The following is a 115,027-nucleotide window of genomic DNA, read 5'->3' on the forward strand; positions in this document are numbered from 1 at the left end:
ATTAAAATTAAGCCGGCATACAATAAAAAATAACCAATATAAGTAATTGTAGAGCCCCAAAAATCATGATTTACAGATAAGCGAGTTTCTTCATATTCAGGTGTAATGTTATAACTAGATTGAAAGAACTTGTACCCTTTGTAATTTAAAATGTTATTCATAAAAATTCTAAAATCAAAAGTTTCATTGGGGTCAATTACTGTAACCTCACTAGCAAAAGACATAGCACTTTGAGAACCGGGGTAATTATCTAATTGAAAATCATTTAATTTAATACTAAAAGGTAATTTTAATTGTTTAGCACCATAACTTATTCTAAAATTTAGATTTCCAACAGAAATTTGTGTTGGTTGTTGAATGGCATATTTTCCGCCTTTTACTTTGAGGTGTTTGGTTTCATTACCAGTTGTAACATCAAATTCTAATTGAGCAAGAGCGTTTTCATCTTTATTACCTGCAATAGTTTTATAAGTTCCTTTAAGGGGGTTACTAGGAACTACAAATTGAAGTCCTGCTAATGAATGAAGAGATAGTAATGATAAATCTTGTAAAGAATCTTTAACTATAAATCCATTAAACTTATCTGACATTCTAAAAAATGTTCCTTCAGTAGCAGATTTTAGTTTTAATTTTCCATCAATAGTTTTAAAATCTAATGTGCTTTTAATTGGTGAGTTAAAACCAACAGTTATACCGTGTATAATTTCGGTATTACCATCTTTTATATAGTGGTCATGTCTGCCTCCTGAACTTGACTCTACAAAATGAAGATATTCATTTCCATTTTTATTTATTTCAAAAACCTCTTTTGCATTTGGTATGTAATTTGTGAGTTTTACAGAAACATCTATACCTTTAAAATCAGTTGTATATTCATAATTGTTTTGTCCTATTGCTGAAAATAGGATATTGTGGTGTATTGGTGTTTTTTGTTCTTTACCATCATTAATATTAATGTTAATATATGTTTTTTCAGAAAAGAAAGTGTCACTCACTTCACCTTCTTTTATAGGCATAATACCTTCATAACTTATATAGCGAGTAATTCCAGCTCCAAGTAAGATTAGAAAAAAAGAAGAATGAAAGAGAAGTACTACTAATTTTTCTTTTCTAAATAATTTATATTTAAAAATATTTCCAAAAAAATTGATAGCAAAAAGTATCATAATTCCTTCAAACCACCACGCATTGTAAACTAAAGCTCTAGCGGTTTCTGTTCCAAAGTCATTTTCAATAAATGTTCCTGCTCCCATTGCTACTGCAAAAACAAGAAATAAAATTGCCATTAAACGTGTTGAATAGATAAGAGAAAGAAATTTCTTCATTTATGTAAGATTTAATAAAAATAAATTTTGTGCGAAGTTAATGATAATTGTCATAAAATGGATTATTAATCATAATTTTAAGAAAATATTATACTTAAATAAGTTAAGTGCAAATATATATGTAACATATATTACAATTAATGATTATTATCATTAAAAAAACACTTAAAATAAAATTCACCTAAAAAATAAATTTGTAGTTTTACCAGTAGAAATAGAAATGTTAGAATGAAAAATTTAAGCTTTTATAAACATAACTTCAAAATTTATTTAAATATAAAGCGTCCTGAGTGTTTTAATTAGATCTTCTTTTTTAAAACAATTTTCACTATTATTACCTTAACCTTATTAAAAATAAATTTATTATGGAATTACCATATGCAGAACCTTATAAAATTAAAATGGTTGAATCTATCAACCGATCAACAAAAGAACAACGTTTAAAATGGATTAAAAAGGCAAATTATAATCTTTTCAATTTAACTTCAGATAAAGTATTTATAGACTTGTTGACTGATTCAGGAACTGGAGCAATGAGCGATAAACAGTGGGCAGAAATGATGATTGGAGATGAAAGTTATGCAGGCTCATCATCATTCTTAAAACTAAAGAAAACAGTAAAAAAAATTACAGGATTTAAATATTTTTTGCCAACACATCAAGGAAGAGCTGCTGAAAATGTTTTATTTTCAGCATTGGTCAAAGAAGGAGATATTGTACCGGGTAATTCTCATTTTGACACTACCAAAGGGCATATTGAATTTAGAAAAGCAACTGCTATTGATTGTACTATTGATGAAGCTTTTGATACCTCAAAAATTCATCCTTTTAAAGGAAATATAGATATTCAAAAATTAAAATCAGTATTTAAAAAATATCCAGCTAAAAAAATACCGTTAGTTATTTTAACTATAACCTGTAATAGCTCAGGAGGTCAACCAGTTTCTGTGCAAAATGTAAAAGAAGTTTCTAAATTATGTAAACAGTACAACGTACCACTGTTTTTTGATTCTGCCCGTTTTGCTGAAAATGCATATTTTATAAAAAAACGCGAAAAGGGTTATGAAAGTAAAACAATTAAAGAAATAGCAAAAGAAGTTTTTTCTTATGGAGATGGTATGACTATGAGTGCTAAAAAAGATGGATTGGTTAATATGGGTGGGTTTATAGCACTTAATAGCAAAGAAATTTTCAAACAAGCCACCGTTTTTAATATTATGTTTGAGGGTTTTATTACTTATGGAGGGATGAATGGTAGAGATATGGGGGCTTTAGCTATTGGTTTAGACGAAGCAACTGAATTTAATTATTTGGAAAGTAGGGTAGAGCAAGTAGCATATTTAGGAAATAAATTGGTTGAATTTGGAGTTCCTGTACAACAACCTATTGGAGGTCATGCTATATTTTTAGACGCAAATAAATTTGTTCCAAATATTCCAAGAGAAGAATATAGAGCACAAGCTTTAGCTATTGAAATTTATGTTGTTGGAGGAATTAGAGGCGTAGAAATAGGTACTGTATTGGCCGATAGAGATCCAATTACAAGAGAAAATAGATATCCAGAATTAGAGCTGGTACGTTTAGCTGTTCCAAGAAGGACTTATTCAAATAATCATATGGATTACATTGCTGTAGCTTTAAAAAATATTTATGATACTAGAAATGAGGCAAAAACAGGGTATGTAATTACTGAGGAAGCACCCATAATGAGACATTTTACAACAAAATTTAAAAAAGTTTAATATCTTATTATCTTTTTTTAGTAGTTTTGTTTATATAAACAGTTAAAATTAATCCATTTTATGTTATCAAGAGCAAGCAAGTATGCAATTCTATCTACATTATATTTAGCTGAACACTCAAGTAAAGAAAAAAAAATAAGTGTTAAACAAATCGCAGATGAAATTGATGTACCGAGTCCCTTTTTAGCTAAATTATTTCAACAACTAGTACACGCTAAAATAATTTCATCAGTAAAAGGGCCTAATGGAGGGTTTTTTATTACCCCCAAAAATGGAAAAAAAACGGTTTGTGATATTATTGAAAACATTGACGGTTTACATAAATTAAATGAATGCTTTTTAGGTTTGCACGAATGTGATTCTAAAAATCCTTGTCCGGTTCATTTTATTGTAGAGCCATTTAAAAATAGTATTTTAGGAAAGTTTAGGGATAAATCAATTCTAGAATTCTCTAAGGAAGTGGCTGATAATGGTCGTGTGCTAACACTAAAAAATATTGATTTAGAGTAATAATTTTGATAAAGTATGATTTTTATCATACTTTAGTTGAAGTATTAAATATACTTTAGCACCCATTAAAAGATAAAAAGGTCTTTTAATAGGTGAATTAAGAATAATTAACCAATTAAACTCGTTAAATATGTTATCTAAAAAACAAGCAAGAGCATTTTTTTTGGGGGGGACACTTGTAACATTTCTTGTATTTATAGGACTTACAGTGTATTCTTTATCAAAAGGAAATGATCAAACAAACAATGAAAATCTTACTGCAGAAGTGGTAAGAGGAAAAGAAATTTGGGAATCTAATAATTGTATGGGGTGTCATACAATTTTAGGAGAGGGAAGTTATTATGCCCCTGAATTAACAAAAGTTGTTGACCGTTTAAATGAACAATATAATGGAAATGGTGAGGAAATTATTAAAGGAATTTTAACATCAAAAACATCTTGGCAACCGCATGGAAGAAAAATGGTAGCTTATGGAATGACTGAAGCAGAAGCAACAGACGTAATATCGTTCTTTAAATGGATTGGCGAAATTGATTTAAACGGTTTTGAAAGAATAGTATCTCCACTAGCAAAAGATAGAATTAACAACTAAACAAAAATATTATGAAATATAAATCACAAAAAGTAGCCTATTGGTTTTTTGCGCTTTCAATGCTATTATTAGTATTACAAATTGTATATGGGTTTATCATGGGGTTTGCACATGCAGGATATGATGGCTTACACAGTATTATTCCTTTCAATACAGCAAAAGCAGTTCATCTTAATTTACTGGTAGTTTGGTTGTTATCTGGTTTTTTTGGAGCAGCCTATTATATTATCCCAGAAGAAGCACAACGAGAATTAGTAAGTGTTAAATTAGCTTATGTTCAATTAATTACTTTAGCTTTAGTTGGTGTTGCAGCTATTATAGGCTTTCACTTTAATTATTGGGAAGGGCGTAAATTTTTAGAAATACCTCGTCCACTAGATTATTTAGTGGTATTAAATGTACTCTTATTTTTGGGGATAATTTTAGTTACTTTATTTAAAGGTAAAAGAAGAACTACCACAGCATTAGTACTTTCAATGGGGCTTTTGTTTGCAGCATTACTGTATTTACCAGGAATGATAACATTTGATAATCAAACTATGGATTCTTTTTTCCGTTGGTGGGTAGTTCACTTATGGGTTGAAGGTGTTTGGGAATTGATAATGGGAGGTATTTTGTCTTTCTTATTAATAAAAATAACGGGTGTTGATAGAGAAGTTATTGAAAAATGGCTGTATGTAATTGTTGGATTAACATTTTTATCAGGAATTTTAGGGACTGGTCATCATTATTACTATATAGGAGTAAACAAAATTTGGCTAATTGTTGGGGGAATATTTTCAGCGTTGGAGCCATTAGCATTTTTAGCAATGGCATTGTTTGCAGTGAACATGTATAGAAAAGGAGAAAAAAAACATCCAAATAAATTAGCATTGTATTGGACATTAGGGGCAGCAATTGTTTCATTTGTTGGAGCTGGTTTATTGGGTTTTGCTCATACATTACCACAAACAAACATTTACACTCATGGTACTTTAGTAACAGCCATGCATGGTCACCTAGCATTTTGGGGAGCGTACGCAATGATTGTGTTTGCAATTATAAGTTATAGTTTACCAAATATGACAGGTAGAAAATTATATGAAAGTGCCATAGGAAGAGCCGCTTTTTGGTTGTCAAATATTGGTATGGTTGGTATGACTGTTGCTTTTGGTGTTGCCGGCGTTGTACAAGTATACTTGGAGCGTAAGCTAAAAATGAACTTTATGGTAGTTCAACAAGAAATTGAAGTTCATTTTATTGTTTTAATTATTTGCGCTACTATTTTTGCAACAGGTATTACACTTTTCATTATAGACTTCTTTAAGCACGGTACTCCTACAGATGAAGCAATAGAAAGTGAAAGTTAAATAAATAACGATTTTTTTAGATTGATTGCCAAGCCACTAGATTAAATTTTAATATATTTAATTAAGTGGCTTTGGTTTTTATTTGAAAATTAAAATTACTGTATAATAACTCATCATATCATTGAGTACTAAATTGATAAATTAAAATCTTAGAATATTTCCGTAAATAATAATTTGATTTATTTAAAATAATTACTAAAATTAAAAACTTTTTCATAAACTGATATTAATCATACAATTAACTATTTTTCAGTTTTAAATTTGCAATATAAAGATAAAAAGGTCTTTTAATACAAATTAAAACTAATCAATAAAAATGAAAAAATTAAATTTATTGGGACTCGTACTTTTAGTATCATTTATTACTTTTAGTTGTAAAAACACCAAAGAAGAAAAACGCCCTAAAAATGACAAAATTGTTCAGAATGGAGTTACACTTACAAAAAAAGAAATGGAGAAAGGAAGTACTCTATTTTTTGACAGATGTGCAGGCTGCCATGGCTCTTCAAGGAAAGGGGCAACAGGGCCACATTTATTGCCTATTGCACCGAAAGGAGATAATAGACCTGGCACAACGCTTCTAGGTGTTGCAGGTATTCGTGCTTTTATAGAAAATGGAACACCAGCAGGCATGCCAGAATGGAAAGGTATATTGAGTGAAGAAGAGATAGAATTAATGACACGTTTTTTGCAAGTAGATCCACCAATTACACCTCCATTTGGTTTAAAAGAAATTAAAGAAACATGGAAATTAATTGTTCCTGTAGCAGATAGACCTACGAAACCACAGCACACTAGAAATATTAATAATTACTTTGGTGTAATTATGAGAGATGCAGGTAAAGTAGCTATTATTGATGGTGATACTAAAGAAAAAATAACTGTCTTGAAAACAGGATTTGCCGTTCATATTTTAAGAACATCAGCTTCAGGAAGATATATTTATTCTATAGGTAGAGATGGTAGAATTACAATGATTGACACCTATCCTAAAATTCCGAATATTGTTGCAGAAGTTAGAGAGTCTTTTGACGCTCGATCTGTTGAAGTATCAAAATACAAAGGATATGAAGACAAGTACTTAATTGCGGGGGGGTATAATCCTAGTCATTTTGTTATTTTTGATGCGCAAACTTTAGAACCAATTAGTGTTACTAGCACAAGTGGTAAAGCATGTGATGGAAAAAAAGAATTTATAAAAGAGGCGCGTGTAGCTGCAATAGTAGCTTCACATACAGATCCTTTATGGGTAATAAATATTAAAGAAAGAGGTATGGTAGCTTTAGTTGATTATACAAATCCTAAAGAACCAAAAGTGACAGAAATTCCTACAGCAAGATTTTTACACGATGGAGGCTGGGATGCTACAGGACATTATTTTTTAGTAGCAGCAAATGCCAGTAACAAAATTGTTGTAATTGATGTGCCCAATAAAAAGTTAGTTAAAATTATTGAAACAGGAATTAAACCTCATCCAGGTAGAGGAACTAATATTAAAAATAAATTGGGCAGCCTTTGGGTAACATCTCATTTAGGAGAAAATAAAATATCTTTTATTAAAACTGATAAGGGACCAGGACGTTGGACAGTTGTAAAAGAGGTTAAAGCTCCTGGAGTAGGTGGTGGCGCTTTATTTGTGAAATCTCATCCAAAATCTAAACACCTTTGGGTTGACAGAACATTAAACCCTGATTCTGATTTACATGCTTCCGTAGATGTTTTTGATACACAAACTTTTGAACATTTAAAAACCATAACTATGCCTAAAGGTGTTGATGGTCGTATGGTACATATGGAATATAATGAAGCTGGAAATGAAGTTTGGGTATCTGTATTTATGGGTAAACAGAGCGCTCTTTTAATTTATAATGATAAAACATTAAAATTGAAAAAGGTAATAAAAGAAGATTGGGTGCAAAATCCAACAGGAAAATTCAATATCTACAATACAACACACGATATTTATTAACTTAATTTAGGGACAATCTATATGGCTGAAAATTCAGTCATATAGATTTAAAATTCACTACAATGAGGACTAATTTAATAGCCTTTGGGGTGCTATTGTTTTTTTTAAACTTGACATCAGCTCAAATAAAAACAAAAGAAAACAGTAAAGAAGGTGGTAAAACTGAACAGTTAGAAGAAGTAATAGTTACCGCTCAATATGCACCTCAATCAGAAAAAAATGCAGTATATAAAGTCAAAATTATAAATTCTAATACCATTAATAGAAAGGCAGCAAATAATTTAAGAGAGTTGTTACAGCAAGAATTGAATTTAGATTTAACACAAAATTCAGTTTTTGGAACTAGTTTAGAAATACAGGGTATATCTAAGGAAAATATTAAAATTTTAATTGACGGTGTACCTGTTATTGGACGTTTAAACGGTATTATAGATTTAAACCAAATTAACCTATCTTCAATTGAAAGGGTTGAAATAATTGAAGGTCCTGTATCTGTTTTTTATGGTACCGATGCTATGGGAGGTATTATAAATCTTATTACCAAAAAAGAACAAAAAGAAAATGTAGAAGCGAATATATCTTCTTACATAGAAAGTATAAATGCTACAAATATCAATGGAGAGATAGGTTATAAATTTAAAAACAATACAATACGCTTTAATAGTGCTTACTACCATTTTAATGGTTTGAATACAAATAAATCACCACGTAATTTAAATTGGGAAGAAAGAGGTCAATACTTTGGTAATTTGATGTTTAGCAAAAAATTAGAGAATTTAACATTGCGTCTAAATAGTAATATTTCTAATGAAAAATTGATTTCTCTTGGAGAACCAGACAGAAGAGGTAATATTAAAGATATAAACTACTTTACCAAACGTATTGACAATTCATTAAATGTGCAAGGTAAAATTCTAAAAAATAAATTCATAAATGTAGTTGCTTCTTATCTGTATTATCAGAGATATCACGATACTTTTATTGTTGACCCAGTAACTTTCACAAAAACACAATCCACAGCAGATATTAAATCTGAAAATATTGTTAAATACAATTATGGAGGACTTAGAGCTCAGTTGGGCAAAAGCAATTTGTCAGACAAAACTAATTATGCTTATGGAGTAGATTATTACAAAGAAAATTCAATTGGTAATAGAATTTTAGATAAAAAACAGTCTATCAATACATTAGCCTTATTTGGAAGTTTAAACTACAAACTTCTAAAAGGACTTGAAATTCAACCAGCATCAAGATATACTTGGAACAGTAGCTACGGAAGTTTATTTTCACCGGCTTTAAATATTAAATTAAAGTTTAATAATAAAAACCAAATACGTTTTTCATACGCACGAGGCTTTAGAGCACCATCTATAAAAGAATTATTCTTAGACTTTCATATAAATGCAGGACCTTTAACATATATTATTTCTGGTAATGAAGATTTAGATGTAGAGAAATCACATAGTTTTAATTTGTATTACTCCTTTAATAAAGATTTAGAAAATAAAAGGTACATTTCTATTGAGCCATCTATTTTCTACAATAATATTTCTAGTCTCATAGCTTTAAGTGAAATGGTAGATTTTAAAAGAAATTATTTAAATATAGATAAATTTAAATCAATTGGTGGTAAAGTAAATTTTCACTATAAAACCAAGGATGTTCTCTCTTTAAAAGCAGGTGTTTCGCTTATTGGTAGGTATAATAAGTTTAATGAAGCTTATAATACTCAACAATTTTTTTACTCTCCAGAATTTTCGGCAAACATTAATTATAAAATTAAAAAGATTCATTTAATAATTGATGTCTATAACAAATTTACCGGTAAAAGAGATGGTTTTATAATTGATAGTAATACAAGTACAATTGTTAAAATAACAAGAGCAAGTTTTAACAATCTTAATACTACTTTTTCAAAATCATTTAATAAGTCAAATATTAGAATAGCTATTGGGGTTAAAAATGCTTTAGACATCAAAGATATTGAAACGGTAAATGAAGTGGGACAAGCACACTCAAGAGATTTACAACTTTGGGGACGCTCTTTCTTCTTTAAAACAACATATAATTTATAATACAATTAAATACAAATAATTATGAAAAAAGTAATTTATTTAGCAGTTCTTTTAGTGCTTTTATCAACGTCTTTAAGTGCACAACAAATAGATTTATCAGCTGAGGTGAGGCCTCGTTTTGAAAATAGACATGGTTTCAAAACCTTAATAAATACAAATGTAGATGGAGCAAATTTTATTTCACAACGCTCACGTTTAAATTTTAATTTTAAAAATGACAAATTAAAATTAGGAATAGTACTTCAAAATGTACGTGTTTGGGGAGATGTTGGTACGCTCTCTAGCAAAGATACTCAAATAGCTTTTCATCAGGCTTGGGCCGAAGCTATATTGTCAAACAAAGTTTCTTTAAAATTGGGACGTCAAGAAATTGTTTATGATGATCACCGTATTTTTGGGAATGTAGGTTGGGCACAACAAGCTAGAAGTCATGATGCCCTTTTGCTTAAGTTTATACCCAATAAAAAGAATAGGTTAGATTTAGGTTTCGCAGTTAATGCAGATGGTCAATTTTTAACTGACGCATTGTACAGTAATGCAGCGGGTTACAAATCTTTTCAATACGCTTGGTATCATACTCTATTTAACAACAGTTCATTAAGTTTATTATTGCTTAATACAGGTATTGAATATTTAGACGGTAATAGTAATCAAACAGTAGACTATATGCAAACTATTGGTGGTCGTTACGTTTATAAATCAGGAAAGTTTAATGCCAATGCAGCAGGTTATTTACAGTCTGGAAAATCACGTAACGCCAATGTAAGCGCAGGTTATTTTGGCGCAAATTTAGATTACAAAGTTACAAGTAATTTTTCTCTTGGTATTGGAATAGATTATCTATCTGGTAAAGATATGAACGATTCTAGTACAGATATAAAATCGTTTGCCCCACTATTTGGTACCAATCATAAATTTAATGGTTGGATGGATTATTTTTACGTAGGAAATCACGCTAATTCTGTTGGCTTAACTGATGTAAATGTAACTTTAGCTTACAAAAAAGATAAATTTTCGGCTAAATTAATACCTCACTTCTTCTCTGCACCAGCTAATGTTTACAACAATTCAACAAAGATGGATAGTAATTTAGGAACGGAAATTGACTTGGTTTTAGGGTATAAAATTGCTAGTGACATTATGTTTAATGTTGGCTACTCTAGAATGTATGCTACAAGCAGTTTGGAAGTATTAAAGGGTGGCGATAAAGATGAAAATAATAGCTGGGTATGGATGATGATTTCATTTAAACCTAAATTATTTTCGTCGATTAAAAATAATTAAAACTATATATTAGCATCAAGTTCAAAATTTGAATAATTATTAGCATATAATTACTATAGCTAAAATTTGTAGGCCTAACAATAACAGCATACTTTTGTTAAGTATCCTTTTAGTAATTACGTCTAAAAAAAGAAATTTAAAATATGAATACATTACCTTATTATAGAGCAATAGGAAAAGAAATAGAAATATTTGAACATTCATATAAAAATAAGATTCCATTTTTATTGAAAGGGCCTACAGGAACTGGGAAGTCCAGATTTATAGAGTTTATGGCTCATAAGCTAGATAAAAAATTGATAACTATAAGTTGTCATGAAGAAACTTCTTCAACCGACTTAATAGGTAGGTATATTATTAAAGGTGCTGAAACAATTTGGTTAGATGGACCACTAACTACAGCAATTAAAGAAGGCGCAATTATTTATTTAGATGAAATTGCGGAAGCTAGGCCAGATGTTATTGTTGCAATTCATTCACTAACCGATCATAGACGTGAATTATTTATTGATAAATTAGGAATAACTTTAAAAGCACATCAAGATTTTATGTTGGTAGCCTCTTTTAATCCGGGATATCAAAAAGGATTTAAAGAATTGAAACCTTCAACCAGACAACGATTTATAGCAACTTCTTTTGACTATCCTGAAGCTAAAATTGAAGCAGAAATCTTAGTAAATGAAACAGAAATTGAAATTGGAGTAGCCAAAAAATTAGTTAATATAGCTACTAAAATTAGAAATTTGACAGAACTTGGTTTGGCCGAAACAGTTTCTACACGATTATTGGTAGATGCGGCAAAGCTAATTCATAGCGGATTGCCAAAACGACTTTCAGTTGAGGTAGCTGTTGTTGAGCCTTTAACCGATGATTTAGAAGTTGTTGAAGCACTTAAGGATTTATGTAATTTAATGATTTAGAAACCGTCATCCTGAACTTGTTTCAGGATCTCATCAAATTAATAATAAAGGTGGCTGAGCAGAGTTGAAGCCAAAAAATAAATAGTAAATTACCAATGTTCGAACCCGATGAATATATCTTTACAAAACTTGCGTATTACTTTAAACGGCGTAAACGTAAAAAGGAAGAAAGTAATATTCATGCTGTAAATTTAGATGATTTAAAACCACGATTAACTATTTTTGCTAGGGCAATAACAGGTGAAGCTATAGAAATATTTGAGGCGGAAAGAGAAGGCGGTTATAAAAACAATAATTTTTTCCTTCCTTCAAAATATTCCGATTTTAAAACAGTTGATGAAAATATTTCTTTCTATTTATTTAGAATATTATATCTATCCATTCAAAAAAATTTAAATTTAAATTGGCTTGATAAAACGGAACATGAATTACTAGAATCACAACAAAAAGCCAACGAAACGTCTTCAATTGTTTTAGAAACGTTATTTCAACAATTTCCTATTACAAAAAAACAGCATAAAAAACTTATTCAATTTTATTCAAAAAATATAAAGAAGAATTCCGAAGCAGATTTTACATTTATTTATGGAAAATGGATGCGTAATAATCCTGAAGAAGGTTTAAAAGATAAACTTAAAAATTTTACGGATAAAGTAAAAAAGGGAAAAGAAGAAAAGCCAAAAACTATTTTAAAATCAAAAGCTGTTGAAGAAATAATTTCAGTTCAGGTAGATGAAAAACAACGAGAAGATGCCACTACACAACATCAATTTGAAAAAGTGGAAACAGCTGATGAATTTGGTGGGAATTGGAGAGATATGGATGGAGATGATGATTTAAAAGATCACGAAAATGCTTTAGACGAACTAAATATGAAATATACAGTTCGCGTAGATGATACGGCACATTCTGTATATCAAGCAGATTTTGTGGAGAATACAACAGTTTCGGAAAGTGCAGAAATAGATAGCACAGGATACCATGTGGTTTATGATGAATGGAATTATACAAAACGAAAATATAAAGAAGGTTTTTGTAAAGTATATCCTAAAACCCTTTTAAAAACAAACGTTTCCTATTATAAGAAAACGATTAATCAAAATAAATCAACATTAATTGGCTTGCGAAAAATGTTAGCTACAGTTAATAATAAATTGCTACAACAGCGCCGCCAAACTCAAGGTGAAGAGTTTGATATTGACGCCATAACAGATTTGTTTGTTGATGTGCATTCTGGGCATACACCTTCCGAAAAAATATACCTTTCTAAACGCAAAAAAGAAAAAGATTTATCTATTTTATTATTGCTAGATATTAGTTTGTCAAGTGATGGATATGCCGCTGGAAATAGAGTAATTGACGTTGAAAAACAAGTTTCTATTTTATTTGGTGAAATTTTAAATGAATTTGACATCGATTTTTCGATAGATTGCTTTTACTCTAAAACAAGAAATCATTCTACATACTTAACTATCAAAGATTTTGATGAAGATTGGGATAAAGCTAAATTTAAAGTGGGAGCTGTTGAACCTAGTGGTTATACTAGAATTGGTGCTGCTTTACGCCATTCTGGAGCTATGTTAGACAAGCGTGATACTAAAAATAAATGGGTTATTTTAATTTCAGACGGCAAGCCAAACGATTATGATAAATACGAAGGAAAGTACGGAATAAATGATGTTAAACAAGCCTTGAGAGAATTGAATGAACGTCAAATAAACTCGTATGCTTTAGCTATTGAAGCACAAGCCAAATATTATTTACCACAAATGTTTGGACAAAACCACTATCAAATTTTAACGACTCCTGTTGAGCTCCTAAAATCATTGGTGCTTCTCTATGAAAAAATAAAACATCAATCTTAAATAGGCTTATAGAGGTCGGTATTTAGCTACATATGAAATGATAAAACAGGAGTGTTAAACAAATAAATTTTATAATTTGTTTGTTCTAGCCTTTCCGCTTCGCTCAAAATAAACTAAAGTTAAGAACTATATCAAATATTAATAGGTCATGACTGTATTTGATTTGATACAAATAAAGATAATTGCTAAATTAATAATAGGTAATTATCTACAAATCTCGGACTATTTAGGAAGCCATTTTTTTTATAAAATTTAACATAATAATAAAAGATAAACAAGTCTTTTATTGTTACCTTTGTACCCATATAAAATAGAATAATGGATATATATAAGGAACAAACAGTTGCAGAAGTGGTGAGTGGAAATGTGGGTGCGGACCATGTTTTTAGTAAATACAACATAGATTTTTGTTGTGGTGGTAATGTTACACTTGAAAAGGCTTGTCAAGAAAAAGGAATAACATTTGAAGTTTTAAAAAAGGAAATAGAAACACTAGTTAATAGTATTAGTAATGAAACTAATTTTAGTGAAATGGATGAAATTTCTATAATTAATTATGCTCAAAATGTATTTCATAATTATTTTAAAGAAAATATTCCACTAGTATCGGCATTAGCACTAAAAGTTGCTGAAGTTCACTGGAAACAGCATAAAGAAGTTATAGAAATAAATAATTTGTTCAATCAGATTGTTCCTGAATTGAATGAACAAATGGCAGCCGAGGAAAAGAACCTTTTTCCTATATTAAAAAAGGAAACCTTGCAAAGAAAAGAAACAGAATTAAAATCAGTAGTAAAAACTACTCAAAATATGGAAAATGTTGATAAACAAATAGGAGTTGTTTTTAAACGTTTAGCAAATTTAACAAACAGTTATACACCGCCTGTAGGTGCCTGTAATACTTTTAAATTGTTGTATGAAAAATTACATGAAGTTGAGTTGAAATTACATAATTACATGCATTTTGAAATAAATATTTTATTTCCTAGAGTATTAAAAAAATTAAAATCGTAAGGTGAGGTCTAACCTTAATATCAAACTAAAAAAATAAAAAAATGAATTCATTTTTACCTACGGTAGAAAAATTACCAGAAGGGCATCCTGTAAAAGTATATTACAAAGAAAGTGCCTTAATTCAAGAGCTATTATTAGAATTATATAATGTGGATCCTGTAGCTAATTTTCAGAAGTATTTTAATATTTTCAATCAATTAACTACTATTGAAAAACGTTTTGTACGTAAAGAAAATCAGTTATTTCCATATCTAGAAAAACACGGTTGGGAAGGGCCAAGTCAAGGAATGTGGTCTTTTCACGATAATTTACGAGAGCAAATACGTTTGTTAAATAAATATAACGAAGAAAAGAACACCACAAAAATTATTGAAAATTTACCTTATTTAATTGAAGGAATTAAGCGTTTAATGAGTATAGAAGATACGCGTTTATTTCCAAAAGCAATGGACTTACTTTCTGAAGAAGATTGGAAAGAATTTTATATCGGTGATGAAGAAGTAGGGTGGATGTTAACTGAAAAACCAGCACCTTATCCTGCAATAATAAAAGAAGAATACGTACATCCAAGTGAAGATTTTACACAAAGAGACTTGTCATTTTCTTTAGATAATACATTTCATTATGATGAAGGCTATATGACTCCTGAACAAGTAAACCTTTTATTGAGGTTTTTACCAATTGATATTACCTATGTTGATGAAAATGATAAAGTAATATTTTACAATAGAGGAGATGATCGAGTTTTTTCTCGTAGTAAAGGAATTATTGGTCGTGAAGTTCGTTTTTGTCATCCACCAAAAAGTGTAGATATGGTATTGCGTATTGTAGCTGAATTTAAAGCAGGAACAAAAGATGTAGCTGAATTTTGGTTTAATTTTAAAGGTAGAATCATTCATATTCGCTATTTTGCAATCCGTGATAATGAAAAGAATTATAAGGGTGTTATTGAAATGTCACAAGATATTACAGATATTCAAAAATTAGAAGGTCAAAAACGATTGTTAGATTGGGATTAAACTTAAAATAATAGTGATGAGTGTGCAACAAATAAATCATAAAAGTATTTACTATCCTCCTGGAGGAATTTTACTGTGGATTCTTATTTTTTTAGAATTAATTACTTTTGGCGCAGCCCTAATTGCAATGGTAGTTTATGGCAAACAAGAGCCAGAAATGTTTCATGCTTCACGATTGCATTTAAATACAACTATTGGTACTATAAATACAATTGCTCTAATTACTAGTGGATTTTTTATGGCACTATCAGTGCAGTACTTTAAAGAGAATAATCTAAAAAAATCTTCCTTATTTTTAAAATTAACCATGTTAGGAGGTGTGTTCTTTTTAGTTTTAAAAGGATTTGAATACTATGAAAAAATAGAAGTAGGTTTAACTATTGGTTACAACACTTTTTTTACATTTTATTGGCTATTAACCTTATTTCATGTGATTCATTTATTGGTTGGATTGGTAATTTTGTTGTTTATGCAACGCGATTTAAATAAAAATAAAACCAACGCTAATATAGAAGATGTTGAAGCAAGTGCAGCTTTTTGGCATATGTGTGATTTAATTTGGTTATTGCTATTTCCAGTAATTTATTTAATCTTTTAACCATGGAAAAATTACGATTAGTAAAAGTTTGGATTTTCTTGGTGCTGTTAACAATTTCTTCAGCATTAGTTAGTTATAATTTTCCACATTATGAATATATAATCACTATAATTATAGGATTGACGATTGTTAAATTTTTAGGAATTTCTTTCTTTTTTATGGAGCTTAGAAAGGCAAATTCTTTTTGGAAAATAGCCGTTATTATTTATTTATTACTATTTTCAACAATAGTAACGCTAATTGTTTAGATTTTAATATTTGGTATAGTTCGTTTTATAGAGGTAAGTAGATACCTATTGTTTCAAATGATAAAACACGGAGTGTCAAATACATAATATTTCATAATTTGTCAGGTTGAGCCTTTCAACTTCGCTTAAGATAAACTAAAGTCGAGATTTATATTAAATATAAATAGGTCTCGACTGCGCTTGACCTGATACCAAATAGTGGTATTTTTATTTTATGACATTACCTATGGATTTCTATTAAATTTTAATGTAATTATTTTTAATTTAAAACAGAAAACTCAATACTTGAAGAAGTAAAAACGGTATGTGTTTGCGTTTTAAAATCGTCTTTGGTTGCTTTAAAAATATTGTCAACATATGTTTGTGGATTTAAATCTATCAAAGGAAACCATGTACTTTGCACTTGTATTTGTAATTTATGCCCTTTTTTAAACGTGTGGTTAATATCTTGTAATTTTATGTTTACAGCTGTTTTTTTATTAGGGACAAAAGGCTCAGGATAGGTAAAACTATTTCTAAACTTACCTCGCATCACTTCGCTGCGTACCATTAAATAATAATTACTCATTTTTAAATGGTTTTGCATACCTTTTTGTTCTTTTGCATCTGTAGGAAAAACATCAATAACTTTTACAATCCAATCGGCATCTGTACCCGTTGTTGCTACTTTCAGTTTAGCTAAAATTGCTCCCACTAAAGTTATATCTTCTTCTAAAACAGGAGTTTCAAAAACCAATACATCGGGTCTTCTTGCAGCAAATCGTTGATCATCAGTCATATATTTCCGTGGGGTAAAAACTGTTTTAATATCTTCAGAATAAGGTACAGGTTTTTTGATATCACTTATAAATTGAATACCCGTTTCTTTTTCTTTGGTAGTGGTTAATTGTTGATCTTCAGATAAGTACAGCATTTCTTTTGCAGCTTTTTTAGGTGGCCAAGTGTCGTAACTTTTCCATTCTTTTTTGCCAGAATCATACACATAAGCTTCAGGTAATCCTGAGTTTTTAGAACCGTCTCCTTTTAAAAAGTGATTAAAAAATTTAGTTTCTATATTTTTCTGATAATTGATAGCTATTGAATCGCCAAAATAGAAATTCCCAACGCTATTTCTAACCTTGCTTCTTGCCCATTGCCCGTGACTCCAAGGTCCAAAAACTAAGGTGTTATAGTTATTAGGATTGTATTTTTCTATGGTTTTATACGTTTCTAGTGCGCCATACAAATCTTCGGCATCAAACTCACCGCCAACAACCATAGTTGCAACATGTGACTTGATGTTTTTTAAGTGCTGAATAATTCCTTTTTTTTGCCAGTTTTCGTCGTAATTTGGATGATTTGTTAATTCTTTCCAAAAGAAATCTTCATTTAAATTAGAGGTATTCAATTTTGAATTATCTAATTTTTCATATTCAAAATAATGATTGAGATTACTCAATGGACCTGCATCTAAAAAGAATTGATATTGATCTTTGGTATTTAGTTTAGGGAGCTTGTACCAAGCAGTGTCTGTTGGTTTATCTTTTGGAGTTCCAAATAAAGAGGTTGCTCTAAAATAACTTAATAAATAAGCACCGTTATGGTGAAAATCATCAAAAAAGAAATCGCCTATACTTGCTTGTGGTGAGGCAGCTTTTAATGCAGGGTGCGCATCAATAGTAGAGCAGGTAGCGTAAAAACCAGGGTACGAAATTCCCCAAGTACCAACATTTCCATTGTTATTCTCTACATTTTTCACCAACCAATCAATAGTATCGTATGTATCAGAACTTTCATCAATATCAGTATTATCTTTTTTATTTGGGATATACGGACGCATATTTACATAAGTTCCTTCACTCATCCATCGTCCGCGTACATCTTGATATACTATAATATTCCCTTCTTTCATTAAAATAGCATTAGGGCCAATTTTTTTTCTAAATATATCAGCTCCATAAGGTTTACAGCTATAAGGAGTACGTTGCATAATAATAGGATATTTTTTGCTAGTATCTTTTGGTGCATAAATTACGGTAAACAATTTAACACCATCACGCATAGTAATGGTAGTTTCTGTTTTTGTGTAATTATTTTGGACGTAATTGTTTTCTTGTGAGTTTGAAGATTCAGACTTGGAGCAACTAATTATTGAAAAAGTAAGAAATACAATAATTAGTGTTTTAAAAGCGTAGTTTTTCATGTAAATACTGGTATGTGAGATTGTAAATCTACAAAAAATGAACTTTAGAAATGTTAAGGTATTTGTTAAATCAAGTTTCTATAAAAACAGTTTAAAAATCTATGTTCAAAATAGAATAAAATAAGAAGCCCCAACCAATAATTAAAAATAAACCTCCAAGCGGTGTAATTGGGCCTAAAAATGTTAATTTTTTGTTTTTTGCTGAAGAAATTACCAAGCCATAAATGCTAAACGAAAACAAGAGAACACCAAGTATAAAACTGTACACCATATATTTTTCTGAAGCCTTTTCTAAGTCGAAATTAAAACCAATAAGTAATAAAACGATAGCGTGATACATTTGGTACTTAACACCAGTTTCAAAGCTTTTTAATTGCTCTTTATTTAAAATTTTCTTTAATAAGTGAGCGCCAAAAGCGCCAAAAATAACAGCCAAGCCTCCTAAAATACTGGCAAAAAGCAAAGTGAATTGTATCATTGAATAGTTTAAGTATAGTTTTTACGAAACGCAGTATTAACAAAATAATAAAGTGCAATTATGCACTATTAACTAATTTAAAATTTTACGATTATGAAAAAAATAAAAGGAATTTTAGTATTCACAGTAATTGCTATGGGAGTGTTTTTTAGTACTACTTCAATAAATTCTAAAAAAGAAGATATGGATTTGGCAAGTTTAATGGCTGTTGAAACAGCTGATGCTAAATGGGCTTGGTTTGGCTGTGGTCAAGGAGGAGACCAGTGCGGAGGTAATTATAACTGTAAGTGGGTAATTGTAAGTAGTAATGCATGTAGTCCAAATCCTCACCCACAACAGTAGAGGTTAATTTAATCTAAAAAATTAAGGTAGGCTTTATATACCAAAGCCTACTTTTTAAAATCAAAACTAAATGAGAGTATTTTTAATAACAATAATAAGTCTATGTTTAATTTCTTGTAAAAAATCAAATCAAATAATAATAAGTAATAATATTAAAACATTTTCACAATTTCCAAAAGAGAGTAAAATAGCCTTTAAAAATTTAGTTGAATTTAAATTAGGGAATCCAAGGCAGATAAAAGTTATTGATTCTACTCTAATTCTTGGGAATTATGCAAGTGGTCAAGAATATTATTTACATAATTATTCGCTAAGTACAGGTAAATTTTCTATCCCATATATCCGTAAAGGTAGAGACAAAAATGAAATTATAGGCTTAGCAACAATTGGATTTTCTGATAATTATTTATGGCTAAATGATTTTACAGGTAAAAAGATGATGCTGATAGATAAAGATAAAGTAATTAAGGATAGTATAATTAATTTAGCAAAAATATCTTTTAATACAAATCGCAATTACCGCAGTATTTTAATTGATAATTTACAAATAATTGCTACTGGTAATAAAAAATCTAAATTCAAAGTGCAGATAATAGACCTAACTACTGGAAATATAAATGAAGAATTTGGCGAGCTTAAGTTTTTTTCTGAAGGATTACCTTTAGATATTATTAATCAAGCTACATATTCTCAAACGCTTATAAAACCAACAAAGGACAAGTTAGTTTTAGCTTATACACATACAGATATTATAGAAATCTTTGACTTAAAGACTAAAAAAAGTATTTCTCTACATGGACCAGAAAAATTTGATTCGACTTTTAAAATTTTTAGAAATGTATGGTTTGAAAATGAAAAAACAAGAGTTGCTTTTATAGATGGCACTGCTACCAACAAGTATATTTATTTATTATACTCAGGTAAAAATTTTTCTAATGAGAATGCATATAAAGGAAATTATCTATTTGTTTATGATTGGGATATGAATCCTATTAAAAAGGTAAAATTAGATATAGAAGTTTATCAAATATGTATTACCAATGATGATAAAACAATATATTCTTATGATGAAAATACAAAGCATATTGTATATGCTGATATTAATTAAGACTTTATGAAAAGAATTATTATAAAAAACTTTATGATACTGCTATGTGTTTTTAGTATCATATCTTGCCTGAAAAAATCAAATAAAGAGAAAGTTGATTCATTCAAAACCATAATTGATAATAATATTGGAAAAAAACTAATAGTTCCTGATAGTCTAGAATTATACCATCCTTTTCCTAGTTCTATTAATAACACAGTATTAAACACTGAATTAAAAATATATTCACATATAGACGCATCATGTGGAACATGCATAGAAACCCTTAACTTGGAATAATATAATTCCTGAATTAAGTAGAAAAGGTGTCCAAGTCATTTTAATTTGTTCTTCTGATAATAGATTTGAATTATTAAAATATTACTTTGAATCAAAGGAAATAGAAAATTTCAATTACCCTTTGTTTTTAGATTATAAAAATAATTTTATAGAAGAAAACAACTTTATGTTAGAGAGTAAAAATTTTGAGACAATTTTAACAGACAATAACGATAAAATTTTATTAATTGGAAACCCCACTTTTTCAATTAAAATAAAAGAGCTCTATTTTAAAGAAATTAAGAAATATAAAAATTAAATAAAACGATGAAAAAATTACGGACACTTTATTTTATCTTTTTTTCAATAATTATTCATTCTCAGATTACATTGCAATTTAAGGACACTATAAGCAACAAACCATCACCCTATATAATGGTTTTTAATGAAAACAAAGAAATAATAGGAACTTCAAATGTAATAGGAGAAATTTATTTAGAGAAAAACAATAAATTAACTGACAAAATATTTATTGAAAGTATTTTTTATGAAAAGAAAGAAATAGTAATAAATAAAGTAGAAGATAATAGTATTATTTTACTTAAACCTAAAGTAAATTTATTAGATGAGGTGGAAATTGATTATAAAAAAAAGTATATAGTATTAACAGCCTATTATAGAATTTATAATTCTAGAGATGATGTTTTAGTTTCTTTTGTTGATGCAGAAGTAAAGTATATCATTAAAAAGAATTCTATACAGAAAAAAGTCCTTAATTTTAGAATATTTGATGTAGCTTCTAAAGATGAGAAAATTAATCCTTATTGGGTTGATAAGTTAAAAAAAACATCTTTATTTGAAACATTAAATTCAAAATTTCACTTAATTAAAGATGAAGAAAAGGGAGTTATTAATATTGTAGGTAAAAAAAATAATAAGGTCTATGGAACAATTAAGCCTGATTTTAATAATATAAATAACAAAAGCAATATAGTAATAGATATTACAAATGAAACTGACAAAATAATTGGAACTGCTAGAGAGGAATATAATAATGAAGAGTTGTTAAAAACAACTATCAAAGATTTAAAGTATTGGAGTAGAATAAATATACGAACGGTTACTCCTAAATACATAAAAATAGATTCAACATTAAAAGGGACAAAAAAAATGTTTAATAAAAGGGAGATTTTTATACAAAGCCTAGAATATGTTTCAAAAGAAGAATATAAAAAATTAAAGAAGAAAGGGTATAAAGATACTTCTGTCTCGCACTACACAAAAGAATTTTGGAAAAATTTAGAAATATTTACACCATTAGACCCTCTAATAGAAAAACAGTTAAATGAAATTTTAGTAGAGAGAAAGTAAATGTTATTTATATCTTCGGTTTTAGAACTACTGCTATTAATTACAGGGAGTATTGTTTTTATTTATATATATAGGACGGGTTTTTATATAATTAATAAGATTAAAAATAATATAGTAAGAAATGTAGTTAATACTTGTTTTTTGCTATTGTTTATACTTACCACTATCGTTAGTATAAAATTAGTTGCTTTTGATATTTATAAAATACCTAGTGTATCTATGGAAAACACGTTGTTTCCAGACGATATTATTTTAGTTGATAAATTAAAATATGGTGCTAGGTTACCTCGTTCTCCCTATGAGATTCCTTGGGTTAATTTAGTTTTTTATTTTAACGACAATGGGGGAAAAAGAATAAAAGAAAATTGGTGGACTTATAAAAGGATTTCTGGTTTAGAAAAAATTAAGCGGGGAGATGTTTTTGTTTTCAACACTGTATCAAATAAGTATGATATTCTCGTAAAGCGATGTGTCGCTTTAGCAGGAGATACCTTGAATATTAGAAACGGAAGAATTTATACTAATAATAAACTTTTTAATTCTCTTGATTCTGAAAAGAATAATTATAACTTCAAAATAACTAACAAAAAAAAGATATTTAACATAATCGACTCCTTAGCTTTAAATAATTATATATCAATTGATAATAAAATTAACTACGGAGTAGCAAACCTATCAAAGATTGAATTAGAAAAACTAAAGAAAACAAATTGTATCGATTCAATTACGATTCAAATAGATACTTTTAATATTGATAAAAAATTGTTTTTTAATTTGTCTAAAAAGTGGACATTAGATAATATGGGACCTTTTGTTATCCCTAAAAAAGGTATGAAAATTAATTTAAACCCAGAAACTTTTTCATTATATCGAGGTGCTATAAATAGTTCTGAAAATTATTTAATAAAAGAGATTGATGGTATCTATTATATAAATAATAATAAAATTAGCACTTATACATTTAAGCAAAATTATTATTTTATGCTGGGAGATAATAGAAAGTATAGTATAGACTCACGTTTTTGGGGATTTATACCAGAATCTAATATTATTGGAAAAGTACAATGTGTGTTATTTTCAAATTATCAATCTAATTTTCAATGGGGTCGCTTGTTTAAAAGTGTAAATTAGTTTTAGCCTATAGCAGATCTCAGTGCTAGGCTGTATAGAATATAACAGTTTTAATAGGTAAATAAATGTGTTCATACAAAATTCAAATTGACTTCTTCCCTAACAGGTTTATAATTGAATAAGTCAAATCTTGAACAAAATGGTGAAATTAAGAATTAAAACGAAAACTGAGCAGTACGGAAAACTAAATTACAACAAATCCTTCGTAACTAATAAAAGTAACAATTACAGTTATATACTTTCGGCTAAAACGTTGTTTGATAAATTTCCAACAATAGAAATATCAAAATAAAACGTTCAATCAAAAAAACACCTATCAAATTGCCAATACAACGCTATCTTATAAAAAGGAAGATAGCGCTTGGAGTTTTAAAATAAATGCTCAGAATTTATTTAATGTGCAATTTAAACAGCAAAATAGTTTTTCATCGTATATAATATCAGATTCAAAAACCTATATTTTACCAAGAATAATAATGGTATCTATTGGGTATAATTTATAAACATTTCAAATTAGAATTATTTTTTATAAATAAGTACAATATAAATTACATAATGTTATTAATAATTAACAATTACATCTTAATTGTAACTATTAAGGGTATTTCTATTTGCGAATAGAAACAAATAACTCACATTTGCATTGTATTTAAAAATAAAATTATGTGTGGAATAGTTTGTTCATTTGATTTAAAACAAAAATCAGAAATTCTAAGACCTAAGTTGTTAGAAATGTCAAAAAAAATACGTCATCGTGGTCCGGATTGGAGTGGTATTTACGCTGATGAAAAAGCAATATTAGCTCATGAGCGTTTGGCAATTGTTGATCCTGCTTCAGGAAAACAACCATTGTTTAGTGAAGATGGTAAACTGGTGTTAGCGGCAAATGGTGAAATATACAATCATAGAGAATTGCGTAAGCAATTTGAAGGAACATATAATTTTCAAACAGCATCTGATTGTGAAGTTATTTTAGCTTTATACAAAGAAAAAGGTACAGATTTTTTAGATGAATTAAATGGTATTTTTGGTTTTGCATTATACGATGCTGAAAATGACGAATACTTTATAGCGCGTGACCATATGGGAATTATTCCTTTATATATGGGTTGGGATGAACATGGTACTTTTTATGTAGCTTCAGAATTAAAAGCGCTGGAAGGTGTTTGTGCTAAGATTGAGTTATTTCCTCCAGGTCATTTTTTATCTAGTAAAGATGGGAAATTAACAAAATGGTATAGTAGAGATTGGATGGAGTATAAAGCAGTAAAAGACAACCAAACTAGTATTGATGAGTTACATGATGCGTTGGAAGCTGCGGTTCACCGTCAGTTAATGTCTGATGTGCCTTATGGAGTGCTACTTTCAGGAGGCTTAGATTCGTCTGTAACTTCAGCCATTGCAAAAAAATATGCCGAAAAAAGAATAGAAAGTGGTGATACGCAAGATGCTTGGTGGCCACAATTGCACTCGTTTTCTGTTGGTTTAGAAGGTTCACCAGATTTAGCAGCAGCACAATTGGTAGCTGACCATATTGGTACGGTTCATCATGAAATTAAATTTACCATTCAAGAAGGTTTAGATGCTATTAAAGATGTGATTTATAATTTAGAAACGTACGATATTACAACTATTAGAGCTTCCACACCAATGTATTTAATGGCACGTGTTATTAAATCTATGGGAGTTAAAATGGTACTTTCTGGTGAAGGAGCCGATGAACTGTTTGGAGGCTATTTATATTTCCATAAAGCACCTAATGCTGAGGAATTTCATAAAGAAACGGTGCGTAAATTAAGCAAATTACATATGTACGATTGTTTACGAGCTAATAAAAGTTTAGCTTCTTGGGGAATTGAAGGACGTGTGCCATTTTTAGACAAAGAATTTATAGATGTTGCAATGCGAATAAATCCTCATGATAAAATGATTAATGGTGAACGTATGGAAAAATGGGTAATCCGTAAAGCATTTGAAAAATATTTACCAAAAAGTGTAGCTTGGCGTCAAAAAGAACAATTTTCAGATGGTGTTGGTTATAGCTGGATTGATACGTTAAAGGAAGTGGTTGATAAAGAAGTAACAGATGAACAGTTGGCAAATGCTAAATATAAATTTCCAATTCAAACACCAACTAGTAAAGAAGAATATTATTATCGTTCTATTTTCAGTACTCATTTCCCTTCAGATACGGCAGCTTGGAGCGTACCTCAAGAGGCTTCAGTTGCTTGTAGTACAAAAATAGCGTTAGAATGGGATGAAAGTTTTAAAAATATGAACGATCCGTCAGGTAGAGCCGTTGCAAATGTTCATGATGATGCGTATTAAAATAATGTTAACTAAAATTTGAATTTAGAAAATCTGGTTTACGCCAGATTTTTTTATTTAAAATGTAAAGGATAATTTAGAAATGTAGAACTTACATATCTAACCATTTTTTAAACTCAGACGCTTTGTTTTTACTAATAATAATTGAGTTATTAGAAGTAGGTGTCGTTTTTATTTTTAGTTGATTATTACCATACCTTAAAATTTCATCAATACCTTTTGCCGAAAGAACAAATTGTCTATTGGCTCTAAAAAATAAAGTCTTATCCAAGCTGGCATAAAGTTCATCTAAACTTGAATTACTTGTATATTTTTTCCCGTTTAAACAACATATTGTTGTTATTGAATGTTCCGTATTAATAAATGATATTTCATCAACTTTTATTGAGATTAGCTTATCCTTTAAATAGGTTAAAATTCTTTTTTTAGGTGTGGTTGAATCATCTTTATCACTCAAACCCAAACTATCATCTTCAATTTTTTTACTAATTTTATCTTTATAATTAGATAAATTTAAGTTTAATTTGGAAAGTGCATTTATTTCTTCTGCTAGTTTTTCATTTTTTAATTCCAATTCTTTTTCATAAAAACTACCTAAAAACCGTACAATACTTAAGGAAAGTAAAATAATAATAATACCTGTTAATATATATATTATAGAAAAATTAAGTTGAAGTTTTTTAATTTGTTTTTCAATTTCATTGATGTTTGCATGTGCTGCAATAATCCAATCTGAATTTTTTACAGGATATAAATAAATAATTTCAGAATTACGATCACTATTATTAAAATTTCTTACACCTCCTTGTTGTTTTTTTGTTTTAGTAGATTGTAAAAATCTTCTGTGTTTATTTCATCATTTAGGGGTTTTACAAATGACTCATTTGGATTTGTTTGTTTACCTATTTTTTGAGGATTAGGATGACATATTTCAATACCTGACCAATCAAACATACACACAAAACCAGATTCTGTACTTGTACCTTCAATACTATTCTGAACATTTCTTATAATAACATCTTTAGGTACATTATTTTCTATTTGGTATGAAACTAATTTAGCAAACTCGCGTGCTTCACGTTTACTAGATTGTATCTGAATTTCTAGAAATTGATTGGTACTAACTCTAACCAAATAATTCATACTAAAATATCCAATAACAAATACAATAACTGAAAGACCTAATAAAGTATATAGAAAAAGGTTGTCTTTTTTCAAAACAGATTAAGTTTTAAGTCTAATATTTCCTCTTAAGAGGTCATTTTTCCCCTTTGGCATTATTTCATTTTTTAAAAAAGGTATTGAGAAGTTTATTTGCATCAAATTTAATTATAATATCTATAACTTATGAAAAAAACATTTTTATTATTAGTATCAATTGTTTTATTGCAAAGTTGCAATAAAGATAATGAAGAGACATTACAGCTTCCAACTGAAAATACAGTTAGGTTAGCAACTAATGCAACATTGGGTAAAATATTAACAGATTCAGAAGGGAAATCTCTTTACTTCTTTTCAAAAGACACGAAAGAAACTTCTGTATGTCTAGATGGTTGTAGAGATATTTGGCCTGTTTTTTATGCAGAAAATTTAACTATTGACAGTGGATTAGATCTTGCAGATTTCGCAACAATAACTCGTACCGATGGTGTTAAACAAACTACTTATAAAGGATGGCCTTTATACTATTTTTCTAATGACAATGCAATTGGAGATACAAATGGAGATAAAGTAAACAATGTTTGGTATGTTGCAAAACCAGATTATTCGTTAATGTATGTGAATGCTCAATTAGTAGGGCACGATGCTAAAAATTACACAAGTAATTATACTGAAGGAGATGGAAGTACATCTTATATTACAGATATTGATGGCAGAACATTGTATACATTTAGTCACGATACTAACAATACCAATAACTTCACAAATTCAGATTTTTCAAATAACGGAGTTTGGCCAATAGCAGAAATTAGTTTAGATCAAATACCAAGTAATTTAAATGTAAGTGATTTTGGAACCATTGATGTGTTTGGTAAAACTCAATTAACTTACAAAGGGTGGCCTTTATATTATTTTGGACAAGATGCAGTAAGAGGCGACAATAAAGGAATTAGTTTTCCTGCGCCAGGAGTTTGGCCAATTGCTAATATAGATACACCAACAGCACCTACAAATTAAATTTTTGATTGTTCATTAACTAAAGATTACGGTTAATTAGTAACCGTAATCTTTTTAATCATTATAATTTATGAAACAAACTATTTTATATCTGTCATTTCTTTTTTTGGTCGTATTCTTTATTTCTTGTGAAAATAATGTTGAAGAAACTATGGAAGATTTGGTAGTAAGTGAATGCAATTCAGCCATTTCTTTTAGTGAACAAATAAAACCTATTATTGATACAAATTGTCTTCAATGCCATAATGGAAATCAGTTTCCAGATTTAAGAACTTATCAGTCTATAAAAAATTTCGCTGCTATCATTAAAGAAGAAACACAAACAAGACGAATGCCATTAGGTGGTAGTTTAACTACTGATGAAATTAAAGCTATTGCTTGTTGGATTGATAGCGGTTCATTAAATAATTAAAATTAAAACTATATGAAAAGTAGATATCTTAAAATAGCCATAGGGTTGTTTTTAATAATAGTAATTGCTTTTATCTTTGGAATAAATCAATATAATAAACCTCACGTTAATGTTAGAGATTCAAAAGTTAATTACGTTTTTACACCAAAGAAACTCGTAGAGGAATATCTTCAAAATGAAATGGCAGCAACCAAAAAATATGCTGACCAAATACTTCAAATTGAAGGAGATTCCTATAGTATTTCAACCCTAAAAGGGAATAGTGTAATTACCTTCAAAGATACAACTTCAGAATCGAGTATAATTTGTCATCTTCAGCCTGAAGAAAATAATAAAATTTTAAAACTTAAAAAAGATCAATACATTACTGTTAAAGGCATTTGTACAGGTTACTTGTTAGATGTTGTTATGGTAGAATGTGTTTTGGTTGATTATAAAATATGAAAATACTATACACCTTAATTTTTACTTTACTCGTTATTAGTCAAGTAAAATCTCAAGATAAATTTATTACTAAAACAGGCTATGTGTCTTTTTTCTCACATTCATTAGTTGAAGATATAAAAGCAGAAAACAACCAAGGTTTAAGTATTATTGATACAAAAACTGGTGAAATTGTTGTGCAACTTTTAATGCGTTCATTTATGTTTAAAAAATCTTTAATGCAAGAGCATTTTAATGAAAATTACATTGAATCGGATACCTATCCTAAAGCCATATTTAAGGGCAAAATATTAAATTATAATCAATTAGTTAATGAAAATTCAGATGCTGAAATAGAAGGCACTCTTTTTGTTCACGGTAAAGAAAAAGAAATAAAAATAAAAGTTAAAGCTCATAAAATTTCAGAGGAAATAATTATTAGTGGTGATTTTAAGGTTGAAGTAGCCGATTTTGATATAAAAATCCCAAGAATTGTGGTTAACAATATAGCTAAAATTGTAAAAGTTTCATTTGAGTTTCATTACACACCTTATAAATAAACAGCATGAAAAAAATAGTAGTAGTTGTTTTTGCTATTGGATTAAATTTTAGTGGATTTTCACAAGACTTATCATCTATTTTAGAACAAGAAACAGCAAATAAAACAACCATAGTTACTGCAACCTTTAAAGGACCCAGATTACTCAATGGACACTCAATTGAAACTCGAAAAAAAGGAATTTTTGAATTTTTGATCTCTCATAGATTTGGAAGAATTAATTCAGGAGCTTATAATTTATTTGGGTTAGATCAATCAAATATAAGATTTGGGTTTGAATATGCTTTGTTTGATAATTTAACGGTTGCTTTTGGTAGAAGTTCTTTTGAAAAAACATACGATGGTTACCTTAAGTACAGATTAATAAAACAAAAAACAGGTAAAAATTCTTTTCCGTTTAGCGTAACATTTTTTGGAAGTGCTACTGAGAAAACATTAAAAGATTATGCTCCTAACAATAAGCCAACATTTACAAATAGATTAACATATACAAGTCAGTTTTTAATTGCTATAAAAATCAACTCTAATCTTTCATTTCAATTTTCACCTACTTATATTCATTTTAATACTGTTAGAAAAATAGAAGATTCAAATGATATTTTTTCACTTGGTTTTGGTGGTCGTATGAAAATAAGTAAAAGAATTTCAATTAATGGGGAGTATTATTATAATCTAGATCCATTTAAATCCATAAATTCTCAAAATAGTTTGGGACTAGGAATTGATATTGAAACTGGAGGACATGTTTTTCAATTAATAGTTACGAATTCAAGAGCAATGATTGAAAAAGGTTTTATTACTGAAACTACAGGGAATTTCTTTAAAGGTGATATCCATTTTGGTTTTAATGTTTCAAGAGCATTTTAAATATAAATAATTAAATATATTAAGTATGAAAAAAATAAAAATTATAGTATTATTAGCATTTATTCTAATGACATCATGTGCTAAAAAATCGAATTATCATTTGGTGTCAAAAGTTCCAGATTTAATAATGCCTAAAAATGGATTGAAGTTTAAAGAAATAGAAGATTACAAAAATTATAAAATTGTAGCTACACATTTTAGAACAGACAAAAATGAATTACGATATGTTTTAGTCAATGAAATTGCATTTAAACCATTTACGAATAATGAAATACTACCTGAGGGAAGTAAAATTGTAAAGATTGGTTGGAAAGTTAAAAAGATGTCCAATTTTGGTGTTGCTTTGGAATCTGACAGTTTACAACGTATAGAATACATGATTAAAGATTCAAAGAGGTTTAAAGACAATCCAGGTAATTGGGGTTATGCACGATTTGTAAAAGAAAATAACAAATATAAAAGCTGGGGCAAAGGCACTGTAAGTTGTATAGCTTGCCACAATCTTTCAAAGGGTAATAATTTTGTTTTCACAAAATATCAAAAGGTGTTCTAATTTTTCACGCCAACTCAAAAGCATTGAAAATTAAAATAACTTAGGCTAGATGCTCCAAAATATTTTGGTCTGTTTTAAGTTACATAAAGAAGGTTTTTATTTAAAAAGTTGCTTTTTTAAGAAATATATTTTCGCTTTTGATTACTTTAGAAGTAGAAAATTTATCGAATTAAAAGGGGTTATTAAATTTCATTTTCTGTTAATTTGTGAATAAAATGTATTTTTGCTGAAAATTACTAAATGCTATTAAAAGAAACCCAAGAAACATTACGTTCTACACTTAAAAAATATTTTGGATACGATGATTTTCGTGAACATCAACAAGAAATTATTGAATCGGTACTTTCCAAAAAAGATAATTTAGTAATTATGCCAACAGGTGGTGGTAAATCCATTTGTTTCCAATTACCAGCAATTCTTTTTGAAGGTGTTACTTTGGTAATTTCGCCATTAATTGCCTTAATGAAAGATCAAGTTGACGGTTTAAATGCCAATGGAATACCAGCCAATTTTTTCAATAGCAGTCAAGAAAGTCAAGAACAACATGCTATTTTTGAGAAAGTAATTCATAAAGAAATAAAACTGTTGTATGTGGCTCCTGAAAGTTTATCGCTATTAGATAATATTTTAAATGAAGAATTTATTAGTTGTGTTGCTATTGATGAAGCACATTGTATATCTTCTTGGGGACACGATTTTAGACCTTCCTATCAGCAGTTAGGTTTTTTAAAAACTACACTACCTAATACACCAATTATTGCACTAACAGCAACGGCAGATAAAGCAACACGACAAGATATTTTAAAACAATTAAACATTCCAAAAGCAACACGATTTTTAACCTCTTTTGATCGAGAAAATATAACGTTAGAAGTACGTCCCGCAAATGATAGAGTGTTACAAATCATAAAATTTATTCGTAAAAAACCAAATGAAGCAGGTATTATTTATTGTCTAAGTCGGAAATCTACAGAACAATTAGCTTCAAAACTACAACAAAACGGAATTAAAGCAGCCGCGTACCACGCAGGTTTAAATTTTGCAGAACGTACCAAAACGCAAGAAGATTTTATTTATGATAAAGTAGAAGTAGTTTGTGCAACAGTTGCCTTTGGAATGGGGATTGATAAATCGAACGTTCGTTGGGTAATTCATTACAATATGCCTAAAAATATTGAAGGTTATTATCAGGAGATTGGACGTTGCGGAAGAGATGGATTAAAAGCGAATGCACTATTATTTCATAGTTATTCGGATGTAATTCAACTTCGGAAATTTGCTAGTGGCGCTAGTAATGAAGAGGTTCAAATAGCAAAATTAGAACGTATGAAGCAATTTTCTGAAGCAACCACGTGCCGAAGAAAAATTTTGTTAAGTTATTTTGGAGAATTGTTGGCTACAAACTGTGGTAATTGCGATGTTTGTAAAAATCCACCGCAGTTTTTTAACGGTACTATTATTGCTCAAAAAGCACTTTCAGTAATTACACGATTGAAAGAATCTGAGGCTATAGGAACGGTAATTGATGTGTTAAGAGGGGCAAATAATGCAACTATTATAGATAAACAATACGATAAATTAAAATCGCATGGAATAGGAAGTGATATTTCTTGGAGAGATTGGCAGCAGTATTTAATTCAGTTAACCAATCAAGGCTATTGCGAAATTGCTTTTCATAAAAATAATGCATTGCGTTTAACCAGTTTTTCAAAAAAAGTATTGTTTGAAAATGAAGTTGTGAATTTAACTCGCCCAATTGAGTATAAAGAACAAGTAAAAGTTCAAAAAGAAATAAAAGCTAAGAAACCTAAAAAAGACACCTTATTTGAACGTTTAAGAAAATTGCGTCAAGAAATTGCATTGGCTGAAAATATCCCGGCGTATTTGGTTTTTAGCGATGCTACATTAAAAGAAATGGAACGAGCAATACCAATGTGTGAAAGTGATTTTATAGATATTAGCGGTGTTGGACAACGAAAATTAGAAGTGTATGGAGAAGATTTTATTGCTGAAATAGTCTCCTTTTCTAATGAAAAAATAAGTACTCGAAAACAAAATAACACGAACAAAGTAACCTACCAATTGTATAAAGAAGGTTTGTCAATTGATGAAATTGCAGCAAAGCGAAATTTAAAATCTACCACAATTTTTTCACATTTGGCAAAAGCCTATACAGATGGTAAAGATATAGATATTTATAAGTTTGTGACTAAAGATGAAGTTGAGAAAATTAGAAATGCAAAGGGAGAACTAAAAAACCCACCAGCATTAAAACCTTATTTTGAACATTTTAATGGAGAATTAGCGTATTTTAAAATACGATTAGCTTTATCAATTATTGACAAATAGAATTAATTTATAGAGGTTAGTAGATAGTTTCATACGATTAATTTAATAAATTCTATTTGTTTGTGTCAGGTCGAGCGCAGTCGAGAACTATTTATGTATGATATAGTTCTCGACTGCGCTCGAACAGACAAATTATTTTACATTATACTTTTTATATTCAGTGTTTTACCATTTCAAATTTATATGTAGTTATCTACTGACTTCAATTAATTTATTCAAAAACTTAGTTAAATTCTTAGTTTTATGTTAAACTTTTCTCAATAATGAAGGTTTAAAGGAATTTAATAGTTTTTAATTCCAAAAAATAATTATTTTTACCATTCACTATATCTAATTTAGAATAATTATAAATAACATATGCCCCGAATAGAGAGTCAAAAGAAATCGAAAATAAAGTTGCTTCATCAATATTATTCTTATACGGGGTTTTATAAGTTTATATTGAACAGCATTAAAAAGGCAATTACTCCCATACTTTTTTTGGTTATAATTTTAATTGTTTTTAATAATTATATTTATAATATCAATGATGGGCTAGAAATAGTAACCACCACTTTTTCTACTCTAGCTATTTTCTTAATGTTTTTTGTATCAGAAACAATTTTGGGGCTAATTCCGCCAGAAATTTTTATTGCTTGGTCTAAAAAAACAAGTACACCTATAGTTAACTTAGCGTTATTGGCAACGCTCTCTTATATTGGAGGGGTACTTTCTTATTTTATTGGAAAAGCGATACTGAAAGTAAGAGTTGTAAAAGAGTATTTTGAAAATAAAATGCATAAACAATTAAAAAACACTAGTAAATGGGGTGGATTTTTAATTGTAGTTGGGGCATTACTTCCAATTCCGTTTTCAATAACATGTTTGGCAGCTGGTATGATTAAATATCCACTTAAAGGTGTTTTGTTATTTGGTTTATTAAGGTTTGTTCGTTTTACCATATATGGTGTAGCAATTTTTAATATAGTTAGTAATTAGGAACGGATGAAACAATTTTCAGATGGTGTTGGTTATAGTTATATTGATACGTTAAAAGTAATGGTAGATGAATAATTAGTAAATGCTAAATTTAAATTCCCAATTCAAATATCAACTAGCAAAGAAGAATATTATTCTCATTCTATTTTTAGTACGTGTTTTCCTTCAGTTGCTTGTGGTATCAAAAATAGCTTTAAAATGGGATGAAGCTTTTAAGAATATGAATAATTCGCCAGGTTGAGAGGTTGCAGATGTTCATGGTGATGCGTATTAAAGCTTATTTTAAATATTTAGCACAAAAAAATAGTGTATTTCACAAGGTTGTTTGTTTTATGAATTAATAGTTAAAAAAGTTAAATTTTTATAAAAAGAACATTTTATTTTGTATTTATTTAATTTTATTTAAATTAGCGAAACCTAATCAAATAATTTAATAAAAAACACTTTTTATGAAGACACAAACTTTATTCACAAAATTTTCATTTTTAACATTATTTTTAGTATCAATTCTTATTGTAATTACTAGTTGCGTTAGTGAGAACGAAGATGCTAATATTACAGATGCAACATCTTTAGCTCAATACACTTCAACTCCGATAGATGGACAGTATGTTATTGTATTTAATAATAATTATGCAGGTAAATCAGCTATTACAAAAAGTTTAAGCTATAAAGCCAAAACGGAGATGTTAAAATCTGAAATACCTACTAATTTTGCAGCAGCTAAAATTACAAATGAAAATATTATAAATACTTTTGGTTTTGCACTTAATGGATTTTCAGCTAAATTAACAGAAAGTCAATTGGCAATATTAAAAAAAGATAATCGAATTAAAAGTATTGAACAAGATCAAATGATTACTTTGTCTCCAATAAATGCATACATAGGGAAACCAGGAAGTGGTGGAGGAACTCCGCCAGCTCAAGAAATACCTTGGGGCATTACTAGAGTTGGAGGAGGAGCAGCTTATTCAGGTGGGGCAACTGCTTGGATTATTGATACGGGTATAGATTTAGATCACCCAGAATTAAATGTAGATGTTGCAAGAAGTATTTCTTTTTTAACAGGTTCACCAGCTAACAAAAGTCCAGAAGATCAAAACGGACATGGTACGCATGTTGCAGGTACAGTTGCTGCAATTGATAATGCTATTGGTGTTGTTGGCGTAGCTCCAGGAGCAACTGTAGTTGCAGTTCGTGTTTTAGACCGAAGAGGTAGTGGGTCAACATCTGGTGTAATTTCAGGAATAGATTACGTTGCTGCAAATGGTCAGGTTGGAGATGCTGCTAATATGAGTTTAGGAGGAGGTGTTTCAACCGCTTTAGACGATGCTGTTATTGCAGCAGCAGCTACAGGTGTTAAATTTGCATTAGCTGCTGGTAATGAATCTACAGATGCTAACAGTAGTTCTCCAGGGAGAGCTAACGGGCCAAATATCTATACAATTTCAGCAATGGATGTAAATGATAATTTTGCTTCTTTCTCAAATTATGGCAATCCTCCAATTGAATTTTGTGCACCAGGTGTATCAATTTTATCTACTTGGAAAGATGGTGGTTATAATACAATAAGTGGTACATCTATGGCAACACCACATGTTTGTGGGTTGTTATTGTTAGGAAATGTAAATTCTGATGGAACTGTAAATGGAGATCCTGATGGAAACCCAGATGCGATAGCTCATAACTAATATTTAGAAATAATATATTTAAAAACCGTCTATAATATGCATAGACGGTTTTTTTTAAGAAATAAGCTAAAGAGAAATTAAAATTAAAGATGTACACTTTTGACTATAGGATTGTTTTCTACAATATTAGATAAAACAATATGCGTTTTTGTTTCTCCATAATTAATTAATTGATCTATAAATTGTTGGAGGTGTTGTTGATTTTTTAATACAACTTCCATAAAAATATTTTCATTTCCTGTAATTCTATAACAATTAATAACCTCATTAAATTCTTTTACTTTTTCCATAAAAGGTTTTAATCTGCCCATAAATACTCTTAAAGTTATAATTGCTTTTAGCTGATGGTTAGTTTTAAAATAAGAAACCTTAGTGAAATAGCCTTCAATAATTCCAAAATCTTCCATCTTGTGAATACGTTCTGAAACAGCAGGTGAAGTTATGCCTACTTTTCGAGCAATTTCTGTATTTGTTTGTCTAGCATTTTGTTGTAAACAATGTAAGATGCTCCAATTAATATCGTCTAATTTCATAAATTAAAATTTTAGTAGATAAATATATCATATTTTAAATAAAATTAACAGTTTTACTTTAAAAATTAAATATAAATTCTCTTTTTACTAAGTAATTTTGTATAAAATAACTTTAAAGTATGTTTACCTCATCACAGCATAATATCAATCATTCACGTATCTACAAAAAAGCGTTAGATATTTTTAATTTGTCACGTCGTATTGCATCGTATATTACGGATGATAAAGACATGATTTCTATGTATAGATCTGGAAATAAAACAGATAATTATGCAGATAATTTGGTAATGAATGCTTTCAGATTAGTTCCTAAAGTTGTAGAGACAGAAATTCAAGAAAACCCTAGATTAAAATTAAAATATGCGAAGTCACTTAGGTATTTTATTGATATTTTGAATCAAGATTGTTTAAAACTAGAGCTTACCATTACCCATGGAAAAGATTTTGTTAAACTACTTAGAAAGGAGTTGAAAAAACTTCGTAAAATACATAGTCAATATGTAAATTCTATGTTATAGGTTAGCTACATATTTCTTCTGTATTGACCACCAACTTTAAACAGTGCTTCTGTAATTTGACCAATAGAACAAACTTTACAAGCTTCCATTAATTGTTCAAAAACATTTTCGTTATTAATGGCTTTTTGTTTTAATAAAGTAAGTTGTTTTTCAACATTTTTAGCATTGCCTTTATTTAAGTTTTTAACAACTGTAATTTGGTATTTCTTTTCTTCTTCGGTTGCTCTAATTACTTCTTGAGGTAAAATAGTTGGAGAGCCCTTGCTACTTAAAAAAGTATTAACTCCAATTATTGGAAATTCTCCAGTGTGTTTTAAGGTTTCATAATACAAACTTTCTTCTTGTATTTTACTTCGTTGATACATTGTTTCCATTGCACCTAAAACACCACCTCGTTCTGTAATTCTATCAAATTCAATGTATATAGCTTCTTCTACCAAATCGGTTAATTCTTCAATAATAAAAGCACCTTGAATTGGATTTTCGTTTTTAGTCAATCCTAATTCTTTATTAATAATGAGCTGAATTGCCATAGCGCGTCTAACACTTTCTTCAGTTGGAGTAGTAATAGCTTCATCATAGGCATTGGTATGCAAACTGTTACAATTATCGTAAATCGCATACAAAGCTTGTAATGTGGTACGGATGTCATTAAAATCAATTTCCTGCGCATGTAAACTTCTACCAGAGGTTTGAATGTGATATTTCAGCATTTGAGCTCTCGAATTTGCTGCGTACTTATTTTTCATAGCTTTAGCCCAAATTTTTCTAGCAACTCTACCAATAACAGCGTATTCTGGATCTATCCCATTTGAAAAGAAGAACGATAAATTTGGACCAAACTTGTCAATGTCCATTCCTCTTGATAAATAATATTCCACGTACGTAAATCCGTTAGCTAAGGTAAAAGCCAATTGAGAAATAGGATTCGCACCAGCTTCGGCAATATGATAACCTGAAATAGAGACAGAATAAAAATTACGAATTTTATTTTCTATAAAATATTCCTGAACATCACCCATTAAACGCAAGGCAAATTCAGTGGAGAAAATACACGTATTTTGAGCCTGATCTTCTTTTAAAATATCTGCCTGAACTGTTCCACGAACTTTTGCAATAGTTTCAGTTTTAATTTTTTGATACACTTCTTTTGGTAAAATTTGATCTCCAGTTACTCCGAGTAATAATAATCCCAATCCGTTATTCCCTTCCGGAAGTTTTCCTTGATATTTTGGGCGATCAACATCTTTTTTATTGAAAATGGATTTTATTTTGGCTTCAGTTTCTTTTTCTAAATGATGTTGAATAATATATTTTTCACATTCCTGATCAATAGCAGCATTCATAAAAAAACCGAGCATCATTGGAGCAGGGCCATTAATAGTCATTGAAACAGAGGTCATAGGATTGGTTAATTCAAATCCTGAATATAATTTTTTAGCATCGTCTAAACAGCAAATAGAAACCCCAGCATTTCCAATTTTACCATAAATATCAGGTCTAATATCAGGGTCATTCCCATATAATGTTACTGAATCAAAAGCGGTTGATAAACGTTTTGCAGGCATTCCTAAACTTACGTAATGAAATCGCCTGTTGGTACGTTCTGGGCCACCTTCACCAGCAAACATTCGGGTTGGATCTTCTCCTGTGCGTTTAAAAGGGAACAAACCAGCAGTATACGGAAATTCTCCAGGTACATTTTCTTCTAAATTCCAAAGTAAAATATCGCCCCATGCTTCATATTTTGGTAAAGCTATTTTAGGAATTTGCAAGTGTGAAAGTGATTCGCTATGTGTTTTTATATTGATTTCTTTATCGCGGACTTTATAAGAATATATGTCGTTTTTATATGCTTGTTTTTTTGCCTCCCAATTTAAAATGATATTCCAGTTGTGTGGGTTTAAATCAATTTTAACACGAGAGAATTCTTTAAATAATAAAGCTATTAATTCTTTTTTTTCTTCATTTTTGACTTGTTTCAGAAATTCATTTTCATTCAAGCCAATTTCATTTAAAAGAGATTGTTTCGTTTCACTCGCAATGACATTTCCAACAGAGCAAATAGTTTTATAAATTCCATACAATTTTTGAGCAATTTCTTTTTGACTTAAAGCTGTTTTGGTATAATTTCTATTGTTCTCGGTAATTTCAGATAAATAACGTGTCCGATTTGGCGGAATAATGTGTTGTTTTTCCTGTAGTTTGTATTGAGCATGGAAAGTGCTTTTAAAATTAGCGCTTGTTTTTTCGTTTAAATTTTTTATTAAAACACTATATAATTCATTAGTTCCAGGGTCATTAAATTGTGAAGCTGTTGTGCCATAAACTGGCATGTCTTCAACATTTTTATCGAATAAATTATGATTGCGTTGGTATTGTTTTTTAACATCACGAAGGGCATCTAAAGCGCCACGTTTGTCAAATTTATTAAGAGCAATAATATCGGCAAAATCAATCATGTCAATTTTCTCCAATTGGGTTGCGGCACCATATTCAGGAGTCATTACATATAGCGAAACGTCAGAATAATCTAATATTTCAGTATCACTTTGTCCAATACCAGAAGTTTCCAGCAAAATTAAATCGTAACCAGCAACTTTTAAAATATCAATAGCATCACTTACGTGTTTAGATAAAGCTACATTTGACTCTCTTGTTGCCAAGGAGCGCATGTAAACTCTATTGTTATTAATGGCGTTCATTCTAATTCTATCACCTAATAATGCACCACCAGTTTTTCGTTTTGAAGGATCAACAGAAATAATTCCAAGTGTTTTGGATGGGAAATCAACTAAAAAACGGCGTACAATTTCGTCAACAGTAGATGATTTTCCTGAGCCGCCAGTTCCTGTAATTCCTAAAACTGGAATTTTAGAATGGGATGCAATATTTCTAACCCCACTAAGAAAAGCCTTATGTTTTGAAGTGTAATTTTCTGCTGCAGAGATAGCGTGTGCTATTTGAGTAGTATCTTTGTTTTTTAAATTGGAAGGTTTGAAATTTATAGTTTTACCTGTTGGAAAATCACATTTTTCAACCATGTCGTTAATCATACCTTGCAACCCCATTGCTCTACCATCATCTGGAGAATAAATACGCGTAATCCCATAATTTGTTAAATCTTTGATTTCTTCAGGAAGAATAACGCCGCCTCCGCCACCAAATATTTTTATTTGTGGAGCTCCTTTTTCTTGCAATAAATCATGCATATATTTAAAATACTCATTATGACCTCCTTGGTAAGAGGTCATGGCAATGGCATTGGCATCTTCTTGAATAGCACAGTTTACTACTTCTTCAACACTTCTATCATGACCTAAATGGATGACTTCAACACCAGTAGATTGAATAATTCTTCTCATAATATTAATAGCAGCATCATGGCCATCAAATAATGAAGCAGCAGTTACAATTCGTACTTTATTTTTAGGTTTGTAAGGTGTTATTTTTTCCATATATTTATAAAATTCAATGCTTGCAATTTAACCAAAATTTATAAGTATAATTATGACTATTGTTAGCTACTTTTTAATAAAAGTGAGTTAATTATAAAGAAATATAATTAGAAGATTAAATTAGCGCTATAAAGTACAAAAAAACAATTAAAAGATTGAATGTCTTTCAAAAAGTATGAGCGGCAAATAGTTTGAATATTGCTTTTGTAGTCTCTAAATTTTATGAAAAAAGAAACGCAATTTACGTTATATTTGTACCAAACCAAGTAATTTTACTATTTTGGATATTATTCACTTCACGTATAAAATATGTATTGCGTTAACTCATTTTAGAGTTGATATTAGATATCCGTAGCTTAATTTTTTTTGTATTAAAAATTAACTATAAATTTAAGTATTAACAATTATGACATTTAAAGATCAAATAAAACAAGGAATACCATCTGAGTTACCTTTAATAAAAGTATATGATTTAGATATAAATCATGCGCCAAAACGAAAAGAAATTTTATCAAAAGAAGAAAAAAAGTTAGCAATTCAAAATGCACTACGCTATTTTGATAAAAAACACCATGCAGTTTTAGCTGAAGAGTTTGCTAATGAATTAAATGAATACGGTAGAATTTACATGCATCGTTTTCGTCCAAATTACAAAATGTACGCTCGTCCAATTAATGAATACCCTGGGAAATGTGAACAGGCAAAAGCAATTATGCATATGATCCAAAATAATTTGGATTATGCTGTTGCTCAACACCCGCATGAACTAATTACTTATGGAGGAAATGGTGCTGTTTTTCAAAATTGGGCGCAGTATTTATTAACAATGCAGTATTTAAGTGAAATGACGGAAGAGCAAACTTTAGTAATGTATTCTGGGCATCCAATGGGAATATTCCCTTCTCATAGAAATGCACCAAGAGTTGTGGTGACTAATGGAATGATGATTCCAAATTACAGCAAACAAGACGATTGGGAGAAGTATAATGCGTTAGGTGTTACTCAATACGGACAAATGACAGCAGGAAGTTATATGTATATTGGACCGCAAGGAATTGTTCATGGAACAACTATAACAGTGTTGAATGCTGGTAGAAAGATTGCAAAAAATGGAGAGGATTTAACAGGGAAACTCTTTGTAACTTCTGGTTTAGGGGGAATGAGTGGTGCGCAGCCAAAAGCAGGAAATATTGCTGGTTGTATCACAGTTTGTGCTGAAGTAAACCCGAAAGCTGTTAATACACGTCATTCACAACATTGGGTTGACGAGGTTTTTAAGACTATTGATGAATTAGTTGAACGTGTTAAAAGAGCAAAATTAAAGAAAGAAATAGTTTCAATTGCCTATCAAGGAAATGTAGTTGAAGTTTGGGAGAAGTTTTATGAAGCAGGAATATATATAGATTTAGGTTCTGATCAAACATCATTGCATAACCCTTGGGCAGGTGGTTATTATCCCGTTGGTATTTCATTTGAGGACGCAAATGAGATGATGACCAAAAACCCAAAATTATTCAAGGAAAAAGTGCAAGAAAGCTTAAAAAGGCAGGTTGAAGCAATTAATAAACATACAGCAAAAGGCACTTATTTTTTTGATTATGGAAATGCATTTTTGTTAGAGGCTAGCAGAGCTAATGCAGATATTATGGCTGAAAATGGAATAGATTTTAAATATCCATCGTATGTACAAGATATTATGGGGCCAATGTGTTTTGACTATGGTTTTGGACCTTTTCGTTGGGTGTGTACAAGTGCTAATCCAACAGATTTAGAAAAGACTGATACAATAGCATGTGAGGTTTTAGAAGAATTAAGAAAAAATTACCCTCAGGAAATTCAGCAACAGATGGCTGATAATATTCAGTGGATTAAAGGAGCTCAAGAAAACAACTTAGTGGTGGGTTCTCAAGCGCGAATTTTATATGCAGATGCAGAAGGAAGAATGAAAATAGCAGAAGCTTTTAATAATGCAATAAAAAATAATATAATTTCAGCACCTATTGTATTAGGTAGGGATCACCATGATGTTTCTGGTACCGATTCTCCTTACAGAGAAACTTCAAATATATACGATGGATCTCAATTTACGGCTGATATGGCTATTCAAAATGTAATAGGTGATAGTTTTAGAGGTGCAACTTGGGTATCTATTCATAATGGAGGTGGAGTAGGTTGGGGTGAAGTAATAAATGGTGGTTTTGGTATGGTTATTGATGGTAGTATAGAGGCAGAAAAGCGATTGAAAAGTATGCTTTTTTGGGATGTTAATAATGGAATTGCTCGTAGAAATTGGGCGCGTAATGGTGGAGCAACTTTTGCAATTAAAAGAGCGATGGAAGCGAATCCAAAATTAAAAATTACGCTACCAAATTTAGTTGATGATTCATTATTACAAAAGTTGTTTTAATATTAAAATTTTATTCAAAATGAAAGCCCTTAAATTACTTCCGTTAGCCTTATTATTTTTAGTAGCATCTTGTAGTTCTATAAGAGTTTCAAGTGATTATGATACCAATACCAATTTTTCAAAGTTTAAAACTTTTGCTTTTTATAAAAAGGGAATTGATAAAGTTGAAATTTCAGATTTAGATAAGCGAAGAATTTTAAAAGCTGTTGAAAGCGAATTGTTGGCTAAAGGTTTTAAAAAATCTAAAAATCCGGATTTATTAGTGAATATTTTCACAAAATCACGTCAAAGAATAGATATTTATAACAATAATAACATGTATTTTGGTTGGTTTCCGTGGTATTACGGCCCAAATTTTGGAACACATATTTCAAAATATACAGAAGGTACGTTATTTATAGACTTGATAGATGCGAATAAAAAAGAATTAGCTTGGCAAGGAATAGGAAGTGGCGCATTAAATACCTCAAGGAATGTAGCTAAAAAGGAAGAGAAAATTAAAGATTTTGTGGCTAAAATTATGGCTAACTATCCACCAAGTGTGAATTAAAAAAATGTGAATCGTAAACAAAACAACGTTCTGAATTTTCAGAGCGTTTTTTTGTTATTTTTGTATATGGATTTTAAAAAACATATTCCTTATGAAGAAGGAGATTATTATGTAAACGAGCAAGGTTATCGTGTTTTTACAGAGAAATATCATTTAAAAAGAGGGTACTGTTGTAAAAATGGTTGTAAACATTGTCCGTATGGATACAATAAAAATACAGGTACATTTAAAAAATAATTTTAATTTTTTGGTTAGTTACCTGTTTAAAGTTTCTCCCCAAGAATTATAAAGAGTAGGTAATGCGTTTTGTGTCTTACAAGATGGTAAACAAATAGGTTTTAAAACATTAAAAATGGCTTTCAAATTTTTTGTGCAATTCTTTAAAATAATCAAACGAAAGTAACAATCTAGAACCAAACCAACTAAATAATTCTCCATCGGCAAAAACAGTAACAGAACGATTCGTATAGGTTGCTATTTCCATAGCGTGTTCATCTTTAAAGGGAAAGGGCTCAGATGATAAAATAATTACATCAGGGTCACCTTCATGTCTAATTTTATTAATTTCAACCTTAGGATAACGACTCCTATTTGCATAAATATTTTCAAATTTGTTAAGTTTTAAAATCTCATTAATATAGGTGTTGTTTCCTGCAACCATCCACGGGTTTGCCCAAATAAAATAAGCGACCTTTCTAGCAGGCTTATCTTTTATAAAAGATTTAAAGTTGGTTAACTTAAAGTTTATTTTTTCAATTAAATTAATGCTTTCGGTTCTTCGGTTTAGAATGTTTCCTAAATTAGCTATTAAATTTAATGAATCTTGAATTGAATTTACATCTGAAAAATAAGTGGGAGCAATTTTTTCTAATTCTGGAAGAAAGTCATAAGAATTTTCTTCTTTATTGCATAAAATAAAATCGGGTTGTAACGCTTTAATTTTGTTAAAATCAACTTTTTTTGTGCCACCAACAATTGTTTTTGTAGCCTTTAAATGATAGGGGTGAACACAAAATTTTGTAATACCAACTATTTCATTTTCCAGACCTAAATCATATAATAATTCAGTTTGAGACGGAACCAATGAAACAATTCTTTTAGGTGTTGTTTTTATTAGAATTTCCCTTTTTAGAGAATCATTAATTATTTTCATTTAAAATAATTTTCATTTCTTGTTGCAATCTAAAAGCTTCTTTTTTAGCTGCTTTAGCAAAATTTATATCATTTCCAGCATAAATAATTCCTCTTGATGAATTAATAAGTAAGCCACAATCTTTTGTTAACCCATGGTTACAAACCTCTTGTAAATTACCACCTTGAGCACCAACACCTGGAACTAATAAAAAGTGATTGGGAACAATTTTTCTTATTTCAGCAAAATATGCTGGTTTTGTAGCGCCAACAACAAACATTAAATTTTGAGCATTTTTCCAAGTTAGAGCAGTTTTTAAAACGTTTTTATAAAGCGCACCAGTATTTGTTTTCAGCCCCTGAAAATCCAATCCGCCTTTATTTGAAGTTAAAGCTAAAAGGATAGTTGTTTTATTTTCAAAAGCCAAAAAAGGCTCTACAGAATCACTTCCCATGTATGGTGCAACAGTTATTGAATCAAAATTTAAATCTTCAAAAAAAGCTTTGGCATACCTAGTTGAAGTATTGCCAATATCACCTCGTTTTGCATCGGCAATGGTAAAAATTTCTGGGTAATTTTTATTGAGATAATTGATTGTTTTTTTTAAAGATTTCCAACCTTTAATTCCGTATGCTTCATAAAAAGCGATATTCGGTTTATAGGCAACAGCTAAGTTATGAGTAGCATCAATTAGTTGTTTATTAAATTCAAAAATAGGATCTTTTTTTTCTAATAAATGTGTTGGTATTTTTGCTAAATCAACATCTAAACCTATACATAAAAAAGACTCTTTCTGTTTAATTTGAGCAATTAGTGCTGATTTGTTCATAGATTTGAATAAAGAATTAAGCAAAAGTAACAATTTTAATACTTTAAGTTATAGTTGTTTCTTGAAAAAATATCTTTAATATTTGGTTTATTGTCGAAAACGATTGCGTAATCAGCTTATTTAAGAGTCTAATTTTCAAACTTTATACCGTAAATTTGTTGTGTTAAAAAGAAACCATAAAAGTAAATTAAAATACCATGAGAAAACAAATAGTGGCAGGTAACTGGAAAATGAATAACGATTTAGAGGCTTCTAAATTTTTAGTAAAAAAAATAATTAAAAAACTAAAAAATAATTCATTACAAAACACAAGAGTAATTGTTGCTCCAACGTTTGTTAGTTTAGAAAAAGTGGTAAAAAAAGCAAAAAAAACAACTATTGAAGTAGCAGCACAAAACATGCATCAAGCAAAAAGTGGTGCTTTTACGGGTGAAATTTCTGCAGAAATGCTTAAATCTGTTGGGGTAAATATGGTTATTTTAGGGCATTCTGAACGCAGAGAGTATTTTTGTGAAACAGACGAAACTTTAGCTGAAAAAGTTAGTACAGCATTAAAAAACAATATGGAAATAATTTTTTGTTTTGGTGAAGTTTTAGAAGATAGAAAATCTAAAAATCATTTTAAAGTTGTTGAAAGCCAAGTAAAAAACGGATTGTTTCATTTGGAAGCTTCAGCTTGGGGTAATATTATTTTGGCTTATGAACCTGTATGGGCAATTGGAACAGGGGAAACAGCATCACCTGAACAGGCGCAGGAAATGCACGCTTTTATTAGGAAAATTGTTGCTGATAAATACAATAAAGAAGTAGCTGACAATGTTTCAATTTTATATGGAGGAAGTGTAAAACCTTCAAATGCTAAAGAAATATTTTCTAAAGAGGATGTAGATGGTGGTTTAATTGGTGGTGCAGCTTTAAATGCGGATGATTTTATTGAGCTGGTAAAATCATTCTAAGTATATTTTTAAAATAGTTTAAAATATAGATGCGGTTTTCTTTCATTATGAAAGGAAACCGTATTTTTGCATTTTGTAATAAATGATATATATGACAAATTATATTGGATATATTTTTAAAGTAGCACCAAAAGAGCCAGCAACTGAAATTTTAATAGCTCAACTAGGAGAAGTAGGTTTTGAAAGTTTTGTAGAAAATGAAGATGGTGTAACAGCATACATTCAAGAAAATGATTGGAATTCTGAAATTTTAAAAGAGATTCAAATTTTAAATTCTGAGGAGTTTAAATTTACTTTTGAAGAAGAAGTTATTGAACAAACAAATTGGAATAGTGAATGGGAAAAAAACTTCAACCAAATTCAGGTTGATAATTTAGTGAGTATTAGAGCTCCTTTTCACAAAAATCCAAATTTAAAATACGACATTGTTATTGAGCCAAAAATGAGTTTTGGCACAGGTCATCATGAAACTACACATATGATGATTCAGCATTTGTTAGCACTAGATTTAGCTAATAAAAATACGTTAGATATGGGATGCGGAACTGGAATTTTAGCCATTTTTGCTGAAATGAAAGGAGCAAAACCAATTGATGCTATTGATATTGATACTTGGTGCTATGAGAATTCTTTAGAAAATGTAGCACGAAATAACTGTAAACATATTTCAGTTTTTGAAGGTGATGCTTCACTTTTAATGAATAAAAAATACGATGTTATTATTGCTAATATTAACAGAAATATTTTACTAAATGATATGGTTTTATATATGGATTGTTTAAATGATGATGGTATTATTTTATTTAGCGGATTTTATGAAGAAGATATTCCAATAATTGATGCGGAAGTTTCAAAATACGGTTTGACTTTAGATAAAATAATTGAGCGAAATAACTGGGTATCTTTGAAGTATATAAAATAATTACTAATTTAGCAGCATGAGTACAAAGAAAAGAATACAAGAAGAAGTTGATGTATTGGAACAGGAAACCAATCTAAATGAGATTGTATTATTTAACGATGATGTAAATACCTTTGACCACGTAATTGACTCATTGATTGATATTTGTGACCATACATTAGAGCAAGCTGAACAATGCGCTATTTTAGTTCATTACAAAGGTAAATGCACCGTAAAAACGGGTGAGTATAACGATTTAAAACCTCGTTGTACCATGTTATTATCAAAAGGACTCTCCGCAGAAATTATATAAAAAAAAGCAATATTTAGTACATTGACTTTTCCCAAAAGAGGTACTATTAACTAAAAGAACATCATCAATTTTAATAAGAAAAATTATTAAAAACAATCGTAACTTTTGATTATTAGTTGTTAATATTGAATATTTCTTACAAAGTTTATTATTTTTAATTTGAATTAAATTATTGAGGTCAGTAGATAGTTACCTATTTTAATATTTACTCGAACAGACAATTAAAAACAACTTTTATATCTGATATACTGCAAGTTATGGTTTTAACTTTGTATGCAGTTAGCCACTAACCTCTATTAAATTTAGTTTACAAAGGAATATTTCCGTGCTTCCTTTTAGGTCTTACAACTTCTTTACCCTCAAGCATTTGGTAGGCCTTAATTAATTTTCTTCGTGTATTTTTTGGGTAAATAACTTCATCAATAAAACCACGTCTGGCTGCTCTATAAGGGTCTGCAAATTTTTCAGCATATTCTATTTCTTTTTCTTTCCATTTGGCTTTAGGGTTATCAGCATTTTTAATTTCATTTTTAAAAATAATTTCAGCTGCACCTTTAGCTCCCATAACAGCGATTTCGGCAGTTGGCCAAGCAAAGTTCATATCTGCGCCTATGTGTTTAGAATTCATAACGTCATAAGCGCCGCCGTAAGCTTTTCGTGTAATAACAGTTATTCTTGGTACGGTTGCTTCGCTTAAAGCATACAATAACTTTGCACCGTTTGTTATAATTGCATTCCATTCCTGATCTGTTCCAGGTAAAAAACCAGGAACGTCTACCAATACTAATAACGGAATATTAAAGCAATCGCAAAATCGTGTAAAACGAGCTGCTTTAACAGAGCTATTTACGTCTAAACAACCTGCTAAATTCATAGGTTGATTGGCTATAATACCAATACTTCTTCCTGCTAAACGACCAAAACCCACAATTATATTTTCTGCAAAATTTTTATGAATTTCAAAAAAAGAATTTTTGTCAATAATACCTTTAATAACCTGATGCATATTATAAGGTTTATTTGGGTTTTCGGGGATTATTTTTTCAAGTTCTTCCCTAATTTCATTATCTAATTTGTAGGGTAATTTTTTAGTTGTTTCTCTATTGTTTTGGGGAATGTAGCTCAATAAGGCTTTTACATCTTCTAAACATTCAATATCATTTGAAGATGTGATATGTGTAACACCCGATTTCGTTGAGTGTGTACTTGCGCCACCCAACTCTTCGGCTGTAACTTCTTCATTTGTTACTGTTTTTACAACATTAGGCCCCGTTACAAACATATAACTAGTATCTTCAACCATCAAAGTAAAGTCTGTCATTGCAGGAGAGTAAACTGCACCACCAGCGCAAGGGCCCATAATTGCTGAAAGTTGTGGAATAACCCCTGATGCTTGTACATTTCTATAAAAAATATCAGCATAGCCACCTAAAGATTTTACACCTTCCTGAATTCTAGCTCCACCCGAATCATTCAATCCTATTACAGGAGCGCCAACTTTTAAAGCTTGATCCATTATTTTACAAATTTTTTCGGCATGAGTTTCTGACAGAGCTCCTCCAAAAACTGTAAAATCTTGTGCAAAAACGTATACTAGCCTTTCATTTATAGTTCCATAGCCTGTTACAACACCATCACCAAAGTAAATTTCTTTTTCCATGCCAAAATCGGTTGTTCTATGAGTAACTAAAACACCCATTTCTTCAAATGAACCTTCATCTAATAAATAGTCTACACGTTCTCTAGCCGTTAATTTTTTCTTTGCGTGTTGTTTTTTTATTCGTTCTTTCCCACCACCTAAATGTGCTAATGCAACTCTTTTATTTAATTTTTCAATTTTTGAATCCATGATATTGAATAGTATAACAATTAGTTTATAAGAGGAACTCTTACAATTTTTTGATCTTCGAAATATATTTTTAATGCTACTAATGCAGCTATTTTAGCTTCTTCATCTAAACCGGCTTGTAGTTTTTCAGGGGTGTAATAATTTTTAACAAAATGTGTATCAAAATTTCCTGAGCGAAAGGCTTCATGTTCACAAACAAATTTACCAAAAGGTAACGTTGTTTTTACCCCTTCAATTTTATAATTATCTATAGCTTCAATCATTAGTTGAATTGCCTCTTCGCGTGTTTTACCATAAGTAATTAATTTTGATAACATAGGGTCATAATAAATAGGGATGTCCATTCCTTCCTCAAAACCATTATCAACTCTAATGCCTTCACCTTTAGGAATTTTATAAATGTTTAAATTCCCAACGCTAGGTAAAAAATTATTTGTAGGATCTTCAGCATACACACGCAACTCCAATGCATGGCCTTTAATTTTTAAATCTTTTTGTTTGAAAGAGATGGCTTCACCACGTGCAATTTTTATTTGTTGTTCAACTAAATCTATACCTGAAATGAGTTCAGATACTGGGTGTTCAACTTGCAAACGAGTATTCATCTCTAAAAAATAGAAATCTAAATTTTTATCAACCAAAAATTCTACGGTTCCAGCACCTAAATAGTCACAAGATTTTGCAACTTTAATTGCAGCGTCTCCCATTTTTTTTCTTAATTCTGAGTCTAAAACTGAAGAAGGGGCTTCTTCAACTACTTTTTGATGACGGCGTTGAATACTACACTCTCTTTCAAACAAGTGTAGTATGTTTCCATGGCTATCAGCTAGTACTTGAATTTCAATATGCCGGGGTGAAGTAATATATTTTTCAATGAAAACAGAACCATCTCCAAAAGCAGAAGTTGCTTCACTAATGGCTCTATTCATTTGTTCTTCAACATCATTTTCATTTTCAACAATGCGCATTCCTTTACCGCCACCGCCTGCAGCAGCTTTTATCAATATTGGAAATCCAATTTCTCTAGCAATAACAGTAGCTTCTTTAGGGTTGTTAACCGCTCTGTCAACACCGGGAACCATAGGGATATTATAATGTTTCACGGCATCTTTTGCGGCTAATTTATCGCCCATCATTCTAATTGATTTAGATTTTGGACCAATAAATAGAATGTCATTTTTCTCACATAATTCGGCGAAATTGGCATTTTCACTTAGAAAACCATAGCCAGGGTGTATTGCATCTACATAAAGTTTTTTAGCTTCTTTAATAATTTTATCTCCTAAAAGGTACGATTTGTTTGAAGGAGCTTCACCAATATAAACAGCTTCATCTGCAAATCTTACATGTGGCGCATTTCTATCAGCTTCTGAATAAATGGCAACCGTTTTAACACCCATTTTTCGAGCAGTTTTCATAACTCTAATGGCAATTTCGCCTCTATTTGCGATTAATATTTTTTTCATTTTAGTATGGGTTTAGTGCTTTTAGAATATTAATTTTAGGTAGGTAATAGTTATTCCAATTCAATCATTAACTCACCCTTTTCAACAGTTTCTCCTTTTTTAATGTATATAGATTTAATGATACCACTTTTAGGAGAACTAATAGTATTTTCCATTTTCATCGCCTCTAAAATTAACAAGGTTTCTCCTTCTGACACTTTTTGTCCTATCTCTACATTTATATTTAAAATAAGGCCAGGCATAGGAGATTTTATGTCATTTGATTTTTTGGATGTTCCTATTGTAAATCCCATTTCTTTAATAAGTAAATCTAATTGGTTTGAGATTTTAACAGTATAATTATTAGAATTAACATTGATAACATATTCCTTGTTAAAAAAATTGGATTTCTCAAGTTCAACATTAAAAGATTTATTATTGTGAATTACATGGAATTTAGATTCTGATAATTTTAAGATATCTAATTTTTTTGTTTCAGAATGTTTAAAATTATATTCAAAAGAGTTGTCTACAGTTACTTTGAAATTTTCATCCATAATTATTAAAAATAATAGGTTTTAATTAATGATTTTGAATTAGATAAAGATATTGATTTTTTTTTGAATAAATATTGATTTTAATTAGGTTTTTTTGAATTAAATATTTTTTATAGTGATTTTAGGACTAAATATTTAGGAATACGCAAAAAAAACATTGCAGGTGAAGCATTAAAATTATGGGACAATGTTAAAATAAAAAAGGATGGGCATAAAAAAACAGCTTATTAAAAATAGAAATAAGCTGTTTTTTAGTGTTGTTGTGACCTCGACAGGATTCAAACCTGTTCGCTATAACCTAACGTTTATAAGGGTTTAAGAGATTTCAAAGAATACGAGGTAGTTATTTAACTACCATTTAAACTGTACTAGTATAGTTTAATCTAGCTTTCTATTAAAGAATAAATATACAATTTTCAACCAACTAAATCAAAACAAATCACATCAAATTTTATGATACTTTTTGAAGGTATTCATTGACTAAATCTAGTTTAATACCACTGTATTCAGCAAATTCTTCTGAAGTAACAAACTGATGTTTTTGTTTTCCAAAATGCACTTTAATTTCATTTAATAGCTTACGCCCGTATCGTTCACTTCTTCCAGTGATGCACTGAATGTCTTTTGGGTATATGCAAGCTCTTATTATTTTCATTTGATACATTATCTATACTTTATCCTAACCTCATCTTACTGTCATTTATATCGTGTTATTCGGTAAAAAAAGATTAATTCGGCAGGGTTGTATGTTGGTTTTTGAATTCTCTTATAAAGATACTTTCATTTGTTGAGAATTAAAAATTTATAAGATTATGGCTAGACAGACTGGAATAATTAAATTAAAAGGTACTATTGGAGGTATTACCTTTTACAAAACTGCTGATGGAGATCTTGCTCGCGAAAAAGGCGGTGTAGATGCTTCAAGAATTGCAAATGACCCAGCGTTTCAAAGAACGCGTGAAAATGGTTCTGAATTTGGGAGAGCTGGAAAAGGTGGAAAAGTACTTCGAAATGCGATTCGTATTCTTTTGCAAAATGCAAAAGATAAACGTGTGGTTAGTAGATTAACTACAGAAGTATTAAAAGTGATAAAAACAGATGCTGTGAATGAACGTGGCTTGAGAACTGTACAAGATGGAAATTTAGCCGACTTAAAGGGGTTTGAGTTTAATTTAAATGGAAAATTAAACAACACTTTATTTGCAGCACATACCAATGCATTTGACCGTGTTGCTGGTGATGCTTCTGTAAATATTGGTGCTTTTTCTCCTGCTATAAGAATTGCTGCTCCTGCTGGAACTACTCATTTTAAAGTAGTAATGGGTGCCGCTGAAATTGATTTTAAAGAAGGAACTTCTGTTTTTGAAAGTGATGAAACGGCTATTTTACCCTATAATAATGAAAATACTGCTGCCATTGATTTGGGTGCAACTGTAATAGCGAATTCAACACTACCAGTTTTTCAGGTTTTGGGTGTAGAATTTTATCAGGAAGTGAATGGGCAAATGTATCCGCTGAAAAATGGTGCTTACAACGCGTTGGCTGTTATTGATATTGACACTGTTTAATGGAATTTACATTGCATAGAACCTATTATAAAAAGGGTACGAATAGTGCCCTTTTTTTTAAAGGCCTTTTTATGGGCTTTGTTATTGAATTGCCCTGGTTAGAAAATAGAAAAATTATCTCGTGTATTCCAGAAGGAACCTACAAGTTGAGACCTCGATTTTCTGAAAAATTTAAACATCATTTGCAGCTTGAAAATGTTCCCGGTAGAAATTTGATATTGATACACCCGGCTAATGATGCTTTAAAGGAGCTTGAAGGGTGTATTGCTCCAGTGACGCATTTAACTGGAATAGGAAAGGGAAGTGCTTCTCGATTGCTATTTCAGAAAATTGTTTCAAGTTGTTACCAGGCATTTGAGCGAAAAGAAAAAGTATTCTTAACTATTAAATCTTAACTAATGAAACTTACAGAACGATATACAAAAAAGACACCTAAATTTTTTAGAACACTCCGAAATATTGGAATTGCCTTGGCAGCTGCAGGAGGTGTAATTATTGCAGCTCCAATTTCATTACCTACCATTATTATTACAGTTGCTACTTATATGACCGTTGCAGGTACTGTAGCCACAGCAGTAAGCCAAGCGGTTGTAGCTGACGAAAACAAAGACGAAAAATAAAACATAGATGTGGCAAAATGATTTACAGTTAAAATCTGGCGTTTTTGGGGGAACGTTGCTTTCTACAGTTCTAAATATTAGCCTACACGATGTATTTTTTACCGTTGTAATGGCTGTTATTGGAGCTGTAGTTAGTTTTTTTGTTTCGTATGTGTTGAAGAGGTTGTTTACCAAAAAATAAGGCCTAGCTAAATTTTAACTAGGCACTTATTATTTATACTTCTTAAGTTATTTTTTAACTCAGTTCTTTGTTAGGCAATGTTATTTTAGTAAATCTGTACTTTTTAAATAATCAATTATTTTCATTCCTAAAAGCTTTGATTCAAGCTCGAAAAAACTTTTTGATTGCATAGCAATTCCTCTATGAAACGATTCTTCTCTTTGGTAGACTGTTTTAGAATTTGTTTCTTCCTCAATATCCTCAGAACTCCATACTATCATACTTGTTTGTTCATTTCCTACTGTAAAACCACAAATATATGGTTGATTTTTGTGTTTAAACAAGAGTGGAGCACCTGAAATACCTCGAGGGCACATATATGATAATTCATAATGCGCTGGGGTTTTTGGGAAATTATGATTATATCCAACCATTGTAATGTGTCCTTTAAAAGCCCTAATCAAAACTTCAGAATGTTTATTATCAAATCCAAATGCATAACCCACGCTCATGACATTATTTAACATTGCAAGTTTTTGAGATAACCAAGGATATGATTTCGCTCTTTCTATTGAAGCAACTAAAATTCCAGAATCATTATCTTCAAAAACTTCACTATCTCGGATTTTAGAAAAACTCAATTGACCTTGTTCGTTTTGAAACCCTAGAGCAACAATTTCTTGCTCTTCTGCCTTTTTTATTGTGTGTGCACATGTGATGAAAAAATTATTCTCAATGTAAAATGCTGTTCCAAATATATTTTTTGGGTTAAAATGCCCTTCTTTCGTTAGAATTCCTCCAAAAACAGGAAAAACGTAATCATATGCCGTCGGTTGATGTGAATTTATATTTGAATTCAGGATATCCATTTTCTAATGTTCGTTAAGATACATGGTTTACACAAGTTAAAGGTTAGACTTTACACTAAATTGGTTTCTAACCTTATAGATTTTTTAAGTTTTAATATCAGTCTTTCTCCTAAATGTGTTCTTAACTTTTGAAGATGTTTATCGTCCTTTTCATTTTTATCAACATCAAACACAATTAAAAAAGGATTAAAATTTACTTCAAATTTACTGGGAATAAATTGATTTTTAAGAATATTTAAGTCTATAAGATTTTGTAGAACAAGTTTATACGAATCCAATATTTCATTTTTATGTTGAACTAATTCCTCTTCATATCTTTTAATTTGATTAAAAACTTTTGGAGTAGTTCTGGATCTTATTTCTGAATTAGTATAATGTTTAGCCTCGTAAAAAACGAGTTTATTTTTTTCTAGAGACAGGTAATCAATAGAAGAAATTTTATAATCTGACCTTTTTTTAGGATTAGGAACCTTATCTTTTATCAGTGTTATTTCAACATCAATAACGCATTTATCACGGTTCATTATTTGTTTATAGGATTCGAATTTTTCTTTCCCTATATGTTTTTTAACATTCTTTTTTATTGAGTCAATTTCAGCGAGGTTTTTAATAATTGATTTTTTGTTTAAAATAACTCCGTTATGAGATGTAAAGTAACCCTTGTTTGTAATGCTCAAATATTTTTTGTGAGTTTCTCCTTTTATGTATTTTTTTCGCTGATTGAATGATAGTTTACATAAACTTTGACCATTGTAATACACATTTAGAGATTCATTTCTGACTGCAATTAAAAGTTCATTGTCATTGAGCATTTTATACCAAAAGGAATTTTTATCGGAATAAAGTGTGTTTAGAGCGTCTAAAAATTGTTGATTATGAATTCCTCTTTTGAATATACTCATTATTAAGTTCTTTATTTAATTAAGGTTATAATGTTCAATTTTTTGAATGGCTTGTAACGGGTTTGGGTTATGATTTCGCACTGAAAATCAGGTTTAAAGCTATAGAATGTTTGTCGGAATGTTACCAAACCCAGCAATCAATTATACCCATTGTTGTGTGTAGTTTTAATGATTAACTTTTGATTCAGAAAAATTAATTCCATTGCCACAAGTTTCGCAACCATCATATTCTGATATATCCCCATACCAATAGTCTCCGCAATATGAACAAGTCTATTTCATTTTTTTATAATTATTATTTATTTAATCCATTTGTCGTTTCTAGTTCCAGTATTAACTGAAATTAATTGAGAATGCTCTTTCGGGTAAATTAATAGTACTTTTTTCAAAGTTATGTTTCTTTTTAATACACATTCACTCTCCGTTAAATAATCTTTATTACTTTTTAATGGTTGATAACCTATCTACATGGTTAACATCGATTTCTACCTTAAAAAGAAATTGAATATTTCCATGTCTTCCTCTTTCTGAAATATCATTATATATAAATTCCATACTTAAATGATAAAATTCATCTTTTGTCCAATGACAACCAAAATTAGATTTGTCTAATTCATTTATAGAATTCAAAAATATTGTTCTCCAAATAGTCATTCTAAAATCGTTTTGGGTTTTTGCTTATTTTTCACCAAAGAAAAGCATAATTATAAACCAGACAATTGCTGTAATTATTCCAGTTCCAATTGCTTCACCAAAATCAGCTTTAATTAAAGTAACAAGAAAAACAAAAAGTCCAATTGCAATAGGAATAACACACCCATTTGATTCTCTATTTCCAGCCATATTTTATGATTTTCATTTTGTTTCTATAATTTGTAACGAGTTCTCTAAATTACACACAACTATTTATATTCAACTAAATATCACCTTTAATCCGTGTAAACTTCAGTATAATCATAGTTTTTTGTTATATCAATTGAATATTGCAATTTTTTTTTGAATGACTAAAATACGCTAAATAAGGTTAAGTTTCAATAAAGTGCATTAATTTATACTGGTTATTGATATTAAATGGTTTTCGATTAAAAAAACAGATTCTGAACTTACAAGTTCAGGATCATTTAAAAATTAAAGATTCTCACTTTCAATCCAACTTGTTCTGCCAAGTCAATCATATTTTTAGTGCCTTTGCTTTTTCCATCCCAGAATGCTATAAGGGAATCGGCATAGTTTGCCATTTCTTTATTCCGTTTTGGTCCTGCAGCTTTTCCGTATTGTTTCCAATTAGCTGGGAATTGTTTTATAGGGTAGTTGTGTTCTTTTGCATATTGCTTACCTAGTTTATCAGCTCCTTTATAATAAGCACCGCTTACTATTTCAATATTGGTTTGATCCTGGAGTAGTTGGTCGCAAATTTGACATAATTTTTTGTAGTCGGTGAAGTTTCTTCCTCCTGCTATTATTAGTTTCATTGTGCGTTTTTTGTTTATGATAATGAGACCTTGAAACAAGTTCAGGGTGACGTATCGGTTTTGTTTAAGTAAAATTCAGTTTCTATTCAAAAGATCCCGCATCAAGTACGGGATGACTTAGTTTTTTTAAGATCTCAGCAAAGCAATTTTTAGTTTTGAAATTGTTTTGAGTTGTTGCTGGAGATTTTCTTCAAAAGCATTTATTTTTTTGAGTTTTTCAACTTTGAGTTGCCATTGTTGTTCCTGGTAATTTTGAAGTGCTACATTTATCACTTTTTTAGCATCAGAAATGCAAATAAATGGAATTACACTTCCTTTTAAGTAATAGCTGAAGTAGTTCCCCATTTTAAGTGATAAGCACAAGTAAAACAGTGATTCTCGGGTTTGCTCTGAAGTTGTTGTAATTACAAAACAGTTTGGACAAGGGTTCTGGTAATTGCTACATGCAATCGCGCCAGCTGGCTCTTTCACTAAAAGTGTCCACTGGACACTTTCTTTACGTTCAGCCCTGCTTCGGTGGGTTTTGATTTCATAAGTTGACATAGGTACGCAATTAAAATTTATGCTTCACTGCGTTCCGCATTCATAAATTTTAAAAGAAAAAGAAAAAAAAGAAAGCTTTTTATTTGTTAGCGTGGCTAAGGCTGTCAAGGTTTTTGAGAAAAATACAACCGCTGTTTTTTATTTTTATTAGAAACGAACTAAATGTAAGGTGGAGATTTTTTTCAAAACCCGTAGGGCTTGACCTTTATAGCCTTTTGCGGCTGGTGATGGGAGCGGTTGAATTTTGCTGTCTTTTTTTTATTTTTTAGGGTTATTTCACTCTTTCTTTTTTGTCTTAACACAAAAACGAAACAAAAAAAGTCAAGCCTTGGATTTTCAACGGTCAACTAAGTTTTTGAACCCTAAAAAAATTAGTTGATTACTTTTTTTTAATTTTGAATTGCATAGTTGATAAAAACTTAATTTTGTAGAAACTACTTAATGAATGAAACTTTTGAAATTACATCAAACTACTACCTTAGAAATATACACTGCTGATACTTCAACAAGTATAAGTTTACCTTTTGTTGATGGTGGTATTAGTGCAGGTTTTCCTAGTCCAGCGGATGATTTTTTAGATATTTCAATAGATTTAAATAAGGAATTTGTTAAAAATCCGAGTACTACTTTTTATGGGAGAGTGAAAGGAGATAGTATGATAAATGCAGGGTTGAGTAATGGTGATTTATTAATTATTGATAAAAGTTTAGAACCAATTGACAATAAAATAGCTGTCTGTTTTATTGATGGTGAATTTACGGTTAAACGCATAAAAATTGAAAAGGATATTGTTTGGTTGGTGGCTGAGAACGAAAAATATCAACCTATCAAAGTAACTGCTGAGAATGATTTTATTATTTGGGGAATTGTAACTACGGTTATTAAAAAAGTTTAACCATGTACGCTTTAGTTGATTGCAATAATTTTTACGCTTCTTGTGAGCGTGTTTTTCGACCTAATTTAAGGGAACAGCCTATTGTGGTATTATCCAATAATGATGGTTGCATAATTGCGAGAAGTAATGAAGCTAAGGCATTGGGAGTACCAATGGGTGCACCTGCATTTAAGTTTAAAGCGTTGTTTGAGAAAAAAAATATACACGTATTCTCATCAAATTATGCATTGTATGGAGATATGAGTCATAGAGTGATGAGCTTACTTTCAACGTATTCACCTGATATTGAAATTTATAGTATTGACGAAGCGTTTTTACAGTTTAAAGGATTTGATTTATTTGAATTGCAAGGCTATGCTGAAACTATTAAAAAGACTGTTGACAAAGGAACTGGTATTCCTATAAGTATTGGAATTGCACCTACCAAGGCATTGTCGAAAGTAGCCAATAGAATTGCGAAGAAGTTTCCAAAAAAAACGGGAGGTGTTTATATCATAGATTCAGAGGAAAAAAGAATGAAAGCGTTGAAGTGGTTGGCTGTTGAAGATATTTGGGGCATAGGTAGCAAACATCGTAAGCGTTTAAATTCCTTCAAGGTTTTTACTGCGTATGATTTTATTGAATTACACGATGATTGGGTACGTAAACATTTAAGTGTTGTAGGTTTACGATTGAAACACGAATTAGAAGGAAAACCTACGCTGGGTTTAGAAACTGTTCAAACCAAAAAAGCAATTGCAACTACCAGAACATTTGATAGGATGCATACAGATTTTGAAAGCATTAAAGAACGTGTGAGTACCTTTGCAGTGAGTTGTGCCGAAAAGCTACGTACACAAGGGAGTTGCTGTACTATTGTTATGGTATTTTTACATACCAATTGGCACCGAAAGGATTTACCTCAATACAGTAAAAATATAGTTGTTAAAACACCGTACCCTACCAATTCGAGTATTGATTTGATACGATATGCTACACAAGGATTGGAGCATCTTTTTAAAGAGGGCTATCATTATAAAAAAGCAGGGGTTATAGTTATGGGAATTACACCTGAAACTGCGAAGCAGTTTTCGTTGTTTTCAACTGAGAATCCGAAACACTTACCTTTAATGAAAACCATTGATAGTTTGAATAAAAGTATTGGTCAGCATAAAGTGAAGTTTGCTTCACAAGATTTAGGTAGGATGTGGAAAATGAAACAAGAGAAATTGTCACCTAGATATACAACTAAATTGAGTGAAGTTATTGCTGTTTATTGAATTAGATGTTGTTAAGATGCAAGCGCTAGCTTTAATATATAATTATTTTCTCATCATTTTTTTTGCATCACTTAATGCTTTTCTATGTTCTTTTGTTAAAATTCCTACTGTATTTTGATAATTTAATGGAAGGTAATTATTTCTAATATTCCTTTTTTCAATTATATCTAATTCATCTGTTGTATAAACTTCCCATTCGACAATGCAATTGGAATCCATAAATTCATTTATTTCTTTCTTGCTTGTTGACATAGGTAAATCTAATAAACCACATAATGTCGTTCTTAATGATGAAAGTCTACCATTCTCAACTCCTCTAGAATGAAAATTACTACTATCATATATATGGTATTTTACAAGCCTATTATGTCCGTTTTTTGCTTGACCAATATACAATAAAGTATAATTTTCATTTTCAAAATTTCTTGTTTTCAATCTATTATTATCATATAAACCAGATATTTTCTTTAATAATTTATCTAAAGATTTTGTTTTAAACCACCAATAGTAAACAATTGGGTTATTAGTAATTCTAATATCATTATCTCTAATTGTTTTAACTTTTAATGTCTCCATTATACACTAAGATTACCATTTATTAATTCTTTTGCACAGCTATAATGCCAATTAGTACTTGCTTTAGTATTATATTTAATTAATTTGTAAGATTTGTCTGATTTTAAGAATGAAGTTTCTCGATGTATATTCTTTTTCTTATAAAATATGATTTTTTTATTAGATAAATCTTGAGTTAGTTTATAAAATAATTCAATATAATCAGAACCACCAAGGAATATAATTTTTTCATACGGATCGATATTCTGTAAATGGTTAAAATCATTAAATATATCGTGTTTTTCTCTTTGTGAAATAATATCAGCTCTTTTTGAAAATGTTATATCATATTTTGGTATTCGAAACTCTGAATTAATAATACCCCAACCAGCTGATAAAATATATAAGTCAGAATTATATTTCATATATAAAGCTTTGTAAATCCACGGCTTATACAATTTATATGATTCTAGTAAATCTTTATTTTCTTGACTATTTACATATTCACGCCACGTTTTTTGTTTAGAAGGGATTTTGTCATCTGGTCTAAATTGATTTCCATTTTCTGTATTAGGTTTTGAAACAAAATAAATCTCATTACCTCTATACATTAAATTTTTTCCGTTTTTAGAACCACTACAGCTAATTACAATTATCATTTCTTAAAAATTCCATTTATATTTTTCCAAAAACTCAGACCATAAATAAAGAAGTATTCCTATTAGTATTAACCACTTTAATCGTTTAATAATATCCCAGATAATATCAATATATTTTTTCATTTTTCTTTCGAATTATTTTAGTTAATATCTAGTAAACTAACAAATATTTTATTTGTAAATCAAAATAATATATTTAATGTAATTTATTTTTAATAATCTGTTCATGTAAAGATATTACATTAAATGCAATCAAAAAATATTATTTATTAACAGTTTGTTATTGTTGTTTTTGCAGGTAATCGCAAGCACAAATGCGGTAGTTTCAGAGCCTATCACACAGATAACAATCAGTATTTACAAGATATCACCAAGCGATTAAAACTCAGATTGCGAATATCAGCTAAACAACTTCAGAGTTAACAGTAAGAAAGAGAGGTATATGAAATATAAACGGCAAAGTACCGTGGAACCCGTATTTGGAATCCTTACCCAGTTTATGTGACTCAAAAAAATAAATACCATTGGCTTACAACAAGCAAACAAGATAATGCATCTGTCAGCCATGGCTTATAATCTCAAAAAATACTTGAAACTCATCAGTAAAACTGTAAAAAGTGATGCAAAAGCAATGTGTCATTTTTTTCCTTCTAAAAGCCATGTTTAGACTTCAAATAAGTGCTTCTGAACCCTTAAAATTTTGATGTAATGATAGATGTAATAAATGCACCCCCCTAAAAAGGAGCATATAGTGTTGCTACTTATGATTTTTAGTTCCTTGTACCACAGTTACCATTGTTGGTGCCTGACTTTACTCAATAAGTTCTTTTAATTCTTTATATTCATTATCAGAAAACCCGTTACCTTTAAGGTTATTCACTTGCCAAAGTCCACTTCTAAATATTTTCTCTTTTGGTGAAAAATTACCAAGCCAGTTTTCGGATGGTATTAATTCATTTGATTTTCCAAATGTTGAAATCATTTTTTTTACAAAATCTAATCTTTTTCTCTTATCATTTAATTCAATTACACAAAAAGAGATTTTTTTTTGAATAATTTCACTGATTTCTTTCTCAAGTTCTTTTTCAAAATCAAGATTCAATTTTTTTAAATTTTTCTCCTTATCAATTCGTGAAGTTGTATCAAGTTCCCATTTATCGATGTATTGATTATTGCTCTTTTTAAGTAAACAACGACCAATGTTTTTCCTAAAAATGCTTCTATTTTTATTTTCTAATAAAAAATGTTGCTTTAATCTTGGAACTAACTGGTTTTCTCCAGTGTGACTTCCAATCTGAACGATTCTATCTAAATCCTTAAAGTACTCTCCTTTTTCAAACAAGACATAAATTCCATTTTTTGGAATATAACTTTCTACAGATTCAAATGGAAAAGTAAATCTCCTTTTTTTGTTAAATAATATATGTAATTCCTCAACTTTAGATTTCATCTTTGAGCTTTTTTAAGTATGATATTCTATCAAATAATCCTACACCTTTAAGAGGCTGTTCAATATTAACAAGAAAATTAATTATAGAATTTATATATTCTAATCCTGCTAATACAATAAATTTATCTTTTTTTAAGTCTGAAATATTCGAGAGTTCTAAAAGTATTTTTTGTCCCCAAATTACTTTTTCATCTTTTGTAAGAACTTTTAGTTGTGGCTTTCTTTCTCTATTTTTTTTACTAACATTTGAGATTGTCATATCATAGGGCTTAATTTCAGTATTTAATGTAAGTAATCCATAATGTGCTGATAAAATAAATATTTTGTCTCGATTTAATCTTTCTGCGTACTCTAAACTATGTTTGAATAATGGACTTTGATACATTTCTTTTGCTTTTGTCCTTTTATTCATTTTTTTTGAAACACAAGATATCAATACTATTTTTTTTATGTTTTTTCAGCTTGTTGTCTACTCGTTATCCAAAACTATCACAAACTTTTATCCTTTTATTTTAAGGTGTATCAACTGTATTTTATAAAGTGATTGATTTGCAATATTTTTAAAACACTAATTTAGTAAAAAAAGGTATAATCTATGGGATTTCTTAATTTAGAATGATTATTGAAACGAAATGATAGGGTTTAGTTGGGTAAGATTCCCAGTCAATACTTAGGCTACGCTCTTTTAGATGACAAAATTTGTTTTAAAAAACATGCGAATAAGTGGTGGTTTTATATTGCAAACAATAGTCAAAATCTACATTATGAAGAGATGCATGAATTGAGAGGTTTAGTGTTGATTTTTCCATTACCTACACGACTTTTTATTCATCTTGTTTGTTGCGGTGGCAGAAGACATCCTCTCTTGCAATTTTGGCTTTGTGTTGTTGGTTTAAGTGAATTGTATATGTGTATTGCTTTAGTGTGGGCTTTTCAGTTGCTTAATTCCAAATTTTTTTTGTAGTAAATTATTAATTTCTTCTGAATTTATAGTTTTCACTGTTGTTTCTGTTTTATTATATATTCGTAGTGTATTTCCTTTAATAAAGTAAAATGAATCATCTTTTATTATTGAAAACCTTAAACTATTACTAAATGGATAAATGGAAGTATCTTTATAACGATTTTCAATATCACATAAAATTTCTGATTCTGACTTTGATATTTTCGGCACGTCAATTATTTGTTTATAAATATTTTTAATTTTATGGTAAATAATAAGTTTATTTTCAAATATTTCAGTTTTAAAACTCATACCGTAAACAGAATATTCAATTGGTGTAAATTCGGGAAATAATTTTAAAGAAGGCCACCCAGAGCCAATGTCAATAAAATATTTTTTATTTTCAATCATTACAGATAACATTCTATGACATTCCACATTATTAATAAATGATGAATGTAACTTTGTTTCAGTACCATTATTTTTAAGAATTTCTCTAAAATGAAGTACTTTGTCAGAGCAAGTGCCGCCTAAAGATAAATCTTTATTTTCAATATTATTGAGCATAAAAATGTTATGAAAAGGAACCGTTTTAAACTCTTTTAATAATAATGTTTCTATTTTATTAATTAAATTCATTTGTGACTTATGCTTCTTTTAGTTATTGACTTTTCAAAAACAGGGTATTCATAATAGTATCCATTAGATCTGTTTTCGTTAAAATATTTATTCCAAATTTCCTTCAGTGTTTCCCTTTCAGTTTTATTGTCTTTTGTTAGGTATTCAACAACTAATTTTCTAATGCCTGAACCAACATCAAAAGATGTTTTTGTTCTTTCAATGATTTCTTTCGGCAAATCAGCATTAAATATACTTCTTAAAATTTGTTTGTCTTTCAAATCTTGTAATGGTAAATCTTTAGAAATAGAGTACACTTCTTTATCCAAAAAAGGACACCTAATTTCTATTGTATTCGCCATTGATGATAAATCTAATCTCCTTAATTCTGTATAATGCAGATTTTCAATTAAAACATCACTCTTTTCTCGTGTTTCGGTAATGTTTTTTGATATTTTATAACCACAAAATAATTCGTCTGCTCCTTCACCCGAAATAACAACTTTTAATTCATCATTTTTTGCCAATTTTGATAATAGGTAAGTCGCTAATCCATTACTTACAATTGAAGGATTGTAACTTTCAGTATGGTAAACTACTTGTTCAATCAATTTTCCTATTTCTTCTTTTTTAGGTAATGGAATGTGCTTTATTTGACTTTCTATTTTTAAATATTTGACTAATTGCTTAACAAAATTAATATCTTCATTTTCCTTATTCCCTAATGTATAATAAATTGCATTCGCAGTATGTTTTGAAATAATTGAAGCAAGGATTGAACTATCTAAACCACCACTTAGAAAAACACCAACTTTTTCACTATTGAGAGGAATTCTCTTTATTGTAGATTCAATAATTGATCTTTTCAATACAGACTTTTCTATAACAGGAAATGAATGTTTTTTTACTGAAACAATTGTACTATTTACAATCTCAGAAAACCCTTTAGGCACAAACTCAAAGGATTGTATTCTGTCAAAGGATTTTAGTTCACTACAAACAAATTTTATTTTTGTGGTATTCCCATAGAATAATGGCTTTTTACCAATGTAATCTCTTATTGTGAAAAGTTGCTTTGTTTTATTATTGTATATGATACCAGAGTAAAAACCATCAAGAACATCAATTATCTTTGCACCAATAACATTGTATAATGGTAAAATGATTTCAATATCAGATTTAGAGTGTAATGCTATACCGTATTCCTCTGCTAATTCACTGGAATTAAAAATTTCACCATTAAATGCTCCAACTAAATATTCAAATTCAAAAGGCTGCATTCCATTTTTGGTATTATCATTTATTGCCAAACGATTAAAACCTAATGAAATATTTTTAGAATTATATATTTTTGAACCATCCGTTCCTCTGTGTTTAATTCGAGCTAAAGCATCTGAACAATCAGTTTTTGTATGCTTACCAATAACTGCAACTATTCCACACATTTATATTTCAGTTTTATTTATCCATTTTATGAATTTTTTAAAAACATCATTGTGTTTAACTAAATTTTCTATGCTCAAACTTTCGTTATCTCTATGAATATTACATAAACTATCATTTGGGCCAAATCCAATGTAATAAGCATCATTAGGAATGTTAGTTAAAAACGGACATTTAGTGAATTTATTCAAGTGTCTATTTGCATAAATGGCTTTTCCATCATAAATAACATTGTTTAAATCATCCATAAATTTTGGTCTGTTTGTAGTTTTAGGTAAATGGAATATTACAGGAATATTTTTTTGATAAACGCCTGTTTCTTCAACATAAATTTTTGAATGAAATTCTTCAATATGTTTTGGAATTACATCAAAAGTTGTTTTCCCAGCAACTTCTTCTTCCCCTTGAATTATCCATAAGATATTCGGTAATTCTTCATCATTGTTTTTTAGTTCAATTAATGAGAATATGCGACTTAATAAGATGCCTTTATTATCGGCAATTCCTCTTGCATAATATCTGCCTTCTTTTTCTGTCAAATCAAAAGGGTTTGTATTCCATTTTTCTTTTCTGTGTATTTTTTCTACATCATAATGGGAATACAAAGTAACTTTTTTTGTTGAATTTTGATTGGTATATTTCGCTATAATTACTGGCTGATTGTAGGGGCTATCTCCTTCAACAGATACGCTAAATTCTATAGATTTTAATAAATTACTAACTAATTCAATTCCTTTATTATTAGATTTTTCATCATTTGCAATTGTTTCAATTGAAATGAATTTTTTAAGTGTTTTTATCATCTTTATTTTTGTGTGTAATTCTTTTTAGTTTTGTAATTTTATCATTAAATTTAAATTTGACTAAAACATCTTCATCAAAATATTTTCTCAAACTGATATTAAATTGTTCAATCGTAGCATGTTTTAATGTACATATTTCTCCATTTTCTTTTTCATACAAAATTGTTGTTCCTTTTATTGCTCTGAGTTTTCTATTTGGGTAATATGCAAAATGAACCGCTTTCCAAAAAGGCCCATAATTAATGTCTGTGTAGTATTTCTTAATGAAGTCTTTAAAATCTATCTCATTGCATTGTTGAATGTTAAATACATAACTAATATTCCATTTATTATCTTTCTTTATTAGTAGTTTATAATCGTTTCCCAAATTTTGAAATTGATATTCAATAGAATCCCTTCTTATTATTTGATTATTATGTATATTGAGTGCTTGATAATAGGGTTGGGCATCACCAAAATCAATAAAGTATGGGCTGTTGTTGAAATAACTAATAATGGCAATGTGTCTTTTTTCAGCATTATGTCTGCCACACAAAATATATTGAACATCGTAACCAATTTCGGTTAAAAAGTAATACATAAACCTATTTATATCAATACAAATACCTCCATTTCCTGTGAGCATATTTCTTTTAATATCCTCAAAAGTTGGTATTTTACCAAGACCATTATCAATCATAGTAATATTTTGCCAAGGGATATATTTTGCGACACTTTCTATAATAAGATTTAAAAAATCCAACGAAGTGTTTCCTAATTCATTATTGACGTGAATTCTGTGAAAAAATGTACTTATTTCAGTTTTAGATAATTTCATTTTCGATTACAAATTTTCTTTCTAATTCAAAATTTACATAGTTTGTAATTTTTTTTGATTTTATTGCACATGCATATTTTATATGCTCATTCTTCAAGATGTCAACGATAGTAGAATTGTATTGTCCATCTGTATAAGCATAAGAATCTACATCAATTCCTATTTCTGATAAACTTTGTATTGTTTTTTGAACATCTTGTAAAATCTCGTTTGTATTGAGTTTTGTATATATCTCGTGATACATAGAATGTCCACCAATTTCGTGATTTAAACTATCCAATTCTTGTAATTGTTTTATAGACATATAAGAAACTTTACTTTTTGAATTATTAGTCTTTAAAATAGCCTTTAAAAACTCTTTTTGCTGATTAATTGAGTAATTTAAAAAGGTCTTTTTCTGTTTACCTATAATCCATTCTTCTTTTTTATCTTTTACTATATTTTCGTTTACATAATGATAATAATAATCTAAAGGGGCAACCTTCTGCTCTTTACAGTAACCAATTACAGGATAAAATGTAGCCTTAATATCGTATTTTTCTAAAATTGGTTTTACATACAAATAGTTATCAGTGTACCCATCATCAAAAGTTAGTGCAACTTGATTGATGCTTGAATTACTTTCTATATTTGATATAGTTTTGAAAGTGTAATTATTTTTTAAATATTTTAGTATTACGCTTTCTAATTTTTCTTGAGAAATTAATGTACCTCTTATAAAGTAAGCATCATTATTGGCTATACTTGATTTAGGCAACACTCTATGGAACATTAAAATATCAATCATTAAATAACAAATTTGAAAGTTCTTCCAATGTGTTAAAACCAATAAGTAAATCTTTTTTTCTGCTATCTAAGTTTTGGTTGGCAAGTTTTTTACTCCATCCTTCTGTTCCTGTATAGCAAAATACTTTTTTCCCAAATTTCCAAGCGTAACTAATTTCATTTAGAGTACCTGCTCCACCACCTAAAGCAATTAAAATGTCAGATGATAAAACTATTACAGCGTTTCGAGCAAAACCAATACCTGTTGGTATAATTATGTCGATATACTTATTTGCTTTCTCTTTATTGTCAAATGGAAGGATACCAACAACTTTACTTTGGTTATTATTGCTGTCCTTAACGCCTTTTGAAACAGCTTCCATTGTTCCCTGCATACCGCCATTTATAATTGTGGTTCCTTTTTTACCTAAGAGCAAACCAAGGTTATATGAAAACTCATATAATTCTTTAGAACAATGACTTTTATTTGAACCTATGATGCCAATTTGCATAACTTTGATTTTAATTGTTCTTGTGTTAATTTGAATTTTTTAAACTCATTGATAAAGTGATTTTTATCAAAAGAATTGATTTGAATGTCTAATTCTATTAATCTATCTATTTCGTTTTTAAGTTCATTTTCATTGATGTTTTGATGTAGTAAATTTAAGATGCTTTTAATGTGTTTCTGATAAAATTTCAAACGGTTTTTAAATTCAGTTTCTCCTTTATATAAATATGAAACAAGTAATGCTCCAATCATATCTGAAAAATATTTCTCACAACTACTTTCAATTGAGGCATTACTTAATGTTCTATTATGAACAAGGCTAAAATAGGAAACATCTTTTATTTGAAAACCTATTTCAGTTAATAAATGCGAATGTATCATATCGCTTCTTCTGGCTGGAATGTTATTACTTTCTGAAAAGCCTAAATGTGGAATATGGAATATTTCAGGGTTAAAAACAATAAAATTCCCACCTCTTAAAAGGTTTGATTTTGTGAAATTTGGCACACTGCTTAAATTATTTTCAAAAGAGATTTTAGTAATTGGTTTTCCAACGAGTATATTTTTCACTATAGTCGTTTTTCTTTCTGTGTTTGATAGAAAAATAGAATAGTTATTGTCATAGTTGTTTTGATTGTAATAATCGTGATATTCAGATTGAATTATACTATTTTTAGGTGTGTACTTTCCGTTGAAAAAAGTATTTAATTGACTTTCACAATAGAGTAGTGAAGGTATTGGTGGCACATAGGTTGAAGGTGAAATAATAGCATCAACATTATTATTTTGATGATATAATTCTACAATTTTAGAAAAATAATTAGTTGAATAACTTACAATATGCTTGTTGTCTTTAAATTCACTTCTTCCAAAAAGCATATCATCATCTACTTGCCAAATAATTGATTTTTTAAAAGTTTCAAAGTTCTGAATAATATAAATTTGTTGTTGTATTCTTGCTCTTTGGATACTGTCAATATTTGTTGAACAATTTGCTTTCTGAAATAAATTAAAGTGTTTTTTTTCTAATTGTTGAATTCCAACAAGGTCGATTACTTTAGTATTTAATGGAAAGGATTCTAATTTGCTTTGTATGTTTTGTTTGAGTGTCTTATCAAATACTGTAATTGATAATGTGAAGTTTTTATTTTTATCAAAAGAATTTGATTTTAGGATACTACCTATTATGTTATTTGTATTTTCTTCATTCTTTGTTGAAAATATGATATTTATCTTGGTCATTCTTCTTCATTTGAGAGCGGTGGCAAAGAATTGCTCTTTTATTTTTTTGGTTAGGTTTAGCGTTTCCAAAAACTAAAGATGCAATTTGTGCGGTTGTCTTTTTATTTTTTTAATAAAACTTAACATCTAATAAACAAATTAACACTACGTTTATTTAGTTAAATGATTGGTTTAAAATGTTGTGATTTGATGCAATTTATTTTTAATTAACTTTTGATAAAGGTATTCTATTAAATACACTCAAAAAATATTATTTATTAACAGTTTGTTATTCTTGGTTAAGCAGGTAATCGCAAGCAAAAATGCGGTAGCATTTAGGCGAGCCGCCGGCGAGTTGAACGAGGGTGTTGGGGTGATAGCACGTTGCCATCGGCATAAGTGCGTGCAACAACTACGTGGTACACGCAAAGGGTGGTCACATTCGGCAGGGCTCAGCGCAGGCTATGTTTTTGAAGCTGTTGGAAAGGCAAGGGCAATATATTGAGTGGGTTTTAATGACCTTTATTCATTTTTTGCTTGTCCAAAAAACGAATCAAAAAAGGACACTTTTTCGTAGGAATTTCTGCTTTGCAGAACCATTCTTAAAACTTCGCGTCACTGCGTTCCTGATTTCGAAGCTTTTAAGAATATATTCTTTCGAAAAAGAAAAAAGAAATGTGAAGTTTTAGAAGTTAAAAGTGTCTTTTTTTGTGAGTTTGGGTTTTTAAAATAAGTAAGGTTTGAAAGTGTAATTTAAACGAATATATTGCTCTTGTGTGCGTTTGCAATATGTGATGACCGCAGTATTTTTGGAGTTGTGAAATTGCTTGAATGAAATAAATAATCTGAAGTACTAAATGATAATTATTACTTGTAGCGGTTATTTCATATGCAAAATTGAAGCCCAAATGAATACCTAAACAGCCCATATAATTATTTTATGCTTTATTGTCGTTAAAAAATAAAACCATAGCGTAAACTATTCTTTGATTTTTTGCCTAAATAAATCTAAAAAATAATTATAATTCTAAAAGCACTATTTAGATATTCATTTGGGCTATGCCTCAAAAACTGTGACACCCTTTTTTTAGCCCGAAGTGAGCAGCAGGCGAGCCAAATTGTGTAATAGCGGTTTGCCCCTAATATTTATGAATTCATACCTTAATAGGTTTTAGGGGCAAAATGAGCTATGCGTGAGGAATGCGTGGAATGTGTGCAATAAAATAAATAAATAGTGCTAAATGAGGCGTGTCAACGAATTAGTGCTATTTTATGGTATATGCAAGGCTTATGAAACTATGATTGTACTTTTATTAGTGAGATTTCTCGACTGCGCTCGAAATGACATTTTAATTTGAGAATTGCCTTGCAGATATATTTTATGGAACAAAATGGAGCGCATGACGAACACCTTATAACCTGCTTGAATGTTTGTTGTTTTGTTGAGGAGTTATTTTGAAGTGGTGTATTAAGTAACTAATTTTTAAAATCACTAAAATCATCAAATATGTATTCTGTGATATTGCCGTAACTTAACGTATCAATTTTTAATTTCATATAATCTCTTTCAATAGCAGTTCCATCGTGTAGCATTTCATTTTTGACTTGATTGTAACTTACACCTTCTAATACTTTCAGTTCAAAATAACTACTTAATTTATTGCATCCATTGTCTGCAAGATAAATGATCTCTGTACCTCCAAAAATAGATATTATGTCAAATATGTTTTTTCTAAACTTATTAAAATTATCTATAAAATTTATTTTACTATCTTCATAAAGGTACCTATATTTATAAATGGTTGCTAGTACTAAACTCTCTTCAAATATTGCAACATCAAAAACAAAAGGACTGGTAAAATAAATTAGTTCAGGATTATCAGGGTCTAAAATTTGACTATCTGTTTTTTCGTTATAAATCATAGGGTATTCATATTCCCAATCTCCTTCGCTTTTAACAAAAGTATTATCTGCTGATAAAACAGAAGTATGTTCTAAGTTTAAATTCTTTAACTTTTTTAGATATTCATCTTTTCTTAGCTCAACTTCTTCTTTTGAAGTTTTAATATTGCTTATAATGAATAAACTTGTTGACATAAGGTTGTTTTTGAAGCTAATAGGATTTATTTTTTTCCTACTGTTAATAAATATTTCTACAAATCATATAATCTTTTCTGTTACTCTTTCAGCTAAAGTTTTTCAGTCTTTCAAAGTTGGTCTTTTATTCATGATTAGAATTAGTTATTACTTTTTTTCTTCATTTGCCATAGCGTAGCAATTTTCTGAATTTTTATTTGAACGAACTATTTAGTATTCCCTATAATACCTTTATTTGGCTCATATTCTCTTTTGAACTATATTTTAATTATTGTATTCGGACCAATTATGTCCCAATTATGTCCCGATTATTAATTGAGAAAATAATAATTACCTTCACTAGCCCTTCCTTAACTTTTAGTCAATTCAACTCTGTTAATTCTTTTAAATCTCTTGTACTATAACCTTCACATTTCATCCAATGGTTGAAATAAATCGGCCAATAAGTGGTTAAATGGTGGCCAATCCGGCCAATAAACGGCCAATCAAATTAAGGTGTATTTAGCACCTCTTCCTTTGGCAGTTGGAGTATTGAAAATGCCTAGTTCAACAAGTTGTCCCAATTATGTCCCAATTGTCCCAATTATGTCCCAATTAATTTAGCACATAAAATGCTCCAGCTCCAGCTTTACCAGAACTATGAATTAACTCTAAATCAGTTAATGTTTTTAAATCTCTAGTTGCTGTTTTCTTTGTAACACTATTTAACTCTTGGTACTCTTTATTCGTGATTCTTGAATTTACTTTTAGGTATTCTATAGCGTTAACTTGTCTTTCGTTTAAGCCTAGCTCTTTTAACTGTTCACGGACGTACTTGTTTTTGAATAAGGTTACTAAGATTCCACCATCTTTGGCTTCAATAGTTGGTTCAGGGAGTTCTGCTTCCTGGCAAGAGTTGAAAATTTTCAAGGTTCCTCTACCCCAAGAATCAATATAACCTGCTTTGAAACAAACATCGGCAATAATTGGATTTTTAGGACGTGATGAATGGTTTGTTTTTAATGATTCAATATGTAGACCTTCAGGCAAGTTTCCTTCATTCCAACTAGTAAATTTATTATCGTACACTCTCATTTGAATGGAACTTCCCATATAAATTCTATGAACTAGTGCGTTCAATAACATCTCACGTAATGCAGCTACAGGATACTCCCCCTTTTCAATACGTTGCATTCCTTCAAAATTGATTGGTTTTATAAAGAATTTACGGTTTAATTGTTCCGGTACATTTTTTAATAAGTAGATTAGATTTCCTTCTTCAACTTCCTGATATTTTAAGTCGGCATCATCAGAACCGAAACGTCCTATTTTCACCATGATGTTTGGATAAAATTTATTTGGATCTTTCCCAAAAAGAATGATTGCAGCACGTTTAATTTTTCCATCTATAGAAAGTCTTAGTTTTTCCATTCTATGTACTGTGATTCTTTACTCATTTTTAATTATAAGACTTAAAAAAAGATTATAATGTTAGTTATGGTCTTGTTATTCCGTTTATAAATGTTTCTACAAATCCTAAAATCTTTTCCGTTACTCTTTCCGCTACTGTTTTTCTTTCTTTCAAACTTGGTCTTTTGTTTAGCATTCCGATAATTTCATCTCGTAGCGGTTTCTTTTCGGTGAATAAATAGTTTCCAATTACTGCCTGTAATTTTTCGGAATCCAGATTTTCCTCTTGGCTTAATTTTTCCAATGCCAAAATTCTTTCCTTGCTCCAATAGTTTTCAAATTCTTCTGGTATGTTATCAGAATCTTCAATTACAGGTAAATTTTCTTGAATAAATCGTTCAATCAGTTCTCGCTTGCTACGCATTTGAGCATCACCAGTCATCATTTCAAGAATTGCATTTTTCTGTTTTTCTTGTTCTTCTTCAGTCGCATCTTTCAGATTGGTAAGTAGTTTTAGAATGTAGGCAACATTTATTTCATCTCTGTGAATCAATTCTAACTCAAAATCGACATCGTTCAGAATAGATACTTTCTCTTTTTGATTTGCAGACTTTGCTTTATCGTAAAGGTCGAGATATTTTGATTTATAATCTTCAAAATTTTGCTCTTCCATTGATAAATCAGAAAAATCAAATTCAGTAAAAGTTGCCAATACATTTTTCAAACGCATCAACTCTCTAAATGCTTTTATAAATTCAAGTTCCTTTTCTTCGTCTTGTAAATCGTTTACGCTGTTTACCGTTGGTGTAATCTGTAAAAGTGAAATAAATGCCTGATTAAATTTGGCAACATATTCTTCATACGGTTGCATTATAATTTCATCTTTGGCATTAATGTTTGAAAAGAGCGAAATTGCTTCGTCTGTTGCTCCTTTCAGGTTTCGGAAGCAAACAATATTCCCTTGCGATTTTAATTCGTTTAAAATTCTGTTTGTTCTTGAATAGGCTTGAATTAAACCGTGATACCTTAAATTCTTATCTACGTAAAGCGTGTTTAATGTTTTGCTATCAAAACCAGTTAGAAACATATTCACTACTAATAAAACATCAATCTGTTTATGTTTCACTCGCTTTGCAACATCGTTGTAATAATTATAAAAACTCTGACTGTCCTTTGTTGTGTAATTGGTACTAAATTGTTTGTTGTAATGACCAAGAAATGTTTCTAATTGGTCTCTTGAATGTTCACTTTCATATTTGCTTCTTGGTTCCGCAACAACATTTAAATCCACATCATCAAATTCGGATGTTGTAAAACCTATTGCATCTTTGTCTACTTCATTGGCATTGTATGAAAAGATAGTTGCCAAACGCAAATTATGCTGTCCATCTTCTTTCTTCTGATGAAACAATTTGTAATACTCAATCAAAGTATCAACGCTTGAAACGGCAAAAATGCTTGTAAACTCTCTGCTGTGCGTTTTTCTGTTATGATTGGTAATAATGTAATCGGTAACATTGTTTAAACGCTCTGGTGCATTCATAACCTCTGCTTCGTCAATGGCTTCTACATCAATATCTAAAATGTGGTCTTTCTTTTTGAAAGTGCTGATGTATTCAATAGAGAACTTTAAAACATTTTCATCACGAATTGCATCAGTAATTACATATTTGTGCAAAATTTTATCAAAAAGCATTGAAGTTGTTCGCTTTCCAAACTCATTTTTTCCTGCGTTCTTTTCAAAAATTGGTGTTCCTGTAAAACCAAACATTTGACAGTTGGTAAAGAAGTTTTTTATGTCTTCGTGGGTCTTACCAAATTGCGAACGGTGGCACTCATCAAAAATGTAAACAATGCGTTTTTCTTTCATCGTTTCCATTCTGCTCAAATACCTTTGTTTGCTGATGGCAGTATTCAATTTTTGAATAGTGGTAACAATCAATTTATTGTCGCCAACCATTTGTTTTACCAAAGTGTTGGTGTTGTTTGTTCCGTCAATACTTCCTTTGCTGAAAGCGTTAAATTCTTTGGTTGTTTGATAATCTAAATCTCTACGGTCAACCACAAAAACCACTTTATGTACTTTTGGTAAATTGGTAAGTATCTGAGCCGCTTTAAAAGAAGTTAGCGTTTTTCCCGAACCTGTGGTGTGCCAGATATAACCGTTTTTCGTGCAGTTTTTTGTTCTGTCAACAATTGCTTCTACCGCATAAAATTGATACGGACGAAGCACCATCAATATTTTATCCGATTCGTGAATAACTATGTATTTAGTAATCATTTTAGAGATATGACAAGGCTCTAAAAACTCATCGGTAAAATCGGAAAGTTGAGTAATGAGTTTATTATCTACATCACTCCAATAAAAGGTTTGTTTGAAACTACGTGCTTTTACAGGACTGTTGGCATAGTATTTTGTATTAACTCCATTACTGATTACAAAAACTTGAATAAACTGAAACAATCCGTGACCTGCCCAATAGGAATGCCTTTCGTAGCGATTGGTTTGATTAAAGGCTTCTTTGAGTTCTAATCCTCTTCGTTTTAATTCTATTTGCACCAATGGCAAACCATTAATTAAAATGGTAACATCGTAACGGTTTTTGTATTTGCCTTCCATTGTTACTTGTTGCGTAACTTGGAATTGATTTTGACACCAGTGTATTTGATTAATTAACTCAACGGTTTTAGGCTCCCCTTTATCGTTTGCGTATGGAACACGGTCACGCAAAATTTTGGCTCGTTCAAAAATATTGCCTTTGTTGATGTAGTTTAATATTTGTTTAAAATCATTCTCAGAAAGTTCAGCTTTATTGTGAATTTCCAACTGCGATTTTAGATTCGCCAATAAATCTTTTTCGTCTTTTATAATAACCTTTTTATAAGCCAACTTTTGAAGTTGAGCAATAAGATTATTTTCTAATATTTGTTCCGGTTGTGTTGTCATAATTAATTGTCATAATTTGGATTTTTAGGATTATTAGATGTTGGGTTTTTCTTTGTTTTTAGGATGTCTCAATCTTTTTATTTCCAAACTTTGAGCTCCGAAATTTAAAAGCAGCCCTAAATCAACATTATAAGCTACTAAATAATTTAGACCTTGAGCCAAATGCACATCTTCCATTTTTACTAATGCTTTAAGTTCTACCATTACTTTCTCTTCTACCAAAAAATCAACTCTGCGGCTACCGATTGAAAAACCATCATAAAACAATGGCATTTCCAATTCTCTCTCAAAAGATAAATTTTGTTTTTTCATTTCTATGGATAAGGCTCTTTGGTAAATAACCTCCTGAAATCCATTACCTAAAACAGAATGCACCTTCATTGCACATCCTATTATTTTATAGGTTAAATCGTCTTTTATTGTTTCGTTCATCTTGTTGCCTTTTTAATAATCCAAAAATCCTTTCATCTTCTAAATCCTAATTCAGACAATTTACACAAACATCTTCTGTAATAATCCCTTTTTCCATTCCTGCGATGCCTCTATTTGTTTACCCACATTTTCAATGGATTTATCTATGGACGATAGAAATTTGGCGATTTTTTGTTGTTCGGGTTTTGATGGCAATCGTATTTTAATAGTTTTTAAATCACTTGCATTGTATGAAGGTAATGCTCCTACTTGTGCAAATTTTGATAATCTTAGGGTGTCAAATAAGTGTTTAAAGAACTTAATTTCTCCTTTTGGCGTATAAGACATCATATTGTTATCAATTAAAAAATTTGATGCAATACGCTTTCTCTCAAGAAAAATTGCAGCACCAACTTTTGCAAAGATTATCGAATCTTCTAATATTGGTTTATATTTCAAACGTTCAATCTGTTCAATATTTACATAATTATTAGCAACTGTAATTTTTTTATTGTTACCCACCAAATTCATATCAGAAACTTTAAGAAAAGGGATCCCTGTTTGCCCACCTTGCTCAATATTTGCAAATCCGATACCAGAAATAAATATACCTACCTCCCCCAACATCTTCTCTTCCCAATCGGGAAAATTGTTGCCGTTATCGTATTTAAAGCGAATAGTTTGCGAAAACAATTTATGCATTACCCCTTTTTTGTATTGCTCCAATTGGGCTTTCTTTTTTTGCAGTAGGTTTATGCGTTTGTCCACTGCGCTTAGAAAGGTGGCGATGCGGGTTTGTTCGGCTGGGGTTGGAATAGGAATTTTGGTTTCTCTAATCGTTTTAAGAGACAAGTTCTTAATTGTAGAACCTGTCAGTTCAGAAAAAAAGAAATTTTGAGTCTTCGAGATTTTTAACGAATTATAAATAAACTCTTTATCAACTTCATTTCTTATATTTAGATATGCAGCACTTTTACCTAACATTACTTTTTCATTGGTGTAAAAAGCAAGATTTCCAATAGTACCATTTATAGATAATAGAATAGTTCTGTCGCTTAACTCTCTATTGTGCTTTATTGCTTCGCTTTCTTCTACTTTTTTTGTTGTTTCAAAGATTTCTATTTTGCCATCAACTAAATTATTACCATTAATAAAATAGTAATTCCCATTATCATTATATTCGGGAGTACTATGTATCCCATCTCCAATTCTTGTTGTTATTTGGTCTAACGTTTTAATATCCCATTCCCCATCAAACTCAGGAAACCGTAATTGTGGTATATTTTTATTTAATTTATCGTTCATCATTGTAAAATTCACCATTTATAATTCACAATTCACCATTATTCTTTCTCATTATCACTTTTTAGTTTTTTCGTTTTCTTTTCCTGCAAAAATGTTTTGGCATTTAATGGGCTAATAACTTTTTTACCTGTTTTTGCTTCTAATTCTTTGCGGGCAACTTTGGCAACATTACCGCCCTGCTTTGCCACTTTTTTGCTTTCGGTAAAGTTTTTGGGTGCTACGGCTTCCGAAATATCTTTGGTAGATGCTTCGGCAAGCATATTTAGTATCAGTTCGGTATTGGTCATATTATCTCTAAGGTTTTCTTTTTTCAAACCTTTCAAAACTTTGTATTCTTTGGTAGTTTTATCTGCCCAGGCTTTGGTAATGATATTGGTTAGTGTGGCAAATTGTATTCCTTCTTTTAGACCTCGTTTTTTCCATTCGTCTGTGAGTTCCTTTCGTATTTCAATACTTTTTAAGCGTTGGTTAATCCAATTTTCAGAATACCCAAGCTCTAAATATTGTTTCAATGCCCTGTCAATGGTAATTTCGGGGTCTTGCATCTCCTCTAATCGCTCCGATGCAATTTGTGCCAGCCACAGTTTAAAAGGTTCTGCCTTTGGCGATGGAATAGATTGAATTAGTCTGAAAAGCTGTTCGGTATCAGCGACATCGGTTTTACGCATTTTACCATCAGCCGCAAGCATTTTCAAAGCGTGACAATTCGTCACGGTTTGGTTTCCTTCTGCTTTTAAGCGTTGTTTCAATTTTCGCCAATAAGCTGGTGGGTCAATACTTTCGGTCAATACTGCAATTACATCTACAATAGAGATATACCATTTTTCCTTATCGGCATCCCAAAGGGTTCTTATCTGCTTATCCTCGTATAATTGTATTTTATTTTTATCACTCATAATTATTCCTTAATTTTAAAAGGTGGAACAATACCGAGTTCATTACAAAAGCCCACAATTTTATTGTTTATTTCTTCTAATTCATTATCAAAACCAATGATGCGGTTGGCTACTTCGTTCAAATCAATTTCTTCTTCCTCTTCAAAAGTATCCACATAGCGTGGAATATTTAGGTTGTAATCGTTTTCGGCAATTTCTTCCAAAGTGGCTACGTAAGAATATTTGTCTTTGGTTTCCCTTGCTCGGAAAGTGTCAATTATTTCCTTTACATCTTCGTCACGCAATTCGTTTTGGTTTCCATTCTTTTTAAAATGGTCGTCTCCGCTGGCATCAATAAAAACGATATTATCATCAACTTCACGGCATTTTTTAAATACCAAAATACAGGTTGGAATACTGGTTCCATAAAAAATATTGGCAGGCAAGCCAATAACAGCATCTAAATAATTAAGTTCTTTTATTAAATATTTACGGATTACACCTTCGGCAGCACCTCTAAACAAAACACCGTGGGGTAGCACGGTTGCCATTGTTCCGTTATCAGCCAATTGGTGTATCATATGTTGCACAAAAGCATAATCGGCTTTGGTATTTGGGGCAATTCTTCCGTATTGACTAAAACGTTCGTCTGTGCTATTTAACGGATTTTTGTTTCCTTTCCAATGCGCAGAAAAAGGCGGATTGGCAACTACGGCTTCAAATCGTTTATCCAAATGTTGGGGATTTTCCAAAGTATCTTCTTGCTGTATGTCAAATTTTCGGTAATGCACATCGTGCAAAATCATATTCATACGAGCCAAGTTGTAAGTAGTACGGTTTAGTTCTTGTCCGTAAAATTCGCTTACATCGTCAACCTCTTTTGCTACACGCAATAGCAAAGAACCCGAACCACAAGTTGGGTCATAAACCGATTTTAGTTTTTTCTTACCGGTGGTTACAATTTTTGCTAATATTTTAGAAACCTGTTGCGGTGTATAAAATTCTCCTGCCGATTTTCCTGCTCCTGCGGCAAATTTTGCAATTAAATATTCGTAAGCATCGCCCAAAACATCAGCTTCAATATCATCAAGTTTGAAATCAATTTTATCAAGATGATTTAATATTTTTACAATTACTTCGTTTCTTGCTCCAACGGTTCTGCCAATTTTGGTAGAAGTTAAATCCAAGTCTTCAAACAAAGCGTTAAAATCTTCTTCCGATTCCGTTCCCATTGTGCTTTGCTCAATGTGGTTCATTACGGCTTGCAAATCTTCAATAATGTAGTTGCTTTCGCTTTCGGTGTCGGCATTTCCTTTTTTTGCCAGTTCAGAAAAGAGTTCTTGGGGTTTTAGAAAATAGCCTAATTTTAGTAAGGATTCTTCTTTTATGGCTTCCAAGGTTTCAGAGTCTGTTACTTCTTTATAGTCGGTAACTTCTTCGCCCTCCAATAAACTGTTTGCGTATAAATATTGCTTTTCGCTCAGGTATTTATAAAAGATAAAACCGAGAATATAGTCTCGGTAATCGTCTGCACTTATTTTTCCTCTTAGCAGGTTTGCAATTCCCCAAAGTTGGGCTTCTAATATTTTCTTTTGGTCTTCTGACATTTTAAATTATTCCTTTATTGAGTGCTTTTAATTTTAATATAAACGTTTAAAAAAATGATATTGTTAGCAATTTTTTTAAACGTTTATTAATTTTTTTTGTTGAAAACGCAGTTATGTTTCAAACGAAGTTAAAAGTACTTAAAAATTATGATAAATTAAGATTTGAAATTGATGATTTTTAAAGAGAAGTAAAAGATTGGGGTTTTTAGTTTTTTCTTGAAAAAAAGTCTTAAATTTGGTAGCATATAGGCTTACAAGCCTCATCTTTTTAAGCTACGCTTATTTCTATTTATTAGCTGGTGTAGCTTGAATAAGCTTTTAAAAATTATTTTTCATAGTGTAATTTGTACAAGCTTATTTCATAGCAATTTTGCCCATCTCTTTTGAGGTGGGCTTTTTTTATGTTCTTTTACACTTTGAGTTTCAGTTGCCAATTTATTTTTTCTAGCCTTGATGTTATTAGAAGAATTGTTTTAAGTATTTCACTTTCATTTGGGTATGTCCCAAATACCAATGTTTTAAAACTTCCTTGGTAAGTTGTTTTTAATTGTTTCCACGTTTTTTCTGGTTGGCTAAACAATAGTGCTTCTTTAGGATGGGTTTGTAAATATTGATTGTTATTTTTAAAACTAACTACATCGTCACTCGCTACACGAAGTAACATTTTATCAAATTTTACAGTGTTAAAGAATTTTTCAATTTCTTTATTTTTTAGTAGTTGATGCATATCGTAGATATGTCTAATTTTGTTATTTAAATCTTCTATGGCGTTTTCAGTATAAGAAAAGCGTACCAAACTCATAATTTTTTCGCACAGTGTTCTTTTAATATCCAAGGCTAGCACATTGAAAGGTAACAAGCCATATTGTTCAGCTAATTTCTCTTGATTTGTGCTTAACATCATTTCATAGATGTAGGATGCAACGGTTTTTGTTTCAAAAGGTTCATGATGTCCTAACCTTGTAGCTTCAACAATAATGGTATCTCTAATTTGGCCGAATTCACCTTTAAATGCTTTTGGGTATGTATGCGCTGTTTTCCGAACCATTCCAACTCTATGGGTAATTTCCTTTTCTTCTATTTCAGGTAAAAGTTTAGTTACAGCTGTGGTAATTTCTTTTAACTTTTGCTTTAAATAATGGTCAGATTGGCTCTTGTCTTTTAAGATAATTAAATCAATATCTTCAGAAAAACGTTCTATTATATGATAACATTTGGACAATGCTGTACCTCCTTTAAATACAATCTCTTTACCTAATTGACTTTTATACAAATTGTACAATACAAAGGTTACCCAATAGTCTTTTTCAACATAAATATCTTTTATGTTTTTTTCTGCTGCTGTAAACTTTACTGCTTCTTTAAATAATGTGCTATTGTTGTGAAGTTTCATTTAATATTCCAGTTTTTAGCAGTTGGTAAAATAGTTTTTGAAACCGATAATTTATACGTTGTTATTGGATTTAAAGACTTTTGAAGTATCTCTGTATTTTGATTGCTGTCTATTTGTTGAAATAATGCACCTAATAAGGCTCTTGTTGAAGGTGGGTATTTCAACGCTAGTTTTTTTAGTTGCTCTTGTTCTTCTTTCGTTAATTCCGTTAGTAATTTTTGCAAGCGAATACACGAATTATTGATGGTTGCATCTGGTATATCTTTTATAAAACGGATGGTATCTAACAACCTAAGCAATGGTACATTTTGTTTGGCAATTGTATTTCTTTGTTTGATAAAAGCTACTTTAAATCTACCTCGCTGTAAAGAAGGTCTGGTTTCATTTCTGGCAATTTGGATTACATTACTTACTTGCGTAGTAAAACCCATACTATTGTAATAACTGTACCCTGTAATATATCCCAATAGTTTTCCGTTTTTTTCTAATAAATCTTTTACAATTTGATTTTGCTCTGGTAATAGGTTACCAAAGACAGTATTTTGAGGTTTATAATATTTTCCCTTTGAGAGTTTCTCTATTTTACCAGAAGCTACCATTCTGTTTAGGTGTTTAATAATGGCTTCTCTCTTTGTTACCTCTGATATAAAATCTATATAGGTGAATACGTATCCTTTAGGTAGTTTATTTATCTTACACTCAATGTAAACTGATGTTTTCACTTGTTTTATTTTATGCAAAGATAGTTAAAATGTCCAGTTTATTTGTAAAAAAACTGGACATTTATTATTAAAAGTCTGTTTCCTTCTTTATTTCCTCTTATCTTTTGAATTTTTATCAAAACTTATAACGTTCATCATTTCTCTTAATCTGCTTCTTACACGGTTGCCATATCTTTTTTCAAGTTCATGGGCGTTTAGGTTGGTGGTGATGTGGGTTTTGATTCTGAAATTTGTTTTATGAGATCCCCAGTCAAGTTGAGGATGACGTGTAAATAAGTCATAGCGCGAAAGTAAAATTTCTCCTAGTACGTTGCATTCTGTTGTGTAATGACAGCCTGTTGGTTCTACTCCTAAATCGTCAAAGCAGTAGTTTTTGTTATCGTTGTATTTTTCGAGAACTTCAAATCCGGATGCGTTGAAATTGAAAACGATGTTGCGTGTTGGAACCATTTCGTAATTTGTTTTGTGTGGTGCTAAGTGTGGTAGTAGTTTCATTAAAGAAGTTTTACCGCAACCTATAGGACCCGAAAGTAATATTCCTTTGTTAGTGTCTATTCCCATTTGTGCACAGCTGTAATGGTCTTGAATGAAATAACAACAAAGTTTAAAAAGTAATGGTTCGTCTTCTTTATAGAGTTTAAAGTTTTTGCCAAAAAGGATGTGGCCTTTGATGTTGAGGTAGGTTTTTATTTTTTCGAAGTCGTATTGTACGGTATTGTTTATTATTTCTCCTATTTGGAATTTTGAGGTTCCTTCGGTTTTTATGTGTGGTGTTGGATTCATAGCTGTTGGTTTTTTATATTTTTTGAATTTCTTTGACGTACAACAAGTTTATTTTTAGGTTTCATTAGTGTTCTTTTCATTTTGCCTTGATGCAAAACGAAACAAAAAATCAAGCCTTCTGAAACTTTCTTGAAATTCAAATCCTCATAGCTAAACAAAAAGAACTCGCTTCGCTCAAACAGCTTTTTGTTTTTTACGCTATTTGCGGATGAATTTACTACGAAGACTTTCAGAGGTCGATTAAATTCATTTAGAAAAAAAAATTGCTTTATTGTCTTAAAGTGGTTCATTGTAATTTTTGTTATTGTTGGTGTGGAGGTTGTCTTGAAAATGGTCAAGTGGTAAATCTCCGTTTTGGTTTTTTTCTCTCGACTGCACTTCGACTCCGCTCAGTGACCGTGCTCGAGATGACAGTTTCATTTCAGCTGCTTTTAGCATCCAACTTTTGGCGGTGGCTTGCCAATCGACCATGTTGGTTTTTCCACCAACTCTCCAACCAATTCCCTGGTAATGATTGTAGAATTTTTCTGCTTCCAATTTTGGCCAATTTTCTTTTTTAAAAAATTCTAAAATCAATTTTTCTTTTGCGATTGCCTCTAGTTTAATAAAGTTTGTATTATGTTTATTCATGTTTATATTAGATACCAGTGCTTGTCCGTTTATGGGATAGTTTAAATACAACTCTTGCTTATCACTTGTACTGAAATTAAACAACTTCACCTTACTGCCTTTGAATGGGTTGTGTGATGGACTGTAAAGAATATATTTCCAATGGCTTAACTCTTTTATACAGCGATGATATGTTGTGTTAGAGCCAATTTTAGAAAACTTCATTAATTCTTCTCTATTTATATAAAATTCGTCTGGAAAACGATTGTAATTCCAGATGTAAAATAATCCAATATAAAGACTGATATGTGTCGGGTTTAAACGACTGTCTTTTGAGAATTGTTGGAATACACCGTTGAGGTGTTTTATATAATTCATAGGTTTGAAAATGATGAGATTATTTTAAATATATTTTGCTTTTATGTCATAGAAAAAGTTATTGTTTACTCTTTCTTTTCATTTTTGTCTTGACACAAAAACGAAACAAAAAAGTCAAGACTGATTTTAATTTCTTTGAATTCTACATTTTATCCGCATTCGCATCCAGACCGTTACACTCTTTGGATGCTTTTATGCTCCTAAAATTTGAATTACTACTGAAATTTAAATAGGTCGAAAATATTTAGTACTTATTATGAATCCTGTTTTCTTTCATCACTTTGTAAATTTCATCTGCATCGTAAAAAATGATACCTCCAATTTTTGTATAGGGTAGTGTTCCGTTGATTCTTAATGTTTGAAGTGTTCCTGGACTCACCTTTAAGAGCTTCATCAATTCGGCTGATTTTAAATATTTTTTAGTAGTCGTTGAAGCATTCGTTGAAAGTATTTTTTTGATGTCATCTAATAATTCTGTTTTAAATTCTCTTAGATCATCGGTTGTGATAATTTGTGTAGGCATTTTTTTAGATTTTTGAATTAATAATTTGTTTATAGCGATTTGACTTTCGTTCTACAAAGCTGGGAAGTTTTGATTGATATTCTTCGGTAGTTGAGTGGTACTACCGAAGAAATTTAACATTTGTAAAATGATATAACACTAATTAACAGATAATTATGATTTTTACAAATCTGAAGTAATTTTTTTGGTAAGGCTGAATTTTAAATGGTCTAAGAATTTCGTACTGTCTTTTTCACGTAATTTAATTTCATTAAATGTTTTGTAGATATTCCCTAAGTCGATATCAAAAAGTTCTTTGCAAATGTTGCTTAGTTTTTTAATTTCTGCTTGCCCATTTCTAATAGCACCCGAGGAATTTAAAGCGTAGATAAGTTCTACTAAATCGGTTTTGGAAGCTGTCCATGACAAATCTCTTAATATTGTTGGCTTTACTTCTTCAACAATTACATTCTTTTGGTTAATCGTAATTATTTTTAATTGTTTAGCGTAAAACTTTGTTAATAAATCTTGTGTTATAATTTGAGAAACCAAATGGTCATGACTTGTAGAGAATTCAGGGTCTTCTAGGTGATAATTCGAATTTATAAAAAGGTCGAGCTGGTTATTACCTCTTAAAAAATAGAAATAATCCAATTTATTTTCATTAAGTCTGCAATATTTAATAAAATCTAAGTTCTTTCCTTTTTCTGCATCCAGTTTTTTTAATTCTTTATTAATAAATTTACGTTGTTTATTACTATCAATAATTGGGTATTCTAATAAAAAAGAATTTAATTTTATGTAGAAATTAAGTCGTCCTTGAACATGAGGCTTTTGGTATTTAAAAAAAGTGATTTCCTCTCTTTTTGAGTTGAAATCACTTTTTCTGAGTTCTAATCTTAATTGCATTAAGCAATTTTTCGAGATTTTAATATTTTCTTTTAGTTTACTAAATTTATTGAGGTTAGAATTTTTAATATCAATGATTTTTTTATCGAAATCATCAATAATCCTGGCAATTTTTTTCATATTTATTTTTAATCTTTTAAAAGCGATTAAAAATAATCAAACTTCACTAAATAACATCAATTAATGGCAATTAATTTGAACCTGTTGAATGTCTTTTAGTTAGTTCTGAATTTTCCTTATTTTGCTTTAAAATTGTTCTTAAAGCATTCATATCATCACTTACTTTTCTTTCAATAACTTTAGCATAAATTTGAGTTGTTGTAAGCTTCGTGTGACCTAATAATTTTGAAACGGTTTCAATTGGCACTCCGTTGGTTAATGTTACTGTAGTAGCAAATGTATGACGTGCCATATGGAATGTTAGATTCTTTTTAATTCCGCAAGCTTCAGCAACTTCTTTTAGATAAAAGTTTAATTTTTCGTTTGTTATCACTGGGAATAAGGTATCAGAAATTTGAGTCATTGGATGGTTTTTGTATTTATCTACAAGTTCTTGTGCTTTTACTAATAAAGGTATTTTAACAGGAGTTTTGGTTTTTTGACGCTTTGTAATAATCCAATTGTTACCATCAATTCCCTTGTGAATATTATCTTCAGAAAGTTGCATAATATCAATATAACTAATTCCAGTGTAACAGCTAAATATGAATAAATCACGAACTCTTTCTAACCTTTGAACAGGGTAGTGGTATGTTTCTAAATTTGATAATTCATTTGATGAAAGAAATTGACGTTCAGTTTTTTCAAAAGTTGGTTTCCATCTTATGAAAGGGTCTTTTTGTAACCACTCTAAATGATAAGCCAAAGTAATTATTTTACGCAATCGTTGAATGTGTTTCATCACTGTATTTTGCCCCATTGCTTTAGGGTGCCCTTTTGGCCAAAAACCATGTAAGAAATTTTCAAAGTCACAAATGAATTTATAGTCTAGCTCTTTTAAGTAGATATCTGTAGTTTTTCTTTTTTGTTCTAAGAATTTTGTAATGTAGTTTTCTGTGATTTTAAAATTTATAATCGTTCCAGGAGCAAGAACATTTTTAATTTTATTAGAGTGGTATTTTATGATATCATTTAATGTTTTGTGGTTTTCTCCTTCTCCTAAAAAAGTAGCTTTAATAAGTTGGGCTGTGATGAGTTGATTTCTATATTTTAAATCCTGATAAATTTGAAATAATTGTGAGTCAACTTGGTTTAAATACTGATTTATTTGCTGAGCTTTAGCTGAATTCCCTCTAACTTTTTTTAATTGTGGATTCCAAATACTAACAGGAACCTTTCTTTTAAGGCTAATATTAACCCTTTTTTGGTTGACATTAATTCTAGCATATAATAATGCTTGGTCATTTTTAGTGTTCTTTTGGTCTGCCCAAAAGAGAATTGAGAATGTGTTTTTTGTACGCATAGCAGTCGTCTTTATAATGTTAAACATTGTTAGTGACGAAAGTCAAATCAACTATACTTTTTAGTCTTTGATTTTTTGAAAGTGTCAGTTAAACTGACACTTTCAAAAATAACTGACAGTTAACTACCATAATATATCAAATAGTATCAAATTCTATGTACTCCTAAATACTTGAAAACCACCTAAATCATTAGATTTAAGTGGTTTTAGGGCTAAATGAAATTAGCTTTTGTGACCTCGACAGGATTCAAACCTGTAACCTTCTGAGCCGTAATCAGATGCGCTATTCAGTTGCGCCACGAGGCCTTTTTGCGGGTGCAAATATACTATTTTTTAATTAGTTACAAACTATTTTTTGTTGTAAAATACCGCCAACCAATTATTGCTAATTGCCATTTTTTAGCTTTAGACATGTCTAATCCTTTTTTAGAAAAACTAGGAAAAACAATTTTATTAATTCTTGCTAATATTTTAAAAAGCTGTTTTTTCATTTTGTAAAAATACACAAAAAAAAATCGCCTAAAAATTACTTTTTAGACGACCTCGTATTTATTAAAATAAGATGTTAATAATGGTTAAAACTAGTTTGGTAACTAGCACAAAAATTGTTATCATTTAATAGATTTTAAGTTAATAAATAGTTTGTCAATTAATTCTTAAATCAAGATAATACTACTTTTAGCTTACTTCCAACTATTTTGACTAGAATTAATTTAAATGACTTATAATTATAAGTGAAAAAAATTAAATTAATTTATTTATTAATAGTACACTCTACAATTATGTTTTAAAATGTAAGGTTAAATACAATATTCAGTTTATTTATGTAATTAAATAAAAGAATTTTTTTCGTTCAATATCAAAGTAATGAAGGTTTAACCTTTTAAATTGTTTAAAATTGATGTTTTCATCTTTCTGCAACTATTAAATACATCCTTTCTGTTTTTTAAACGTGCATTAAAATACATTAACATTTATGCCGTTATTTTTTTTTGGTGGTTATAAGTACAATGCCTTTTTTTGCCTTTTCACCATATTTTTTTGTAGCAACTTTTCCTTTAATAACTTCAATTTTCTTAATAGTATTTGGGTCTAAGTTTTTTATTTTTTGTGAAGAAGTTTCTTTTCCATCTATAAAATATAATGATTCATCATTGCCTGTCCCTAATAAAAGGCCACTCTCTTTTTTGGTAATAATGTATTTAATTATTTTATTGTTATCAGTTTTAAGGGTGTAATTATTTCTATATTCACTTGCATTGTCTTTATCTGTGTATAGCTCATTAATACTATTTACTATTTTTTTTGTTATTTCATCACTATTGTTATTTGTTCTAATCTCAATATATTCTCCATCATAATCATTAATTACTTTTACTACTATTTTTTTTAAGCTATCGTTTTTTTGAGAGAATTTACTATCTGTATACGTTGCTGTAATTGCATAATGCTTCTCTTTAATGTTGTTTTTACTGGCGGCATAAGTGTTAGCCATTTGATGTATTTCATGAATATTCATTTTGCGTTGTTCTGAAACATTGCCAATTGAAAAATTTGCACCTTCAGAATTATAAGTGATTTTTATGGGGCTTATTGGGGCAAATCCTATATTTTCAAATTTAGTTCTTAAATCTTTCCCTTTTGCAGCTATTTTAATAGCTGTTATTTCGTTGTTGTTATTTCTTTTTATTCCTTTAAAAGTTAATGTAATATCAAACTCCTTTTTAAAAAAACTAGCTTCATCTTTAAGATTCTCATCTGTTGAATTTTTATCAATAACTAGTTCAACTTTTAAATTGGTTAGTTCTTCAATTTCTGCTAAATTCTTTTCTTGCGCAATTACTTTTGTGTTAAAAGTAACTATAAAAGTTACCAGTATTGGCAGCAATAAAGTATATTTCCATTGGCTTTTAGCTGTTGATTTATTTTTGTGTAACATAATTATTCTTTTTTTAATTAGTGAATTATAAAAACTGTTTGTTATTTCTGTATAGTAATTGGCTCCACAGGTTTTTAGCAAGGTGAGCTGATATAATTTTTGACTTTTGGCTAATTCTAACGCATGTGAATCTGCCAAAAATTCAAGATTTTGTTGAACAGCCTTTTTGTATAACCAAACAAACGGGTTAAACCATAATGTTATAACAAGTAAGTGAGATAAAATTACATCAATGGAGTGCCATTGTTGTACATGTGCCTTTTCATGATTTATAATGTGTTGTAATTCATTTGTTGAAAATTGATTTTTAGTGTAAACAATAATATTAAAAAATGAAAAAGGCGAAATGTTTTTTAACGTCTCTATAAAATAGTAGTTCCCTTGTTTTGCTAAATGATGTTTTGAAATTAAATAACCTAGTGAAATTAATTGAACTAAAAATTTAAAGCCAAAAAACACAACACCAAGTATGTAAATTACAACACTAATTTGTAGCCAATCAATACTGCGTACAGCAACTTCAGAGGCAGTAATTTCAGTGTAATTAGTGTAATTAATTTGTGAAAAAACAGCTTTAACATAAATGGGTATTTCAATCAAAGGGATAGCTAAAACAGCTAGTAATCCAACAATAAAAAAAAGTCGAATAGACTTAAAATAAGTTTCATTTTTTAAAAATGTATCATAAAATAAGAATAGAATAATCACTATTCCGCTCGCTTTTAGTAAATATTCCATAGTTATTTTTTATTTTCAATTAGTTTAATTATTTCACGCAATTCATCAGCACTAATTTTTTCTTCTTGTGCAAAAAAGGAAACAACACTTTTATACGAATTTTCAAAATAATTTTGAGTAGCATCTAAAAAATAATTTTTACGGTAATTTTCTTTTGAAACAGTAGGGTAGTACCTATGCGTATTCCCAAAAGTTTCATGTTTTACATAACCTTTATCTTCCATCTTTCTAATTACTGTTGATACGGTATTGTAGTGTGGTTTAGGTTTTGGTAGCTCAGCCACAACATCTTTAACAAAAGCTTTTTTAAGTTTCCATAAAACCTGCATTATTTCTTCTTCTTTGTTGGTAAGTTTATCCATTGTTATTTTATTTTTGGGCGTTCCGTTTCGTTCTACTCACGTCGGGCTTTTCGCTGTATCTTTTTATTTTGATAAATAAAAAGGATGTCGCTTCAATCCCTAACGCATTACGAATATAAACTAAAAAAATAGTTATACAACTATAAAAGTAGTTATTTAACAATAGTTTAAGTTTGCTAAATTGTAATTAGCAAGTAAATACGTTATTAATTCTACTATATTTGCAAAAATATTTTTCATGAATTTATTACTTATTGTACTTGGTTTAGTATCATTAATTTTTGGAGGACATTGGCTGTTAAAGGCTGCGGTTGGATTTTCATTACGATTGGAAATCCCTAAAATTGTAATTGGAATGACGGTTGTTTCTTTTGCAACTTCAGCACCAGAACTAATTGTAAGTGTAAAATCGGCACTGGAAGGTCATGCAGATATTGCTTTTGGAAATGTAATAGGTTCAAACATTGCAAATTTAGGATTGGTACTAGCTATCACTATTTTAATTTCCACAATAAGTGTTAAAAAGAGTTTTTATATTACAGATTGGCCTGTAATGATAATTTCATCGGTATTATTATACGGTTTTATTGCATTTGATGGGGTTTTACAACGCTATGAAGGAATCATCTTATTTTCCTTTTTAATTATATTCTTAGTGTATTTATTAAAATTTCAAAAAACAGCAGTTGTTGATGAATTGCCTGAAGACGATGAAGAATTGCCACTTTATAAAGATGTATTATTTTTAGTTGTTGGTGGCGTAGCACTTTGGGGTGGTTCAGAACTGTTAATAAACGGTGCTGTTGGTATGGCTAAACATTTTAATATTAGTGAGCGTGTTATTGGTATTACAATTGTTTCAATAGGAACGAGTATCCCAGAGTTAGCTGCCTCAGTAATAGCTGTATTGAAGAAAGAAAAAGCCATATCATTAGGAAATTTAATAGGTTCTAATGTTTTTAATATTTTGGCAGTTTTAGGAATAACATCTATAATAACACCAATTACAATAACAGATCAAGGGCTGTTATCTAGTGATATATTTTGGATGTTAGGAATTTCATTTTTAATACTCCCACTAGTTTTTGCACCTGTTAAAATGAAATTAACGTGGAAAGAAGGGGTAATTTTACTTCTTTTATACCTTTTGTTTATGTATAAAATGTTTTTTTAATTTAAATATTTTTAATTTTAAGCTAATAAATAAAATTTATTTAAATTAATAGGGGTGTAATTAGTAAAATATGTAAATTTTAGGATATAGACCCTTAATTTTATGGGGTAATTTTTTTTTAATCTAATTTTAAGTTAGCTTTGCACTGTTTAAATAGTGTATTAATTATAAATTACTTAAAATGTCTAAAATTAGATTTCAAGCATTGGCTGTTACTTTAAACAGAAAACCTGTTAAAGTTATTGAAGCTACAAGAAGATCAGATTTATTTGGTGAAAACGTATTTAACGAAAGTACTATGCGCCAATATTTAACTAAAGATGCCTTTAATGGTGTTATGAATGCAATAGATCACGGTACAAAAATTGACCGTAAAATTGCAGATCAAGTTTCTTCAGCAATGAAAGAATGGGCCTTGTCAAAAGGTGTTACACACTATACGCATTGGTTTCAACCGTTAACAGGTGCAACAGCCGAAAAACATGATGCCTTTTTTGAGACCATTGGAGGAGGAATGGCAATTGAAAAATTTGGAGGTAGTCAATTGGTACAACAAGAACCAGATGCGTCAAGTTTTCCAAATGGAGGGATAAGAAATACCTTTGAAGCTCGTGGTTATACTGCTTGGGATCCAACATCACCAGCATTTATTTATGGTACTACTTTAAGTATTCCAACAATATTTGTTGCCTATACAGGTGAAGCTTTAGATCATAAAACACCTTTGCTAAGAGCACTTCAAGCTGTTGATAATGCAGCTACTGCAGTTTGTAAATATTTTGATAAAAATGTAAAAAAAGTGACTTCGTCACTTGGATGGGAACAAGAATATTTTTTAATAGACAAAGCGTTGGCAGATAGTAGACCTGATATTACATTAACAGGTAGAACTTTGTTAGGGCATTCTCCTGCCAAAGGACAACAATTAGACGATCACTATTTTGGCTCAATACCAAGTAGAGCTTTAAATTTTATGCGCGATTTAGAAACAGAATGCATGTTGTTAGGGATTCCTGTAAAAACGCGTCATAATGAAGTCGCTCCAAATCAATTTGAATTAGCTCCTATTTACGAAGAATCAAATTTAGCTGTTGACCATAACTCATTGTTAATGGATTTAATGGGGAAAGTAGCCTCTCGTCATCATCTTAAGGTGTTACTGCATGAAAAACCTTTCGCAGGAATAAATGGTTCAGGAAAACACAATAACTGGTCGTTATCTACCAATACGGGAGTTAATTTACTCAGCCCAGGAAAAACACCTATGAGTAATCTTCAATTCCTTACATTTTTTATAAATACCATTAAGGCTGTTAATGATAATGAAGAATTATTAAGAGCTGTTATTGCATCGGCAAGTAACGATCATAGATTAGGAGCAAATGAAGCACCACCTGCAATAATTTCAGTATTTATTGGAGCGCAATTAACCAAAGTATTGTCTGAATTAGAAGGTGTAACCAACGGCAAGCTTTCGCCTCAAGAAAAAACGGATTTAAAATTAAATGTTGTTGGAAAAATACCAGATGTTTTATTAGATAATACAGATAGAAATAGAACGTCTCCTTTTGCATTTACAGGTAATAAATTTGAATTTAGAGCTGTGGGTTCTACTGCAAATTGTGCAAAGCCAATGAAAGTTTTAAATACCATAGTTGCGAAACAGTTAAAAGAATTTAAAATTGAGGTTGATGCATTAATTGAGGCAAAAGATTTAAAGAAAGATGAAGCAATTTTTAATGTGTTGAGAGAATATATAAAAGCTTCTAAAAAAATATTGTTTGAAGGCAATGGGTATGGTTCAGCATGGGAAATAGAGGCTAAAAAAAGAGGATTAAGTAATAATAAAACAACACCTGAAGCACTTAAAGCAAAAATTTCTGCAAAATCAATTGCATTATTTGAAGAAATGAATGTGATGAGTAAGATAGAAACAACAGCTAGGTATGAGATTGAAATGGAAGAGTATGTGATGCGCATTCAAATTGAAGCACGTGTTTTAGGTGATATTGCAGGCAATCATGTGGTACCAACAGCAATTCGTTATCAAAACTTGTTAATTAAAAATGTAACAGGTTTAAAAGATATTTTTGGAAATGACTTTGAAAAACATGCAGGAGAACAAATACAATTAATTAAACAAATTTCTGGGCATATTGAAGCTATCCATACTAAAATTGATAAAATGATAAATGTTCGTAAAAAAGCGAATAAAATTGATGATGTAGAAGTAAAAGCTGAGGCATATTGTTTTAAGGTGAAACCATATTTCGACGAAATAAGATATCATTGTGATAAATTAGAATTGATGGTGGATGATTCATTATGGCCATTAACAAAATATAGAGAGTTATTGTTTTCGAGATAAACAACAACTTTTCTATTTCCAAAAAAAAACTGCTCTTTTGCAGTTTTTTTTTGATGGTAACATACTTGTTTTTAATCAAAAAAATACAATTTATAACATAAACAGAGTTATCATTTTATAAATAAGAGCTTGTGAAATATTAAAATATAAAGCTTACAATAGAATGATTTTGAAAGAGATTATTTCCATTTGTTTATTAAAATGATCCAATTATTACTTGATACATGTTATTACCCTATTAAAACAGTAGATTATGTAACAAAAGTATCTGTATAGAATAATTTTAAATTACGTAAAAACAGTTACTTATCCTTTGAAAATACTAAAATGATAATTAATTTAGTGGGAGAAATTATAAATATATAGTATTCATATTTATAGTTTCAGAATCCCCAAGATTAAAAAACTCCACGTTTAAACCTCAATTATTTAGTTTCACCCCACTAGTAAACTTATAGAATTAGTTTAGGTTGTTTATTACGTCTTAAATATAGTTCAATTCCTCTATATGTTTACAAAAAATGAAATTTAGTTTAACTTAAAATTAGTATTATGAAAAAATTAGTAATTAGTGTAGCATTTTTAGTTGCTGCAAGTATGACATTCGCTCAAGGTAATAGAAATAATTGTACAGATTGTACAATACCTCAATTAGAATGTTTGGATTGTTCATTTGAACAAATTGAATCAGGGCCACGTGGTGCTGTGATTAACACAAACTTGGTAGACCAAGATGGTGTAGATAACGTAGCAATAGTTGACCAATATGGAGATGGAAACTATTCAACTATTAAACAAGATGGGCAAATGAATATGTATGGTGGTGTTGGAAACGAAGCTTATGTGAATCAATATGGGGTTAAAAACCATTCAGATATTAAACAAGAAGGTAACTACAATTATGGTATAGTAAATCAAAAAGGTTTTAAAAATTATGCAAAACAAGACGTTGGTGTAGGTTGGGCTGAGTATAACTTTGCTTTGGCAAACCAAAGAGGAAAAGGAAACACTTCTTTCCAAAAACAACGTTATGATAACAATGAAGCAGGTGTTGTACAAAGAGGAAAAGAAAACTATGCAGAACAAGATCAAAGCTCAGAAGCAAATATTGTTTGGGGTAGTACAGCTTGGATACACCAGTTTGGTAAAAAAAATGAAGCAAAACAAACCCAAAGAGGTAGTTATAATTTTGCTTTTTCTTTCCAAATGGGAAGATTTAATACTTCAAACGAAAACCAAGTATCTGATGCAGGAGGTTTGTCTTCAAATGACTCTTGGACATATCAATATGGCGCTTGGAATTTATCATGTGTATATCAAGAAGCTACGGGTTCTGGTTACAATTTTTCTGGTGTAGGGCAATGGGGAGAATCTAATGATTCGAATGTAAATCAATTTGCAGATGGAGGTGTCAATTTCAGTTTGGTTGGACAAGGGTTTCTGTTCGGTGGAAACATGAATGTTTCAGAAGTAAATCAAGTTGCAGAAGATGGAGAAAATTATAGCATTGTTTGGCAAGCAAATGGTGATTTAAACGAGTCTGTTGTAGATCAAGAAGCACTTTATGGGGCTAATTTAAGTGGTGTTACTCAATTTGGAACTGAAAATATGTCAGGTGTTACTCAATATGCAGATGGTAATAGCTGGAATGAAAGTCATGTATATCAAGAGGGTTACAATAATTATTCATGTGTAGATCAAAATGCAATAGATGGTTTCAATATAAGCAATGTTTATCAATGGGGTACTGGTAATCGTTCATTTGTAGATCAAGATGCAATTTCTGCTAGTAATACCAGTGATGTGAATCAAGTAGGTAATGCAAACCTTTCTTGTGTAACTCAAGTTGGTATAACTGGCACATCATTTTAGTAGTAACAAACGTATTTAAATAGTATTAAAAATAATAATATTTAAATATTAGTAATGATAAGGAGGGGTGAAAGCCTCTCCTTTTTTATTTTAGACTCATATTTTATAAAATTGAAGGTGTATTTGTTCTTGTAAAATCACTTAACACTTATTAATATATTACAACATACATTTTGTTAAAACGCTTTAAAACAAGTATTTGCACAGCTTTTTTACGCTGGTTTGTATAACTTGTGTAATATTTGTTGCATAAATTACTGTTTGTTAAAGAAAACGTACAATTTGCATATTTTTAGAAGTGAAATTTTTATACACAAGAAATAAAAGCTAATTTAGACCTGTGAAATAATAAACGAATGGTTTATAATTTTATAAAAATTGCAATTAATTACCCCACAGTTTAAACCTCAATTTTTTCCCCAACATTGTAAGTTTATAAAACTTTTTAAGTTTTTGTATGCTAGTGTATACGCATAGATGAAGTTTATTTCCCCTATAAATTTATAATAAAAACTAATTAATTACTAATGTTTAAATTTTATTATTATGAAAAAACAAATTTTATTAGGTGCAGCTTTCTTATTTGCTGCGAGTATGACGTTCGGTCAAACTAATGGTAATCGTGTCGATTGTGACGATTGCTCTATACCGCAAGTAGATTGTTTAGATTGTTCAATAGATCAACTTGTTTCAGGACCACGTGGTGCTGATATTAACACAAGTTTAGTAGACCAAGATGGTGTAGGCAACACAGCAATAGTTGACCAATATGGTGACGGTAACTTTTCTACTGTTAAACAAGATGGGCAAATGAATATGTATGGAGGTGTTGGAAACGAAGCTTATGTGGATCAATATGGTGTTAAAAACCATTCAGATATTAAACAAGAAGGTAACTACAATTATGGTGAAGTTTACCAAGAAGGTTTTAAAAATTATGCAAAACAAGATGTTGGTGTAGGTTGGGCTGAGTATAATGATGCTTTTGCTCATCAATACGGAGAAGAAAACACTTCATTCCAAAAACAACGTTATGATAATAATATGGCGCATGTAGATCAAGAAGGTATAGCAAATTACGCTGAACAAGATCAAAGTTCAGGTGCAAATGGTGCAAATGGTAGTACTGCTTATATTTGGCAATTTGGTACAGAAAACCAAGCAAAACAAATGCAGAGAGGTAGTGATAATAATGCTGTAGCTATTCAAGAAGGTTTTCAAAATACTTCTAGTGAAGATCAAATGTCTGATGCAGGTGGTTCTTCTTGGAACAACTCGTATGTAGACCAATGGGGTGCTTGGAATTTATCATGTGTTTATCAAGATGCTACAGGAAGAGGAGCATATAATGATTCTTTTGTATGGCAAACAGGTGAAAATAATAGTTCGTTTGTAAACCAATATGCTAGGAGGTTTGGTAGTAATGTTAGTAGTGTTGTTCAGAATTGGTTTCTTTATGGTCACGATAATGTTTCAAAAGTAAATCAAGTTGCTATAGCAGGGAGAAATAATAGTGATGTTTGGCAAGAAGGTAGTCACAATATGTCTGTGGTAGACCAATATGCAGTTAGAAGATCTTCTAATACAAGTTCTGTTTATCAATTCGGAGGAGGAAATACATCTGGTGTTGGCCAATATGCTTCAAGTGGCGCTTCTAATGAATCAAATGTTATGCAAAGTGGAGCAGGGAATTATTCTGCTGTAAATCAAAATGCTGAAGGTATTGGTAGTTGGAACGATAGTGATGTATTTCAAGATGGTTATGATAATTATTCATGTGTAGATCAAAATGCTATTGGAGGTTTTAGTAATATGAGTATTGTTTCTCAGATTGGCGATAATAATCAATCATTTGTAGATCAAAATGCTATTACGGCTAGTAATACCAGTAATGTGAATCAAATGGGAAATGGAAATTTATCTTGTGTAACCCAAGTAGGAACAACAGGTACTCCATTTTAGATACTATTATTTTATAATTTTTAAAATAAAATAAATAACAAAAAAGGGGGATAATTCCCCCTTTTTTATTAAATTTGAGATGAGATGAAAAAGTATAGCTACATAACAGTTGTTTTTTACATAATAATAAGTTTTTGTTATTCAAAAAGTGTTGCTCAAGAAGTGTCTTCAAATTTGAATGAGCGAAATTACATACTTACTCAAATACAACTAAACAACAATCCTTCATTAATTTTAGAGAATAAAATATATAGTGAAGCGGAATTATCTGCTCAAAATAGTTCTATAAAGTTAAACCAAATAGGAAATTACAATCAAATAGATATTAAAGCTGATGTAACAGATTCTCAATTGGTAAATCAAATTGGGAACCAAAATAACTACACCTTTATCAATTATTACAACAACACGCCTTCTAATTTTGATATTACGCAACTAGGAAATGCTAATTTTCTTCAAATTTATGGAGAGAATTCAATTATAAAAAATTTAAAAATTGTACAAAAGTCTAATGCTAAAACGATAATTATCCGTAATTATTAAAATGTATCGATGTTTTGAAATCTTCCCACAACAAATTAGTCCTATTTCTTTTATTTATTAGTACTACCTTCTATTGTACTTCTCAAGAAGTTATTACGGCAAAAATAGTATCAAAAGTTGCAGATAACTTAATTGATATTAAAGCCATTGCTCAAAATAATGATGAGACGTTTAAAGATGAGTATTCTTATTTGTTATTTTCGTTAAAAAAAGGAGAAGGAGGTAATTTCTCTAAAAACACACAATCTGGTGTTTTTTCTTTAGAATCAAATGAGCAAAAAGTTTTAACTACATTAAAAATTAACATACAGGAAAAAGAGGAATGTAAAGTATATTTTTATATCAGAAAATCTGGAAATCTTATTTCAAAAGATTCTGTTGTAATTGTTGCCGCTGAAAGTGGCGATAAAAAAGTAATAGAAGAGGATGACTTTGAAATTAAAGGTATTGTTATAGACAATGCAATTACAAAATTAGGAAAAGATTTTCTAGATTACTTTTACCAAGCTTATTTAGTTTCAGGAAACCAATACCCTTTTATTATCACAATTAAAGAAAGGCCTTCTTTTGGGAGAAGTAGTATAATAACATTACAAGTAGACGATACAAAAATTATTGAATTTTACTCAAAGCCTGATGAGGAATACCTTAAAGGGTATGTAAAATCTGCATTACAACGCTTAAAAACATTTGATAAACAACGAAAATTATTATATAAAGATAGAAGAATATAATTATTTTTTAATACATTTAGAATATGAAAAAGCTTCAAAAAATTTTCACAGTTATTATTTTTTTAGTCCCTTGTTTTTTATTTTCACAAAATTTGGTTTACAAGCCAATAAATCCTTTTTTTGGAGGAGATACCTTTAATTATCAGCAATTATTAGCTGCGGCAAATGCTCAAAATGATTTTGAGGAGGATAATGGTTTTAATTTCAGTCAGCCAACAGATTTGGAAAATTTTACTGAAAGTTTAAACAGGCAGTTATTAAATTCTATTTCACAAGATTTATTTCAACAACAATTTGGAGATCAAACATTAACAGTTGGAACTTTTGTTTTTGGTAGTTTAGTGGTTGATGTTTCACCAACATCAGGAGGATTATTGATAAATATTTTAGATACCTCCACAGGAGAACAAACACAAATTACAATACCTAATTAATATTTAGAAATCCCCGTATTTATGAGAAAGATATACCAAGGTGCTATTTTTTTAATACTGTTATCACTTACAAGTTGTGGCGCATTTTTTAATCAACCATTTGATACAGGCAAAGCTAGAATTGGTGAAAATACTTCAAGTGAAAGTATTTTAACAGGAATATTACCCGTAAAAGAAACCGTAGTTGGGGTTTATAAGTTTAGAGATCAAACAGGGCAATACAAACAGGTTGAAAATGGATCTACTTTTAGTACGGCTGTAACTCAAGGAGGAACTTCTATTTTGTTAAAATCATTAGAAGAGTCTAAATGGTTTAACCCAATTGAACGTGAAAATATAGGGAATTTATTAAATGAACGCCAAATAATTCGCGCCACTCGAAAAGAATATGCCAAAAATAGTAAGGATAAGCAAATAACATCAATTCCTCCATTGTTATTTGCAGGGATTATACTTGAAGGAGGTGTAATCTCTTATGATACAAATATAATAACAGGTGGATCAGGAGCAAGATACTTTGGTGCAGGAGGATCTACTCAATATAGAGAAGATAGAATAACAATTTATTTAAGAGCTGTTTCTACCTCTAGTGGAAGAATTTTAAAAAATGTATATGTTTCCAAAACAATATTATCACAAGGCATATCTGCTAACTTATTTAGGTATGTTAATTTAAGAAGGTTGTTGGAAGCCGAAACAGGAGTTACTAAAAATGAACCAGCACAATTGGCGGTTAAAGAGGCAATAGATAAGGCAGTTGAAACATTAATTATAGAAGGAATTATTGATGGTTTATGGACTCCAAAAGGAGGAGAACCCATAGTTAATTTAATTAAAGAAAAATATTTAAAAGAAAAAGAAGCGGCAGCTTCAACAGTACTGTTAGATAGAAAATTAGAAGATAGAAGAGGTAAAGAAGCTGTGAGTTTATCAACTACTTCCAATCAAATAGCAGGAGATTATTCAAATTCAAAATCTCATTTAGGAGCTAATTTAGCTTATAAATTTTACTTAAATAAACCTTCATTAAATTTAAATATTGGTGCAGGTTATTTTCAGTTAGAAAATGAACAAGCTTTTAAAGATGATTTTGTTTCATTTGATGTAAATTTAGAATATAATCTTTTACCATACGACAATGTATCTCCTTTTGTTTACGGGGGTATTGGTACAATTTCAGATGTAAATTTTTCAAATTTATTTGTAAAGTTTCAGTATGGAGTAGGAGTAGAATATTTACCGGTAAACAATTTTGGGATTAAAATTTTTGGAGAGCAAAACCTTTTACTTAGTGATGAACTAGATGGTTTTGTTCAGGGTAAAAGAGATGATTATTATTGGAGAATAGGTGTTGGTTTAAATTTCTATTTAGGAAAACCATACAAAAAGGTAAAGTCAGTAATTTTTGAATAATAAAAAAAATAAAAATGAAAAAAGTATTTAATATTATAATTATACTAACACTAGGTTTATTCATAAATTGTAGTGAAGATACCGTTGATTTAGTTGGTGTAGGAACAATTACTGGTAGGGTTGTAGAGTCAAGTAGTTTTAATCCTATTGAGAATGCAAAAGTATCTTTAAGCCCATCTAATAATACCGTATTTTCAGATGCTGACGGTTATTTTAGGATGGAGGATGTAGAAGCAGGAGATTATTCTGTAAGTGCAACGAAAGAAAGTTATTTAACTAATTTCCAGCCTGCTACAGTTACCACAGATTTAGAAGTAAATGTTATTTTTGAAATGGATGATGATACAGCATTGAATAGACCACCATCTACGCCAGAACTTATTACCCCAATTGATGGTAGTGAAAATCAAGAGCTTTCAATTGAATTGGCTTGGTCTTCAACAGACCCAGATGAAGATACAATTACCTACAGATTAGAATTACAAAACGATTTTGATAATAATATTGTGAAAATTGAAGATATTATTGATACAACGTATGTAATATCAGATTTAAAGTATGGTGTAAAATATTTTTGGCAAATTGCAGCCAATGACAGTATTAATGCAGAAGTATTAAGTACTATTAGTTCTTTTACAACAAAAGCCGATCCTCAAAACAGGTATTTTTATGTGCAAAAGGCAGGAAATAATAACAATATAATATTTTCAGCTGGATATAATGAGGCTGAAACATCAGTAGAAAATGTGGTTCAATTAACAACCGAAGATGTAAATAGTTGGAGACCTAGAAAAAATCAAGCTTCCAATTTAATTGCCTTTTTAAGAACATCAGATAATGAAACACACTTATTTACAATGAATCAAAATGGTTCAAATGTATTTCAAGTTACTTCAGCAGTACCTATTGCAGGAGTTGATATGAATGAGATTGATTACTCTTGGTCATCTAACGGAGATAGGCTATTGTATTCTCATTTTGATAAGCTATATGTAATTAATAAAGATGGTAGTGGTTTGGAACAAATATATCAAACTTTTGACGGAAGTTACATTACAGAAATTGATTGGAGCAATGATGAAAGTATAATTGCCCTTAAAACAAACAATATTGTAGGATATGAAGTTTCTATTTATACAATTGATATGAATGGAAGTATAGTAACAACAGTACTTTCTGGAGTAACAGGAGCAGCTGGTGGTTTAAATTTATCTATAGATAATAATTTGTTAGTGTATACCTACGATGTTTCAGGATATGAAAATGCAAATAACAGACAATTAGAAACACATATTTTTGTTTATGATTTTGCTACTTCGGTTGCTACAGATATATCAGCCTCTAATATTGTTTCAGGAACCAATGATTTAGATCCAAGAATATCTCCAGATGAGGCTCAGGTTATTTTTGTGAATACTTCAAATGATGGTATTTCAGTTAAAAATATTTTTAGAATGGATATTAGTGACGGAAGTAATAGAACGCAACTTTTTACAAATGCTTTTATGCCAGATTGGGAATAATAAAATGTTTACAATATAAGAAAATAGACTGTCTGAAAGATAATAAATTCGTCATTCTGAATTTATTTCAGAATCCCATCAAGTTGATTATCAATTATTATGGGAACCTGAATCAAGTTCAGGTTGGCGTAAATAACACTTTTTAGACAGCTTCCTTTTTATGTTTCACTATATGAAAAAGAAAATCTACTTTTGCATAAAGAACATAACCAAAGTTTGAAATGAGTTCAGAAATAAGTAAGAGGTATAGTTTAAGAGGTGTTTCAGCTTCTAAAGAAGATGTACATAATGCAATTAAAAATGTGGATAAAGGATTATTTTCGAAGGCATTTTGTAAAATTGTACCAGACTATTTAACTAATGATAAAGATTATTGTTTGATAATGCATGCCGATGGAGCAGGAACAAAATCATCTTTAGCTTATGTGTACTGGAAAGAGACAGGAGATATTTCGGTTTGGAAAGGTATAGCCCAAGATGCTTTAATTATGAATATTGATGATTTAATTTGTGTTGGAGCTACTACTAATATTATGCTGTCATCTACAATTGGTCGTAATAAAAATTTAATACCGGGTGAAGTAATTTCTGAAATTATAAATGGTACCGAAGAATTATTACAAGATTTAAAAAAGTTTGGAGTAGAAATTCATTCAACAGGTGGTGAAACTGCCGATGTAGGAGATTTGGTAAGAACTATTATTGTAGATTCTACAGTAACTGCTCGAATGAAAAGAGTAGATGTTATTGATAACGCTAATATTGAAGTAGGTGATGTTATTGTAGGTTTGGCTTCTTTCGGACAGGCAACTTACGAAAATGAATATAACGGAGGTATGGGCTCCAACGGATTAACATCTGCACGTCATGACGTGTTTCATAAATATTTGGTAGATAAATACCCAGAAAGTTTTGATGCTGCTGTGCCAGAAGATTTAGTGTATTCAGGAAATGTAAAACTAATGGATAAAGTTGAAAATTTACCTATAAACGCAGGTAAATTAGTATTGTCACCAACAAGAACGTATGCGCCAATTATTAAAGAAATTCTTAAAAAGTTTACAGCAAAAGAAATTCACGGAATGGTGCATTGTAGTGGAGGAGCACAAACAAAAATACTTCATTTTATAGATAATTTACATATTATTAAAGATAATATGTTTGCCATACCACCTTTGTTTAAATTAATTCAAGAGCAAAGTAAAACCGATTGGGAAGAAATGTATCAAGTGTTTAATTGTGGGCATAGAATGGAATTATATGTACCTTCTGAAATTGCAAATGACATTATTAGTATTTCAAAAAATTTCAATGTTGATGCACAAATTATTGGAAGGGTAGCAGCTTCAGAAACTAAAAAACTAACTATAAAAAGTGAGTTTGGTACATTTAAATATTAACGAGTATAACCTTTAATTAAAGTATTATTTATTATTGTGTAGGTGTAATCAATTTTCAGCTCTTTAGGAATATCATTATCTAAAATAATAATTGTTTTTTCTAGTTTTAAAGTGTTTAAAATTGTTTGTAAATGACTTGCAGTTTTAAGATTTAAACCTTCAAAAGGGCGGTCAATAATAAGTATTGGTTTGTTGGTTAAAAGAGCTCTACAATACATTAATAACTTTTTTTGCCCACTTGTAAGTTTGCTTCCTAAATCACCTATTGAATCTTGTAACTCTAGTTTGTTATTGTTAGTTTCAAATTGCTGTATATTTTCTAAAATTTCACGAACCTTAATTTTCCTTTCTTTTGATTTATTATACGAAATAGCTTCATAAACTGTTCTTCCATATAAGGAAAATTCATCAGAAATCACAGTTATATTTTTACGGATAGTTTTTTCCGATAATTCATTAGAAGTATATTCTCCGTAATTTATTACCCCTTTTGTAGGTTTATAAATTTTTAGCAATAGTTTAATAAATGTATTTTTACCAGTTCCTGATTCACCTATTATAAGTGTAAGTTTTTTAGGGTATAATGTAATATCTAGCTTATCAAAAACCTGATTATTTGAATTTGGGTAGCTAAAAGAAACATTTTTAAAACATATTTTTTTTTCAGCAAGGTTTATTTTTTTAAAAGAGATGCTATTTTCGGCGTCTAATGAAAATATGTTTAGTAGTTTTTCAAATGAAATATTTCCTAACTTCCAAGTAATGCTAACTCTTAGCGTACGTCTTAAAATAGGAAGAAATGATATAATTAATAAAATTAAAATTAATAAAGAAGACCCATTAAAAATAGCACCTTCATTGGTTTTCAAATAATATACATACCACATTAATAAAGCTAACATTAAGTATGTTATTGCTGGAATAATGGATTGAATTGCGCTTATGGTTTGTTGATATTTTTTACCAATAGTGTATATGTTTTCTGAACGTTTAATATATTTATTTTTTTCAGGAGTGTATTTATTAAATGCTTTTATAGACTGTATTGCTCGTAATCGGGTATTTACAAAAGTTAACATTGCTGATCGTTGATTTCTTCGGCTTACAGATATATTGTAAAGAATGTTATTTATGAAAAACAACATGAGTATAGAAATACCTATAGAAATTGCAACAATTAAACCAAAATAGAAATTGATATAAGAAATTGTTACAACAAGAATTATTATTAAAATAAGGTCTTGTGTAAACTTAAATAAACCATTAGTTATATAGTTTTGGATACTTTTTAAATCGCCACTATATCTTAGTAAATATTTTCCAATTCCTTTTTGATCGTAGATAGGCGTATCTATATGAAGTTGATGTTCAAAAAGTTGCTCTCTAAGACTTTTAGTAAAACGTTCTCCAATAATAGAAATTACATACCTATTAACAAATTCAAAAACAAAACGAATTAAAACAAGACCAATAAAGAATAATAAAAAATTATTAAAACTTTCAGTATTTATAAATGGCATTGATTCTAATAATTTTAAACGTTTTGACGAGAACCCAAAGTTAAATTCATAAAAACGCCCTAGACTAATAGGAATTAATAATAGTATAATATTATAGCATAAACCACTTGTAAATGCTATAATTACAAGGGATTTATTACTTTTTATAAATTCAGCTATTAACTGCCATTTTGTTTTCAAACTTTAAATATTTTACGTTTTGTTCTAATGTATTAATTATTTCTCTCGATGTCAAATTTTCTTTGGTTAAAACAGTATAATTAGATTTTTCTTTTACTTCATTTATTAATAAAGGGCTTACAGTGAAAAGACCTGTTACTCCTATTATGTTACAACCTAACTCTGTAAGCATATTTGCTCCAGCAATAGCACTCATACTATCTAGTGATGAAAATAAAGCACCTGATATTTTACTCATAAACTCTTTATTATTAATTAGCGCATGAGTTTCTCTTTGTAATAATCCGTCTGCAATTTCAACAATAATATATTCAGGATTGTGAGGCCTTACTTGTTCAATTAAATGTTTGTATAAACTTATAATTTCCTCTGTAGAGCACATATAGGTGGAAGGAAATCCAAAATAAGAAAAATCTAAAGAAATATTTGCACCGTAATCTCTAACCATGTTTTTATCTTTGGTGTAAACAGTTCCTGTTAATTTGATAAATGCAATTTTTTTACGCGCTAGTTTTAAACCTCTAGCTAAAAATGCGGCGGAAGAGGTTTTACCGCTATCCATACTTGTGCCTAATGATAATATAACTTTGTGATGTTTATTTAATGGAATAGACTTGTAAGTTGTAGTTGCGTTATTTAAGTATTTAGTATTAATTACACTACCATTTTCATTAACAATGTAGCCAACTAAACTTAGTGAAGTAGGCCCAACCAATTCAAATTTAGCATGCATATTTTTTAATATTCCTATAGCTCCTCCTTGTCCTAAAATATGATATGTATTATGATAACAATTGGGTATAAAACCTTCCATTTGCTCAGTGGCATATCTATTTCCAAAAGCTGCCATAATTAAATCTCCAGGCAAAATATACTTATTGTTACCTGTTGTAGATTGAATTCGAGTGTGCTTTCCTATTTCTTTTACTTTAAAAATAGCCACATCACCTGCTTTAGGCATATAAGTTTTTTTAATCTCCTTATTTATAATAGAACTAGTTACGTTTTTACAAATAATAGTTTTTTTAATTTTATTTGAATTAATTTTATGTAGTTTCATAATTATTGAGATACTTAGAAGTTAATTAATTTTAAAAGAGAGGCTTAATCCTAACACTGAATAATCATTATCAGAAAGTTCTTCGGTGTTAAATTCATTTTGTGAAATATAGTAGAGAGAAACTCTCATTCTAGAAGCTGAAATAGGCTTGAAACTTAGGCCGGTTTTAAGCCGAGACCTTTTAATTCCAGAGGAGATTACACCTCCACTATAATTAAAAAACTGTCCTTCAATATATGGTGAAAGGCTAGATTTTCTCACATTATATCCTATTCTAGCTGAATAGATTGTTCTTGTTTTATATTTATCTAAATCTGTATAGAAATATTGAAATTCAATTTTATGTTTCAATGTTAGACGTTTTACAATATTGTGTTTGTAGGAAAAATTACCATAAATTCTGTCTACTGTTAATTTGTTAAACCAACTGTCAGTAGCTCCTTGTCTTCTTAATGAATTTGAATCGTTAAAAAGCCCTTTCACATAACCACCACCTATATAGGTTCTTCTCTTTAATTTATAAGATAGTGCTATTTTTGTTTGTGAAAAACTGTAATTACTAGGTGAAGCGTTGTATGCTAAAAGTTCACTTAATTTGATTTTTAACTTTTCATTTACTTTGTAGGTTACACTTATTCCTGACCATAGTTTTAAATTATTTGTAAGGTCTTGAGAGTAAGAATTTGAAGTAAAACTAGAAGAGATAATTACAATTATTAAAAGGGTTCTAATAGTTTTTAGGGGTGATTTATTCATTTTTTGGTTGTTATTGATTTGAATTAAAGGATTATACAACTGTTAAACAATTAACTATTAAAAAACCCTACCATAAAAATTTTAAAAAATATAAATAAAATCAATTGAATATTTTTATGGTTGATTACCAGTTGTTTAAGAGGAGGTGTAATTCTTAATAAGAAAGTTATAAGAAAATATTGTAAATTTGCAATCCAATTAAAAAAATAAATGTTAGATAAATTAAGAATTATAAAGCAACGATTTGATGAAGTTTCGGATTTAATAATTCAACCCGATATTATTTCAGATCAAAAGAGATATATAAAAATTAATAAGGAGTATAAAGATTTAAGTGCGGTAATGAAAGTAGGAGATGAGTATATTTCCTTGTTGAATAATATTGAAGAAGCCAAAGAAATTATTGCAGATGGGACTGATGAAGAAATGACTGAAATGGCCAAAATGGAGTTAGAGGAGGCAACTAGTCGTTTACCAAAATTAGAAGATCAAATTAAATTTATGTTAATACCAAAAGACCCTGAAGACTCTAAAAATGTGATTGTTGAAATTAGGGCAGGCACAGGAGGTGATGAAGCGAGTATTTTTGCTGGAGATTTGTATAGAATGTATACAAAATATTGTTCAGACAAAGGTTGGAAAACGGAAATAGAAGATTTGAGTGAAGGAACTTCAGGCGGATTTAAAGAAATTATTTTTAGCGTAACAGGTACCGATGTTTATGGAGACATGAAATTTGAATCAGGAGTACATCGTGTACAGCGTGTTCCTCAAACTGAAACACAAGGCCGTGTGCATACTTCAGCAGCAACCGTTATGGTATTGCCAGAAGCAGAAGAATTTGACGTAGAATTAAAACCAAGTGATATTAGAGTAGATTATTTTTGTTCTTCAGGACCTGGTGGGCAATCTGTTAATACAACCTATTCTGCAGTTAGGTTAACACACATACCTTCAGGGTTAGTTGCTCAATGCCAAGATCAAAAATCGCAGCATAAAAACAAGGATAAAGCAATGAAAGTTTTACGTTCTCGTTTATATGAACAAGAATTAGAGAAAAAATTAGCAGCAGATTCAGCAAAGCGAAATTCACTTGTTGCTAGTGGTGATCGTTCTGCAAAAATTAGAACCTATAATTATCCTCAAGGCCGTGTTACGGAACATAGAATAGGATTAACCCTCTATGATTTATCAAACGTAATTAATGGTGATATTCATAAAATTATTGATGAATTAAAACTGGCTGAAAATACAGCTAAATTAAAAGAACTTGGTGAAGTTTTGTAAAATAAACATTTTTAAACTAAAAAATCCCGAACAAACGTTCGGGATTTTTTATATATAAGCAAGAAATTAAAATTTTATTTTACGGTATCTACAATTGCCTTAAAAGCTTCTGGGTTATTCATAGCTAAATCTGCAAGAACCTTACGATTCAATTCAATATTATTAGCTTTAACTTTTCCCATAAACTGTGAGTAAGACATTCCATACTGACGAACTCCAGCGTTAATACGTAGAATCCATAAAGCACGAAAAGTTCTCTTTTTATTTTTTCGATCTCTATAAGAATATAACATTCCTTTTTCAACCGCATTTTTTGCTACTGTATAAACGTTTTTTCTACGTCCAAAGTAACCCTTTGCTTGCTTCAATATCTTTTTTCTTTTAGCTCTTGAAGCAACTGAATTTACTGATCTTGGCATAATTTCATTTGTTTTTTGTAGTAGGCGTCAAATAATATGTTTGAACTTGCATTAGCTCTACTCCAAGGTTAATAATTAAATTCCCTGTAACTTTATTATTTTAAAGTTAACTGTTGTAAAATGTTAGCTCTATCTGATTTGTGTACCAAACCATCATGTGTTAACCTTAATTTACGTTTTTTGCTTTTTTTAGTCAAAATATGACTTTTAAAAGCATGCTTTCTTTTAATTTTTCCAGAACCTGTAAGCTTAAAACGCTTTTTAGCACTAGATTTTGTTTTCATTTTAGGCATCTTTCTTCTACTTTTTATCTTGCTTATTATTTTTAAATGCTAAATGTTATTTCAGTTTTCGCATTTTTTATATTTTTTCTTCGGGTGCAAAAGTAAGCCTTTAATTGGGTTACTAAGTGTATTCGAAGTATTATTTCTTTTTAGGAGCTAAATACATAATCATACGTTTACCTTCTAATTTAGGCATTTGCTCTACTTTTCCATATTCTTCAAGTTCAGTTGCTAATCTTAAAAGTAATATATGTCCTTGATCTTTGTAAATAATAGATCTACCTTTAAAAAACACAAATGCTTTTAATTTAGCACCATCTTGTAAAAATTTAATAGCATGTTTCTTTTTAAATTCAAAATCATGCTCATCAGTATTTGGACCAAACCTAATTTCTTTAACAACTACTTTACTAGCCTTAGATTTTTGAGCTTTCTCTCTCTTTTTTTGTTCATAAAGAAATTTTTTATAGTCTATTATTTTACAAACAGGCGGCTTTGCTTTGGGAGATATCTCAACCAAATCTAGTTCTTGTTCTCTAGCAAGTGATTTAGCTTTAGAAATTGAATACACACCAACTTCTACGTTATCACCTACTAACCGTACTTCATCAACATATGTAATTTTCTCATTAATTCTATGTTGATCTTCTTTGATTACTCTCCAAGGTCTTCTTCCCCCTGATCTTCTTTTAATTGCTATGGCTCTAAAATTTAAATTAAACTAAAATTGCTCTAATGTACTATTAATTTCTTTATTTAATAACGAAATAAATTCGTTTGTTGTAATTGTTCCTTTGTCTCCTTCACTTTGCTTTCTTACAGAAACTGTACCATTTTCTTCTTCCTTTTCACCAATAATTAACATAAATGGTATCTTATTCAATTCAGCATCTCTAATTTTTCTGCCAGTTTTCTCATTTCTATCATCTATAAGGGCGCGAATTTCGGAATTTTCTAACAAATGTAAAACTTTTTCGGCATATTTTTGATATTTATCGCTAATTGGTAAAATAATAACCTGTTCTGGAGTTAGCCAAAGCGGAAATTTCCCCGCTGTATGTTCTAATAATACAGCTATAAATCGTTCCATAGAACCAAATGGTGCTCTGTGAATCATTACAGGTCTGTGCAATTTATTGTCTGCACCTTTATAAGTTAAATCAAACCTTTCAGGTAAATTGTAATCAACTTGAATTGTTCCTAACTGCCAACTTCTACCTAAAGCATCTTTTACCATAAAATCTAATTTAGGACCGTAAAAAGCTGCCTCTCCATATTCAACAATATAATCTAGGCCTTTTTCTTTTACAGCATTTAAAATGGCATTTTCTGCCTTTTGCCAATTCTCGTCACTACCTATGTATTTATCACTATTTTCTTTGTCTCTAAGAGAAACTTGTGTAGTAAAATTTTCAAAACTGAGTGATTTGAATACATACAACACCAAATCAATAACAGATTTGAATTCTTCATTTAATTGTTCAGGAGTACAAAATATATGTGCATCATCTTGCGTAAATCCTCTTACTCGTGTTAATCCGTGTAATTCACCACTTTGTTCATATCTATAAACCGTACCAAATTCAGCAAAACGCTTCGGTAATTCTTTGTATGAATATGGCTTGTGATTGTAAATTTCACAATGATGTGGACAGTTCATAGGTTTTAATAAAAACTCTTCACCTTCTTTAGGGGTATGTATTGGCTGAAAACTATCTTCTCCATATTTTGCATAGTGACCTGAAGTTACATACAGCTCTTTTTGTCCAATATGAGGTGTAATCACCATCTCATATCCAGCTTTTTTTTGTGCTTTTTTTAGGAAATTCTCTAATCGCTCTCTTAATGCAGCCCCTTTTGGAAGCCAAAGAGGTAGCCCTTGACCAACTTTTGCAGAAAAGGTAAATAATTCCAATTCTTTTCCAAGTTTTCGGTGATCTCGTTTTTTAGCTTCTTCTAATAAGGCTAAATATTCTGTAAGCATTTTTTGTTTTGGAAAAGAGATGCCGTAAACACGTGTTAATTGATTATTTTTTTCATCGCCTCGCCAATATGCTCCTGCAACACTCATTATTTTTACAGCTTTAATAATGCCGGTGTTAGGTATATGCCCACCACGACATAAATCTGTAAAGTCTGAATGATCACAGAAAGTAATTTCACCATCAGTTAAGTTTTCAATTAATTCAACTTTATATTGATTGTTTTGACTTTTATAAAGGTTCAATGCATCTTCTTTTGAAACTTCACGCATTTTAAACTCATGTTTGCCACGAGCAAATTCAAGCATTTTTTGTTCAATAGTTTTAAAGTCTTTATCTGAAATTACATTTTCGCCTAAATCAACATCGTAATAAAAGCCATTTTCAATTGCAGGACCTATGGTTAATTTAACGTTTGGATAAAGTGATGTAATAGCTTGGGCGAGTACATGTGCAGAAGAATGCCAAAAAGTTTTTTTACCCTCAACATCATTAAATGTATATAGCACCAAACTTCCATCTTCATTAAGAGGTGTAGAGGTTTCAACGGTTTTATCATTAAACTTGGCTGAAATTACATTTCTAGCAAATCCTTCACTAATGCTTTTAGCCACATCCATTGGAGTGCTTCCTTTTTTATACTCTTTAATTGTTCCGTCAGGTAACGTTATTTTAATCATATTTTTTTATTGATTTGCAAAGATATTAGAAAACTATTAAATGCGCAATATGTTACTAAGTATTTGAAGTCTTATATTTATAAAATCATTTTAATTTAAGAATACTCAAGAAACTTTTTCACTAAAAAAACTATAATATTTTTTATATCTCAAAATCACACTACATTTGAAAAGCTTTATGTAAAGTAAAAAAACAAAAAATGTAAAATATTAACAGTTAAAAACGTAGTGATAAATAGAGAAAATTTAGTAGAAAAAATTGACAAACGAGAGGTAATTTGGGATGTTATTGTTATTGGTGGAGGCGCTTCGGGTTTAGGAATAGCAATTGAAGCTGTTACAAGAGGATATAAAACATTGCTTTTAGAACAATATGATTTTACAAAGGGTACTTCAAGTAGAAGTACGAAATTGGTTCATGGAGGAGTTCGATATTTAGCTCAAGGGAATATTTCTTTAGTGCTTGAATCTTTAAAAGAAAGAGGATTACTGCAAAAAAATGCGCCACACTTAGTGTCTAATCTTGCCTTTTTAATTCCTTCGTACACTTGGTGGGGAATACCATTTTATACTATTGGGTTAATTTTATACGATTTGTTAGCTGGAAAACTAACTTTTGGAAAGTCAAAACCACAATCAAAGGCAAAAACATTGGCTAAAATCCCAACGTTAATCAAAAAGAATTTAAGAGGAAGTGTATTGTATCATGATGGACAGTTTGACGATTCAAGGTTGGGATTGAATATGGCTCAAACAATAATTCAAAAGGGAGGTACAGCTATAAACTATGTGAAAGTTTGTGGGTTTTTGAAAGAAAAAGGTATTATTAGTGGCGTTAAAGCTCAAGATTTTGAAACAAAAATTGAGTATAAAATCAAAGCAAAAACAGTAATTAACGCAACAGGTATTTTTGTTGATGAAATTTTACAAAAAGACAACCCAAAAGCTAAAGATATTGTAAAACCTAGTCAAGGTGTACACTTAATTCTGAATAAAGAATTTTTACCAAATAATTATGGTTTAATGATACCCAAAACAAAAGATGGAAGAGTTTTATTTGCTGTGCCTTGGCATAATAAAGTTATTTTAGGAACAACAGATGTATTAAAAGAAGTTTCGGTAATTGAGCCTAAAGCTACAGATGAAGAAATTAATTTTATTTTAGAAACAGCTGGAAGATATTTAACTAAGAATCCAACGCGAAAAGATATAAAAAGTGTTTTTGCGGGTCTTAGGCCTTTGGCTATCCCAAAAAAGAAAGGAAAGAAAACAAAAGAAATTTCTAGAGGTCATAAAATTTATAAATCTCAATCAGATTTAATTACTATAATTGGAGGTAAATGGACAACATACCGTCAAATGGGGCAAGACGTTATTAATAAAATGGAATTTATTAAAAAATTACCAAAAAAAAACTCGATAACATCTTCTTTACATTTGTATGGATATAAAGAGAAGACAGATTTTAAAGATTTACTTTACTTTTATGGTTCAGATATAATTTATATTAAAGAATTAATTTTATCGAACCCAACGTTAGATGAATGGGTAAGTGAAATTTTACAAATAAAAAAAGCACAAGTTGTTTGGGCTTGTAAAAATGAAATGGCTAGAACGGTTGAAGATGTTTTAGCAAGAAGAACAAGAGCTTTGTTTTTAGATGCTAAAGAAAGTATTAGAATGTCCCCAATAGTTGCTAAAATTATGGCCAATGAATTGGGCAAAAACAAAGAGTGGGAAAATACACAAATAGAAAAATATACAGCGTTGGCAAATAGCTATTTCATAAAATAAAAACCGTATGATTAAACTTTTGAGACAATCACCTGATAAAAAAATAATACCTAAAGAAAAGATTGATGAAAAGTATAAAAAAATGCGTTTGCGGGTATTTTTTGGTATTTTTGTGGGGTATGCAGGCTACTATTTAGTTCGTAAAAACTTTGCTTTGGCTATGCCAGATTTAGTAGAGCAAGGGTTTTCAAAATTAGAATTAGGATTTGCCTTATCAGGCGTTGCAATTGCATATGGTTTGAGTAAATTTTTAATGGGTAATGTATCTGATAGAAGTGATGCTCGAAAATTTATGCCAATAGGCTTATTAATGTCTGGATTTATTATGATAACCATGGGAGTTTTCCCTTTTGCAACTTCTTCAGTAACTATCATGTTTATATTACTACTATTTAATGGTTGGTTTCAAGGAATGGGGTGGCCTCCAAGTGGAAGAATTATGGTACAGTGGTTTTCTATTAGGGAAAGAGGTACTAAAATGTCTTTTTGGAATACAGCACACAATATTGGAGGCGGATTAATAGGTCCATTAGCTATCTTAGGTGTAGCACTATTTAACGATTGGCACGCAAAATTTTATTTACCGGGTATAATTGCCGTTTTTATAGCGGGAATTATTTATGTAACACTTAGAGATAGGCCAGGAGTTGTAGGCTTACCATCAATTGAAGAGCACAAAAATGATTACCCTGAAGTTATTGAGGGTGTAAATCAAAATATATCAATTTCTGCAAAAGAAATTTTTGCAAAATATATTTTTAAAAATAGACTTTTATGGTTTATAGCTATTGCAAATGTATTTGTTTATTTAGTTAGGTATGGTGTGCTAGACTGGGCTCCTACATATTTAAAAGAAGTTAAAAGTTTCTCATTAGAAGAGTCAGGATGGGCATATTTTTTATATGAATGGGCAGGAATTCCAGGGACTATTATAGCTGGTATTGTTAGTGATAAATGGTTTAAGGGTAAACGGGCTCCGGTAAGTATAATTTATATGGTATTGGTTTTAATTTCAGTAGTAATATATTGGAAAAATCCGCCTGAAAACCCGTTAATTGATAATATTGCACTTGTAGCCATAGGTTTCTTAATTTACGGGCCAGTTATGTTAATAGGAGTTCAAGCTTTAGATTTAGTACCTAAAAATGCAGCAGGAACAGCCGCAGGATTTACGGGGTTGTTTGGGTACTTAGGAGGTGCTTTAACAGCGAATATTGCAATGGGATATTTAATAGATAATTATGGTTGGGGAAGTAGTTTTTGGCTACTTATTGCAGCCTGCATACTTTCCATAATATTTATAGGTTTTACTTGGACAATAGAAAATAAAAATCACAACTTAAAAAAAATGAAAAATGAAAATATGTAAAAAAATAAGATTGCTGTTAATTTTCACATTAATATTTACAAGTTGTAATTATGAATCAAAAAAAGAAATACAAAAAAAAGAAGTGAATACTATTACAGAAATTAGTACACAGGCAAAAAAAGTTCGAGATTATTTAAATAAAAATATTGTAATCGCTCATAGAGGTAGTACATACTGGGCGCCAGAAGAAACAGAACCAGCTTTTTTATGGGCGCGGAATATTGGGGCAGATTATTTAGAGTTAGATGTTCAATTAACGAAGGATAGCATCTTAGTAGCTTTTCATGATAATAATTTAAAAAGAACAACAAATGTTTCGGAAGTATTTCCCAAAAGGATGAATGCTGAAATTAGAAAGTTTACTTTAAAAGAATTAAGAAGTTTAGATGCTGGAAGTAAGTTTAATCAAAATAATCCTGATAGAGCTAAAAACAGTTATAAAGGTCTTAAAATACTAACCTTTAAAGATGTTTTAATGATTGCAGAAGGGTATAGAATAAAAAAAAATAAAGGAGTTCCAGTTAAAGAAATAGTCAGAAATGTATGGACAGGTAATTATTTATATGAAAAAGACCCTAATGATAATGGTAATAGGCCGGGAATATA

Annotated in this window: 108 protein-coding genes, 1 tRNA gene and 2 pseudogenes (2 of these 111 running past the window's edge); 56 read left to right on the forward strand and 55 right to left on the reverse strand. The window is 29.9% G+C overall.

Going from position 1 to position 115,027, the window contains the following annotated elements; translation table 11 throughout:
- A protein-coding gene (locus tag Lupro_RS11570) for a cytochrome c biogenesis protein CcsA (protein WP_068210443.1) crosses the window boundary here: on the reverse strand, window positions 1-1,325 show its beginning. It extends 1,795 nt beyond the left edge of the window; the window shows 1,325 of its 3,120 coding nt (coding positions 1-1,325); its start codon is at window positions 1,323-1,325; its stop codon lies off the left edge, out of view.
- Window positions 1,326-1,690: 365 nt separating this feature from the next.
- Here Lupro_RS11570 and Lupro_RS11575 point away from each other — a divergent pair, with 365 nt between their 5' ends.
- The 13 genes from Lupro_RS11575 (at window position 1,691) to Lupro_RS11635 (ending at window position 16,510) form a co-directional block, all read left to right on the forward strand.
- Window positions 1,691-3,067, forward strand: coding sequence for a tryptophanase (locus Lupro_RS11575; RefSeq protein ID WP_068210444.1), 1,377 nt, complete (start codon window positions 1,691-1,693; stop codon window positions 3,065-3,067).
- Window positions 3,068-3,127: 60 nt separating this feature from the next.
- Window positions 3,128-3,577: an RrF2 family transcriptional regulator gene (locus Lupro_RS11580; protein ID WP_068210445.1), complete on the forward strand. Its 450-nt coding sequence runs from the start codon at window positions 3,128-3,130 to the stop codon at window positions 3,575-3,577.
- Window positions 3,578-3,707: 130 nt separating this feature from the next.
- Entirely contained in the window at window positions 3,708-4,169 is a 462-nt protein-coding gene (locus Lupro_RS11585; RefSeq protein WP_068210447.1) for a c-type cytochrome, read from the forward strand.
- Window positions 4,170-4,180: 11 nt separating this feature from the next.
- Window positions 4,181-5,518: a cbb3-type cytochrome c oxidase subunit I gene (locus Lupro_RS11590; RefSeq protein WP_068210450.1), complete on the forward strand. Its 1,338-nt coding sequence runs from the start codon at window positions 4,181-4,183 to the stop codon at window positions 5,516-5,518.
- A gap of 316 nt (window positions 5,519-5,834) precedes the next feature.
- Window positions 5,835-7,487, forward strand: a complete 1,653-nt coding sequence (locus Lupro_RS11595; RefSeq protein WP_068210453.1) for a nitrite reductase — start codon at window positions 5,835-5,837, stop codon at window positions 7,485-7,487.
- Window positions 7,488-7,549: 62 nt separating this feature from the next.
- The gene (locus tag Lupro_RS11600; RefSeq protein WP_068210456.1) at window positions 7,550-9,562 is read left to right on the forward strand and encodes a TonB-dependent receptor plug domain-containing protein; all 2,013 of its coding nucleotides are present in this window, start codon (window positions 7,550-7,552) and stop codon (window positions 9,560-9,562) included.
- Between the two features lie 21 nt (window positions 9,563-9,583).
- On the forward strand, window positions 9,584-10,846 hold the full coding sequence (locus tag Lupro_RS11605) for an alginate export family protein (protein WP_068210459.1): 1,263 nt from the start codon (window positions 9,584-9,586) through the stop codon (window positions 10,844-10,846).
- A gap of 143 nt (window positions 10,847-10,989) precedes the next feature.
- Window positions 10,990-11,766, forward strand: coding sequence for a CbbQ/NirQ/NorQ/GpvN family protein (locus Lupro_RS11610; protein WP_068210462.1), 777 nt, complete (start codon window positions 10,990-10,992; stop codon window positions 11,764-11,766).
- 95 nt (window positions 11,767-11,861) lie between these two features.
- On the forward strand, window positions 11,862-13,631 hold the full coding sequence (locus tag Lupro_RS11615) for a nitric oxide reductase activation protein NorD (RefSeq protein WP_068210465.1): 1,770 nt from the start codon (window positions 11,862-11,864) through the stop codon (window positions 13,629-13,631).
- Window positions 13,632-13,949: 318 nt separating this feature from the next.
- Window positions 13,950-14,645, forward strand: a complete 696-nt coding sequence (locus Lupro_RS11620; RefSeq protein WP_068210469.1) for a DUF542 domain-containing protein — start codon at window positions 13,950-13,952, stop codon at window positions 14,643-14,645.
- A 41-nt stretch (window positions 14,646-14,686) separates the two neighbouring features.
- Complete coding sequence (locus Lupro_RS11625) at window positions 14,687-15,664, forward strand: DUF438 domain-containing protein (RefSeq protein ID WP_068210472.1); 978 nt, start codon at window positions 14,687-14,689, stop codon at window positions 15,662-15,664.
- 16 nt (window positions 15,665-15,680) lie between these two features.
- Window positions 15,681-16,262, forward strand: coding sequence for a cytochrome c oxidase subunit 3 (locus Lupro_RS11630; RefSeq protein ID WP_068210475.1), 582 nt, complete (start codon window positions 15,681-15,683; stop codon window positions 16,260-16,262).
- A 2-nt stretch (window positions 16,263-16,264) separates the two neighbouring features.
- Window positions 16,265-16,510, forward strand: a complete 246-nt coding sequence (locus tag Lupro_RS11635) for a cytochrome C oxidase subunit IV family protein (RefSeq protein ID WP_144439144.1) — start codon at window positions 16,265-16,267, stop codon at window positions 16,508-16,510.
- A 259-nt stretch (window positions 16,511-16,769) separates the two neighbouring features.
- On the opposite strand, the gene Lupro_RS11640 is transcribed toward Lupro_RS11635, so the two are convergent.
- Both Lupro_RS11640 and Lupro_RS11645 read right to left on the reverse strand, forming a co-directional pair.
- Window positions 16,770-18,692, reverse strand: coding sequence for a CocE/NonD family hydrolase (locus Lupro_RS11640; RefSeq protein WP_068210482.1), 1,923 nt, complete (start codon window positions 18,690-18,692; stop codon window positions 16,770-16,772).
- Window positions 18,693-18,783: 91 nt separating this feature from the next.
- Window positions 18,784-19,170: a DUF423 domain-containing protein gene (locus tag Lupro_RS11645; RefSeq protein ID WP_068210485.1), complete on the reverse strand. Its 387-nt coding sequence runs from the start codon at window positions 19,168-19,170 to the stop codon at window positions 18,784-18,786.
- Between the two features lie 93 nt (window positions 19,171-19,263).
- Here Lupro_RS11645 and Lupro_RS11650 point away from each other — a divergent pair, with 93 nt between their 5' ends.
- The 5 genes from Lupro_RS11650 (at window position 19,264) to asnB (Lupro_RS11670) (ending at window position 25,708) form a co-directional block, all read left to right on the forward strand.
- Window positions 19,264-19,512, forward strand: a complete 249-nt coding sequence (locus Lupro_RS11650; protein WP_068210487.1) for a hypothetical protein — start codon at window positions 19,264-19,266, stop codon at window positions 19,510-19,512.
- A 70-nt stretch (window positions 19,513-19,582) separates the two neighbouring features.
- A complete protein-coding gene (locus tag Lupro_RS11655) occupies window positions 19,583-20,620 on the forward strand; it encodes a BF3164 family lipoprotein (protein WP_068210490.1) in 1,038 nt (345 codons plus the stop codon).
- Between the two features lie 585 nt (window positions 20,621-21,205).
- A complete protein-coding gene (locus tag Lupro_RS11660) occupies window positions 21,206-22,249 on the forward strand; it encodes a hypothetical protein (protein ID WP_144439145.1) in 1,044 nt (347 codons plus the stop codon).
- Window positions 22,250-23,380, forward strand: a complete 1,131-nt coding sequence (lepB, locus tag Lupro_RS11665) for a signal peptidase I (RefSeq protein ID WP_068210494.1) — start codon at window positions 22,250-22,252, stop codon at window positions 23,378-23,380.
- 663 nt (window positions 23,381-24,043) lie between these two features.
- Window positions 24,044-25,708, forward strand: a complete 1,665-nt coding sequence (gene asnB / locus Lupro_RS11670; protein WP_068210497.1) for an asparagine synthase B — start codon at window positions 24,044-24,046, stop codon at window positions 25,706-25,708.
- Between the two features lie 91 nt (window positions 25,709-25,799).
- Here asnB (Lupro_RS11670) and Lupro_RS11675 read toward each other — a convergent pair whose 3' ends face one another.
- Window positions 25,800-26,282 carry a LytR/AlgR family response regulator transcription factor gene (locus Lupro_RS11675; protein WP_068210501.1) on the reverse strand — a complete coding sequence of 161 codons (483 nt, stop codon included), beginning with the start codon at window positions 26,280-26,282 and terminating at the stop codon, window positions 25,800-25,802.
- Between the two features lie 221 nt (window positions 26,283-26,503).
- Window positions 26,504-26,926 (reverse strand): hypothetical protein, encoded by a 423-nt coding sequence (locus Lupro_RS11680; protein ID WP_144439146.1) that lies wholly within the window; start codon window positions 26,924-26,926, stop codon window positions 26,504-26,506.
- A gap of 129 nt (window positions 26,927-27,055) precedes the next feature.
- Here Lupro_RS11680 and Lupro_RS11685 point away from each other — a divergent pair, with 129 nt between their 5' ends.
- The 10 genes and pseudogenes from Lupro_RS11685 (at window position 27,056) to Lupro_RS11725 (ending at window position 35,718) form a co-directional block, all read left to right on the forward strand.
- The gene (locus Lupro_RS11685; RefSeq protein WP_068210512.1) at window positions 27,056-27,886 is read left to right on the forward strand and encodes a hypothetical protein; all 831 of its coding nucleotides are present in this window, start codon (window positions 27,056-27,058) and stop codon (window positions 27,884-27,886) included.
- A 70-nt stretch (window positions 27,887-27,956) separates the two neighbouring features.
- Window positions 27,957-28,298, forward strand: coding sequence for a c-type cytochrome (locus Lupro_RS11690; protein WP_068210515.1), 342 nt, complete (start codon window positions 27,957-27,959; stop codon window positions 28,296-28,298).
- 12 nt (window positions 28,299-28,310) lie between these two features.
- Entirely contained in the window at window positions 28,311-28,742 is a 432-nt protein-coding gene (locus tag Lupro_RS11695; RefSeq protein ID WP_068210519.1) for an OB-fold protein, read from the forward strand.
- Window positions 28,739-29,281: a YceI family protein gene (locus tag Lupro_RS11700; RefSeq protein WP_068210522.1), complete on the forward strand. Its 543-nt coding sequence runs from the start codon at window positions 28,739-28,741 to the stop codon at window positions 29,279-29,281. Before Lupro_RS11695 ends, Lupro_RS11700 begins: the two co-directional genes overlap by 4 nt.
- Before the next feature lie 5 nt (window positions 29,282-29,286).
- The gene (locus Lupro_RS11705) at window positions 29,287-30,147 is read left to right on the forward strand and encodes a DUF5777 family beta-barrel protein (protein WP_068210525.1); all 861 of its coding nucleotides are present in this window, start codon (window positions 29,287-29,289) and stop codon (window positions 30,145-30,147) included.
- Window positions 30,148-30,172: 25 nt separating this feature from the next.
- Entirely contained in the window at window positions 30,173-30,700 is a 528-nt protein-coding gene (locus Lupro_RS11710; RefSeq protein WP_068210528.1) for a cytochrome P460 family protein, read from the forward strand.
- Window positions 30,701-30,940: 240 nt separating this feature from the next.
- Entirely contained in the window at window positions 30,941-33,049 is a 2,109-nt protein-coding gene (recQ, locus tag Lupro_RS11715; protein ID WP_068210533.1) for a DNA helicase RecQ, read from the forward strand.
- A 357-nt stretch (window positions 33,050-33,406) separates the two neighbouring features.
- Window positions 33,407-34,027: a YqaA family protein gene (locus tag Lupro_RS11720; RefSeq protein ID WP_099092401.1), complete on the forward strand. Its 621-nt coding sequence runs from the start codon at window positions 33,407-33,409 to the stop codon at window positions 34,025-34,027.
- Between the two features lie 9 nt (window positions 34,028-34,036).
- Window positions 34,037-34,268 (forward strand): annotated as a pseudogene (gene asnB / locus Lupro_RS13765) (asparagine synthase B); the annotation flags it as partial.
- 208 nt (window positions 34,269-34,476) lie between these two features.
- Window positions 34,477-35,718, forward strand: coding sequence for a S8 family peptidase (locus Lupro_RS11725; RefSeq protein WP_068210536.1), 1,242 nt, complete (start codon window positions 34,477-34,479; stop codon window positions 35,716-35,718).
- Between the two features lie 83 nt (window positions 35,719-35,801).
- Here the strand turns inward: Lupro_RS11725 and Lupro_RS11730 are convergent, their stop codons facing one another.
- Window positions 35,802-36,251 carry an Lrp/AsnC family transcriptional regulator gene (locus Lupro_RS11730; RefSeq protein ID WP_068210539.1) on the reverse strand — a complete coding sequence of 150 codons (450 nt, stop codon included), beginning with the start codon at window positions 36,249-36,251 and terminating at the stop codon, window positions 35,802-35,804.
- 119 nt (window positions 36,252-36,370) lie between these two features.
- Here Lupro_RS11730 and Lupro_RS11735 point away from each other — a divergent pair, with 119 nt between their 5' ends.
- Window positions 36,371-36,769 carry a hypothetical protein gene (locus Lupro_RS11735; protein WP_068210543.1) on the forward strand — a complete coding sequence of 133 codons (399 nt, stop codon included), beginning with the start codon at window positions 36,371-36,373 and terminating at the stop codon, window positions 36,767-36,769.
- Window positions 36,770-36,774: 5 nt separating this feature from the next.
- On the opposite strand, the gene Lupro_RS11740 is transcribed toward Lupro_RS11735, so the two are convergent.
- The gene (locus Lupro_RS11740; RefSeq protein WP_068210547.1) at window positions 36,775-40,227 is read right to left on the reverse strand and encodes a methylmalonyl-CoA mutase family protein; all 3,453 of its coding nucleotides are present in this window, start codon (window positions 40,225-40,227) and stop codon (window positions 36,775-36,777) included.
- Between the two features lie 406 nt (window positions 40,228-40,633).
- On the opposite strand from Lupro_RS11740, the gene Lupro_RS11745 reads away from it, so the two are divergent.
- The 3 genes from Lupro_RS11745 (at window position 40,634) to Lupro_RS13560 (ending at window position 43,421) form a co-directional block, all read left to right on the forward strand.
- Window positions 40,634-42,634, forward strand: coding sequence for a urocanate hydratase (locus Lupro_RS11745; protein ID WP_068210550.1), 2,001 nt, complete (start codon window positions 40,634-40,636; stop codon window positions 42,632-42,634).
- Between the two features lie 19 nt (window positions 42,635-42,653).
- Window positions 42,654-43,184 carry a DUF4136 domain-containing protein gene (locus tag Lupro_RS11750; protein WP_068211647.1) on the forward strand — a complete coding sequence of 177 codons (531 nt, stop codon included), beginning with the start codon at window positions 42,654-42,656 and terminating at the stop codon, window positions 43,182-43,184.
- Window positions 43,185-43,250: 66 nt separating this feature from the next.
- Window positions 43,251-43,421: a DUF5522 domain-containing protein gene (locus Lupro_RS13560; protein ID WP_158499570.1), complete on the forward strand. Its 171-nt coding sequence runs from the start codon at window positions 43,251-43,253 to the stop codon at window positions 43,419-43,421.
- Window positions 43,422-43,530: 109 nt separating this feature from the next.
- Here the strand turns inward: Lupro_RS13560 and Lupro_RS11755 are convergent, their stop codons facing one another.
- Both Lupro_RS11755 and pyrF read right to left on the reverse strand, forming a co-directional pair.
- Window positions 43,531-44,337, reverse strand: a complete 807-nt coding sequence (locus Lupro_RS11755) for an ABC transporter substrate-binding protein (RefSeq protein WP_068210553.1) — start codon at window positions 44,335-44,337, stop codon at window positions 43,531-43,533.
- Entirely contained in the window at window positions 44,324-45,145 is an 822-nt protein-coding gene (pyrF, locus tag Lupro_RS11760; protein ID WP_068210556.1) for an orotidine-5'-phosphate decarboxylase, read from the reverse strand. The genes Lupro_RS11755 and pyrF overlap by 14 nt, the downstream gene beginning before the upstream one ends.
- Before the next feature lie 197 nt (window positions 45,146-45,342).
- Here pyrF and tpiA point away from each other — a divergent pair, with 197 nt between their 5' ends.
- The 3 genes from tpiA (at window position 45,343) to Lupro_RS11775 (ending at window position 47,315) form a co-directional block, all read left to right on the forward strand.
- Window positions 45,343-46,101 (forward strand): triose-phosphate isomerase, encoded by a 759-nt coding sequence (gene tpiA, locus Lupro_RS11765; RefSeq protein ID WP_068210559.1) that lies wholly within the window; start codon window positions 45,343-45,345, stop codon window positions 46,099-46,101.
- Between the two features lie 91 nt (window positions 46,102-46,192).
- On the forward strand, window positions 46,193-47,023 hold the full coding sequence (prmA, locus tag Lupro_RS11770) for a 50S ribosomal protein L11 methyltransferase (protein ID WP_068210562.1): 831 nt from the start codon (window positions 46,193-46,195) through the stop codon (window positions 47,021-47,023).
- A gap of 16 nt (window positions 47,024-47,039) precedes the next feature.
- On the forward strand, window positions 47,040-47,315 hold the full coding sequence (locus Lupro_RS11775; RefSeq protein WP_068210565.1) for an ATP-dependent Clp protease adaptor ClpS: 276 nt from the start codon (window positions 47,040-47,042) through the stop codon (window positions 47,313-47,315).
- Between the two features lie 307 nt (window positions 47,316-47,622).
- Here Lupro_RS11775 and Lupro_RS11780 read toward each other — a convergent pair whose 3' ends face one another.
- The 4 genes from Lupro_RS11780 to Lupro_RS11795 all read right to left on the reverse strand — a co-directional run bounded on the left by Lupro_RS11780 (window position 47,623) and on the right by Lupro_RS11795 (window position 51,821).
- Window positions 47,623-49,164 (reverse strand): acyl-CoA carboxylase subunit beta, encoded by a 1,542-nt coding sequence (locus tag Lupro_RS11780; RefSeq protein ID WP_068210567.1) that lies wholly within the window; start codon window positions 49,162-49,164, stop codon window positions 47,623-47,625.
- A 20-nt stretch (window positions 49,165-49,184) separates the two neighbouring features.
- Window positions 49,185-50,630 carry an acetyl-CoA carboxylase biotin carboxylase subunit gene (gene accC / locus Lupro_RS11785; RefSeq protein ID WP_068210570.1) on the reverse strand — a complete coding sequence of 482 codons (1,446 nt, stop codon included), beginning with the start codon at window positions 50,628-50,630 and terminating at the stop codon, window positions 49,185-49,187.
- A gap of 50 nt (window positions 50,631-50,680) precedes the next feature.
- Complete coding sequence (locus Lupro_RS11790; protein ID WP_068210573.1) at window positions 50,681-51,166, reverse strand: acyl-CoA carboxylase biotin carboxyl carrier protein subunit; 486 nt, start codon at window positions 51,164-51,166, stop codon at window positions 50,681-50,683.
- Between the two features lie 451 nt (window positions 51,167-51,617).
- The gene (locus tag Lupro_RS11795) at window positions 51,618-51,821 is read right to left on the reverse strand and encodes a hypothetical protein (RefSeq protein WP_068211649.1); all 204 of its coding nucleotides are present in this window, start codon (window positions 51,819-51,821) and stop codon (window positions 51,618-51,620) included.
- A 157-nt stretch (window positions 51,822-51,978) separates the two neighbouring features.
- On the opposite strand from Lupro_RS11795, the gene Lupro_RS11800 reads away from it, so the two are divergent.
- From Lupro_RS11800 to Lupro_RS13605, 4 genes are read left to right on the forward strand one after another with little or no spacing between them, the layout of a single operon-like run.
- The gene (locus Lupro_RS11800) at window positions 51,979-52,734 is read left to right on the forward strand and encodes a hypothetical protein (RefSeq protein WP_068210578.1); all 756 of its coding nucleotides are present in this window, start codon (window positions 51,979-51,981) and stop codon (window positions 52,732-52,734) included.
- Complete coding sequence (locus Lupro_RS11805) at window positions 52,734-53,129, forward strand: DUF5675 family protein (RefSeq protein ID WP_068210581.1); 396 nt, start codon at window positions 52,734-52,736, stop codon at window positions 53,127-53,129. Before Lupro_RS11800 ends, Lupro_RS11805 begins: the two co-directional genes overlap by 1 nt.
- 3 nt (window positions 53,130-53,132) lie before the next feature.
- Window positions 53,133-53,354 carry a hypothetical protein gene (locus tag Lupro_RS11810; protein WP_068210584.1) on the forward strand — a complete coding sequence of 74 codons (222 nt, stop codon included), beginning with the start codon at window positions 53,133-53,135 and terminating at the stop codon, window positions 53,352-53,354.
- 7 nt (window positions 53,355-53,361) lie between these two features.
- Complete coding sequence (locus Lupro_RS13605; protein WP_169792341.1) at window positions 53,362-53,535, forward strand: hypothetical protein; 174 nt, start codon at window positions 53,362-53,364, stop codon at window positions 53,533-53,535.
- 80 nt (window positions 53,536-53,615) lie between these two features.
- Here the strand turns inward: Lupro_RS13605 and Lupro_RS11815 are convergent, their stop codons facing one another.
- The 6 genes from Lupro_RS11815 to Lupro_RS11835 form a co-directional block, all read right to left on the reverse strand.
- Entirely contained in the window at window positions 53,616-54,383 is a 768-nt protein-coding gene (locus tag Lupro_RS11815; protein WP_068210588.1) for a serine protease, read from the reverse strand.
- A 50-nt stretch (window positions 54,384-54,433) separates the two neighbouring features.
- On the reverse strand, window positions 54,434-55,285 hold the full coding sequence (locus tag Lupro_RS11820; RefSeq protein ID WP_068210591.1) for a hypothetical protein: 852 nt from the start codon (window positions 55,283-55,285) through the stop codon (window positions 54,434-54,436).
- 438 nt (window positions 55,286-55,723) lie between these two features.
- Entirely contained in the window at window positions 55,724-55,939 is a 216-nt protein-coding gene (locus Lupro_RS11825; RefSeq protein ID WP_068210593.1) for a hypothetical protein, read from the reverse strand.
- Window positions 55,940-55,963: 24 nt separating this feature from the next.
- Window positions 55,964-56,128 (reverse strand): hypothetical protein, encoded by a 165-nt coding sequence (locus Lupro_RS13565; protein ID WP_158499571.1) that lies wholly within the window; start codon window positions 56,126-56,128, stop codon window positions 55,964-55,966.
- Between the two features lie 278 nt (window positions 56,129-56,406).
- Window positions 56,407-56,757: a DUF2493 domain-containing protein gene (locus Lupro_RS11830; RefSeq protein WP_068210596.1), complete on the reverse strand. Its 351-nt coding sequence runs from the start codon at window positions 56,755-56,757 to the stop codon at window positions 56,407-56,409.
- Window positions 56,758-56,883: 126 nt separating this feature from the next.
- Complete coding sequence (locus Lupro_RS11835; RefSeq protein ID WP_068210600.1) at window positions 56,884-57,300, reverse strand: DUF6943 family protein; 417 nt, start codon at window positions 57,298-57,300, stop codon at window positions 56,884-56,886.
- A 445-nt stretch (window positions 57,301-57,745) separates the two neighbouring features.
- On the opposite strand from Lupro_RS11835, the gene Lupro_RS11840 reads away from it, so the two are divergent.
- Entirely contained in the window at window positions 57,746-58,195 is a 450-nt protein-coding gene (locus Lupro_RS11840; protein ID WP_068210603.1) for a LexA family protein, read from the forward strand.
- A gap of 2 nt (window positions 58,196-58,197) precedes the next feature.
- Window positions 58,198-59,454 carry a Y-family DNA polymerase gene (locus Lupro_RS11845; RefSeq protein ID WP_068210606.1) on the forward strand — a complete coding sequence of 419 codons (1,257 nt, stop codon included), beginning with the start codon at window positions 58,198-58,200 and terminating at the stop codon, window positions 59,452-59,454.
- 42 nt (window positions 59,455-59,496) lie between these two features.
- On the opposite strand, the gene Lupro_RS11850 is transcribed toward Lupro_RS11845, so the two are convergent.
- Together Lupro_RS11850 and Lupro_RS11855 are read right to left on the reverse strand one after the other, a co-directional pair.
- Entirely contained in the window at window positions 59,497-60,030 is a 534-nt protein-coding gene (locus Lupro_RS11850) for a GIY-YIG nuclease family protein (RefSeq protein ID WP_068210609.1), read from the reverse strand.
- On the reverse strand, window positions 60,030-60,668 hold the full coding sequence (locus tag Lupro_RS11855) for a hypothetical protein (protein WP_068210613.1): 639 nt from the start codon (window positions 60,666-60,668) through the stop codon (window positions 60,030-60,032). The genes Lupro_RS11850 and Lupro_RS11855 overlap by 1 nt, the downstream gene beginning before the upstream one ends.
- A 394-nt stretch (window positions 60,669-61,062) precedes the next feature.
- Here Lupro_RS11855 and Lupro_RS13980 point away from each other — a divergent pair.
- Window positions 61,063-61,299: pseudogene (locus Lupro_RS13980) on the forward strand (transposase); the annotation flags it as partial.
- A gap of 180 nt (window positions 61,300-61,479) precedes the next feature.
- Here the strand turns inward: Lupro_RS13980 and Lupro_RS11860 are convergent.
- The 27 genes from Lupro_RS11860 to Lupro_RS12000 form a co-directional block, all read right to left on the reverse strand.
- Window positions 61,480-62,118, reverse strand: a complete 639-nt coding sequence (locus tag Lupro_RS11860) for a GIY-YIG domain-containing protein (protein ID WP_068210616.1) — start codon at window positions 62,116-62,118, stop codon at window positions 61,480-61,482.
- The gene (locus Lupro_RS11865) at window positions 62,108-62,554 is read right to left on the reverse strand and encodes a DUF6884 domain-containing protein (protein WP_335339111.1); all 447 of its coding nucleotides are present in this window, start codon (window positions 62,552-62,554) and stop codon (window positions 62,108-62,110) included. Before Lupro_RS11865 ends, Lupro_RS11860 begins: the two co-directional genes overlap by 11 nt.
- 483 nt (window positions 62,555-63,037) lie before the next feature.
- On the reverse strand, window positions 63,038-63,700 hold the full coding sequence (locus tag Lupro_RS11870; protein ID WP_068210623.1) for an arylamine N-acetyltransferase: 663 nt from the start codon (window positions 63,698-63,700) through the stop codon (window positions 63,038-63,040).
- Window positions 63,697-65,124, reverse strand: coding sequence for an asparagine synthetase B family protein (locus Lupro_RS11875; protein ID WP_068210626.1), 1,428 nt, complete (start codon window positions 65,122-65,124; stop codon window positions 63,697-63,699). Before Lupro_RS11875 ends, Lupro_RS11870 begins: the two co-directional genes overlap by 4 nt.
- Complete coding sequence (locus Lupro_RS11880; protein WP_068210629.1) at window positions 65,125-65,925, reverse strand: M20/M25/M40 family metallo-hydrolase; 801 nt, start codon at window positions 65,923-65,925, stop codon at window positions 65,125-65,127.
- Window positions 65,909-66,742: an arylamine N-acetyltransferase family protein gene (locus Lupro_RS11885; RefSeq protein WP_068210632.1), complete on the reverse strand. Its 834-nt coding sequence runs from the start codon at window positions 66,740-66,742 to the stop codon at window positions 65,909-65,911. Before Lupro_RS11885 ends, Lupro_RS11880 begins: the two co-directional genes overlap by 17 nt.
- Window positions 66,729-67,529: a polysaccharide deacetylase family protein gene (locus Lupro_RS11890; protein WP_068210635.1), complete on the reverse strand. Its 801-nt coding sequence runs from the start codon at window positions 67,527-67,529 to the stop codon at window positions 66,729-66,731. Before Lupro_RS11890 ends, Lupro_RS11885 begins: the two co-directional genes overlap by 14 nt.
- Window positions 67,522-68,019, reverse strand: a complete 498-nt coding sequence (locus Lupro_RS11895; RefSeq protein WP_068210637.1) for a TIGR00725 family protein — start codon at window positions 68,017-68,019, stop codon at window positions 67,522-67,524. The genes Lupro_RS11890 and Lupro_RS11895 overlap by 8 nt, the downstream gene beginning before the upstream one ends.
- Window positions 68,001-69,260: a hypothetical protein gene (locus Lupro_RS11900; RefSeq protein ID WP_068210639.1), complete on the reverse strand. Its 1,260-nt coding sequence runs from the start codon at window positions 69,258-69,260 to the stop codon at window positions 68,001-68,003. The genes Lupro_RS11895 and Lupro_RS11900 overlap by 19 nt, the downstream gene beginning before the upstream one ends.
- A 1,455-nt stretch (window positions 69,261-70,715) precedes the next feature.
- The gene (locus Lupro_RS11910) at window positions 70,716-71,336 is read right to left on the reverse strand and encodes a hypothetical protein (RefSeq protein ID WP_068210644.1); all 621 of its coding nucleotides are present in this window, start codon (window positions 71,334-71,336) and stop codon (window positions 70,716-70,718) included.
- A 594-nt stretch (window positions 71,337-71,930) separates the two neighbouring features.
- Window positions 71,931-72,746, reverse strand: a complete 816-nt coding sequence (locus tag Lupro_RS11915; protein ID WP_068210647.1) for an ATP-binding protein — start codon at window positions 72,744-72,746, stop codon at window positions 71,931-71,933.
- Window positions 72,747-72,810: 64 nt separating this feature from the next.
- Window positions 72,811-75,672 carry a type I restriction endonuclease subunit R gene (locus Lupro_RS11920; RefSeq protein ID WP_068210650.1) on the reverse strand — a complete coding sequence of 954 codons (2,862 nt, stop codon included), beginning with the start codon at window positions 75,670-75,672 and terminating at the stop codon, window positions 72,811-72,813.
- A gap of 33 nt (window positions 75,673-75,705) precedes the next feature.
- Window positions 75,706-76,104: a GxxExxY protein gene (locus Lupro_RS11925; RefSeq protein ID WP_068210652.1), complete on the reverse strand. Its 399-nt coding sequence runs from the start codon at window positions 76,102-76,104 to the stop codon at window positions 75,706-75,708.
- Window positions 76,105-76,164: 60 nt separating this feature from the next.
- On the reverse strand, window positions 76,165-77,391 hold the full coding sequence (locus Lupro_RS11930) for a restriction endonuclease subunit S (RefSeq protein WP_158499572.1): 1,227 nt from the start codon (window positions 77,389-77,391) through the stop codon (window positions 76,165-76,167).
- Window positions 77,392-77,426: 35 nt separating this feature from the next.
- Window positions 77,427-78,284, reverse strand: coding sequence for a BRO-N domain-containing protein (locus Lupro_RS11935; protein WP_068210658.1), 858 nt, complete (start codon window positions 78,282-78,284; stop codon window positions 77,427-77,429).
- Window positions 78,285-78,286: 2 nt separating this feature from the next.
- Entirely contained in the window at window positions 78,287-79,870 is a 1,584-nt protein-coding gene (locus tag Lupro_RS11940) for a type I restriction-modification system subunit M (RefSeq protein ID WP_068210661.1), read from the reverse strand.
- A gap of 409 nt (window positions 79,871-80,279) precedes the next feature.
- Window positions 80,280-81,263 (reverse strand): nucleotidyl transferase AbiEii/AbiGii toxin family protein, encoded by a 984-nt coding sequence (locus Lupro_RS11945; RefSeq protein ID WP_068210664.1) that lies wholly within the window; start codon window positions 81,261-81,263, stop codon window positions 80,280-80,282.
- Complete coding sequence (locus Lupro_RS11950) at window positions 81,260-81,985, reverse strand: DUF6088 family protein (RefSeq protein ID WP_068210667.1); 726 nt, start codon at window positions 81,983-81,985, stop codon at window positions 81,260-81,262. Before Lupro_RS11950 ends, Lupro_RS11945 begins: the two co-directional genes overlap by 4 nt.
- A gap of 87 nt (window positions 81,986-82,072) precedes the next feature.
- Window positions 82,073-82,768: a P-loop NTPase family protein gene (locus tag Lupro_RS11955; RefSeq protein WP_068210670.1), complete on the reverse strand. Its 696-nt coding sequence runs from the start codon at window positions 82,766-82,768 to the stop codon at window positions 82,073-82,075.
- A 276-nt stretch (window positions 82,769-83,044) separates the two neighbouring features.
- A complete protein-coding gene (locus Lupro_RS11965) occupies window positions 83,045-83,602 on the reverse strand; it encodes a hypothetical protein (RefSeq protein ID WP_227807445.1) in 558 nt (185 codons plus the stop codon).
- A 397-nt stretch (window positions 83,603-83,999) separates the two neighbouring features.
- On the reverse strand, window positions 84,000-84,278 hold the full coding sequence (locus Lupro_RS11970; RefSeq protein ID WP_068210680.1) for a helix-turn-helix domain-containing protein: 279 nt from the start codon (window positions 84,276-84,278) through the stop codon (window positions 84,000-84,002).
- 162 nt (window positions 84,279-84,440) lie between these two features.
- A complete protein-coding gene (locus tag Lupro_RS11975) occupies window positions 84,441-85,286 on the reverse strand; it encodes an RteC domain-containing protein (RefSeq protein WP_068210683.1) in 846 nt (281 codons plus the stop codon).
- Between the two features lie 70 nt (window positions 85,287-85,356).
- On the reverse strand, window positions 85,357-86,628 hold the full coding sequence (locus tag Lupro_RS11980; RefSeq protein WP_068210686.1) for a site-specific integrase: 1,272 nt from the start codon (window positions 86,626-86,628) through the stop codon (window positions 85,357-85,359).
- Window positions 86,629-86,860: 232 nt separating this feature from the next.
- Window positions 86,861-86,934: transfer RNA gene (locus Lupro_RS11985), tRNA-Arg, on the reverse strand.
- A 35-nt stretch (window positions 86,935-86,969) separates the two neighbouring features.
- Complete coding sequence (locus tag Lupro_RS11990; protein ID WP_068210691.1) at window positions 86,970-87,119, reverse strand: SsrA-binding protein; 150 nt, start codon at window positions 87,117-87,119, stop codon at window positions 86,970-86,972.
- A gap of 491 nt (window positions 87,120-87,610) precedes the next feature.
- Entirely contained in the window at window positions 87,611-89,305 is a 1,695-nt protein-coding gene (locus Lupro_RS11995) for a M56 family metallopeptidase (RefSeq protein WP_068210693.1), read from the reverse strand.
- 2 nt (window positions 89,306-89,307) lie between these two features.
- Window positions 89,308-89,667, reverse strand: a complete 360-nt coding sequence (locus Lupro_RS12000; protein WP_068210695.1) for a BlaI/MecI/CopY family transcriptional regulator — start codon at window positions 89,665-89,667, stop codon at window positions 89,308-89,310.
- A 238-nt stretch (window positions 89,668-89,905) separates the two neighbouring features.
- Here Lupro_RS12000 and Lupro_RS12005 point away from each other — a divergent pair, with 238 nt between their 5' ends.
- From Lupro_RS12005 to Lupro_RS12050, 10 genes are all read left to right on the forward strand, one after another.
- The gene (locus Lupro_RS12005; protein ID WP_068210697.1) at window positions 89,906-90,841 is read left to right on the forward strand and encodes a calcium/sodium antiporter; all 936 of its coding nucleotides are present in this window, start codon (window positions 89,906-89,908) and stop codon (window positions 90,839-90,841) included.
- Window positions 90,842-91,022: 181 nt separating this feature from the next.
- Window positions 91,023-93,209 carry a glutamine synthetase III family protein gene (locus tag Lupro_RS12010; protein ID WP_068210698.1) on the forward strand — a complete coding sequence of 729 codons (2,187 nt, stop codon included), beginning with the start codon at window positions 91,023-91,025 and terminating at the stop codon, window positions 93,207-93,209.
- Window positions 93,210-93,761: 552 nt separating this feature from the next.
- Entirely contained in the window at window positions 93,762-95,081 is a 1,320-nt protein-coding gene (locus Lupro_RS12015) for a hypothetical protein (protein ID WP_068210701.1), read from the forward strand.
- Between the two features lie 546 nt (window positions 95,082-95,627).
- Entirely contained in the window at window positions 95,628-97,043 is a 1,416-nt protein-coding gene (locus Lupro_RS12020; RefSeq protein ID WP_068210705.1) for a hypothetical protein, read from the forward strand.
- An 84-nt stretch (window positions 97,044-97,127) separates the two neighbouring features.
- Window positions 97,128-97,586, forward strand: a complete 459-nt coding sequence (locus Lupro_RS12025; RefSeq protein WP_068210708.1) for a hypothetical protein — start codon at window positions 97,128-97,130, stop codon at window positions 97,584-97,586.
- Window positions 97,587-97,600: 14 nt separating this feature from the next.
- Window positions 97,601-98,320 (forward strand): CsgE family curli-type amyloid fiber assembly protein, encoded by a 720-nt coding sequence (locus tag Lupro_RS12030; protein ID WP_068210711.1) that lies wholly within the window; start codon window positions 97,601-97,603, stop codon window positions 98,318-98,320.
- A 23-nt stretch (window positions 98,321-98,343) separates the two neighbouring features.
- Window positions 98,344-98,754 carry a curli production assembly/transport component CsgF gene (locus tag Lupro_RS12035; protein ID WP_068210714.1) on the forward strand — a complete coding sequence of 137 codons (411 nt, stop codon included), beginning with the start codon at window positions 98,344-98,346 and terminating at the stop codon, window positions 98,752-98,754.
- A 21-nt stretch (window positions 98,755-98,775) separates the two neighbouring features.
- Complete coding sequence (locus tag Lupro_RS12040) at window positions 98,776-100,167, forward strand: CsgG/HfaB family protein (protein ID WP_068210717.1); 1,392 nt, start codon at window positions 98,776-98,778, stop codon at window positions 100,165-100,167.
- Between the two features lie 14 nt (window positions 100,168-100,181).
- The gene (locus Lupro_RS12045) at window positions 100,182-101,690 is read left to right on the forward strand and encodes a carboxypeptidase regulatory-like domain-containing protein (RefSeq protein WP_068210722.1); all 1,509 of its coding nucleotides are present in this window, start codon (window positions 100,182-100,184) and stop codon (window positions 101,688-101,690) included.
- 221 nt (window positions 101,691-101,911) lie between these two features.
- A complete protein-coding gene (locus Lupro_RS12050) occupies window positions 101,912-103,090 on the forward strand; it encodes an AIR synthase related protein (protein ID WP_068210725.1) in 1,179 nt (392 codons plus the stop codon).
- Here the strand turns inward: Lupro_RS12050 and Lupro_RS12055 are convergent.
- From Lupro_RS12055 to Lupro_RS12065, 3 genes are read right to left on the reverse strand one after another with little or no spacing between them, the layout of a single operon-like run.
- Complete coding sequence (locus Lupro_RS12055; RefSeq protein WP_068210728.1) at window positions 103,087-104,790, reverse strand: ABC transporter transmembrane domain-containing protein; 1,704 nt, start codon at window positions 104,788-104,790, stop codon at window positions 103,087-103,089. The two genes, Lupro_RS12050 and Lupro_RS12055, sit on opposite strands and share 4 nt — an antisense overlap.
- On the reverse strand, window positions 104,762-105,850 hold the full coding sequence (locus tag Lupro_RS12060) for a hypothetical protein (RefSeq protein WP_068210731.1): 1,089 nt from the start codon (window positions 105,848-105,850) through the stop codon (window positions 104,762-104,764). The genes Lupro_RS12055 and Lupro_RS12060 overlap by 29 nt, the downstream gene beginning before the upstream one ends.
- A 21-nt stretch (window positions 105,851-105,871) precedes the next feature.
- Window positions 105,872-106,606: a DUF2490 domain-containing protein gene (locus tag Lupro_RS12065; RefSeq protein ID WP_068210734.1), complete on the reverse strand. Its 735-nt coding sequence runs from the start codon at window positions 106,604-106,606 to the stop codon at window positions 105,872-105,874.
- Between the two features lie 210 nt (window positions 106,607-106,816).
- On the opposite strand from Lupro_RS12065, the gene prfA reads away from it, so the two are divergent.
- Complete coding sequence (prfA, locus tag Lupro_RS12070) at window positions 106,817-107,893, forward strand: peptide chain release factor 1 (protein WP_068210737.1); 1,077 nt, start codon at window positions 106,817-106,819, stop codon at window positions 107,891-107,893.
- Window positions 107,894-107,967: 74 nt separating this feature from the next.
- Here prfA and rplT read toward each other — a convergent pair whose 3' ends face one another.
- The 4 genes from rplT to thrS form a co-directional block, all read right to left on the reverse strand.
- Window positions 107,968-108,312, reverse strand: coding sequence for a 50S ribosomal protein L20 (gene rplT, locus Lupro_RS12075; RefSeq protein ID WP_068210738.1), 345 nt, complete (start codon window positions 108,310-108,312; stop codon window positions 107,968-107,970).
- Between the two features lie 95 nt (window positions 108,313-108,407).
- Complete coding sequence (rpmI, locus tag Lupro_RS12080) at window positions 108,408-108,605, reverse strand: 50S ribosomal protein L35 (protein WP_068210741.1); 198 nt, start codon at window positions 108,603-108,605, stop codon at window positions 108,408-108,410.
- A 130-nt stretch (window positions 108,606-108,735) separates the two neighbouring features.
- The gene (gene infC, locus Lupro_RS12085; RefSeq protein WP_257721012.1) at window positions 108,736-109,251 is read right to left on the reverse strand and encodes a translation initiation factor IF-3; all 516 of its coding nucleotides are present in this window, start codon (window positions 109,249-109,251) and stop codon (window positions 108,736-108,738) included.
- A 66-nt stretch (window positions 109,252-109,317) separates the two neighbouring features.
- On the reverse strand, window positions 109,318-111,258 hold the full coding sequence (thrS, locus tag Lupro_RS12090) for a threonine--tRNA ligase (protein WP_068210746.1): 1,941 nt from the start codon (window positions 111,256-111,258) through the stop codon (window positions 109,318-109,320).
- 228 nt (window positions 111,259-111,486) lie between these two features.
- Between thrS and Lupro_RS12095 the strand changes: the two genes are divergently transcribed.
- The 3 genes in view from Lupro_RS12095 to Lupro_RS12105 are tightly spaced (at most 7 nt apart) and all read left to right on the forward strand, a layout consistent with a single transcriptional unit that may run on beyond the window.
- Complete coding sequence (locus Lupro_RS12095; protein ID WP_227807446.1) at window positions 111,487-113,052, forward strand: glycerol-3-phosphate dehydrogenase/oxidase; 1,566 nt, start codon at window positions 111,487-111,489, stop codon at window positions 113,050-113,052.
- Window positions 113,053-113,059: 7 nt separating this feature from the next.
- Complete coding sequence (glpT, locus tag Lupro_RS12100; protein WP_068210749.1) at window positions 113,060-114,421, forward strand: glycerol-3-phosphate transporter; 1,362 nt, start codon at window positions 113,060-113,062, stop codon at window positions 114,419-114,421.
- Window positions 114,408-115,027, forward strand: the 5' portion of a protein-coding gene (locus Lupro_RS12105; protein WP_068210752.1) for a glycerophosphodiester phosphodiesterase family protein. It continues 553 nt past the right edge of the window; the window shows 620 of its 1,173 coding nt (coding positions 1-620); its start codon is at window positions 114,408-114,410; its stop codon lies beyond the right edge, outside the window. The genes glpT and Lupro_RS12105 overlap by 14 nt, the downstream gene beginning before the upstream one ends.

Source organism: Lutibacter profundi (assembly GCF_001543325.1).
Taxonomy (GTDB): Bacteria; Bacteroidota; Bacteroidia; order Flavobacteriales; family Flavobacteriaceae; genus Lutibacter; species Lutibacter profundi.

What these genes read in the sequence shown, in the direction of transcription:
- Lupro_RS11575 (WP_068210444.1), top strand. Translation starts at nt 1,691, where the DNA reads ATGGAATTACCATATGCAGAACCTTATAAAATTAAAATGGTTGAATCT.
- Lupro_RS11580 (WP_068210445.1), top strand. Translation starts at nt 3,128, where the DNA reads ATGTTATCAAGAGCAAGCAAGTATGCAATTCTATCTACATTATATTTA.
- Lupro_RS11585 (WP_068210447.1), top strand. Translation starts at nt 3,708, where the DNA reads ATGTTATCTAAAAAACAAGCAAGAGCATTTTTTTTGGGGGGGACACTT.
- Lupro_RS11590 (WP_068210450.1), top strand. Translation starts at nt 4,181, where the DNA reads ATGAAATATAAATCACAAAAAGTAGCCTATTGGTTTTTTGCGCTTTCA.
- Lupro_RS11595 (WP_068210453.1), top strand. Translation starts at nt 5,835, where the DNA reads ATGAAAAAATTAAATTTATTGGGACTCGTACTTTTAGTATCATTTATT.
- Lupro_RS11600 (WP_068210456.1), top strand. Translation starts at nt 7,550, where the DNA reads ATGAGGACTAATTTAATAGCCTTTGGGGTGCTATTGTTTTTTTTAAAC.
- Lupro_RS11605 (WP_068210459.1), top strand. Translation starts at nt 9,584, where the DNA reads ATGAAAAAAGTAATTTATTTAGCAGTTCTTTTAGTGCTTTTATCAACG.
- Lupro_RS11610 (WP_068210462.1), top strand. Translation starts at nt 10,990, where the DNA reads ATGAATACATTACCTTATTATAGAGCAATAGGAAAAGAAATAGAAATA.
- Lupro_RS11615 (WP_068210465.1), top strand. Translation starts at nt 11,862, where the DNA reads ATGTTCGAACCCGATGAATATATCTTTACAAAACTTGCGTATTACTTT.
- Lupro_RS11620 (WP_068210469.1), top strand. Translation starts at nt 13,950, where the DNA reads ATGGATATATATAAGGAACAAACAGTTGCAGAAGTGGTGAGTGGAAAT.
- Lupro_RS11625 (WP_068210472.1), top strand. Translation starts at nt 14,687, where the DNA reads ATGAATTCATTTTTACCTACGGTAGAAAAATTACCAGAAGGGCATCCT.
- Lupro_RS11630 (WP_068210475.1), top strand. Translation starts at nt 15,681, where the DNA reads ATGAGTGTGCAACAAATAAATCATAAAAGTATTTACTATCCTCCTGGA.
- Lupro_RS11635 (WP_144439144.1), top strand. Translation starts at nt 16,265, where the DNA reads ATGGAAAAATTACGATTAGTAAAAGTTTGGATTTTCTTGGTGCTGTTA.
- Lupro_RS11640 (WP_068210482.1), bottom strand. Translation starts at nt 18,692, where the DNA reads ATGAAAAACTACGCTTTTAAAACACTAATTATTGTATTTCTTACTTTT.
- Lupro_RS11645 (WP_068210485.1), bottom strand. Translation starts at nt 19,170, where the DNA reads ATGATACAATTCACTTTGCTTTTTGCCAGTATTTTAGGAGGCTTGGCT.
- Lupro_RS11650 (WP_068210487.1), top strand. Translation starts at nt 19,264, where the DNA reads ATGAAAAAAATAAAAGGAATTTTAGTATTCACAGTAATTGCTATGGGA.
- Lupro_RS11655 (WP_068210490.1), top strand. Translation starts at nt 19,583, where the DNA reads ATGAGAGTATTTTTAATAACAATAATAAGTCTATGTTTAATTTCTTGT.
- Lupro_RS11660 (WP_144439145.1), top strand. Translation starts at nt 21,206, where the DNA reads ATGAAAAAATTACGGACACTTTATTTTATCTTTTTTTCAATAATTATT.
- lepB (WP_068210494.1), top strand. Translation starts at nt 22,250, where the DNA reads ATGTTATTTATATCTTCGGTTTTAGAACTACTGCTATTAATTACAGGG.
- asnB (WP_068210497.1), top strand. Translation starts at nt 24,044, where the DNA reads ATGTGTGGAATAGTTTGTTCATTTGATTTAAAACAAAAATCAGAAATT.
- Lupro_RS11685 (WP_068210512.1), top strand. Translation starts at nt 27,056, where the DNA reads ATGAAAAAAACATTTTTATTATTAGTATCAATTGTTTTATTGCAAAGT.
- Lupro_RS11690 (WP_068210515.1), top strand. Translation starts at nt 27,957, where the DNA reads ATGAAACAAACTATTTTATATCTGTCATTTCTTTTTTTGGTCGTATTC.
- Lupro_RS11695 (WP_068210519.1), top strand. Translation starts at nt 28,311, where the DNA reads ATGAAAAGTAGATATCTTAAAATAGCCATAGGGTTGTTTTTAATAATA.
- Lupro_RS11700 (WP_068210522.1), top strand. Translation starts at nt 28,739, where the DNA reads ATGAAAATACTATACACCTTAATTTTTACTTTACTCGTTATTAGTCAA.
- Lupro_RS11705 (WP_068210525.1), top strand. Translation starts at nt 29,287, where the DNA reads ATGAAAAAAATAGTAGTAGTTGTTTTTGCTATTGGATTAAATTTTAGT.
- Lupro_RS11710 (WP_068210528.1), top strand. Translation starts at nt 30,173, where the DNA reads ATGAAAAAAATAAAAATTATAGTATTATTAGCATTTATTCTAATGACA.
- recQ (WP_068210533.1), top strand. Translation starts at nt 30,941, where the DNA reads ATGCTATTAAAAGAAACCCAAGAAACATTACGTTCTACACTTAAAAAA.
- Lupro_RS11720 (WP_099092401.1), top strand. Translation starts at nt 33,407, where the DNA reads ATGCCCCGAATAGAGAGTCAAAAGAAATCGAAAATAAAGTTGCTTCAT.
- Lupro_RS11725 (WP_068210536.1), top strand. Translation starts at nt 34,477, where the DNA reads ATGAAGACACAAACTTTATTCACAAAATTTTCATTTTTAACATTATTT.
- Lupro_RS11730 (WP_068210539.1), bottom strand. Translation starts at nt 36,251, where the DNA reads ATGAAATTAGACGATATTAATTGGAGCATCTTACATTGTTTACAACAA.
- Lupro_RS11735 (WP_068210543.1), top strand. Translation starts at nt 36,371, where the DNA reads ATGTTTACCTCATCACAGCATAATATCAATCATTCACGTATCTACAAA.
- Lupro_RS11740 (WP_068210547.1), bottom strand. Translation starts at nt 40,227, where the DNA reads ATGGAAAAAATAACACCTTACAAACCTAAAAATAAAGTACGAATTGTA.
- Lupro_RS11745 (WP_068210550.1), top strand. Translation starts at nt 40,634, where the DNA reads ATGACATTTAAAGATCAAATAAAACAAGGAATACCATCTGAGTTACCT.
- Lupro_RS11750 (WP_068211647.1), top strand. Translation starts at nt 42,654, where the DNA reads ATGAAAGCCCTTAAATTACTTCCGTTAGCCTTATTATTTTTAGTAGCA.
- Lupro_RS13560 (WP_158499570.1), top strand. Translation starts at nt 43,251, where the DNA reads ATGGATTTTAAAAAACATATTCCTTATGAAGAAGGAGATTATTATGTA.
- Lupro_RS11755 (WP_068210553.1), bottom strand. Translation starts at nt 44,337, where the DNA reads ATGAAAATAATTAATGATTCTCTAAAAAGGGAAATTCTAATAAAAACA.
- pyrF (WP_068210556.1), bottom strand. Translation starts at nt 45,145, where the DNA reads ATGAACAAATCAGCACTAATTGCTCAAATTAAACAGAAAGAGTCTTTT.
- tpiA (WP_068210559.1), top strand. Translation starts at nt 45,343, where the DNA reads ATGAGAAAACAAATAGTGGCAGGTAACTGGAAAATGAATAACGATTTA.
- prmA (WP_068210562.1), top strand. Translation starts at nt 46,193, where the DNA reads ATGACAAATTATATTGGATATATTTTTAAAGTAGCACCAAAAGAGCCA.
- Lupro_RS11775 (WP_068210565.1), top strand. Translation starts at nt 47,040, where the DNA reads ATGAGTACAAAGAAAAGAATACAAGAAGAAGTTGATGTATTGGAACAG.
- Lupro_RS11780 (WP_068210567.1), bottom strand. Translation starts at nt 49,164, where the DNA reads ATGGATTCAAAAATTGAAAAATTAAATAAAAGAGTTGCATTAGCACAT.
- accC (WP_068210570.1), bottom strand. Translation starts at nt 50,630, where the DNA reads ATGAAAAAAATATTAATCGCAAATAGAGGCGAAATTGCCATTAGAGTT.
- Lupro_RS11790 (WP_068210573.1), bottom strand. Translation starts at nt 51,166, where the DNA reads ATGGATGAAAATTTCAAAGTAACTGTAGACAACTCTTTTGAATATAAT.
- Lupro_RS11795 (WP_068211649.1), bottom strand. Translation starts at nt 51,821, where the DNA reads ATGAAAATAATAAGAGCTTGCATATACCCAAAAGACATTCAGTGCATC.
- Lupro_RS11800 (WP_068210578.1), top strand. Translation starts at nt 51,979, where the DNA reads ATGGCTAGACAGACTGGAATAATTAAATTAAAAGGTACTATTGGAGGT.
- Lupro_RS11805 (WP_068210581.1), top strand. Translation starts at nt 52,734, where the DNA reads ATGGAATTTACATTGCATAGAACCTATTATAAAAAGGGTACGAATAGT.
- Lupro_RS11810 (WP_068210584.1), top strand. Translation starts at nt 53,133, where the DNA reads ATGAAACTTACAGAACGATATACAAAAAAGACACCTAAATTTTTTAGA.
- Lupro_RS13605 (WP_169792341.1), top strand. Translation starts at nt 53,362, where the DNA reads ATGTGGCAAAATGATTTACAGTTAAAATCTGGCGTTTTTGGGGGAACG.
- Lupro_RS11815 (WP_068210588.1), bottom strand. Translation starts at nt 54,383, where the DNA reads ATGGATATCCTGAATTCAAATATAAATTCACATCAACCGACGGCATAT.
- Lupro_RS11820 (WP_068210591.1), bottom strand. Translation starts at nt 55,285, where the DNA reads ATGAGTATATTCAAAAGAGGAATTCATAATCAACAATTTTTAGACGCT.
- Lupro_RS11825 (WP_068210593.1), bottom strand. Translation starts at nt 55,939, where the DNA reads ATGACTATTTGGAGAACAATATTTTTGAATTCTATAAATGAATTAGAC.
- Lupro_RS13565 (WP_158499571.1), bottom strand. Translation starts at nt 56,128, where the DNA reads ATGGCTGGAAATAGAGAATCAAATGGGTGTGTTATTCCTATTGCAATT.
- Lupro_RS11830 (WP_068210596.1), bottom strand. Translation starts at nt 56,757, where the DNA reads ATGAAACTAATAATAGCAGGAGGAAGAAACTTCACCGACTACAAAAAA.
- Lupro_RS11835 (WP_068210600.1), bottom strand. Translation starts at nt 57,300, where the DNA reads ATGTCAACTTATGAAATCAAAACCCACCGAAGCAGGGCTGAACGTAAA.
- Lupro_RS11840 (WP_068210603.1), top strand. Translation starts at nt 57,746, where the DNA reads ATGAAACTTTTGAAATTACATCAAACTACTACCTTAGAAATATACACT.
- Lupro_RS11845 (WP_068210606.1), top strand. Translation starts at nt 58,198, where the DNA reads ATGTACGCTTTAGTTGATTGCAATAATTTTTACGCTTCTTGTGAGCGT.
- Lupro_RS11850 (WP_068210609.1), bottom strand. Translation starts at nt 60,030, where the DNA reads ATGGAGACATTAAAAGTTAAAACAATTAGAGATAATGATATTAGAATT.
- Lupro_RS11855 (WP_068210613.1), bottom strand. Translation starts at nt 60,668, where the DNA reads ATGATAATTGTAATTAGCTGTAGTGGTTCTAAAAACGGAAAAAATTTA.
- Lupro_RS11860 (WP_068210616.1), bottom strand. Translation starts at nt 62,118, where the DNA reads ATGAAATCTAAAGTTGAGGAATTACATATATTATTTAACAAAAAAAGG.
- Lupro_RS11870 (WP_068210623.1), bottom strand. Translation starts at nt 63,700, where the DNA reads ATGAATTTAATTAATAAAATAGAAACATTATTATTAAAAGAGTTTAAA.
- Lupro_RS11875 (WP_068210626.1), bottom strand. Translation starts at nt 65,124, where the DNA reads ATGTGTGGAATAGTTGCAGTTATTGGTAAGCATACAAAAACTGATTGT.
- Lupro_RS11880 (WP_068210629.1), bottom strand. Translation starts at nt 65,925, where the DNA reads ATGATAAAAACACTTAAAAAATTCATTTCAATTGAAACAATTGCAAAT.
- Lupro_RS11885 (WP_068210632.1), bottom strand. Translation starts at nt 66,742, where the DNA reads ATGAAATTATCTAAAACTGAAATAAGTACATTTTTTCACAGAATTCAC.
- Lupro_RS11890 (WP_068210635.1), bottom strand. Translation starts at nt 67,529, where the DNA reads ATGATTGATATTTTAATGTTCCATAGAGTGTTGCCTAAATCAAGTATA.
- Lupro_RS11895 (WP_068210637.1), bottom strand. Translation starts at nt 68,019, where the DNA reads ATGCAAATTGGCATCATAGGTTCAAATAAAAGTCATTGTTCTAAAGAA.
- Lupro_RS11900 (WP_068210639.1), bottom strand. Translation starts at nt 69,260, where the DNA reads ATGACCAAGATAAATATCATATTTTCAACAAAGAATGAAGAAAATACA.
- Lupro_RS11910 (WP_068210644.1), bottom strand. Translation starts at nt 71,336, where the DNA reads ATGTCAACAAGTTTATTCATTATAAGCAATATTAAAACTTCAAAAGAA.
- Lupro_RS11915 (WP_068210647.1), bottom strand. Translation starts at nt 72,746, where the DNA reads ATGGAAAAACTAAGACTTTCTATAGATGGAAAAATTAAACGTGCTGCA.
- Lupro_RS11920 (WP_068210650.1), bottom strand. Translation starts at nt 75,672, where the DNA reads ATGACAACACAACCGGAACAAATATTAGAAAATAATCTTATTGCTCAA.
- Lupro_RS11925 (WP_068210652.1), bottom strand. Translation starts at nt 76,104, where the DNA reads ATGAACGAAACAATAAAAGACGATTTAACCTATAAAATAATAGGATGT.
- Lupro_RS11930 (WP_158499572.1), bottom strand. Translation starts at nt 77,391, where the DNA reads ATGATGAACGATAAATTAAATAAAAATATACCACAATTACGGTTTCCT.
- Lupro_RS11935 (WP_068210658.1), bottom strand. Translation starts at nt 78,284, where the DNA reads ATGAGTGATAAAAATAAAATACAATTATACGAGGATAAGCAGATAAGA.
- Lupro_RS11940 (WP_068210661.1), bottom strand. Translation starts at nt 79,870, where the DNA reads ATGTCAGAAGACCAAAAGAAAATATTAGAAGCCCAACTTTGGGGAATT.
- Lupro_RS11945 (WP_068210664.1), bottom strand. Translation starts at nt 81,263, where the DNA reads ATGAAACTTCACAACAATAGCACATTATTTAAAGAAGCAGTAAAGTTT.
- Lupro_RS11955 (WP_068210670.1), bottom strand. Translation starts at nt 82,768, where the DNA reads ATGAATCCAACACCACACATAAAAACCGAAGGAACCTCAAAATTCCAA.
- Lupro_RS11965 (WP_227807445.1), bottom strand. Translation starts at nt 83,602, where the DNA reads ATGAAGTTTTCTAAAATTGGCTCTAACACAACATATCATCGCTGTATA.
- Lupro_RS11970 (WP_068210680.1), bottom strand. Translation starts at nt 84,278, where the DNA reads ATGCCTACACAAATTATCACAACCGATGATCTAAGAGAATTTAAAACA.
- Lupro_RS11975 (WP_068210683.1), bottom strand. Translation starts at nt 85,286, where the DNA reads ATGAAAAAAATTGCCAGGATTATTGATGATTTCGATAAAAAAATCATT.
- Lupro_RS11980 (WP_068210686.1), bottom strand. Translation starts at nt 86,628, where the DNA reads ATGCGTACAAAAAACACATTCTCAATTCTCTTTTGGGCAGACCAAAAG.
- Lupro_RS11990 (WP_068210691.1), bottom strand. Translation starts at nt 87,119, where the DNA reads ATGAAAAAACAGCTTTTTAAAATATTAGCAAGAATTAATAAAATTGTT.
- Lupro_RS11995 (WP_068210693.1), bottom strand. Translation starts at nt 89,305, where the DNA reads ATGGAATATTTACTAAAAGCGAGCGGAATAGTGATTATTCTATTCTTA.
- Lupro_RS12000 (WP_068210695.1), bottom strand. Translation starts at nt 89,667, where the DNA reads ATGGATAAACTTACCAACAAAGAAGAAGAAATAATGCAGGTTTTATGG.
- Lupro_RS12005 (WP_068210697.1), top strand. Translation starts at nt 89,906, where the DNA reads ATGAATTTATTACTTATTGTACTTGGTTTAGTATCATTAATTTTTGGA.
- Lupro_RS12010 (WP_068210698.1), top strand. Translation starts at nt 91,023, where the DNA reads ATGTCTAAAATTAGATTTCAAGCATTGGCTGTTACTTTAAACAGAAAA.
- Lupro_RS12015 (WP_068210701.1), top strand. Translation starts at nt 93,762, where the DNA reads ATGAAAAAATTAGTAATTAGTGTAGCATTTTTAGTTGCTGCAAGTATG.
- Lupro_RS12020 (WP_068210705.1), top strand. Translation starts at nt 95,628, where the DNA reads ATGAAAAAACAAATTTTATTAGGTGCAGCTTTCTTATTTGCTGCGAGT.
- Lupro_RS12025 (WP_068210708.1), top strand. Translation starts at nt 97,128, where the DNA reads ATGAAAAAGTATAGCTACATAACAGTTGTTTTTTACATAATAATAAGT.
- Lupro_RS12035 (WP_068210714.1), top strand. Translation starts at nt 98,344, where the DNA reads ATGAAAAAGCTTCAAAAAATTTTCACAGTTATTATTTTTTTAGTCCCT.
- Lupro_RS12040 (WP_068210717.1), top strand. Translation starts at nt 98,776, where the DNA reads ATGAGAAAGATATACCAAGGTGCTATTTTTTTAATACTGTTATCACTT.
- Lupro_RS12045 (WP_068210722.1), top strand. Translation starts at nt 100,182, where the DNA reads ATGAAAAAAGTATTTAATATTATAATTATACTAACACTAGGTTTATTC.
- Lupro_RS12050 (WP_068210725.1), top strand. Translation starts at nt 101,912, where the DNA reads ATGAGTTCAGAAATAAGTAAGAGGTATAGTTTAAGAGGTGTTTCAGCT.
- Lupro_RS12060 (WP_068210731.1), bottom strand. Translation starts at nt 105,850, where the DNA reads ATGAAACTACATAAAATTAATTCAAATAAAATTAAAAAAACTATTATT.
- Lupro_RS12065 (WP_068210734.1), bottom strand. Translation starts at nt 106,606, where the DNA reads ATGAATAAATCACCCCTAAAAACTATTAGAACCCTTTTAATAATTGTA.
- prfA (WP_068210737.1), top strand. Translation starts at nt 106,817, where the DNA reads ATGTTAGATAAATTAAGAATTATAAAGCAACGATTTGATGAAGTTTCG.
- rplT (WP_068210738.1), bottom strand. Translation starts at nt 108,312, where the DNA reads ATGCCAAGATCAGTAAATTCAGTTGCTTCAAGAGCTAAAAGAAAAAAG.
- rpmI (WP_068210741.1), bottom strand. Translation starts at nt 108,605, where the DNA reads ATGCCTAAAATGAAAACAAAATCTAGTGCTAAAAAGCGTTTTAAGCTT.
- thrS (WP_068210746.1), bottom strand. Translation starts at nt 111,258, where the DNA reads ATGATTAAAATAACGTTACCTGACGGAACAATTAAAGAGTATAAAAAA.
- glpT (WP_068210749.1), top strand. Translation starts at nt 113,060, where the DNA reads ATGATTAAACTTTTGAGACAATCACCTGATAAAAAAATAATACCTAAA.